The 115,343-nt window shown below is 64.6% G+C and carries 84 protein-coding genes, 3 tRNA genes and 2 pseudogenes; 41 read left to right on the forward strand and 48 right to left on the reverse strand.

Annotation, left to right across the window (positions count from 1 at the left end; translation table 11 throughout):
- Positions 1-171: 171 nt before the first annotated feature.
- The 8 genes from QW861_RS09230 to dusB all read right to left on the reverse strand — a co-directional run bounded on the left by QW861_RS09230 (position 172) and on the right by dusB (position 11,736).
- Positions 172-1,839 (reverse strand): HNH endonuclease signature motif containing protein, encoded by a 1,668-nt coding sequence (locus tag QW861_RS09230; RefSeq protein WP_315751122.1) that lies wholly within the window; start codon positions 1,837-1,839, stop codon positions 172-174.
- Positions 1,840-2,312: 473 nt separating this feature from the next.
- A complete protein-coding gene (gene hflX, locus QW861_RS09235; protein WP_315711897.1) occupies positions 2,313-3,692 on the reverse strand; it encodes a GTPase HflX in 1,380 nt (459 codons plus the stop codon).
- 27 nt (positions 3,693-3,719) lie between these two features.
- A complete protein-coding gene (hfq, locus tag QW861_RS09240) occupies positions 3,720-3,968 on the reverse strand; it encodes an RNA chaperone Hfq (RefSeq protein ID WP_006613906.1) in 249 nt (82 codons plus the stop codon).
- A gap of 269 nt (positions 3,969-4,237) precedes the next feature.
- A complete protein-coding gene (locus QW861_RS09245) occupies positions 4,238-5,608 on the reverse strand; it encodes a sigma-54 dependent transcriptional regulator (RefSeq protein ID WP_315711893.1) in 1,371 nt (456 codons plus the stop codon).
- A 17-nt stretch (positions 5,609-5,625) separates the two neighbouring features.
- Positions 5,626-7,971, reverse strand: a complete 2,346-nt coding sequence (locus QW861_RS09250) for a PAS domain-containing sensor histidine kinase (protein WP_315751121.1) — start codon at positions 7,969-7,971, stop codon at positions 5,626-5,628.
- Positions 7,972-8,146: 175 nt separating this feature from the next.
- A complete protein-coding gene (gene ntrC / locus QW861_RS09255) occupies positions 8,147-9,589 on the reverse strand; it encodes a nitrogen regulation protein NR(I) (RefSeq protein ID WP_315711890.1) in 1,443 nt (480 codons plus the stop codon).
- A gap of 9 nt (positions 9,590-9,598) precedes the next feature.
- A complete protein-coding gene (locus QW861_RS09260) occupies positions 9,599-10,786 on the reverse strand; it encodes a nitrogen regulation protein NR(II) (RefSeq protein ID WP_315751120.1) in 1,188 nt (395 codons plus the stop codon).
- The gene (dusB, locus tag QW861_RS09265) at positions 10,783-11,736 is read right to left on the reverse strand and encodes a tRNA dihydrouridine synthase DusB (protein WP_315712620.1); all 954 of its coding nucleotides are present in this window, start codon (positions 11,734-11,736) and stop codon (positions 10,783-10,785) included. Before dusB ends, QW861_RS09260 begins: the two co-directional genes overlap by 4 nt.
- 451 nt (positions 11,737-12,187) lie before the next feature.
- Between dusB and QW861_RS09270 the strand changes: the two genes are divergently transcribed.
- The 4 genes from QW861_RS09270 (at position 12,188) to QW861_RS09285 (ending at position 15,592) form a co-directional block, all read left to right on the forward strand.
- Positions 12,188-13,369, forward strand: a complete 1,182-nt coding sequence (locus QW861_RS09270; RefSeq protein WP_316192953.1) for a bifunctional 2-C-methyl-D-erythritol 4-phosphate cytidylyltransferase/2-C-methyl-D-erythritol 2,4-cyclodiphosphate synthase — start codon at positions 12,188-12,190, stop codon at positions 13,367-13,369.
- A gap of 66 nt (positions 13,370-13,435) precedes the next feature.
- Entirely contained in the window at positions 13,436-14,047 is a 612-nt protein-coding gene (locus tag QW861_RS09275) for a CinA family protein (protein WP_315711887.1), read from the forward strand.
- Complete coding sequence (locus tag QW861_RS09280; protein WP_316192954.1) at positions 14,048-14,380, forward strand: hypothetical protein; 333 nt, start codon at positions 14,048-14,050, stop codon at positions 14,378-14,380.
- 351 nt (positions 14,381-14,731) lie between these two features.
- Positions 14,732-15,592 (forward strand): alpha/beta hydrolase family protein, encoded by an 861-nt coding sequence (locus QW861_RS09285; protein ID WP_315711884.1) that lies wholly within the window; start codon positions 14,732-14,734, stop codon positions 15,590-15,592.
- A gap of 36 nt (positions 15,593-15,628) precedes the next feature.
- On the opposite strand, the gene QW861_RS09290 is transcribed toward QW861_RS09285, so the two are convergent.
- Both QW861_RS09290 and QW861_RS09295 read right to left on the reverse strand, forming a co-directional pair.
- Positions 15,629-15,976 (reverse strand): DUF1127 domain-containing protein, encoded by a 348-nt coding sequence (locus QW861_RS09290; protein WP_315751116.1) that lies wholly within the window; start codon positions 15,974-15,976, stop codon positions 15,629-15,631.
- 248 nt (positions 15,977-16,224) lie between these two features.
- Positions 16,225-16,782, reverse strand: a complete 558-nt coding sequence (locus tag QW861_RS09295; protein ID WP_315751115.1) for an HD domain-containing protein — start codon at positions 16,780-16,782, stop codon at positions 16,225-16,227.
- 856 nt (positions 16,783-17,638) lie between these two features.
- Between QW861_RS09295 and QW861_RS09300 the strand changes: the two genes are divergently transcribed.
- Positions 17,639-18,901 (forward strand): methyl-accepting chemotaxis protein, encoded by a 1,263-nt coding sequence (locus tag QW861_RS09300; protein WP_315711879.1) that lies wholly within the window; start codon positions 17,639-17,641, stop codon positions 18,899-18,901.
- Positions 18,902-19,275: 374 nt separating this feature from the next.
- Here QW861_RS09300 and QW861_RS09305 read toward each other — a convergent pair whose 3' ends face one another.
- Together QW861_RS09305 and lipA are read right to left on the reverse strand one after the other, a co-directional pair.
- Positions 19,276-19,749: a type II toxin-antitoxin system RatA family toxin gene (locus QW861_RS09305; RefSeq protein ID WP_315751114.1), complete on the reverse strand. Its 474-nt coding sequence runs from the start codon at positions 19,747-19,749 to the stop codon at positions 19,276-19,278.
- Positions 19,750-19,759: 10 nt separating this feature from the next.
- Positions 19,760-20,719 carry a lipoyl synthase gene (lipA, locus tag QW861_RS09310; RefSeq protein WP_315827589.1) on the reverse strand — a complete coding sequence of 320 codons (960 nt, stop codon included), beginning with the start codon at positions 20,717-20,719 and terminating at the stop codon, positions 19,760-19,762.
- A 135-nt stretch (positions 20,720-20,854) separates the two neighbouring features.
- Between lipA and QW861_RS09315 the strand changes: the two genes are divergently transcribed.
- A complete protein-coding gene (locus QW861_RS09315; RefSeq protein ID WP_316192955.1) occupies positions 20,855-21,478 on the forward strand; it encodes a DNA-3-methyladenine glycosylase in 624 nt (207 codons plus the stop codon).
- Between the two features lie 108 nt (positions 21,479-21,586).
- Here the strand turns inward: QW861_RS09315 and QW861_RS09320 are convergent, their stop codons facing one another.
- The 5 genes from QW861_RS09320 to QW861_RS09340 form a co-directional block, all read right to left on the reverse strand.
- Positions 21,587-24,451 carry a valine--tRNA ligase gene (locus QW861_RS09320; protein ID WP_315751111.1) on the reverse strand — a complete coding sequence of 955 codons (2,865 nt, stop codon included), beginning with the start codon at positions 24,449-24,451 and terminating at the stop codon, positions 21,587-21,589.
- A gap of 309 nt (positions 24,452-24,760) precedes the next feature.
- The gene (locus QW861_RS09325; protein ID WP_315751110.1) at positions 24,761-25,504 is read right to left on the reverse strand and encodes a DUF2497 domain-containing protein; all 744 of its coding nucleotides are present in this window, start codon (positions 25,502-25,504) and stop codon (positions 24,761-24,763) included.
- A gap of 379 nt (positions 25,505-25,883) precedes the next feature.
- Entirely contained in the window at positions 25,884-27,269 is a 1,386-nt protein-coding gene (locus tag QW861_RS09330; RefSeq protein ID WP_315751109.1) for a TolC family outer membrane protein, read from the reverse strand.
- Between the two features lie 282 nt (positions 27,270-27,551).
- Positions 27,552-28,217 (reverse strand): protein-L-isoaspartate O-methyltransferase family protein, encoded by a 666-nt coding sequence (locus QW861_RS09335; protein WP_315712619.1) that lies wholly within the window; start codon positions 28,215-28,217, stop codon positions 27,552-27,554.
- 133 nt (positions 28,218-28,350) lie between these two features.
- On the reverse strand, positions 28,351-28,536 hold the full coding sequence (locus QW861_RS09340) for a hypothetical protein (protein ID WP_315711872.1): 186 nt from the start codon (positions 28,534-28,536) through the stop codon (positions 28,351-28,353).
- 257 nt (positions 28,537-28,793) lie between these two features.
- Between QW861_RS09340 and QW861_RS09345 the strand changes: the two genes are divergently transcribed.
- The 6 genes from QW861_RS09345 (at position 28,794) to QW861_RS09370 (ending at position 32,024) form a co-directional block, all read left to right on the forward strand.
- A tRNA-Asn gene (locus tag QW861_RS09345) sits at positions 28,794-28,868 on the forward strand.
- Between the two features lie 166 nt (positions 28,869-29,034).
- Positions 29,035-29,538, forward strand: a complete 504-nt coding sequence (locus QW861_RS09350) for an NUDIX domain-containing protein (RefSeq protein ID WP_315751108.1) — start codon at positions 29,035-29,037, stop codon at positions 29,536-29,538.
- A 15-nt stretch (positions 29,539-29,553) separates the two neighbouring features.
- Positions 29,554-30,399, forward strand: coding sequence for an EamA family transporter (locus QW861_RS09355; RefSeq protein WP_315711870.1), 846 nt, complete (start codon positions 29,554-29,556; stop codon positions 30,397-30,399).
- A 229-nt stretch (positions 30,400-30,628) separates the two neighbouring features.
- Positions 30,629-31,093 carry a response regulator gene (locus QW861_RS09360; protein WP_315711869.1) on the forward strand — a complete coding sequence of 155 codons (465 nt, stop codon included), beginning with the start codon at positions 30,629-30,631 and terminating at the stop codon, positions 31,091-31,093.
- Positions 31,071-31,475: a response regulator gene (locus QW861_RS09365; protein ID WP_315711868.1), complete on the forward strand. Its 405-nt coding sequence runs from the start codon at positions 31,071-31,073 to the stop codon at positions 31,473-31,475. Before QW861_RS09360 ends, QW861_RS09365 begins: the two co-directional genes overlap by 23 nt.
- 369 nt (positions 31,476-31,844) lie before the next feature.
- On the forward strand, positions 31,845-32,024 hold the full coding sequence (locus QW861_RS09370; RefSeq protein ID WP_315711867.1) for a hypothetical protein: 180 nt from the start codon (positions 31,845-31,847) through the stop codon (positions 32,022-32,024).
- Positions 32,025-32,138: 114 nt separating this feature from the next.
- Here the strand turns inward: QW861_RS09370 and QW861_RS09375 are convergent, their stop codons facing one another.
- Positions 32,139-33,881, reverse strand: coding sequence for a methanol/ethanol family PQQ-dependent dehydrogenase (locus QW861_RS09375; RefSeq protein ID WP_315751107.1), 1,743 nt, complete (start codon positions 33,879-33,881; stop codon positions 32,139-32,141).
- A 91-nt stretch (positions 33,882-33,972) separates the two neighbouring features.
- A complete protein-coding gene (locus QW861_RS09380; RefSeq protein WP_315751106.1) occupies positions 33,973-34,548 on the reverse strand; it encodes a ubiquinol-cytochrome c reductase iron-sulfur subunit in 576 nt (191 codons plus the stop codon).
- Positions 34,549-35,002: 454 nt separating this feature from the next.
- Between QW861_RS09380 and QW861_RS09385 the strand changes: the two genes are divergently transcribed.
- Positions 35,003-35,076, forward strand: a tRNA-Cys gene (locus QW861_RS09385).
- Between the two features lie 50 nt (positions 35,077-35,126).
- Here the strand turns inward: QW861_RS09385 and QW861_RS09390 are convergent.
- Genes QW861_RS09390 through QW861_RS09415 form a run of 6 tightly spaced genes read right to left on the reverse strand, consistent with a single transcriptional unit; the run spans position 35,127 to position 45,234 of the window.
- Positions 35,127-35,300: a hypothetical protein gene (locus tag QW861_RS09390; protein ID WP_315711864.1), complete on the reverse strand. Its 174-nt coding sequence runs from the start codon at positions 35,298-35,300 to the stop codon at positions 35,127-35,129.
- A gap of 50 nt (positions 35,301-35,350) precedes the next feature.
- Positions 35,351-36,088: a tRNA-uridine aminocarboxypropyltransferase gene (locus tag QW861_RS09395; protein WP_315711862.1), complete on the reverse strand. Its 738-nt coding sequence runs from the start codon at positions 36,086-36,088 to the stop codon at positions 35,351-35,353.
- A gap of 39 nt (positions 36,089-36,127) precedes the next feature.
- Entirely contained in the window at positions 36,128-39,232 is a 3,105-nt protein-coding gene (locus QW861_RS09400) for an efflux RND transporter permease subunit (protein WP_315711860.1), read from the reverse strand.
- Positions 39,232-42,360, reverse strand: coding sequence for an efflux RND transporter permease subunit (locus tag QW861_RS09405; protein ID WP_315751104.1), 3,129 nt, complete (start codon positions 42,358-42,360; stop codon positions 39,232-39,234). Before QW861_RS09405 ends, QW861_RS09400 begins: the two co-directional genes overlap by 1 nt.
- 29 nt (positions 42,361-42,389) lie before the next feature.
- Positions 42,390-43,790: an efflux RND transporter periplasmic adaptor subunit gene (locus QW861_RS09410; RefSeq protein WP_315711857.1), complete on the reverse strand. Its 1,401-nt coding sequence runs from the start codon at positions 43,788-43,790 to the stop codon at positions 42,390-42,392.
- Positions 43,780-45,234, reverse strand: a complete 1,455-nt coding sequence (locus tag QW861_RS09415) for an efflux transporter outer membrane subunit (protein ID WP_315712618.1) — start codon at positions 45,232-45,234, stop codon at positions 43,780-43,782. Before QW861_RS09415 ends, QW861_RS09410 begins: the two co-directional genes overlap by 11 nt.
- Before the next feature lie 367 nt (positions 45,235-45,601).
- Here QW861_RS09415 and QW861_RS09420 point away from each other — a divergent pair, with 367 nt between their 5' ends.
- The 4 genes from QW861_RS09420 (at position 45,602) to QW861_RS09435 (ending at position 50,225) form a co-directional block, all read left to right on the forward strand.
- Positions 45,602-46,915: an NAD(P)/FAD-dependent oxidoreductase gene (locus tag QW861_RS09420; protein WP_315711856.1), complete on the forward strand. Its 1,314-nt coding sequence runs from the start codon at positions 45,602-45,604 to the stop codon at positions 46,913-46,915.
- A gap of 7 nt (positions 46,916-46,922) precedes the next feature.
- Entirely contained in the window at positions 46,923-47,768 is an 846-nt protein-coding gene (locus QW861_RS09425) for a DUF1365 domain-containing protein (protein ID WP_315751102.1), read from the forward strand.
- A gap of 108 nt (positions 47,769-47,876) precedes the next feature.
- Complete coding sequence (locus tag QW861_RS09430; RefSeq protein WP_315712616.1) at positions 47,877-49,109, forward strand: cyclopropane-fatty-acyl-phospholipid synthase family protein; 1,233 nt, start codon at positions 47,877-47,879, stop codon at positions 49,107-49,109.
- An 81-nt stretch (positions 49,110-49,190) separates the two neighbouring features.
- Complete coding sequence (locus tag QW861_RS09435) at positions 49,191-50,225, forward strand: cysteine synthase A (protein WP_315751100.1); 1,035 nt, start codon at positions 49,191-49,193, stop codon at positions 50,223-50,225.
- A 64-nt stretch (positions 50,226-50,289) separates the two neighbouring features.
- Here QW861_RS09435 and QW861_RS09440 read toward each other — a convergent pair whose 3' ends face one another.
- Genes QW861_RS09440 through QW861_RS09455 form a run of 4 tightly spaced genes read right to left on the reverse strand, consistent with a single transcriptional unit; the run spans position 50,290 to position 54,823 of the window.
- Positions 50,290-51,033 carry an amino acid ABC transporter ATP-binding protein gene (locus tag QW861_RS09440; protein ID WP_315711850.1) on the reverse strand — a complete coding sequence of 248 codons (744 nt, stop codon included), beginning with the start codon at positions 51,031-51,033 and terminating at the stop codon, positions 50,290-50,292.
- Positions 51,034-51,055: 22 nt separating this feature from the next.
- Positions 51,056-52,576 (reverse strand): amino acid ABC transporter permease, encoded by a 1,521-nt coding sequence (locus QW861_RS09445; RefSeq protein ID WP_315751098.1) that lies wholly within the window; start codon positions 52,574-52,576, stop codon positions 51,056-51,058.
- Positions 52,573-53,778: an amino acid ABC transporter permease gene (locus tag QW861_RS09450; RefSeq protein ID WP_315751097.1), complete on the reverse strand. Its 1,206-nt coding sequence runs from the start codon at positions 53,776-53,778 to the stop codon at positions 52,573-52,575. Before QW861_RS09450 ends, QW861_RS09445 begins: the two co-directional genes overlap by 4 nt.
- A 28-nt stretch (positions 53,779-53,806) precedes the next feature.
- Positions 53,807-54,823, reverse strand: a complete 1,017-nt coding sequence (locus tag QW861_RS09455) for an amino acid ABC transporter substrate-binding protein (protein WP_315711846.1) — start codon at positions 54,821-54,823, stop codon at positions 53,807-53,809.
- 316 nt (positions 54,824-55,139) lie between these two features.
- Here QW861_RS09455 and metC point away from each other — a divergent pair, with 316 nt between their 5' ends.
- Together metC and QW861_RS09465 are read left to right on the forward strand one after the other, a co-directional pair.
- Positions 55,140-56,333 carry a cystathionine beta-lyase gene (gene metC / locus QW861_RS09460; RefSeq protein ID WP_316192956.1) on the forward strand — a complete coding sequence of 398 codons (1,194 nt, stop codon included), beginning with the start codon at positions 55,140-55,142 and terminating at the stop codon, positions 56,331-56,333.
- A 122-nt stretch (positions 56,334-56,455) separates the two neighbouring features.
- On the forward strand, positions 56,456-58,165 hold the full coding sequence (locus QW861_RS09465) for a Na/Pi cotransporter family protein (RefSeq protein ID WP_316192957.1): 1,710 nt from the start codon (positions 56,456-56,458) through the stop codon (positions 58,163-58,165).
- Positions 58,166-58,229: 64 nt separating this feature from the next.
- Here the strand turns inward: QW861_RS09465 and QW861_RS09470 are convergent, their stop codons facing one another.
- The 6 genes from QW861_RS09470 to QW861_RS09495 form a co-directional block, all read right to left on the reverse strand.
- Positions 58,230-58,568, reverse strand: coding sequence for a lipid-A-disaccharide synthase N-terminal domain-containing protein (locus tag QW861_RS09470; RefSeq protein ID WP_172109779.1), 339 nt, complete (start codon positions 58,566-58,568; stop codon positions 58,230-58,232).
- Positions 58,568-59,305 carry a glycosyltransferase family 2 protein gene (locus QW861_RS09475; RefSeq protein ID WP_315711843.1) on the reverse strand — a complete coding sequence of 246 codons (738 nt, stop codon included), beginning with the start codon at positions 59,303-59,305 and terminating at the stop codon, positions 58,568-58,570. The genes QW861_RS09470 and QW861_RS09475 overlap by 1 nt, the downstream gene beginning before the upstream one ends.
- 93 nt (positions 59,306-59,398) lie before the next feature.
- Entirely contained in the window at positions 59,399-60,190 is a 792-nt protein-coding gene (locus QW861_RS09480; protein ID WP_315711842.1) for a phosphatase PAP2 family protein, read from the reverse strand.
- Positions 60,191-61,933, reverse strand: a complete 1,743-nt coding sequence (locus QW861_RS09485; protein WP_315711840.1) for a glycosyltransferase family 39 protein — start codon at positions 61,931-61,933, stop codon at positions 60,191-60,193. It lies immediately after the preceding gene.
- A gap of 51 nt (positions 61,934-61,984) precedes the next feature.
- Positions 61,985-64,213 carry a penicillin-binding protein 1C gene (gene pbpC / locus QW861_RS09490; protein WP_316192958.1) on the reverse strand — a complete coding sequence of 743 codons (2,229 nt, stop codon included), beginning with the start codon at positions 64,211-64,213 and terminating at the stop codon, positions 61,985-61,987.
- Positions 64,210-69,426 carry an alpha-2-macroglobulin gene (locus tag QW861_RS09495; protein ID WP_316192959.1) on the reverse strand — a complete coding sequence of 1,739 codons (5,217 nt, stop codon included), beginning with the start codon at positions 69,424-69,426 and terminating at the stop codon, positions 64,210-64,212. The genes pbpC and QW861_RS09495 overlap by 4 nt, the downstream gene beginning before the upstream one ends.
- Before the next feature lie 474 nt (positions 69,427-69,900).
- On the opposite strand from QW861_RS09495, the gene QW861_RS09500 reads away from it, so the two are divergent.
- The 3 genes and pseudogenes from QW861_RS09500 (at position 69,901) to QW861_RS09510 (ending at position 71,407) form a co-directional block, all read left to right on the forward strand.
- Positions 69,901-69,977, forward strand: a tRNA-Arg gene (locus QW861_RS09500).
- Between the two features lie 131 nt (positions 69,978-70,108).
- Positions 70,109-70,843 (forward strand): annotated as a pseudogene (locus tag QW861_RS09505) (FkbM family methyltransferase); the annotation flags it as partial.
- A 402-nt stretch (positions 70,844-71,245) separates the two neighbouring features.
- Positions 71,246-71,407 (forward strand): hypothetical protein, encoded by a 162-nt coding sequence (locus QW861_RS09510; RefSeq protein ID WP_316172794.1) that lies wholly within the window; start codon positions 71,246-71,248, stop codon positions 71,405-71,407.
- A gap of 83 nt (positions 71,408-71,490) precedes the next feature.
- Here QW861_RS09510 and QW861_RS09515 read toward each other — a convergent pair whose 3' ends face one another.
- The 4 genes from QW861_RS09515 to QW861_RS09530 form a co-directional block, all read right to left on the reverse strand.
- On the reverse strand, positions 71,491-71,703 hold the full coding sequence (locus QW861_RS09515; protein ID WP_315711835.1) for a hypothetical protein: 213 nt from the start codon (positions 71,701-71,703) through the stop codon (positions 71,491-71,493).
- A 120-nt stretch (positions 71,704-71,823) separates the two neighbouring features.
- Entirely contained in the window at positions 71,824-72,297 is a 474-nt protein-coding gene (locus tag QW861_RS09520) for a hypothetical protein (RefSeq protein WP_316172795.1), read from the reverse strand.
- A 148-nt stretch (positions 72,298-72,445) separates the two neighbouring features.
- Positions 72,446-74,482, reverse strand: a complete 2,037-nt coding sequence (locus QW861_RS09525) for an acyltransferase family protein (RefSeq protein WP_316172796.1) — start codon at positions 74,480-74,482, stop codon at positions 72,446-72,448.
- Between the two features lie 127 nt (positions 74,483-74,609).
- On the reverse strand, positions 74,610-74,843 hold the full coding sequence (locus tag QW861_RS09530) for a hypothetical protein (RefSeq protein ID WP_316172797.1): 234 nt from the start codon (positions 74,841-74,843) through the stop codon (positions 74,610-74,612).
- Positions 74,844-75,620: 777 nt separating this feature from the next.
- Between QW861_RS09530 and QW861_RS09535 the strand changes: the two genes are divergently transcribed.
- Positions 75,621-75,776: a hypothetical protein gene (locus QW861_RS09535; RefSeq protein WP_316192960.1), complete on the forward strand. Its 156-nt coding sequence runs from the start codon at positions 75,621-75,623 to the stop codon at positions 75,774-75,776.
- 266 nt (positions 75,777-76,042) lie between these two features.
- The gene (locus QW861_RS09540) at positions 76,043-76,318 is read left to right on the forward strand and encodes a hypothetical protein (protein ID WP_315712614.1); all 276 of its coding nucleotides are present in this window, start codon (positions 76,043-76,045) and stop codon (positions 76,316-76,318) included.
- An 84-nt stretch (positions 76,319-76,402) separates the two neighbouring features.
- On the opposite strand, the gene QW861_RS09545 is transcribed toward QW861_RS09540, so the two are convergent.
- Positions 76,403-76,762, reverse strand: a complete 360-nt coding sequence (locus QW861_RS09545) for a PRC-barrel domain-containing protein (RefSeq protein ID WP_315827632.1) — start codon at positions 76,760-76,762, stop codon at positions 76,403-76,405.
- Positions 76,763-77,238: 476 nt separating this feature from the next.
- Here QW861_RS09545 and QW861_RS09550 point away from each other — a divergent pair.
- A pseudogene (locus tag QW861_RS09550) lies at positions 77,239-78,252 on the forward strand (SDR family oxidoreductase).
- Positions 78,253-78,423: 171 nt separating this feature from the next.
- Here the strand turns inward: QW861_RS09550 and QW861_RS09555 are convergent.
- Entirely contained in the window at positions 78,424-78,615 is a 192-nt protein-coding gene (locus tag QW861_RS09555; RefSeq protein WP_315711826.1) for a hypothetical protein, read from the reverse strand.
- A gap of 707 nt (positions 78,616-79,322) precedes the next feature.
- Between QW861_RS09555 and QW861_RS09560 the strand changes: the two genes are divergently transcribed.
- On the forward strand, positions 79,323-85,583 hold the full coding sequence (locus tag QW861_RS09560; protein WP_409977885.1) for a HAMP domain-containing protein: 6,261 nt from the start codon (positions 79,323-79,325) through the stop codon (positions 85,581-85,583).
- A gap of 13 nt (positions 85,584-85,596) precedes the next feature.
- A complete protein-coding gene (locus QW861_RS09565) occupies positions 85,597-87,090 on the forward strand; it encodes an HWE histidine kinase domain-containing protein (protein WP_315712612.1) in 1,494 nt (497 codons plus the stop codon).
- 14 nt (positions 87,091-87,104) lie between these two features.
- Here the strand turns inward: QW861_RS09565 and QW861_RS09570 are convergent, their stop codons facing one another.
- The gene (locus QW861_RS09570) at positions 87,105-89,387 is read right to left on the reverse strand and encodes an FdhF/YdeP family oxidoreductase (RefSeq protein ID WP_316192961.1); all 2,283 of its coding nucleotides are present in this window, start codon (positions 89,385-89,387) and stop codon (positions 87,105-87,107) included.
- Between the two features lie 285 nt (positions 89,388-89,672).
- Complete coding sequence (locus tag QW861_RS09575; RefSeq protein ID WP_315711823.1) at positions 89,673-90,233, reverse strand: type 1 glutamine amidotransferase domain-containing protein; 561 nt, start codon at positions 90,231-90,233, stop codon at positions 89,673-89,675.
- On the opposite strand from QW861_RS09575, the gene QW861_RS09580 reads away from it, so the two are divergent.
- The 3 genes from QW861_RS09580 to QW861_RS09590 all read left to right on the forward strand — a co-directional run bounded on the left by QW861_RS09580 (position 90,223) and on the right by QW861_RS09590 (position 91,807).
- A complete protein-coding gene (locus QW861_RS09580) occupies positions 90,223-90,756 on the forward strand; it encodes a hypothetical protein (protein ID WP_315751075.1) in 534 nt (177 codons plus the stop codon). The two genes, QW861_RS09575 and QW861_RS09580, sit on opposite strands and share 11 nt — an antisense overlap.
- Positions 90,757-91,196: 440 nt before the next feature.
- The gene (locus QW861_RS09585; protein ID WP_315751073.1) at positions 91,197-91,388 is read left to right on the forward strand and encodes a DUF3072 domain-containing protein; all 192 of its coding nucleotides are present in this window, start codon (positions 91,197-91,199) and stop codon (positions 91,386-91,388) included.
- 131 nt (positions 91,389-91,519) lie between these two features.
- Positions 91,520-91,807, forward strand: a complete 288-nt coding sequence (locus QW861_RS09590; protein WP_315751129.1) for a hypothetical protein — start codon at positions 91,520-91,522, stop codon at positions 91,805-91,807.
- Between the two features lie 14 nt (positions 91,808-91,821).
- Here the strand turns inward: QW861_RS09590 and QW861_RS09595 are convergent, their stop codons facing one another.
- On the reverse strand, positions 91,822-93,189 hold the full coding sequence (locus QW861_RS09595; RefSeq protein ID WP_315751071.1) for a glycoside hydrolase family 3 N-terminal domain-containing protein: 1,368 nt from the start codon (positions 93,187-93,189) through the stop codon (positions 91,822-91,824).
- Positions 93,190-93,403: 214 nt separating this feature from the next.
- Here QW861_RS09595 and QW861_RS09600 point away from each other — a divergent pair, with 214 nt between their 5' ends.
- From QW861_RS09600 to QW861_RS09630, 7 genes are all read left to right on the forward strand, one after another.
- Positions 93,404-94,882 (forward strand): DUF4173 domain-containing protein, encoded by a 1,479-nt coding sequence (locus tag QW861_RS09600; RefSeq protein ID WP_315751069.1) that lies wholly within the window; start codon positions 93,404-93,406, stop codon positions 94,880-94,882.
- 23 nt (positions 94,883-94,905) lie between these two features.
- Positions 94,906-95,607, forward strand: coding sequence for a response regulator transcription factor (locus tag QW861_RS09605; RefSeq protein WP_315751067.1), 702 nt, complete (start codon positions 94,906-94,908; stop codon positions 95,605-95,607).
- Positions 95,604-97,202 carry an ATP-binding protein gene (locus tag QW861_RS09610; protein WP_315751064.1) on the forward strand — a complete coding sequence of 533 codons (1,599 nt, stop codon included), beginning with the start codon at positions 95,604-95,606 and terminating at the stop codon, positions 97,200-97,202. Before QW861_RS09605 ends, QW861_RS09610 begins: the two co-directional genes overlap by 4 nt.
- A 285-nt stretch (positions 97,203-97,487) precedes the next feature.
- Complete coding sequence (locus tag QW861_RS09615) at positions 97,488-99,104, forward strand: ABC transporter substrate-binding protein (RefSeq protein WP_315751062.1); 1,617 nt, start codon at positions 97,488-97,490, stop codon at positions 99,102-99,104.
- A gap of 24 nt (positions 99,105-99,128) precedes the next feature.
- Positions 99,129-100,106, forward strand: coding sequence for an ABC transporter permease (locus tag QW861_RS09620; RefSeq protein WP_315751060.1), 978 nt, complete (start codon positions 99,129-99,131; stop codon positions 100,104-100,106).
- Between the two features lie 2 nt (positions 100,107-100,108).
- On the forward strand, positions 100,109-100,939 hold the full coding sequence (locus tag QW861_RS09625) for an ABC transporter permease (protein WP_315711810.1): 831 nt from the start codon (positions 100,109-100,111) through the stop codon (positions 100,937-100,939).
- Complete coding sequence (locus tag QW861_RS09630; RefSeq protein ID WP_315751058.1) at positions 100,936-102,564, forward strand: ABC transporter ATP-binding protein; 1,629 nt, start codon at positions 100,936-100,938, stop codon at positions 102,562-102,564. Before QW861_RS09625 ends, QW861_RS09630 begins: the two co-directional genes overlap by 4 nt.
- On the opposite strand, the gene QW861_RS09635 is transcribed toward QW861_RS09630, so the two are convergent.
- Positions 102,561-103,871 (reverse strand): FAD-binding oxidoreductase, encoded by a 1,311-nt coding sequence (locus tag QW861_RS09635; RefSeq protein WP_316192962.1) that lies wholly within the window; start codon positions 103,869-103,871, stop codon positions 102,561-102,563. The genes QW861_RS09630 and QW861_RS09635 overlap by 4 nt on opposite strands.
- 150 nt (positions 103,872-104,021) lie before the next feature.
- On the opposite strand from QW861_RS09635, the gene QW861_RS09640 reads away from it, so the two are divergent.
- The gene (locus tag QW861_RS09640; protein ID WP_316165359.1) at positions 104,022-104,879 is read left to right on the forward strand and encodes a VOC family protein; all 858 of its coding nucleotides are present in this window, start codon (positions 104,022-104,024) and stop codon (positions 104,877-104,879) included.
- 40 nt (positions 104,880-104,919) lie between these two features.
- Here the strand turns inward: QW861_RS09640 and QW861_RS09645 are convergent, their stop codons facing one another.
- The 3 genes from QW861_RS09645 to QW861_RS09655 are packed head-to-tail and all read right to left on the reverse strand — an operon-like array spanning position 104,920 to position 108,064.
- Positions 104,920-105,954, reverse strand: coding sequence for a 2Fe-2S iron-sulfur cluster-binding protein (locus QW861_RS09645; RefSeq protein WP_315711805.1), 1,035 nt, complete (start codon positions 105,952-105,954; stop codon positions 104,920-104,922).
- The gene (locus QW861_RS09650; protein WP_316165358.1) at positions 105,954-107,885 is read right to left on the reverse strand and encodes an ethylbenzene dehydrogenase-related protein; all 1,932 of its coding nucleotides are present in this window, start codon (positions 107,883-107,885) and stop codon (positions 105,954-105,956) included. Before QW861_RS09650 ends, QW861_RS09645 begins: the two co-directional genes overlap by 1 nt.
- Complete coding sequence (locus QW861_RS09655; protein WP_315711801.1) at positions 107,882-108,064, reverse strand: hypothetical protein; 183 nt, start codon at positions 108,062-108,064, stop codon at positions 107,882-107,884. The genes QW861_RS09650 and QW861_RS09655 overlap by 4 nt, the downstream gene beginning before the upstream one ends.
- A gap of 776 nt (positions 108,065-108,840) precedes the next feature.
- Between QW861_RS09655 and QW861_RS09660 the strand changes: the two genes are divergently transcribed.
- From QW861_RS09660 to QW861_RS09670, 3 genes are all read left to right on the forward strand, one after another.
- Positions 108,841-110,703, forward strand: a complete 1,863-nt coding sequence (locus QW861_RS09660) for a type I secretion system permease/ATPase (RefSeq protein ID WP_315827558.1) — start codon at positions 108,841-108,843, stop codon at positions 110,701-110,703.
- Positions 110,704-110,706: 3 nt separating this feature from the next.
- Complete coding sequence (locus tag QW861_RS09665) at positions 110,707-112,662, forward strand: HlyD family type I secretion periplasmic adaptor subunit (protein WP_315711799.1); 1,956 nt, start codon at positions 110,707-110,709, stop codon at positions 112,660-112,662.
- A 67-nt stretch (positions 112,663-112,729) separates the two neighbouring features.
- Positions 112,730-114,859 (forward strand): autotransporter strand-loop-strand O-heptosyltransferase, encoded by a 2,130-nt coding sequence (locus QW861_RS09670; RefSeq protein WP_316192963.1) that lies wholly within the window; start codon positions 112,730-112,732, stop codon positions 114,857-114,859.
- Positions 114,860-115,343: the final 484 nt, after the last annotated feature.

Consider the following 115,343-nt stretch of genomic DNA (forward strand, 5'->3'; position numbering starts at 1 on the left):
TACGACCGCCCAGATGGGCACATCAAACCGCCCGAACGAACTCAGATCTGGATAAAACTTGGGGGCAAGGTCACTGCAGACGAGGCCACTCTGGACGCTGTCTTGCCTGAAGGTGTCGACAGCTGTGGAACGACACGGAGAAAGCAACTTGGACACGAGGTACAAAATGCATCATGCCGAGCTTCGAGACAGACCAGGTGACTCTTCCAATCTGGCTAGGGATGCTTCTAGATCAGCGATTGCGCTCCCATATCGCGCGCTTGCCACGCTCCGGGCCCTAAGCAGGTGCGCCCGTGCTTCCTCCAGACGCTTCACGTGCAAGCAGGCCCGCACACGTGCAGCATGTATCGGAAACCTATGCCCTCCATAGCGACTGGCGCGTTCGAAAAACCGCATTGCGAGATCCAGATCAGATCTACAACGAGCAGTCAAAGTGCCTAGCATCGTCCAGAACTCTGCTTCATCGACACCGAAGAGCACGTCGTGGCCGAACGCGTCTTGTCCAAAAAAGCGCCGCCGCGCATCCGTCAAGATGTTCGCGAGTTGGTTCGGAGCTTCGAGATCAGCCTCAAACTTGGATAACAGATTAATATCGAACCACTTTTCATCCACAATGGACCTGCAAGCAATCCAAGCCTTGAAATTGTGGGCATGATCGAATCCCTGACGCAATGCCTCCGAAAGAAACGAGAGTGCATCATTCACAATGGTCAATCCTCTGCTTCGATCTTGCGAATATGCAGCAGTCGAAGCCTCGCCTATGACGTGTGCCACACGGCTCAACGCAGGACGAAATCCGAAATCGATGCCCGTCCAAAATGCGTCTATCGACTTGGTATATTGAAATGTTTGTCGATAGAAGATTGGACGATATTTCGCAGCCGCGCCGTACTCTAAAAGCTCGGGGCTTTCTAAGGTTTGGCCTATAGCGGCTATTCGTTCATCGTACTCCGCGACCGACCTCAGGGGGAGCAATCTTGCTTTCGAGTATTCCACGAGCAAAGACTGCAGCAACGCCGACGAGGATCTAACGAGAGAAAGGCTGCGTTTCGCGCAGCGTTCAGCTTCGCTGAACGAGCGTTCTTGATGTGATTGAAGTCGCTGCAAGCGACCTCGCCACCTGACCACGGATGACTTTACAATTAAACTATAAGCCAATGCGTCACGATCGTCAGCTGAACCACTAACGGAATCGAGCTTGTCGTTCAGCGACTTCGCCAGCGTTAGCTTTCTCTGTGCATCGAATACACCGTATTCATCCCTTAAGAAAAGCAGCATAAGCGAAACCGCGACGGGCACTTTTCGCGGGTCTACTATCGTTTTCAGGATAGCGATGCTCGCCTGCAGCCCCTTCTCCCATCGAGACGAGGAATAGTCGTTCTCCAACAACGTAGTTTTGAGCTCAAGTCGCGCCAGCTCCACCCATTGCACGGCAGTTTCAACCAAGGGATTGAGCGCAATGTCGCCCAGGACACGCTCTGCCTGCCGGAGAAGACTGCGCCCCTCTTTTGGTCCACTCAGGGTCGCCTCATTCATCAGGTCATATATTCGACCGACCCTGACATCTTGCGCCAACTCGTGGTGGTCGAACCTAAATGGACTACTCTGAAACAAGTCGTCCACGAATCTGGCGACGTGACGAGCCTTGTTAATGACCATCTGGAAAAGAATCGCCGGCGGGTATTCGCTCGGCTTCTCTTGATCGATCAGGTGATGGTGCTTTCGGCAAAGCAGCATCAAGTTGTTCTCAGAATCGAGATCGACGTGCGGAAACGACGCTTTGAATTCGGATCGACTACCCTCATTCACCGGCAGGATGTGACAGAGCTCGCCGATCATCTCGATGTGCCCATTGGACCATCTTGCTGCGATTTCCCCACAAGCCCCGTACTCACAGCGGCCAATCGATCTCATAAAGATCGAGGTTCGGACACTCTGTCGGATTTTTTCTCTTGAGGCCATACGCGCAACCCGCATGTCGCTCGACAAAATAATCTGATTTAGACGAAAGGCGCTTCTGAACGGCGTGGCTGTTGGCAGCTCTTGATACAAGGCAATATTGAGAATTAACACGTTTTAGTTGTAAGTTTTCTATGTGTAAAGTCATCTGCGTCTATGAGCGGAGATGGCTGTGAGAGCCGTTCAATCGGCTGCATCCGTTTGATTCTGCTGCGCGATGATGCTGATGTGGCTTACTAGGCGACCGCCGGAGACGCTCAAAGAATATAGAGAATAAGCGCTCAAATCAGCTGATTTGGATGATTGCCGCTCGATCGCGGGGCAATCGATAGTGGTCGGGTACCTTTACTGTTTCACGCCACCCGCGGCACGCCGTGATAGCGCTCGACCACGATGTCGCGCTTGGTGGCGTCGACGCGCACGGTCATGTCGTAGCGGCCTTCGTTCAGCTCCTTGGCCAGCACCTCGGCGTTGCGATGCAGCCAGGAGATGCCGGCGCCGTCGGCAGCGTCGATGGTGAGATCGAGCGTGGTCCGCGCCGCCGCGAGACGGTCCTCGATCGTCTGCAGGAGCGCGTCGACGCCGTCCCCGGTCTGGGCCGAGACCAGCAGGCATGGCCGCTCCGGCGGCCGACGCCCGGCGATGTTGGCGAGGTTCTCGCGCGCTGCCTGGTCGAGACGGTCGATCTTGTTCCAGACCTCGATGATGGTGTCGGTGGCCTCGGGATCGATGCCGAGCTGGCTGAGCACCAGCTCGACATCGTGCTGCTGCGCCTCGGCATCCTCGTGCGACATGTCGCGGACGTGCAGGATCACGTCGGCCTCCAGCACCTCCTCGAGCGTGGCGCGGAAGGCGGCGACGAGCTGCGTCGGCAGGTTGGAGATGAAGCCCACGGTGTCCGACAGCATCGCCTTGCCGCCATGCGGCAGCGTGATCGCGCGCAAGGTCGGGTCAAGCGTCGCGAACAGCATGTCGGCGGCCTGGACGTCGGCGCGCGTCAGGCGATTGAACAGCGTCGACTTGCCGGCATTGGTGTAGCCGACCAGCGCCACGACGCGATACGGCACGCGCTGGCGTCCGGCGCGATGCAGCCGCCGCGTCGCCTGGACCTTCTTCAACTCGTTCTCGAGCCGCGTGATGCGGTCGCCGATCAGGCGGCGGTCGGCCTCGATCTGGGTCTCGCCGGGACCGCCCATGAAGCCGAAGCCGCCGCGCTGGCGTTCGAGATGGGTCCAAGACCGCACCAGACGGCTGCGCTGATAGTTGAGATGCGCGAGCTCGACCTGCAGCGCGCCCTCCTTCGTCTTGGCGCGGCGGCCGAAGATCTCCAGGATCAAGCCGGTGCGGTCGAGCACCTTGGTGTTCCAGGCCTTCTCAAGGTTTCGCTGCTGGATCGGCGACAGCGCGCAATCCATCACCACCAGCTCGACGCCATGGCCGGCGATCACACCCGCAATCTCTTCGACCTTGCCCTTGCCGAGATAGGTCGCAGGGCGGATTTGCCCGATCGGCGCGAGAATGGCCTCGGCCACCGTCAGGTCGATGGCCCGCGCGAGGCCCGCCGCCTCGTCGATCCGTGCCTCGAAATCACGCATGTCGGATTGGCCTGCTTGCGCGCCATCGTCGCCGCGGCGCGCTCGCAAGTAGGGGCCGACCACGATGACGAGCCCGGTCCCCTTATTGTCATCCGGCCTCGACAGGCCGATGGTCCCTTCGCGATCGCGGGGTTCCAATCAGGTCACTCTCACGTCAGGTCACACTCACGCAGACGCGTCCTCGCCGCCTTCGAACAACTGGATCGGCGCGCCCGGCATGATGGTGGAGATCGCATGCTTGTAGACGAGCTGCGAGTGACCGTCGCGCCGGAGCAGCAGGCAGAAATTGTCGAACCATGTGACAATACCCTGCAGTTTCACGCCATTGACCAGGAAGATCGTGAGCGGCGTCTTGGTCTTGCGGACATGGTTGAGAAAGGTGTCTTGTAGGTTTTGTGCGCGGTCGGCCGCCATTGTTGTTATCTCGCAGTCTTGTGCTTTTTCTTATTGAACCTTCGATGACCCGATCGCAGGCCCCGGATTCATCGAGGTGACCCATGGTCCATTGAGATCCCCCTCGAGGGACCATGGGATGCCGGATTAGAAGACAGGCGAGCATATTAGGCAAGCCGCTTGCAAGGAGGCCGGTTCCAAAAGAACCGGATTCATCCGTAAAATTCCGGAAATGGACGAATTTTCCAATGTAAATTCGTCCAGTCGGCAAGTTTGGCCGAGCTGGAGCCTCAGCCGACGCCGAGCGCCTTCAGCTTGCGATGCAGGGCGGACCGCTCCATGCCCACGAACTCGGCCGTGCGCGAGATGTTGCCGGAGAAGCGGCTGATCTGGGCGATGAGATAGTCGCGCTCGAACACCTCGCGTGCCTCGCGCAACGGCAGTCCCATGATGTGCTCGCCATTGTTGCTGGTCGGCATCGCCGGCACCATCGATCCCACATCCGGCGGCAGCATGTCGGCGGTGATGATCACCTCCGGTCCGCCGGCGGCCAGAATCATGACGCGCTCGACGTTGTTGCGAAGCTGACGGACGTTGCCGGGCCACACATGCGACTGCAGCACGGCCATGGCGTCCTGGCCGATCTGCCGCTTCGGCAGGCCGGTCGTGGCCGAAATCTGCTCCATGAAATAGTCGATCAGCTCCGGAATGTCCTCGCGGCGCTCCGACAGCGGCGGAACCCGGATCGGAACCACCGACAGACGGTGATAGAGGTCCTCGCGGAAACGCCCGGCGGCAATCTCCTCCTCGAGATTCCGTGCGGTCGAGGAGATGATGCGCACGTCGACGTGCACCTTGGTGGTGCCGCCGGCGCGCTGGAACGTCTGGTCGACCAGCACGCGCAGGATCTTGTTCTGCGTCTCGCGCGGCATGTCGGCGATCTCGTCGACGAACAGCGTGCCGCCGTGGGCCTCTTCGAGCGCGCCGGTCTTGCGCGCCTGCTCGCCATTGGACTGCTCGATGCCGAACAGCTCCTCCTCCATCCGCTCCGGCGTGATCGCGGCGGCGTTGATGACGACGAACGGGCCCTCGGAGCGCGGCGACTGAGCGTGCAGCGAACGCGCGGCGAGCTCCTTGCCCGAGCCGGGAGGGCCGACGATCAGGATGCGGCTGTTGGCCTTGGCGGCGCGCTCGATGGTCTGGCGCAACTGGTTCATCGATGGCGAGCGGCCGGTCATGCTGCTCGCGGTCGGCGCCAGCTGCTTGAGCTCTCGCACCTCGCGCTTGAGCCGGGAATTCTCCAGCGCACGCGTCGCTACCAGAATCAGCCGGTCGGACTTGAACGGCTTCTCGATGAAGTCATAGGCGCCGCGCTTGATCGCGGCGACCGCCGTTTCGATGTTGCCGTGGCCGGAGATCATCACGACCGGAAGGTCGGGATGGTCCTTCTTGATCTGCTCGAGGAGCTGCAGACCGTCGAGCTTGGAGCCCTGCAGCCAGATGTCCAGGAACACCAGGTTGGGACGGCGGCTCGTGATCTCCGCGAGCGCCGAATCGCTGTCGCGCGCGGTTCGCGTCGTGAAGCCTTCGTCATCCAGGATGCCGGCGACCAGCTCCCGGATATCGGCTTCATCGTCGACAATCAGAATATCACTCGCCATGGGTCACGCCTGTCTCGTCAGCTGCCGGTTGCGGCTTGGATTTTTGGTTCATCATTGGTCGTTTGAACCGTGTCAGCGGTTTCGCCGCCAACCTCGGTCTTCTGCGCATTGTCAGACGCCGCCGCCTGCTCCTTCGCGCCCGTCTTCGCGGCCTGGCCGGAGACGGCAAAGCGCAGCCGCATCCAGGCGCCGCGCTGGCCGGGACGGAAATCGGACGCGTCCTTCAGCTCGAGCTTGCCGCCATGGTCTTCCAGCACGCGGCCGACGATCGCGAGCCCGAGGCCGGTGCCCTTGGCGCGGGTCGTGACATAGGGCTCGAGCAGCCGCTGCCGCGCCACCTTCGGCAGGCCGATGCCATTGTCGATGACGTCGATCAGCACGTCCTCACCCTCGCGCGAGGCGACCACGTCGATACGGCCCTTGCCGAGCTCCGCCTCTGGCACCACCTCGATCGCCTCGGTGGCGTTCTTGATGATGTTGGTCAGCGCCTGCGAGATCAGGCGGCGATCGAACTGCGCGCGCAAGGGGTCCTGCTTGATCTCGGTCTCGATGTCGATCTCGGGATGCGCGACCTTCATCAGGAACACGGCCTGCCGCACGGTGTCGGCGACGTCCTCGCCTTCCATCACCGGCTTCGGCATCCGCGCGAACCGCGAGAACTCGTCGACCATTCGCCTGATGTCGTCGACCTGCCGCACGATCGTCTCGGTACATTGCTCAAATATCGCCTTGTCCTCGGTGATGACCTTGCCGAATTTGCGGCGAATTCGCTCTGCGGACAGTTGAATTGGCGTCAGCGGATTCTTGATCTCATGCGCGATGCGCCGCGCGACGTCGCCCCAGGCCGAGGTGCGCTGCGCCGACACCAGCTCGGTGATATCGTCGAGCGTGATGATGTAGCTGTCGCGCGCCTGGTTGGTCTGCTCGGCGGTGACGCGCACCGACAGATTGCGCTCGTGGCCGTCGCGCTGGATCGTGATCTGACCCTGCACCAGCCGCTGCTTGCCCTCGCGCGCGGTCTTCATCATATCGTCGAGCTCGGGCAGCACGTCGGAGAGCGGATGATCGAGCACCTCCTGCTCGGCATGTCCGATCAGCTTCTCGGCCGAGCGGTTGAGGATGCCGACGCTGCCAGAGGCATCGACGCCGATGATGCCGGCGGAGGCCGACGACAGCACCGCCTCGATGAAGCGGCGCCGGCTGTCGATCAATTCGCTGGCGCTGACCAGCTCGTCGCGCTGGGTGCGCAGCTCCTGGGTCATCTTGTTGAAGGTCTGGCCGAGCTGGGCGAGATCGCCCTCCGAGCGATGCACCGGGACCTGGACGTTGAGATCGCCGGTCGACACGGTGTTGGCGGCATTCATCAATTGCCGGATCGGCGCCACCAGCCAGTTGGCGAAGTTCAGCCCGATCAGCACCGAGGCCATCAGGATGGTCAGCGCGATCACCGCGAACATCAGCGCGAAGGCGATCTGGATGCCGAAGCGCCGCGCCTCGACCTGGGCGTATTCGGCGACCGACAGCTCGGTCTGCTTGAGCTGCTCGACGACCTGCGGATCGAGCGGACGCGCGACGTAGAGGAAGGTGTCGTTGAACGCGCGCAGCCGGATCACCGCGGCGACGTAGTTCGACTCCGGCAGGACCGCGATCTCGGGCTCCTCCTCCCGGACATTGTTGAGGAACTCGGGCGCCGGCGGCGAATAGGCCAGTTGCACCCCGCCGGTCTCGGCCCAGACGATCGGGTTGGTGTTCTTGTCGATGATCATCGCGCCGGGCAGATTGCGCGAGGCGGCGCTGGTGGTGAGCAGCTCGCGGAAGCTGGCGCGGTCCTGGTCGAACAGCGGCCGCGCGCGTGCGATGTCGGTCGCCATGCCGATGATGTCGCCGCGGATGAACTGCGCGTGCTCCTGCATGTAGGCGCGCGCAATGGTCAGCGAGTTCTGGATCGCGACTTTCGCTGGTCCGGAGAACAGCCGGTCGAGGCCGCGATCGATGGTGACGTTGGCCGCCACGGCGACCAGCACCGCCGGCAGGACCGCGATCACCGAGAACAGGCTGACGATCTGGACGTGCAGCCGCGCCGCCGCCCGGCCGCGCCGGCGGGCCTGCACCACCTGCCAGACCTCGCGGATGATGATCCCGACCAGGACCAGGATCGTTCCGGCGTCGATCAGGTAGAAGGTCTTGACCACGTCGGTCGTGGGCTCGACCGGGGTCAGCCCGACCAGCACGATGAAGGTGAGGAAGGCCGACAGCAGCGCCAGCGCCACCGCCACCGGCGCCAGCCAGGTGCGCCAGGTCCAGCGCCGGCCCTCGGTGGACGACGAATCGAAGGGGGTGGCCGATGTCTCTGCGCTGGTCATTCCGGCAAGGTGGGTGATGCTGAACGCGGCACGTCCGGGAATCGGACTGATGCATTCCTACCACGCTGTTGCCAAATTGCGACAAATCCGCGGCGCCGGAGCGCGTCGCGGATTTGTCTACATTAATTCTCACCTGAGGCGGGTCCGAGCCCGCCGTAGAGGTATCAAATAACCGTCAAGCGCCGCTGCGGTACACTTGAATGTCGAGGTCGCGGATCTTCTTGCGCAGCGTGTTGCGATTGAGGCCGAGCAGATCGGCGGCGCGGATCTGGTTGCCGCGCGTCGCCGCCAGCGCTGCCGTCAGCAGCGGAATCTCGATCTCCTTGAGGATGCGGTGGTACAGCCCCGGCGGCGGCACGCCGTTGGGAAATCCCTGGAAGTGCGAGGACAGATAGGCCTCCACTGCTCCGCCCAGATTGTCGATCGAGGTCGGCGTGTTCGAGCCGGTGGTCACCGCCGGCGGCGCCAGCTCGCCATCGATGACTGACGCCGTGATGACGTCCTGCGGATACAGCGCGGCCAAACGCCGGGCGAGATTCTCCAGCTCGCGGACATTGCCCGGCCAGCGGTGCTGCTTGAGCCGCTCCAGCGCCGCGGCATCGAGCTTCTTCGGCGGCAGCCCGTCCTTCTCGGCCAGCGCGAAGAAGTGGCGGACGAGATCCGGCAGGTCCTCGATGCGTTCGCGCAGCGGCGGCAGCCGCAGGGGCACGACGTTGAGGCGGAAGAACAGATCTTCCCGGAAAAGCCCCTGCTGGATCAGGATGCGAAGGTCCTTGTTGGAGGCGGCGACGATGCGCACGTCGGTCTTGATCGGGGTGCGGCCGCCGACGGTGGTGTACTCGCCCTGCTGCAGCACGCGCAAAAGCCGCGTCTGCGCCTCCATCGGCATGTCGCCGATCTCGTCCAGGAATAAGGTGCCGCCCTCGGCCTGCTCGAAGCGGCCGGAGGCGCGGGTGTTGGCACCGGTGAAGGCGCCGCGCTCGTGCCCGAACAGTTCCGATTCGATCAGGTCGCGCGGGATCGCCGCCATGTTGACCGCGACGAACGGCCCGTTGCGGCGCTTGCCGTAATCGTGCAGCGCGCGCGCCACCAGCTCCTTGCCGGTGCCGCTCTCGCCCGAGATCATCACCGTGAGGTCGGTCTGCATCAGCCGCGCCAGCACGCGGTAGATGTCCTGCATCGCCGGCGAGCGGCCGACCAGCGGGATCGATTCGAACTCGCCGTCGTCGGGCTGGCTCGCCGCACGCTCCTTCGGCTCGGCCAAGGCACGGCCGACGATCGCGATCAGCTCCTTCAGGTCGAACGGCTTCGGCAGATACTCATAGGCGCCGCGCTCCGACGCCTTGATGGCGGTCATGAAGGTGTTCTGCGCGCTCATGACGATGACCGGCAGGTTCGGCCGCATCTTCTTGATCCGCGGCAGCAGGTCGAACGCGTTCTCGTCCGGCATCACCACGTCGGTGATGACGAGATCGCCCTCGCCCTGGCTCACCCAGCGCCACAGCGTCGCGGCATTGCCGGTCAGCCGCACCTCATAGCCGGCGCGTGACAGCGCCTGGTTCAGGACCGTGCGGATGGCCGTATCGTCGTCGGCAACGAGAATGCTACCTGCAGGCATAGGTGGTCCTCAATTTGATCCCTGTGAGGCATGCAACGGCGTCCCCGAAACGTCATCGCCATGGCTGTGATTTGGGCTTTGGTCTGGTTGTTTGGTTGCGCTGTACATCGGCATCAGCACCCGGAAGGTCGTCTTGCGCGGCTGCGACTCGCACTCGATGATCCCGCCATGGTCGCCGACGATCTTCGCGACCAATGCAAGTCCGAGGCCGCTTCCGGTCGGCTTGGTGGTCACGAACGGATCGAACAGATTGGGCATCAGGTCTTCCGGCACGCCGGGGCCGTTGTCCCTGACGCAGAACTCCAGCGGCAGCGACACCCGCGATTTCTTGCCGGGCACCGACAGGCGCACGCCCGGGCGGAACGCCGTGGTGAGCTGGATCTCCGCATCGGAGCCGAGATCGACGACCGCTTCCGCGGCATTCTTGACCAGGTTCAGGAACACCTGGATCAGTTGATCCTGGTTGGCGAGCACCGGCGGCAGCGACGGATCGTAGTCCTCGACGAAGCGGATGTTGCGGGCAAAGCCGGACTGCGCCAGCCGCTTCACGTGATCGAGCACGGAATGGATGTTCACGGGCCCGCGCGCCACCGGGCGGTCGTCGCCGAACACCTCCATGCGGTCGACCAAAGTGACGATGCGGTCGGCCTCGTCGCAGATCAGCCGGGTCAGCATGCGGTCCTCGGAGGAGGCCTGCTGCTCCAGGAGCTGCGCGGCGCCGCGGATGCCCGACAGCGGGTTCTTGATCTCGTGCGCGAGCATCGCGGCCAGTGCGATCACCGAGCGCGCGGCGCTGCGATGGGTGAGCTGGCGGTCCATCTTGTCGGCGATGGTGCGCTCCTGCAGCATCACCACGATATGGCCAGGCCGCTCCGGCAGCGGCGCGACGTGCAGGTCGACGAGCCGATCGGCGCCGGTGCGCGGCGTGCCAAGATCGACCTTGTACTCGTTGACCGGCGCGCTGGTGGTGCGGACCTGATCGATCAGCGCCAGCAACGGAGAGCCGAACGGCACCAGCTTCTTCAGCGACTGCCGCTGCAGAAACTGGGTGGAGGAATCGAAGAACGATTCCGCCGCCATGTTGGCGTCCATGATCATACCGTCCGGGCCGATGACGAGGACCGGATTCGGCAGGGCGTTGAGGATGGCGTCGCCATCCGATGGAAGTCGCTTGCGCTGTTCTGCGGCTGAGCTCATGCGGCTGCACTCCAGGCAAAATCGTCGAAGGCCTCACGCAGCGCCCGATGCACCAAGGACGGCTGCTCGGACGTCAGGATACGGTCGCGCCAGGCCTTCAGTTTTTCGGCCGGCGCTTGCGCGTGCTGGGCGGCGACGTCGAGCCCCCAACTGAGATGCTTGCGGGCGTGGCGCAGGCCGACACGCGCGCCATAGTGACGGCAGATCTCGTCATAGAGCGCGGTGAGAAGACCGAGCTGCTGCGCCAGCTCCGGCGCGCCCTCTTCCGCACCGCCCTCGAGTCGGCGGCCGATCTGGCCGGGCAGCCAGGGCTGGCCTTGCGCGCCGCGCCCGATCATCACGGCATCGGCGCCGGAGGCGTCGAGCGCCTCGCGCGCGTCCTCATAGCTGGTGATGTCGCCGTTGACGACGACCGGCAGATCGACGGCGTCCTTCACGGCGCGCACCGCGCTCCAGTCGGCTTCGCCCTTGTAGAACTGCTGCCGCGTACGGCCGTGCACGGTGATCAACTGCACGCCCGCGGCCTGCGCGCGGCGCGCCAGCTCCGGCGCATTCAGGCTGCGCTCGTCCCAGCCGAGCCGCATCTTCAGGGTCACGGGCACATCGACTGCCTCGACCGTCGCCTCGATCAAGGTCAGCGCATGATCGAGATCGCGCATCAGGGCCGAGCCGGACTGGCCGCCGGTCACGTGCCGCGCCGGGCAGCCCATGTTGATGTCGATGATCTCGGCGCCGCCATCCTCGGCGACCTTCGCGCCCTCGGCCATCCAATGCGCCTCGCAGCCGGCGAGCTGCACCACATGCGGCCCGACGCCGCTCGCCTCGCAGCGCAACCGGGATATCCACCGCCCGCGCACGAGATCGTCGCTCGCAGTCATCTCGGACACCACCAGCCCGGCGCCGAGCTCGGCCGCGAGTCGGCGGAACGGCGCGTCGGTGATCCCCGACATCGGCGCGAGAATGGCCCGGTTGGCGAGCGAAACGTCGCCTATCTTCAAGGCTTTGGCTTGTGTATTGGCCGGACCGGTCACGAACGACTCTTAAAGCTCTTTGGACGCATCATCGCGTCTGCGCTGCACTCTCAAGCACAAATCTTGTGCAGTCAAGCGTCATGCCTACACTTTAGCCAAGACGATCGGCATTTCAAGTGCAGCGCAGCAAAATATGCTTGTTCGGCAGTCATGGTAAACCCGTGAGCCGCCGGATTTTTGCATGGCTCGGCAAGGTGCTCGCAGGCGGCAGGTGCGATCGCCCCCCCTCAACGCGCCAGCGGATCCCGGCGCTTGTGTCGCGATCGCAGGTGCCGTTCATGCGACGTGTGATCCTGCTCGCTTAACATCTTCTGCAGATGTAAGAAGCCGCGAACCCCATCATCCTCATCAGCATCGATACCCTGTTCCCATGACGACTTCTCAGCGGACTGCAGCCATTCTCGTCGCGGCCGGACGTGGCCTGCGCGCCGGCGCCGGCGGTCCGAAGCAATATCGCATGATCGGCGGCCGCACGGTCATCCATCGCGCGCTCGCCGCCTTCGCCGATCACCCCGAGGTGGCGGTGGTCCAGCCGGTGGTGAACCCCGACGACATCGACATCTTCAACACAGCCGTCTTCGGCCTGCGCCACGAGGCCCCAGCGCATGGCGGTGCGACGCGACAGGCCTCGGTGCTCGCGGGCCTGGAAGCGCTGGCGCTGCACAAGCCCGACATCGTGCTGATCCACGATGCCGCGCGTCCGTTCGTCACGCCCGCCGTGATCTCGCGCGCGATTCGAGCGGCCGGCAAGACCGGTGCGGCGATTCCCGTGGTGCCGGTCACCGACACCATCAAGGAAGTCGGCACGGGCGGCGACATCACCGCGACACCGGAGCGCGCGAAGCTGCGCATCGCCCAGACGCCGCAGACCTTCAAGTTCGACACGATCCTGGAGGCACACCGCCGCGCCGCGCGCGACGGCCTCACCGAGTTCACAGATGATGCGGCGATCGCCGAATGGGCGGGATTGACCGTCGCGACCTTTGAGGGCGATGTTTCCAACATGAAGCTCACCACACCGGAAGATTTCGTGCGCGAGGAAGCGCGCCTTGCCGCGCAGCTCGGCGACATCCGGACCGGCACCGGCTACGACGTCCACGCCTTCGGCGAAGGCGACCATGTCTGGCTGTGCGGCCTGCGTGTGCCGCATAGCAAGGGGTTCCTTGCCCACTCCGACGGTGACGTCGGTCTGCACGCTCTGGTTGATGCAATTTTGGGCGCCCTGGCCGATGGCGACATCGGCTCGCACTTCCCGCCCTCCGACATGAAGTGGAAAGGCGCCGCATCCGACCAGTTCTTGAAATACGCCATCGAGCGCGTGACCGCCCGCGGCGGCCGCGTCGCCAATCTCGAGGTCACGATGATCTGCGAGCGCCCGAAGATCGGCCCCCTGCGCGACCAGATGCGCGCCCGCATCGCCGAGATCACCGGCGTCGACATCTCGCGCATCGCGGTGAAGGCCACCACCAGCGAGCGGCTCGGCTTCACCGGCCGCGAGGAAGGCATCGCAGCGACGGCGAGCGCGACGATCCGTCTGCCGTGGAGCGCCTAGAGGCGCACCACCCTGTCACCGTTCATGGAGCTTTCGATCTGACGGTCGGATGAGGACAACGCAGCCATGGCCAGCGAACGTCAAATCGGCTCTACCAGCGCGCTGGCCCGCTCGCTGCTCGACCTCTGCCGGTCGCGCAAGCTGATGATCGCGACCGCCGAGTCCTGCACCGGCGGCCTGGTCGCCGCGGCCCTGACCGACATCCCCGGCTCCTCCGATGTCATCGACCGCGGCTTCGTCACCTACTCGAACGAGGCCAAGCGCGCGATGCTCGGCGTCGAGGCTTCGACGCTGCAGACCTTCGGCGCCGTCTCCAAGGAGACCGCGATCCAGATGGCGGTCGGCGCGCTGGAACGCGCCGACGTCGACCTCGCCGTCGCCATCACCGGCATCGCCGGCCCCGGCGGCGCCACCCCCGGCAAGCCGGTCGGCCTGGTCCATTTCGCCGTCGCCGCCCGCGACGGCCGCATCACCCACCGCGAACACCGCTTCGGCGCCATCGGCCGCAGCACCGTGCGCACCCGCTCGGTGCTGGAAGCCCTGCGCCTGCTGATGGAGCTGGCGCGGCCACAGGTCGCTGCCAAGCCGAAACGCGCGGCGGCGACGCGACTACGTCCGCGCGTGGCCCGCACCCCGCGGCTGCATCCGGTCAAGCGGCCGAGGCGGCCCCGGACGTAGTTGGAAGTGACGCGCGCGGCTCTCGCCGCATCGTCATCGCGAGCGCAGCGACGCGATCCAGTTCTACCGACCTGCATCGTCGAGCTGGTGCTCCTGACGGATCGATCGCGAACCGAACCGCGGCTGGAATTGCGCATCATCGGCGCGGTCGAGGTCAGGATCGGACACCTGGACCGCATGGACGGTTTCCGTCTGGACGTCAGGGACATCGGTCATTGGCACCGGGAGAGAATGCGCTTCGAGGTGGTCGATGACGAATCGCAGTTGCTATCTCTGCAATGTGCCGATTTTGAATTCCTCCTGATCGGTTACGCTGAAGGCACGATCAATTGAGCATCGAAAGTGCGCCTCGCAATGATGATAAACGGAGAGTTGCCGCACGATCTCGAAAGCGTGATTTAACAATGTTGTCATGAATCAAGCTTGGGCTGGCGTTGAACCGTCAAGGACATCGCGACGACGGACGCGAAGCGCTCCTGACAGCATGACAAGCTCGCTAGACCATCGCGCACCGCGAACTTGATCGACGCAACCCTCGCGAGAGCGCGCCGAGCTACATGTCAGGAGGAGATCATATTGCTAGACCGCACATTCGCTGCCCTCTCGTTCGTCCTCCTACTCCTGACCTCCTCCGCCCAAGCCGCTGGCTTGCAGCTCTTGGAGGTCGATCACGGATTCCACGGCATGATCTGGACGCCTTGCGCCGCAGACGCCGGTAGCGTGCCGGTTGGAAGCCTCGCGATCCCAGGGCTGGAGACACTGCCCGGGGTAAAGAATTGTCCAATCAATGGCACGAAGCTGCCATTGGTCGTCATGTCCCACGGTCGCGGCGGCTGGATCGGTGGAAACCACGATGTTGCGGAAGCGCTGGCGGACGCGGGATTCATCGTCGCGGCGATCAACCATCCCGGCGACAGTGTCGGTGACCTGGCGCAGCGCGACAGCCTGTCGGTCTGGCTCTCACGGCCGCAGGACATCATGCATCTGATCGATTTCATGTTGAACGATTGGACAAGCAGAGCCGCGATTGATCCGGACCGGATCGGCTTCTTCGGCTTTTCGCGCGGTGGCTACACCGGAACCGTTCTCGCCGGCGTCGACCCGGACTTTCAAAGGGTGGCGCACTACTGCACGCAACAGAACCCGTTCTGCGAGCAGGTCCGCAATGGCGAGTTTCCCAGAAGCTGGCCGCACGACGAGAGGATCAAGGCGGCCGTGCTGGCCGACGCCGCCCACACGGTCGGATTCACGCGAGCAAATCTCGCGAGCATCAAGATTCCCCTCCAGGTCTGGCGCTCGGAGCTCGGCGGCAACGGGGTCGATCCGGAAGGGACCGCCCGCGTAACCGCGAGCCTTCCCGGCACGCCCGAGGTCCACACCGTGCCCGCCGCGCATTTTGCTTTCCTCGCGCCGTGCTCCGCGGAGCTCGCGGCCGCCGTCCCGCGCATCTGTGCTGATACGCCTGCGGATTTCGACCGCGCGGCGTTTCACCGAGAGTTTGACGCCCAGGTCGTCAGGTTCTTCTCCGAGAAGCTGGGCAAGTAGGATCCGTGGCAGAACCTGCGTTCCGCCGCGTCGCTCTCAAGCGCGCCAGAACGGGCGCCGGCACAGCCGCCGCGCCTCGTCGCGTGTCAGGCCGTAGTCCTGCAGCACCTCGTCGGCGATCCGCGGCAACTCCCGGGCGAAGCGGCGGCGCTCGCGCCAGCGCTCCCACCAGAGCCGCAACCATGACGCGGGCTTGAGGTCGGCGCAGCTTTGATGGGGAGCCGGTGGCGCCAAGTAGTAGATCTTGGCGCCCGGCCTGGGCGAGATGGGATGGCGCGACAAGGGATCACGACCGAGCGCGCAGAGCCCCGGCGATCGCGAGGCGCCGCGGAGCATACGCTCCTCGATGGCGATGACCCTCGGATCGTCGGTCGTGCTCGGCATGGCGGGCTCCCCTTCAAATGAAGAACCTGCCGGCAACAAAAAAGCCGCCAGGTCCCTGGCGGCTGTTCGGATCAAATGCTGCAAATCGTCAGATTGAGCGCGATCCTCCCGCCGCCAGCGAGCTACGGTGCGTGATGCGACCAAAACGATGGGGGGCGGCGGTGATCATGGCCGGCTCTATAGCCGATCCATCTGAGGTTGTCATCCATCGAATGGATGCGAGGCCGAGCGGCCTCCCCCAAATTTGCTCAGGACGGAAAAGCACCGACGGTCCGCGCAAGTTGCCGCGCCAACGGTCCAGGCAGAGCCTCATCGAAAATCCGGCTCAGCGTGCGGTAATACCAGATCGTGCCATCCCTTCCACCGGTGAAGCGTTGCCACACGACGTCGCCGACCTCATCAAGGTCGCTCGCGATCGCTTCCGCGTTGTCAACCTTGTCAGCGAGCGAGACCAGCAGCGATGACACCGGCTTGAGCGGCAGCCGGGCGAGATAGGCTTCCTTCCGCGGGCGCCATTCGGGTTTCGGATCGACCCAGGAATCCGTGCAGTCCGCGACGATCCCGGCGACGCCATCGCCAAAACGCCGGCGGATCTCATCCAGCGTGGCCTGCCCGCCCTGGTCCTCGGCGGCGTCATGCAACAGGCCCGCGATGGCCTGCACCTCGCTGCCGCCCGCCGACAGCACGCGGCTGGAGACGCTCAGCAGATGCGCGATGTAGGGTACGTTGCTGCCCTTTCTCAATTGGGTCCGGTGCAGCCTTGTCGCATAGACGAGCGCTTCGTCGTAGAGATGAGAGAGTGACATTGCTTGCTTTCTTCTCTGGCTGACGCAGGGTCAGACCGATGGTTCGTCGTTGGTCACTATCGGCATTGTTCCAATCATTGGGCACCACGTCGAGCATCATCCTAGCCGACCCGTCGGGCAAATCAGCTGGCGTGCGCAATAGCGGAGAGCCCGTTTCCGGTGTCTTGCTGCGATCAAAGCGCATCGCGAGGGCGTGCGCCAAGACACTGATTTCCTCAATCCGTTCAATGTCCGACTCACTGTCCAGTCCTACCGACGAAAATATTCTCGTTTCTATTTTCCAGAACTCGTGTTTCCCTCCCCTCATCCCGCCTCGACACGAGGGGCGTATCGCGATCGTCACGACACGCGAGGTGGGAAGGCGATGGCCGCCGAGGGGCCGCAGCGCGTCTTGGACGTGCGGACGAACGGCTCTTGGCGGACGTGAAGTCGCAGCGTCCTGACACCCCGAAGCTGGTGTCACGCCGGTGGAGATGATGATCCGCCGGTCACGGGGGCAAAACAGCCGGTCCCCGGGGAGACTGCGTATAAGCGTGAAGACCGTCGCGCGGGGAATGCCGGGATGTCTCGGCTGCACCTGTGGTACCTGCCGCCTGCATTTTTTTCCGCAGGCGGGCCGTGGGGGCGGCGAGCTCCCGGCATTCCCTGCGCCCTCGTGATCTGAGAGGGCCGATCGAGATGCACAGCCCGGGCGTGATGGCGCCGCGGAGGATGCGGCTGCCTGTCCGCTCGATGCCGTCCCCCATCATCCAGATCGCCCACGATTATCGTACGCGCCGCCCTGGCCTAAAGGTTTTGGTTAATTTTGTCCTGCTACGTCTCGCGCATTCTTCTCTGACAGTGGATTCGGGACCCCATGGCTTTCTTCTCCGGCAAGTCGGCTGATCGCACGCATAACCTCCTGATGACGGAGCTGTTCGAACGTCATCGCGACGCCATCCTGGTGATGTCCGACGGCAAGATCATCGCCTGCAACGAGACCGCGGTCCGATTCGGCGGCTTCCGCAGCAAGCAGGACCTGCTGTCGCGTTCGCCGGCGACCATGGCGCCGGAGTTCCAGCCCGATGGCAAGCGCTCCGCCGACGTGGTGCGCGAGATGGATGCCAAGGCCAGGCGCGAAGGCCACGCGACGTTCGAGTGGACCACCAAGCGCGCCGACGGCAGCCCGGCGCTGGTCCAGATCACGCTGGTGCCGACCCAGGTCGAGGGCCAGACCTACGTCATGAGCTTCCGCCGCGATCTCTCCGACCTTGTCGCCGCACGCGAGGAGAAGAAGCGCGCGCTCGACCGGATCGCCAAGGATTTCGAGACCTCGGTCGGCGCCATCGCCAATGCGATCTCCGGCGCCTCGCGCGAGGTCGAGACCACGGCGGCCTCGCTGACGACGACCGCGGATCAGGCCGCGCAACGCGTGGCGCTGGTGGCGTCGGCGTCGAACTCCGCCTCCTCCAACGTGCAGTCGGTGGCCGGCGCCACCGAGGAGCTGTCGACCTCGGTCAGCGAGATCAACCGCCAGGTCGCGACCTCCTCGACCATCGCCGCCGAGGCGGTCGAGGCGTCCTCGCGCACCAACGACCTCGTCAACAGCCTGGCGGACGCGGCGGCCAAGATCGGCGCGGTCACCGACATGATCAACGCGATCGCGAGCCAGACCAACCTGCTGGCGCTGAACGCGACCATCGAGGCGGCACGCGCCGGCGATGCCGGCCGCGGCTTCGCCGTCGTGGCCTCGGAGGTGAAGAGCCTGTCGAGCCAGACCGCCAAGGCGACCGACGAGATCAGCGCGCACATCAGCGCGATGCAGCGCGCCACCAGCGATACGGTGGCTGCGATCCAGGGCATCGGCGGCACCATCGGCCAGATCAGCGAGATCGCCAAGACCATTGCGACCGCGGTCGATCAGCAGGGCCACGCGACGCAGGAGATCGCCCGCTCGGTCAGCCAGGCCGCCAGCGGCACCCGCGAGGTCGCCACCAACATCGGCTCGGTCAGCCAGACGGTGGAATCGGCCGGCGGCGCCGCCCGGCAAATGCTGGGCGCAGCCGGCCAGCTCGCCAAGCACGCCGACGAGCTGCGCGGCAAGGTGAAGGACTTTTTGACCGCCGTGCAGGCGGCGTAGGTTTCGGTCGCGGCTCGACGTGTCCGCGATTGCACGGCTCCGCGAAGATGTCGCGGAGCAGCTGTTTGAAGACGTGGATAGGATTTTGAAGCCAAGTTGCGCTGGCCACGGCTTCGTGGGTGCAACTTGCTGTGAGTTGGCAGGCCGCCAGCCTCACCCTCCGCTGTCATCCCGGGCAAGCCGCAGCGGCGCAACGCGCCGCGGAGGCGCCGACCCGGGATCCATACGCCGCAGCAGATGTGGTTAGACGAGCTCGGAGTTACCTGCCTGCCGCCACAAGCAGTCCTGTGGTTATGGATCCCCGCTTTCGCGGGGATGACGACGGAGGGTGAGGCGCCCTCTATCGTCTACCACTGGAAGACATGGAGAAAGACTTACGTCGACGACACCGCGGGCTTGCGGCCGTAGATCGCATCGGCGCGCTTTTCGAACGCCGCCGACATGCGCGCGAAGACGGTGTCGAACATCGAGCCCATCAGCATCGCCAGCATGCGGCTCTTGAACTCATAGGCGATGAAGAACGTTACCTCGCAGGCGCCCTGCTCGCGCGGCTCGAAGCTCCAGCGGTTTTCCAGGCTGGAGAACGGCCCGCTGACATACTCGACCAGGATGTTGCGCTTGGCCCGATCCAGCGTCACCCGGCTGGTGAAGGTCTCCTTCACGAGCTTGAACGACACCGTCATGTCGGCGACGACGACCTCGGTGCCGTCAGGCTTCTGGCTGCGCTGGCGCACCACCAGCTTCTCGCACAGCGGCACGAACTCCGGATAGCGCTCGACATCGGCGACGAGGTCGAACATCTGCTCGGCCGTGTGCGGCACGCGCCGCTTGTTGGAAAATCTCGGCATCTCGTCTCGATCAGCGCGCCATGGCTTCGCGCGCGGCCTTCAGCTTGGCGAAATCCTCGCCGGCGTGGTGCGAGGAGCGCGTGAGCGGGCTCGCCGACACCATCAGGAAACCCTTGGTGTAGGCGACGGTCTCATAGCCGGAGAACTCCTCCGGCGTGACGAAGCGCATCACGGCGTGATGCTTCTTGGTCGGCTGCAGATACTGGCCGATGGTGAGGAAATCGACCTCGGCCGAGCGGAGGTCGTCCATCACCTGCAGCACCTCGTGGCGCTCCTCGCCGAGGCCGACCATGATGCCGGACTTGGTGAAGATGGTGGGATCGATCTCCTTGACCCGCTGCAGCAGCCGGATCGAGTGGAAGTAGCGCGCGCCGGGCCGAACCGAGAGGTAGCGCGATGGCACGGTCTCGAGATTGTGGTTGAAGACGTCGGGCTTGGCGGCGACGACCTGCTCCAGCGCGCCGTCCTTGCGCAGGAAGTCGGGCGTCAGCACCTCGATCGTGGTGGTCGGACATTTCGCGCGGATGGCGCGGATGGTCGCGGCGATATGGCCGGCTCCGCCGTCGGCGAGATCGTCGCGGTCGACCGAGGTGACGACGACATGGGCGAGGCCGAGCTTGAAGGTCGCCTCCGCGACGTGCTCCGGCTCGCCGGCGTCGAGCGCCTCGGGCAGGCCGGTCTTGACGTTGCAGAAGGCGCAGGCCCGCGTGCAGGTGTCGCCCATGATCATGAAGGTGGCGTGCTTCTTGTCCCAGCACTCGCCGATATTCGGGCAGCCGGCCTCCTCGCATACGGTGACGAGGCCGTTCTCGCGCACGATGTTGCGGGTGTCGGCGTAGCCGCGGGTGGTCGGCGCCTTGACGCGGATCCAGGCAGGCTTCGCCGGCGAGATCGAGTCCGGCCGGTTCGCCTTCTCGGGGTGGCGGGGGCGCAGCGGCGTGTTCGCGTTGATGTCGACGATGGTGACCATGGGATTCGCACAAACCTCTGTTGCGCCCTAGCTATTCCGTGCCGCGGCGCGCCGCAACCGGCTGGCCGAGGATACCAGGGCATGGCAGATATGGGCAGCGCGGAACAGCGCTCAGCACGGCGGATTTCCTTGAGAATGGCGCAAAAACCGGCAAAAGCCCCCGGGGTTTCACGGCCCCGGCGCAATGCTACGGCCAAGCGGCTGACGCGGGCGTTCTTCGCCCGCGAGGTGCTCGCGGTGGCGCCGGAGCTGATCGGGGCGACCTTTCTGGTCGACGGCGTCGGCGGGACCATCGTCGAGGTCGAGGCCTATCACCACACCGACCCCGCGGCGCATTCGTTCCGGGGCCCGACGCCGCGCAACCAGGTGATGTTCGGTCCGCCCGGTTTCGCCTACGTCTACCGCTCCTACGGCATCCACTGGTGCATGAACTTCGTCTGCGAGGTGGAGGGCTCGGCGAGCGCGGTCCTGATCCGGGCGATCGAGCCGACCTTCGGGATCGACGAGATGCGGCGGCGGCGCGGGCTGGAGGATGTCAGGGCACTATGCTCGGGGCCGGGCAAGCTGACCGAGGCGATGGGGATCACGATCGCGCACAACGGCCTGCCGCTGGATGCTGCACCGATCGAGCTGTTCGCCCGACCTGAGGATGTAGAGGTCGTCACCGGCGTCCGCATCGGCATCACCAAGGCGGTCGAGCTGCCGTGGCGGTTCGGGCTCAAGGGCTCGCGGTTTTTGAGCAAGCCGTTCGCGCGCTAAGCCCATCGCAGTCGTTCCGGGATGGTCCGAAGGACCAGACCCGGAATCTCGAGATTCCGGCTTCGATGCTTCGCATCGCCCCGGAATGACGGAGGAGGGAGAACGACGTCACGCGCCCTGCAGCCGCGACAACGCCTCCTGGAACTTGGCCTTGCGCGCCAATGCCGCCTCGCGCTTTTCCTTCTCCTCCTCGACCAGTTCCTCGGGCGCGTTGGCGACGAACTTCTCGTTGCCGAGCTTCTTGTCGACGCGCTCGATATCGGCCTCGGCCTTGGCGATTTCCTTTCCAAGGCGGGTGCGCTCGGCGGCGAGATCGACGACGCCCTTGAGCGGCAGCGCGGCGACCTCGCCGCGCACGACGAGCTGGGCGGAGCCTTCGGGCGCCGTATCGGCGAAGGAGATGTCGGAGAGACGCGCAAGGCGCTTGATGACCTCGCTCCAGCGCGGTGCGCGCTCCCTCGTCTCGGCGGAGGCACCGACGAGCGCGAGCGGCATCAGAGTCGCCGGCGGGATGTTCATCTCGGCGCGGACCGAGCGGATGGACGTGACGAGATCGACCACCCAGCCGATCTCGGCCTCGGCCGCCTCGTCCTTGAAGCTGGCGGCGTCGAACGAGACCAGCAGCGGCGGCACCAGGGGGTCGCCGAAGCTGGCGGCCGACAGCGCGGCGATCTCGGCGACCGTCGGCCTGTCGGTGCGGTGCGGCCAGGGTGACAGGGTCAGCAGACCGTCGCGCTTGGCGGTCGACTCCCACAGCGCCTCGGTGATGAAAGGCATGAAGGGATGCAGGAGCTTGAGGATCTCGTCGCGCGCCCAGGCCACCATCGCGCGGGTCTCGGCCTTGGCGGGGCCGTCCTCGCCGAGCAGGGTCGGCTTGGAGAGCTCGACATACCAGTCGCAATAGACGTCCCAGACGAAGCGGTAGATCGCATTGGCCGCGTCGTTGAAGCGATACGCCTCCAGCGCCTCGGTGACCTCGCGCGTGGCAGCGGCCGCCTCATGGGCGATCCAGCGGTTCAGCGTCTCCTTGGCGGAGCCCGGATCGAAGCCGTCCGGCACGGTGCAACCGTTCATCTCGGCGAAGCGGCTGGCGTTCCAAAGCTTGTTGGCGAACTTGCGGTAGCCGTCGACGCGCTGGGTCGACAGCTTGATGTCGCGGCCCTGCGCCGCCATCGCGGCCAAGGTGAAGCGCAGCGCATCGGCGCCGTGCTCGTCGATCAGCGCCAGGGGATCGATGACGTTGCCTTTCGACTTCGACATCTTGGCGCCCTTCTCGTCGCGGACGAGCGCATGGATGTAGACCGTCGAGAACGGCACTTCCTTCATGAAGTGCAGGCCCATCATCATCATGCGGGCGACCCAGAAGAAGATGATGTCGAAGCCGGTGACCAGCACGTTGGTCGGATAGTAGCGCTTCACCTCGGGCGTGGCGTCCGGCCAGCCGAGCGTCGAGAACGGCCACAGCGCCGAGGAGAACCAGGTGTCGAGCACGTCCTCGTCACGCGTGATGAAGCCTTCGCGCTTGTTGCGGTCGAGCGCCATCTCGCGGCCCTGCTCCGCCGTGATGACCTCCTGCTCGACGTAGTAGCCGATCGCGTGACCGACGGCCTCCTCCTCGGTCTCGGCGACGAACACCTTGCCGTCAGGGCCGTACCACGCGGGAATCTGGTGACCCCACCACAGCTGGCGGGAGATGCACCAGGGCTGGATGTTCTCCATCCAGTCGAAATAGGTCTTCTCCCAGTTGCGCGGCACGAACGTCGTCGCGCCCGACCTGACGGCCGCGATCGCCGGCTGCGCCAGGGTCTTGGCGTCGACGTACCACTGGTCCGTGAGATACGGCTCGATGACGACACCGGAGCGGTCGCCATGCGGCACCATGTGCGTGTTCGGCTCAACGCGCTCGAGGAAGCCGAAGGACTCCAGCCGCTCCAGGATCTTCTTGCGCGCAGCAAAGCGCTCGATGCCGTGGAACTCCCTGGCGAACTCCTCGGAGCCCTCGGGAAGGCCGCGCAGATAGTCCTCGTTGTCGACCAGCGCGATGCAGCCTTCGCGATCGAGGATGCTGATCTGCGGCAGGCCGTGGCGGCGGCCAACCTCGAAGTCGTTGAAGTCGTGCGCCGGCGTGATCTTGACCGCGCCGGTGCCCTTCTCCGGATCGGAATAGGTGTCGGCAACGATCGGGATCTCACGCCCGACCAGCGGCAGGATCACGCGCTTGCCGACGAGGTGCTGATAGCGCTCGTCGTCCGGATGTACCGCGACCGCGCTGTCGCCAAGCATGGTCTCGGGACGCGTGGTGGCGACGACGATGAAGCTGGTCGGATCCTCGGGGCTGAACGTCGTCCCCTCGATCGGATAGCGCAGGTACCAGAGGTTGCCCTTGACCTCGATCTGCTGGACCTCGAGGTCCGAGATCGCCGTCAGCAGCTTCGGGTCCCAGTTGACCAGCCGCTTGTCCTTGTAGATCAGGCCGGCACGGTGCAACTCGACGAACACCTTCACGACGGCCTTGGACAGACCCTCGTCCATGGTGAAGCGCTCGCGGCCCCAGTCGCAGGAGGCGCCGAGGCGCTTAAGCTGGTTGATGATGGTGCCGCCGCTCTCGTCCTTCCACTGCCAGACGCGCGCGAGGAACTTTTCGCGGCCCATCTCGCGGCGGCCGGGTTGCTGGCGCTCCATCAGCTGACGCTCGACCACCATCTGGGTGGCGATCCCCGCGTGGTCGGTGCCCGGCTGCCACAGCACGTCGCGGCCGCGCATACGCTCGAACCGGCACAGGATGTCCTGCAGCGTATTGTTGAGCGCGTGCCCCATGTGCAGCGAGCCGGTCACGTTCGGCGGCGGGATCACGATGGTGAAGGGATCCGCATTGCGCCGATCGGGGCGACCGGCGGAGAACGCGCGGGCATCCTCCCAGACCAGGGACATGCGACCTTCGAGATCGGTGGGCTGATAATTCTTATCGATCATGGCATTTCCAGCGGCGCGGGGCCGGCTGTCCAATTCGGGATGTCGCGGAACTCGTCCGGGCCTTTTGTGACACGACCTGAAAAAGCTCGCGCAAGCTGTTGGTGCTTGGGCTGTTTTCGGACTGATGTCCGACCGCGGACCGCGCTCCTGGAAGAGCCCTCTCGATCCGTCCGGCAGGGATCAGCTTGACAGGGCTAGAAAGCCGCCGCGGCGCGCCAAGTCAACAGCAGCGGCGAACATTGACGGATAGCGTCTACCGCCCGCCGCGGCTCACTCCAGAACGGAACACGAGATCGTGCCGTCCTGGCGTCAGCGGCCGCGCGAGACGCGCTCGATCTCGGCCTTGACGATGCGCTCCACCAGGGCCGGAAGATTGTCATCCAGCCACGATTTCAGCATCGGACGCAGCATCTCCTTGACGAGGTCCTCGAGCGTCCGGGCGTTGTTGCTCAGCACCGTATTGGCCAGCGCGTTGAACGCCGATTCGACGGCGTTCACCGTCGATGGGGCCAGGATCGGCTGCTTCGGTGTGACTTGCTCGAACGCGGACTCGAAGCTGGCAGCCTTCTGATTGAGCCGCCCGGCCTCGATGAACTCGATATCGTCCCGCGGATCCACCTTTCGGAAGGATGCCGCGGCGGGGGCTGGCGCTGGAGCGGGAGTCGGTGGGGCCACTGCCATGTCGTCGGTCAACTCGAGTACTTCAGGTTCGGGCTCGGGTGCTACCGGCCGAACCTCTGCGACCGGAGTCGTTTCATCCAAACCCGCCAGCAATGCGTCAATGTCATCCTGGTTGTTGCTTGCGGACGCCGCCGGCGGTGCGGGAGGCGGAGGTGCGGGCTTGGCGGGAGCCGCAGCAGCGATCTTCGAAGGTGGGATGTCGTTCATTACCGGCTTCGCAGCCGGGGCCGCCGGCTTCTCGGCCTTGACCGGCTCCGGCGCGGCGGCCTTGTCTGCCGCCGGCGGCTTACCCTCGTCGTCGGCAATGATACGCCGGATCGACGCCAGAATCTCCTCCATGGAGGGTTCTTGGACCTTCGCAGGCTGCGTCATTTCCGACTCCAAATCAGCAACGCTGCCGTACGAACCGGCTCAGCGCAAAAGTCCCGGGCGCCGGCCCCAAGTGGCTTGGACTTCTCAACGGACATGCCAACTTGTCTCCGGACAAGGCCTGATCGATGCAAAACAACAGAACGATACTGCCCATGTCGGAGTCTATTCTTGGAAGAACTTCCGACGCAGTCCGAATCGTTCGGCGGCCATTTTGAGGCTATGTCATGGCAACAAATGAATGCAAGCAACGCTGGCCGCGAACCCGGTGGAGCACGGAGGTCGCCCGTCAAGCGTCGCCCATTCGTCACAACCACAGCATGTGCCACAAAAAAATCCCCCGGCCAAGGACCGAGGGATCAGGGTCGATATTAAGAATGTACTAACGACCATCCGGCGTCCGTACACCCGCCCAGTTATCCCGGACCTGCTGGTAGTGCACGCTGGGATCGTAGGTGGTCGTCGGCAGGTTCAGCACCTGCGGTGACAGCCGCCCCACGGTCTGAAGCACCGTATAGGATGCCACCACGCGGTCATGCTGGGCGTTCACCAGCGAATTCCGCGCGTTGACCAGCGCCTGCTGAGCGTTGAGCACGTCGAGGGTGGTGCGCTGCCCGGCCTTGGCCTCTTCGCGGACACCATTGAGGGCGATCTCGGAGGCTGAGACCTGGGCCTGTGCCGACTGCACCTGTGCCTTGCCCGCGAGCAGCTTGCCCCAGGCAGATACCACGTCGGAGCGAGCCTGATCGCGGGTCTGCTCCAGGACCAGACGCTGCTGCGCCAGCGACTCCTTGGACTGCCGGATCAGCGCGTATTCCGCCCCTCCATTGTAGATCGGGACGTTCACCGAGGCGACAGCCGACGCGCTGAACCCACGATAGGATTGCAGGCTCGACTCATAGCCCTGCTGCGCCTGAGCCTGGACGTTTACGGTCGGCAGCAGAGCACCCTCGTTGATCCTGACCTGCAGATACTGGACGTCGATGCCGTACATCGCCGAGGTTACGTTCGGGTTTTCCGTCAGAGCCGTTTCGACCGACTGCTGGAGGGTTGCCGGCAAATAACGGTCGACAGGAGAGCCCGGCGCCAAGTTCTGGGGATCGTTGCCGATGATTCGGCGGAAGTTCGAGCGGGTCGCCGTTAGTTGGGCCTCTGCTGTGAGCTGCTGCGTGCGGCCGGCGGCGAGCTGAGCCTCGGATTGCGCGACGTCGGTGCGGGTGACCTCGCCGACGTTGAACCGATCGCGGGTCTGCTTGAGCGTCTGCTCCAGCACCCGCGTGTTGCTGCGCTGGACCTCGACGATCGCCGCATCGCGCAGATAGTCCATATAGATCGTGGCCGCCGCTAGCAGCACCTGCTGCTCAAGAATGCGGAGAGCCTCGCGTTGCGCCGAGACGTTCGCCTCAGCCTTGCGCACGCCGTTTGCCGTCTGCTGACCGTTATACAGATTCTGGTTGACCGTCAGGCCGACGCTTCGCGGCCTCTGCACGCCGTTCACGGCCGGCGTCGCGGGTGCCGCTTGCAAATCCGTATACTGAATGCCCGCCGTCGCATTCAGACTGACCTTCGGCCGATACCCCGAGAGTGCCTGCGGAACGCCTTCGTCGACCGCACGAGCCTGGGCCCGCGACGCGTTCAGTTGCGGGTTGTTCTGATAGGCACGCACCAGCGCAGCCTCGATCGTGTCGGCCAGCGCAGGCGTCGGGCCTGCACAAGCCATCACGAGGACCACAGCCGCCGCTGCGGTGACGAGCTTCACCCCAAACATCCCTGTTCCATTCATTTGTTACCGGCTCGAACGCCAGAGCCGGGCCGTAACCTGTTGAAGAGACTCCCGCGCACCTCGCACCTTATTCCCCATGCAAGCGCAACGGAACCACCCAAGCCTGGAACCCGTATCGAAAACTGTCAACGTGCAGCATCCAGGCCACACTTCTGATTTAAAACAGAATTTTGCCCGCCCGCGGCCGCGAAGACGACGCACCAAGCCGTGCTGCGCGACGGGCGGCTCGGCAATTCAGAGGGGTCGCTAAGGACCTCGTCGGACGACTTAAAAAACGAACTCGGGGACCCGCTCGAGACCGGAAATGACCGGCGCCGCAGCATCGAACAGAACCCTGCTGCCGATATCACCATGCGATCGCGTAAAGATCATGGCGCGGGCGGGACGCGCGGCGGCGAAGACGCCGACCAGGCGGCCGCCCTCCTTCAATTGACGGCAAAGACCGTCCACAGCGACCTCGGTCGCTCCATTGAGGAGAATCACGTCGAAGCGGCCGTCCGCCGGATCACCCTGCGCGGCCGGCGCGACTCGAATCGTAACCGGGCAGCCATCGACGGCGGCAAGCAGCTGCTTGGCGCGCCCTTCGATGGCAGAATCGACCTCAGTCGCCGTCACGCTGCCCGCCAGTCGGGCGGCCAGCGCGGCGAGATAGCCCGTCGCGCATCCAACCACCAGCACGCTGTCGGTCGGCTTGATCTCGGCAGCCTGCAGCAGTTTTCCCGTCAGCATCGGCTTGATCAGATACCGCTTGGCCGAGGCGGTTTCGGAGACGTCGAGATCCAAGTCGAGGTAGGCCAGCGCCTGCCGATCTGTGGGAACGTAGGCTTCCCGCGGCACGGTCAACAACGCATCCAGCACGCGGTGATCGGTGACGTCGTTGGTCCGGACCTGACCATCGACCATTTTCTGGCGCGCCGTCGCGAATGAAGACATGAGCAGACCTGCAAGCAAAGCGGATGGACCGCGGACGATCTGCGCAATCTTTTGGTACAAGGCCCTGGAAAAGGCAACATGCGGGTTTCAACGGAGCCGCTGGGACGCCACCTGTGAGTGAGCCGACCGCCGGCTACTCGATCACCACGGCCAGTCGCCCGAGCAACTGCGCGATCTCGTCAATATGTTCGGAATCACCGCGCGTCATCATGTCGGCCAACCGCGTGAGACATTCGTCATCGCTGAGACGCTCGACCTGGTCGGGAATCAACGAGGGCGCGGAGACTGCTTCAGCGAATGGGACGACGGTGTTTGGCATCTACGACACTCCATGACCGCGGGCACTGGCCGGTTCCAGCAAACTATCGGGGCCGGTTTGCTCCCTTCCAAGTGAATTTCCTGTCATCGAACTGTGGGCGACCGCTGCCCAGCAAGCGTTCAAAATCAATCTAACCATCTGAAATTTCGGTATTTTATTCCTGAGCCCGCAATCGTCGCAAAGATGCGATTTCGTTCTATGCAAGGCGAAACGGCTTTGTTATACGCAGCCGCATTCGCGAACATTGCTTCGCCTGTTCCTCGGTAGCTCAGCGGTAGAGCATTCGACTGTTAATCGAATGGTCGCTGGTTCGAATCCAGCCCGGGGAGCCATTCTGGCCATGCCGAATGGTTCTATATATCCTCCCAATCCCTCTTTCTTGTGACGCGGGACATCCGCCGATTGGCCGCGAACGTGCGCCGATCTTCGCTGTCTTGCCTTGACCGCGCATGGAGCGTCGGGCAAGCGGGGCGCATCTCTTGCAAGTGACGACCAGCGATGCCGATTTCCGATCATCTGAGAGCCGTCCGCAGCAAGATCGGCCATGATCTTTTGGCGACCACAGCGGTTTCCATCTCCGTGTTCGACAACCAGGGCCGCATTCTGCTCGGGCGCGACGCGGAGACGGGCCTCTGGACGTTGCCCGGCGGCGCCATCGATCCGAATGAGCACCCGGCCGACGCGGCCACCCGCGAATGCTTCGAGGAGACCGGGCTCGTGGTCCGGCCGATTCGCCTGCTCGGGGTGTTCGGGGGCCCGGAGTTCCTCATCCGCTATCCCAACGGTGATCTGACCTACTACACGGTGATCGCCTTCGAGGCCGTCATCGAAGGCGGCGCGCTTGCGCCCGATGGCGAGGAGATCGCGAGCCTTCGATTCGTCGATCGTGGGGAATGGGACCAGCTCCCGGTGTCGCCATCGAGCCGGATCATCTCGCGGCAGGCGCTCCAGCACGACCCCACCCCCTACTTCGCTGCCGCGAGCTGGCGGCCCGAAAGCTGAACCGGACTCGAGTCGTTGGATCCTGTCGCCGCAATTCTCATGCTGATGGCCGGTCTGCTTCACGCGAGCTGGCATGCCATCGTCAAGACCGGCAGCGGCCTCTCCCTCCTCGCTGGCATGGGTCTGGTCAGCAGCGCCCTGATCCTGCCCTTCCTGTTTCTCGTTCCCGTTCCGGCACTCGCTACCTGGCCGCTCATCGTGGCCTCGCTGGTCTTGCACGCGGGCTACAAGGCGAGCCTCGCAATGGCCTACCGTTCGGCCGAGCTTGGACGCGCCTACCCGATCGCGCGTGGCATCGTTCCGCTGTTCGCAACGCTATTTGCCTCGCTGGGTCTGCAGCAACTGCCACGGAGCGGGCAGTTGATCGGAATTGCCGTCATCGTCCTCGGCATCACCGGCCTGGCGAGCGACCGAATCCACGGTCCGATCGACCGCCGCGCGTTCTGGGCCGCCGTCAGCGCCGCCGCACTGATCGCCGGCTATTCGGTCGTCGATGCGGCAGGCACCCGGCAGACCGAAGGCTGGGCTTCGTTCACGGTCTGGATGATCGTACTCGACAGTGTCGTGTTCTTTCTCGTCGCGATGATGCTGCGAGGACCTGCGCTGGTGTTGGAGATCCGAGACGCCTGGATCCCGGTGCTGATCGCAGGCACCCTGGGGCTGACGTCGTTCGTGGTATTCCTTTGGGCCTTGAGCCGCAATCCGATTGCCAATGTGGTCGCGTTTCGCGAATGCAGCGTCCTGTTTGCGACGCTGATCGGCGTGCTGTTCCTGAAGGAGCGTGCAACGCCGCGACGACTCTGCTGTGCAGCGCTGATCGCAATGGGGCTGGTCGCGGTCGCCCTGCTCAAGCCGGACTGAGATTCTTCAAACAACCGGAGCCATCACCCCCGGACATCATAGTTCCATCTTCATCGCATGATGCACAACAGAAGGCCGGCCAGCGGCCCCGGACAGGAAGTTCCGTAAAACCCCTGGTTGCCGAATCGCGACAACTAATTCAGTGTTAACTACTTTGCCATTTTCGAGCCTCAGCCTATTGTCCTTGTAGCGTGAGCGTCCTTCAGTCCTGCTGATACTGAGGTGGCCCATGCCTACTGTCCTCATTATTGATGATGATTGTGCCACGCGCGCTGCGCTGGAAACATTATTGAAGAAGAAGCGGTTCTGCGTGTTTCTCGCGCCGGACGGTCCGACCGGCATTCGATTGATCGGCAGCGTGTCCTTCGATGCCGTCGTGATCGACATGTTCATGCCGGGCATGGACGGCATCGCAACCATTCGCGAGCTCATCAAGCTCGATCCCACGGTCCCGTTCATCGCGATCTCCGGTTACGCGTTCACCGACAAGAAACTGGGTGCTCCAGACTTCCTCGGTATGGCAATCAAGCTCGGAGCGACGGCAGCGTTGCAGAAGCCGTTCGACATCCTCGATCTGCTCGAAGCGGTCGATCGTGCGATCGAGGTGCGCCAACGACTTCTGAGCGAGGCGCGGCACGTCGCTCCTCATCCACGTCTGTCAGGAAGGGCTCATGATGAACATCCTGGTCGTTGATGACGAAGTCGGCGTTTGCTGTGTCATCCAGCACCTTCTGGTTCGCGAGGGCTACGCGGTCACTGCCGTCACCGACGGTCGGCTGGCCATGGATGCCGTGTCCCGCGATGATTTCGCCGCGGCTCTGATCGATCTCAACTTGGCCGACATGGACGGCAACGAGGTCATCCGGGCTGCACGGGCGGCCCGGCCCACGATGCCCATCGTGATGATGTCGGGCATGGTGCTGGAATCAGGACGCGGGACGCCTGATTTGCTCGGCCCCTCGCCCAGAATGGTCGGCCTTCATCGTTTGGCGAAGCCGTTCAAGCCGAAAGACCTGTCGCAGCTGATGCGCGACATTCTGGTGCAGGACACCGAGCTTCTCGCCGTCGCGGTTTGACCGCCAGCGATTCTGCCGCTTGCGTCGAGCCGGACGTTTGGAGCGGGTCGCCTCTTCGGCCTTTGCCAGTGAAGCGGCCTGCGACTCGCGGCAGGCGTTGCGGATCTCTTGCTCCCGGTCGGCTACGGGCCGGATCGTGATCGCTGCACGGCATCACCTGCCGCGCGGGCAGACGGGTCACCGACGACGCGAAGCCTTGGGATGTGAGCCCGTTCACACTGGAACAAAGCGGACCGCGGTATATTTGGAACGAAGGGCACCGCTAACCAATTGGGTCCGTCGTGCCCGATCGTTAGAATTTGAACGATCCGCTCAATTTGAAAAAAGTGGAATTTCGCCATCGTGGCTCGCAGTTTGCGCGAGGGCGAGATGAGCGAAGCCGAATACGAGTTGTTGATGGACGTTGTGAGAACCGCTATTGCGCCCGAGACCGAGACCGATTCCATGGCCCGCTTGTTCTCAATTCTGCATTTCCCCACGGCGGCCAACGACAACCAGGGCGCCTGGCCGCTGATCCCGTTTCCGGACGGCTGGTTCGCGGCCTGCTGACGCGCGATCTTCTGTCGTCATGCAAGCCAAGGGATCGGCACGCCGGAACGCTGCCGCGGTCTTCATTTTCTGAGATGGCGACTGCCGAGGCCGCCGCCCTTCAGATAACCGGCGCTACTTCCTGACTGCGAATACCCAGACGACGCCGCCCTGCGGGACGTTGTCCTCCAGACCGATGTCGCCTTTCGAGAGCGCATCCTGGATGCGCTGCGCATCGACGCCCCAGCCGGATTGCACGGCGATGTACTGCGTGCCATCCGCCTCATAGGCGACGGGCATGCCCATGATGCCCGAGTTCGTCTTCTGCTCCCACAGCAGCTCACCGGTCTTGGCATGGAACGCCCGGAACATCCGGTCGTTGGTGCCGCCGACCAGAACGAGATCGCCCGCCGTCGCGGTCACCGACCCGAACAGCTGGGATTTCGGGAAATTGTGCGACCACACCTTCTTGCCTGTCGCCGGATCCCAGGCCTGCAGCTCCCCGAAATGGTCGGCACCGGGCCGCACCGTGAGCCCGATGTCCTCGGCCTTGGTGCCGAGCCAGAGCTGGCCGGGAACGAGCGGCAGCTTCTCCCCGGTGAAGCCGCCGCAGAAATTCTCGTTCGCCGGCACGTAGACGAAGCGCGTCTTCTGGCTGTAGGCCGCGGACGGCCAGTCCTTGCCGCCCCACAACGAGGGACAGAAGTCGACACGCTTGCCGAGCGTCGGCTTGTGCGCGGGATCTACGATCGGCCGTCCCGTCTCGGGCTCAATTCCCTTCCAGACATCGGTGTGGACGAAGTTCCAGCCGTTGACGTAGTTGATTCGCACCGGCGTGCGCTCGAGCACCCAGAAGATGGCGTCGCGTCCGGGATGGATCAGGCTCTTGAAGCTGCGGCCGTCCCGCTGCAGGTCGACCAGCATCGGTGCATCGACCTCGTCCCAGTCCCACGAGTCGTTCTGGTGATACTGGAAATGCGTCTTGATCTTTCCGGTAGCAGGATCCAGCGCGATCACCGAGCTGGTGTAGAGATTGTCGCCGGGGTGCAGGCCCCCCGGCCAGGGCGCGGCGTTGCCGACGCCCCAATACACCGTCTTGGTGTCCTTGTCGTAGGTGCCGGTCATCCAGGCAGACCCGCCGCCATTCTTCCAGTCGTCGCCGCTCCACGTGTCATGCCCGGGCTCGCCTTCGGAAGGAATAGTGAAGGTGCGCCAAAGCTCCTTGCCGTCCTCGGCGTCATAAGCGGCAACATAGCCGCGGACGCCGAACTCGCCGCCGGATCCGCCGACCATCACCTTGCCGTCGACGATGAGCGGCATCAGCGTGAGATATTGTCCCTTCCTGTAGTCCTGGACCTTCTTGTCCCACAGCACCTTGCCGGTCTTGGCGTCGAGCGCGACCAGATGATCGTCCGTCGTGGCGAGGTAGAGCTTGTCCTGCCACAGGCCGACGCCGCGATTGGTCGGATGCAGCTGGAACAGATCCTCCGGGAGCTCGCGCTTGTAGCGCCAGTACTGGTCGCCGGTCTTGGCATTCAGCGCGATCACCTGCCCCATCGGCGTCGTGATGAACATGACGCCGTTGTTGACCAGCGGCGGCGCCTCGTGCCCCTCGACCACGCCGGTGGCAAAGGTCCAGACCGGCACCATGTCCTTGACGTTCGTGGTGTTGATCTGGTCGAGCGGACTATACCCCTGGCCATCATAGGTCCGGCGATAGAGCATCCAGTTGCCTGGCTCGGGATCTTCGAGCCGCGTGGGCGTGACAGGACTGTAGTTGTCGATCGGGCCGGCCACGGCTGCCGGTGTGGCGAGACAGGTGAACGCCAGGGTGCTCGATAGCAGCCATTGCTTGATCGCGGTGGACGTGATGGACATGGACAAACCTCCCCTGCTTCGTTTTTCGATTCACTTGTTGTCGTGACGGGTGTCGAGACGATGCGAGTTCCGATAGGCACATGGGATCTCATCAGCCCTGTTGGCCGCCTACCTTTCCAATGAAGGACGCAGCGATCATGAGCGCGCCGTCCTTGATCACGAGGGGAAGCGCGGCGAGCCGCCGGGGCGCGGGGCCGAACACGACCTGCGCCCCGCGCCTCGGGTCGTACTCGGAATTGTGGCACATGCATTTGAAGACATCGTCGTTGCCCTCGGTCGCCTTGATCCAGGCCGTGACCGGGCATCCCGCATGCGAGCAGATGGCCGAATAGGCGACGATGCCTTCGGCCGCACGCCGACGCGTGTCTTCGTCGAGTTCGTTTGGATCGAGCCTGACGAGCAGCACCTCGTTCAATCGCGACCCGTCACGCACGATCGCATTCGCTGGATCCTTCGGCCACCCATGAACCGGTGGCTCGCCAATCTTCAAGTCATCAGGCGTGACCGTCTGCCCTTCGCGTTCCCCTTCCGAGAACACGATCAGGTCGCCTTTTTGCGGCCGCTTCTCCTTGCGCGGATCGTCGTCATCGGCCGCCGCGCTGGCAACCGTTGCGCATGCGGCAAGCGTGCCGAAAACCACCGAGCGGCGTGTCGGGTGATCATCCATGACAGATCTTTGCGTGTGAAGTTGTGTGCGAGTCGCAGGCGTGCTGTTTTAGGGAGCTCGACTCCCCGCAACGCACCCTGACATAGAATAATTAGAACGACACAACCTTACGAAATCAAGGCGTGTTGCGCGATTTCGCCGCGATGTCTTCAACTATCGTCGCTGCTGCGCGTCATCGCCGGTGCAGCGGTTCGGCGAAAGCTCCTCGTGATCGGAAGCGACGGTGTCGCCAGCTCCGTCTGGAATTGCGACCACGCGAGTTGTGGACCATGGTTCGCGATGAGGGCGGCGCGACAATCCCTCTATGCGCTGCCGTGCCCGATGCCGACCAGTTCGAAACGCGGCTGGGCGGATCGAAATTCCAGCTGGCCGAAGGCCCGGATCGACGACGTCGGCCTTCGCGACGAGAATGGTTGCCTAACCGAGAGATTGCCTATATTGCTCCGCCCACAGGGGCCACGTGGCGGAGTGGTTACGCAGCGGTCTGCAAAACCGTTTACACCAGTTCAATTCTGGTCGTGGCCTCCACTCGATCAAAATCAAGCGGTTGGACTACCCATTGGGGCCGCGAACCGGCGCTAGATGGGCAGATCGTCGATGCCGCCGGGATAGCTGACCTGCGCGCGCGGCCAAGTCAGAATTGCCCCTCGTTCACCGGCCGAGACGCCCGTCCGATCCGAGCCGGATCTGCCGGCCAGCCGGGGCGCGTAATCCCGGAACTGCACCACATTGGACTTTTCTGCTTCCGGCATGGCTCTCATCCTCGTTCCATGCGGCAATGCAAGAAGCGTACCTCCGGTTCCTAAACCCGCCGTTTACGGTTGCGCCAATCCGGCTTGCGGGCCTTTGGGCGGGGCGTGAGCTCCGGCTGCGCTTTTTCCACCTCCCGATACCGCGCCAGCATGCGCTCGAAGCTCGCGTCGAGGGCCGTGGCGATCTCCGGCCGCCGTTCCAGCGCGGCCATCAGCATCCCCGCAGCCTCGATGGTCGACAGCCCGTCGCGGCGCGGTTCGCGCCGCAGCCGGCCGTAGCGCGACGGCTGCCGCGGCCCGAGGATCACGCGCTGGCATTTCAGCATCCACGGATTGCGCCACCACAGCGCCTTGGCCTGGCTCCAGGTGCCGTCGAGCAGGATCACGCCCTCGATCGACTTGAGGATGGCGCGCTGGTTGTCGGCGACCTCACCCTTGCGGGTCACCGCGACCACCTCGCTCTCGGGATCGAGCTCGGCCGCCTTCGCCGAGCCGAGATAGAGAATGGCCCAGCGCGCGGGATCGGCGACCGGCCGTCCCAGTGCCTTGGCGAGGCTTGGCCAGGATAGCCCGACCTTGACCACCGCGTTCTTGAAATGCAGGGCGGCGAGCCGCGCGGTGCCGAGCGCGCGATCCTGCTCCTGCGGATGCTGCAGGATCAGGAGCCCCAGCCGGCTCTCCAGCGGTGTGACGCTGTCGCAGATGCACAACGGCAGCGGTTTCTGGCAACGCGGGCAATCGGGCGGCGCCTCGGTGGCGAGCGGCGGATGGTCGTGTGGTTCTGGCATGCGGCGGCTATACGCGCCCGCGGACAGGGCCACAACGGCTCATTCAGCGGGCGCGGCGAGCGGCTCCGGGGTCGAGCGGCGGCGCAGCCGGTCGATCAGCAGGTAGATCACCGGCGTGGTGTAGAGGGTGAGGATCTGCGACACCAGCAGCCCGCCGATGATGGTGATGCCGAGCGGGCGGCGCAGCTCGGTGCCCGGACCGGTCGCGATCACCAGCGGCAGGCCGGCGAACAGCGCGGCGAGGGTCGTCATCAGGATTGGGCGAAAGCGCACCCGGCAGGCCTCGAAGATCGCATCGGCCGAGGACATGCCGCGCTGGCGCTCGGCCTCGAGCGCGAAATCGACGAGCATGATGCCGTTCTTCTTGACGATGCCGATCAACAGGATGATGCCGACGAAGGCGATCACTGTCAGCGGTGTGTTGGTGACCTGCAAAGCGAGCAGCGCGCCGAGCCCGGCCGACGGCAGGGTCGAGATGATGGTCAGCGGATGCGCCAGGCTCTCATAGAGCACGCCGAGCACGATATACATCGCGGCCAGGGCGAACAGGATCAAGAGCGGCTGGCGGCCGCTGCTCTTGTTGAAGTCCCCGGCATTGCCGTCGAAGCTGCCGCGGATGCCCTCCGGCATGTGCAGCTCGTCGACGGCGCGCTGGATGTTGGCGGTCGCGGTCTGCAAGGGCACGTCCGGCAGCAGGTTGAACGACACGGTGGTCGAAGGGAACGATTGCGAGTGATACACCGCCAGCGGTGACAGGCCGCGCTCGGCCTTGACCAGCGCCGACAACGGCACCTGCGCGTCCCCTGCCCCGGCCACATAGATGCGGTCGAGATTGGAGGGATCGGTCTGGAATTTCGGGTCGATCTCCAGCACGACCATGTACTGGTTGCGCTGGCTGTAGACGATCGAGATCTGGCGTTGCGCGAAGGCGTTGTTGAGCGCGTTGTCGATATCCTGGACGCGGACGCCGAGGCTCGCCGCCTTTTGTCGGTCGATCCGCAGCGCGAGCTGCAGGCCACCGGGATCGCGGTCGCTGGAAATGTCGGTGATGCCGTCGACCGTCTCCAGGCGCTTGGCGACAATCGGCGCCCATTTCTGCAGAAGGTCGAGATCGGGGCTGCTCAACGTGTACTGGTAGTCGGAATCGCTCTGACGGCCGCCGGTGCGCACGTCCTGCGCGGCGAACATGAAGAGCCGAATGCCGGGGACCGTCGCGAGGCTCCGCCTGAGGCGGTTGATCACGAGCTCAGTGGAGACGCCCTCGCGCTCCGCCGGGGGCTTGAGATTGATGAACATGGTACCGCGGTTGGACGTCGCGCCACCCGGCCCGCCGCCGCCCCCGATCGTCGAGCCGATCCCGGCCACGGCGGGATCGGCCATCACGATGTCGGCGAGCCGCTGCTGCAGGCCCAGCATGGACTGGAACGAAATGTCGGCCGAGGCGCGCGTCGCACCGATGACGAAGCCGGAATCGTCGGTCGGGAAATAGCCCTTGGGCACCTTGATGTAGAGCGTCACCGTGAGCGCGATGGTGGCGAAGAACACGATCAGGGTGAGAAACGGATAAACCAGCACGCCGCGCAGCGTCCAGGCATAGAAGCGGACCATGCCGGACAGCGCGCCTTCGACGATACGGTCGAACCAGGTGGCACGATCGGACAGCGTCTCCTTGATGTAATGCGCGCAGATCATCGGCGTCACCGTCAGCGACACCAACGTCGACACGACGATTGCGAAGGTCAGCGTCAGCGAGAACTCACGCAGGAGACGGCCAACGACGCCGTCCATGAAGATCAAGGGCACGAAGGCTGCAATCAAGGAAAGGCTGATCGACAACACGGTAAAGCCGATCTGGCGGGCGCCATCGAGCGCGGCGCGCATCGGCGACAGGCCATGCTCGAGATTGCGGTACATGTTCTCGATCATGACGATGGCGTCGTCGACGACGAAGCCGACGGAGATCGCGAGCGCCATCAGTGACAGATTGTCGATCGAGAAGCCTGCGAGCCACATCGCCGCGCAGGTACCGGCGAGCGCCAGCGGCACCGAGACGCCGGCCGCGACCGTCGGCACCAGACGGCGAAGGAACAGGAACACGACGACCATCACCAGCACGGCGGTCGCGAGCAAGGTCCACTGCATGTCGTCGACCGAGGCGCGAATGGTCCCGGTGCGGTCGACCAGAGTGGAGATCTCGATGCCCGCCGGCAGCCATTGCTTGAGCTCCGGGATCAGCGCCTTCACACGGTCGACCGTCTCGATCACGTTGGCATCGCCCTGCTTGGCGATCTGGATCAGCACCGCTGGCTGCTTGTTGAACCAGGCGATCGAACGCACGTTGCGTACGGAATCCTCGACGTCGGCGACATCCGACAGCCGCACGAAGCTGCCATTGCTGCTCTTGATCAGGATGTCGCGGAATTCGGCCGCGCTGCGCATCTGCCGGTTGATGGCGATGGTCTCGCTCTGGCGGCCGCCCTCGAAGATGCCGACAGGCCCGATCGGATTGGCATTGATGATCGCCGTCCGGACATCGTCGGTCGAAATGCCGGCATTGGCGAGCGAGACCGGATTGAGCGCGATGCGCACGGCGGGTTGATCGGCGCCGCTGACAGTGACGTTACCGACGCCGGGCACCTGGAACAGCCGCTGCGCCAGCACGGTGTCGGCGACGTCGTACATCGCGCTCGTCGTCATCGTCTTCGAGGTCAGGGCGAGAACGAATACGGGAGCCGCGGCCGTGTTCGCCTTGCGGAACCGCGGCAGCGCCGGAAGGTCGCTCGGAAGGTCCGACAGCGAGGCATTGATGGCTGCCTGCACGTCGCGCGCGGCCTTGTCGATGTCGCGGCCGATCGAGAACTGGATCTGGATGTTGGTGGTGCCGAGCGAGCTCGTCGAGGTGATCTGGTTGACGCCCGCGATCTCGCCGAGTCGTCGCTCCAGCGGCGCCGCGACCGTCCCCGCCATGACGGACGGGTCCGCACCCGGGCGCGACGCGCTGACGAAGATCGCGGGGAAGTCGACGTTCGGCACCGGTGCGACGGGAAGGAAGATATAGGCGACGATCCCGACCAGGAACAGGCCGATCGAGAGCAGCGTGGTGCCGACCGGCCGGCGGATGAACGGCTCGGAGATCGAGGCCATCACTGGATGCCTTCGGTCGCACCTGCGATCGGCGGCGACGGCAGGTCCGGCGCCGACGGCAGCGCGCGCTTGAAGCGACGATTGATGCGGTCGAGCGCGAGATAGATGACCGGCGTCGTGTACAACGTCAGCAATTGGCTGAGCAGCAGGCCGCCGATGATGGAGATGCCGAGCGGAAAGCGCAGCTCCGAGCCGGTGCCGCTCTCGATCGCCAGCGGGAGCGCGCCGAACAGAGCGGCCAGGGTCGTCATCATGATCGGGCGGAAGCGCAGGAGACACGCCTGCACGATGGCGTCGTAGGGGGGGCGGTTCTCGTGACGCTCCGCCTCGAGCGCGAAGTCGATCATCATGATCGCGTTCTTCTTGACGATGCCCATCAGGAGGATGATGCCGATCAGGCCGATCACCGAGAGATCCTGGCCGAACAGCATCAGGGCCAGGATGGCGCCGACGCCCGCCGACGGCAACGTCGACAGGATCGTGATCGGATGGATGTAGCTCTCATAGAGCACGCCGAGCACGATGTAGATCGTAACCACGGCCGCGAGCAGCAGCCAGGGTTGGCCGGCCAGCGACTTGGCGAACTCGGCGGCATCGCCCGAATAGACGCCGATGATGCTGCCGGGCATGCCGATGCGGTTCTCGGTCGCATGAAGCGCGTCGACCGCCTCGCTGAGCGCCGCGCCGGGCGCGAGGTTGAAGCTCAGCGACACCGCCGGAAACTGCGCCTGATGCGAGATCGCCAGCGGCGCCGTGGTGCGCTTGAGGCTTGCCACCGCAGAGAGCGGCACCTGGCCGCCGGCGCCAGGCAGATAGAGCTTCGACAGGACCGACGGGTCGCGCTGATACATCGGCAGCGCCTCCAGCACCACGCGGTACTGGTTGGCCTGGCCGTAGATCGTCGAGATCTGCCGCTGCGCGAAGGCGTCATTGAGCGTGTCGGTGACGCCCTGCAGGCTGACGCCGAGCTGGCCGGCGCGCTGGCGGTCGATGGTCAGCTCCGCGCGCAGGCCGCCCTCCTGGGCTTCGGAGGAGGCGTCGCGGAATAGAGGGTCGCGGCGCATTTCTCCGACAAGCTGCCTCGCCCATTTCGACACCTCGGCGGCATCGGCGCCGGTCAGCGTGTACTGATATTGCGAGCGGCTCGCCTGGGTCGAGATCTGCACGTCCTGGACCGGCTGGAAGTACACGGTCATGCCGGGCACGCCCGAGGTCTTCTGCTTCAGCCGATCGATCACCTCGGCGACGCCATCTTGCCGCTCGCCAAGTGGCTTCAAGGTCATGACGAGACGGCCGACATTGGTGGTCGGGTTGACCGATCCGGCGCCGATCACCGAGACGACGCCGACGACGTCGGCGTCAGCTTGGATCGCGGCGGCGACGTCCGCCTGGCGTTTCGTCATTTCGGCGAACGACACGTCGGGGCCGGCCTCGGTCACCGCAGTGATCGAGCCGGTATCCTGCAGCGGCAGAAAGCCCTTGGGCGCGACGACGTAGAGCGCCAAGGTCGCCGCCAAGGTCGCGAAGGTCACGACGAGCGTCTCGGTCTGGCGGTCGAGCACCCAGAGCAGGCTGCGGTGATAGACCGCCACCGTGCGGTCGATGAAGCGGCTGATGGCGTTCAGCCCCGGCAGCACCCATTCCTCGCTGGCATGCTTCAACAGCCGCGAGCACATCATCGGCGTCAGGGTCAGCGAGACCACCGCCGACGTCACGACTGCGATCGTCAAGGTCAACGCGAACTCGCGGAACATGCGACCGACAAGCCCGGACATGAACAGCAGCGGAATGAACACCGCGATCAGCGACACGGTCAGCGAGATCACGGTGAAGCCGATCTCGCGCGCGCCGCGCAGCGAGGCGTTCATCGCGCTCTCGCCATTTTCCATATGGCGCACGATGTTCTCGATCATCACAATGGCGTCGTCGACGACGAAGCCGGTGCCGATGGTGAGTGCCATCAGCGAGAGATTGTCGAGACTGAAACCGGCGAAGTACATCACGCCGAAGCTCGTGATCAGCGACAGCGGCAGCGCGACGCCGGCGATGATCGTGGCGCGCAGCGAGCGCAGAAACAGCAGCACAACCAGCGTCACCAGCACCACGCTGAGCACCAGCGTGAACTGCACGTCGTGCACCGAGGCGCGGATGGTCACGGTGCGATCGCTGACGATGGCGAGCTTCACGCCGGCGGGAAGCGTGCGCTGCAGCTTCGGGATCTCGGCACGGATCTGCTTGACGACCTCGATAACGTTGGCACCCGGCTGGCGCTGGATGTCGAGGATGACCGCAGGGACACCCTGGTACCAGCCGCCGGTCCGATCGTTCTCCAGACCATCGATAATCGTTGCGACATCGCCGATCGTGACCGGCGAGCCGTTGCGGTAGGCGATGATGATCGGCTTGTAGGCGTCGGCGGCTCCGATCTGGTCGTTGGCCGTGATCAGATAGGCCTGCTGGGCACCGTCGAGCGATCCCTTGGGACCGGAGACGTTGGCGCCTGCGATGGCGGCGCGCAGGTCCTCCATCGAGATGCCATAGGCGGCGAGCCGCGCCAGGTCGGCCTGCACGCGCACCGCGGGCTTGAGTCCGCCGAGCACCGAGACGCGGCCGACGCCGGAGACCTGGCTCAGCCGCTGCGCCAGGATCGTGTCGGCCATGTCGCTCATCGCGCGCAAAGAGATCGTGTCCGAGGTCAGCGCGAGCGTCATGACCGGTGCGTCGGCCGGATTGACCTTGGCGTAGGTCGGCGGATAGGGCAGCGACTTCGGCAAGACGCCGGCGGCGGCATTGATCGCTGCCTGGACGTCCTGCGTGGCGCCATCGATGTCGCGTCCGAGATCGAACTGCAGCGAGATCTGGCTGACGCCGAACGAGCTCGTCGAGTTCATCGCCGAGAGCGACGGGATCTGGCCAAGCTGGCGCTCCAGCGGCGCCGTGATCAGCGAGGCGATCACATCGGGGCTGGCGCCCGGCAGTTGCGTCGTCACCTGGACGGTCGGGAAGTCGACCTGCGGCAGCGCCGAGACCGGCAGCGCGAGATAGCCGAGCAGGCCGCCGATCAGCAGCGCGACGCCGAGCAGCGAGGTCGCGATAGGACGGCGGATGAAGGGTTCGGAGACGCTCATCGCGACTGCTCGTCACTTTTGCGGTCGCGTCATGGCTGCGCCTTCGCGCCGCGACCTGCTTCACTCCCTCCCTGGGGCGCTGCACCGGCATCGGTCTGGCCCGCGGCCTGAGGCCTGCGACGCGGCTCGCCGTCCTTCGCGCCGTCAGGCGGAGCTCCGCCCTCCTTGGCCTGGTCCTTGCCTTGATCCTTTGCTTGCGGATTGCGGCCGCGTTTGCGTGGCGCCAGATCGGCCTGCGGCGTCTGCTCGGCGCGCCCGACCACCACTTTGACGCCCTCGGCGAGGTTGGCAAAGCCTGTCGTCACCACACGGTCCGAGGGGCTCAAGCCGCTCGCGATCACGGCCTCGCTCTCATTCTGCTGCACGACCGCCACCGGATGCGCAGAGACGATGTCGCCCTCGCCGATCACGTAGCTGAACGTACCTGCCGGCCCGCGCTGCACGGCCGACGTCGGCACCGTGATCGCCTGCGACAGGGTCTCGACCTTGAGGCGGACATTGACGAACTGTCCCGGCCAGAGCTGAAATCTGCCGTTGGGGAATTCTGCTTTCAGCTTCAGCGTGCCCGTCGTCTGATCGACCTGGTTGTCGATGCCCCGCAACGTGCCGGTGTCAATGACGGTGACGCCGTCATTGCCGAACACGTCGACGGCGAGCGGTCCCTTGGCGGCGGCCGCATTGACGCGCATGATCTGCTGCTGGGGCAGGCTGAACTGAACCGCAATCGGCTGCAGCTGCGTGATGACGACGAGGCCGGTCGCGTCAGAGGCATGAACGATGTTGCCCTGGTCGACCTGGCGCAGGCCGGCGCGGCCGGAGAGCGGCGCCACGATCTTGGTGTAGCTCAAGGTCGTCGCCGCATTGTCGATCGCGGCCTGATCCGCCTTGATCAGCGCCTGCTGCTGCGCCACCACCGCGCGCTGCGTGTCGGCCTGCTGCTTGGAGCCGGCATTGCTGGCGGCGAGCTGCTCGTAGCGGGCGAGGTCGAGCTTCTGGTTGGCGAGTTGCGCCTCGTCCTGCGCCTTCTTGGCAACGGCCTGATCGTACTGCGCCTGATAGATCGCCGGATCGATCTCCGCGAGCACGTCGCCCTTCTTGACGTCCTGCCCTTCGACGAAATTGACCGCGATCAGCTTGCCGTCGACCTGCGAGCGCACCGTGACCGTGTTCAGCGCGCGCACCGCGCCGACGCCGTCGAGATAGACCGGCACGTCCTTGATGGCAGGCGAGGCAGCCAGGACCGGAACGGGAAGGTCGGGCCGCGCGAAGCGGTTATTGGCCTGCTGCTTCTGCTGCATCGCCGACCAGCCGATATAGCCGAGGCCGCCGAGGATCAGCAGCGTGATCGCGATCGACACCAGTCGCCGTGCCACGCTGGACCGCGCGCGCTTCACTGCCGCTGCTCCCTTCTCGTCCGGTTTAAAGAGCATCGGCCGACTTCTCCATGCGCGGCTCCCAGCCGCCGCCGAGCGCCTGGTAGAGGCTCACAAACGCCTGCAGGCGCGCCAGTTGCGCCTGCGATAGCGCGTCCTCGGCCTGGAACAGCGTCAATTGCGTATTCAAGACGGTCACGATGTCGGCAGTTCCCGCGCGCAACTGCTGCTCCGACAATTCGAACGCACGCCGCGAGGCGGCGACGACCTGGCGCTGCAATTGCAGTCGGATCGTGGTCTGCTTGATCGAGAACAGCGCATTGTCGACGTCGGTGAAGGCCTGGATCACGGTCTTGCGGTAGGTCTGCAGCAGTTCATCCTGCCGCGCCTTGGCGTTCTCGAAGTTGCCCAGAATCCGGCCGCCGTCGAAGATCGGCTGGGTCAGGCTGCCGGCGAGGCTGAAGAACGCCGCATGCGGCTGAAACAGCGACACCAGTGCCGCGCTCTGGTAGCCGCCGTTGCCCGTGAGCTGGATGCTCGGAAAGAACTGCGCCCGCGCGCTGCCGACATTGGCCGTTGCCGATGCCAATTGGGCCTCCTGCCGGCGGATGTCCGGACGCTGCGTCAGGATCTCCGACGGCAGACCAGGCGTGACCCGCGGAGTCCTGATCTGATCGAGCGAGCCGCCAATGACCCGAATGCCTTCGGGCGATCGCGCGACCAGCACGGCCAGGGCATTGACGTTCTGATCGAGCGTCTGGCGCAGCGGCGGCACCGCCGCCTTCTGATTGGCGAGCACGCTCTCCTGCTGCGCGACGTCGAGATCGTTGCCGGTGCCAGCCTTCTGCCGCTCGCGGATGGCATCGAGCACACGCGTGGCGCTGGCGATGTTGCGCTCAGCCGTCCGAATCCGATCCTGCGCGGCCAGCACCTGGAAATAGGCATTGGCGACGGTGGCAAGCGTCGTCAACTGCGTGACGTCGCGGTCGAAGCGGTTGGCTACCGCGGTTTCCTCGGCCGCCTGCAGCGCGTCGCGATTCTGGCCGAAGAAGTCGAGCTGGTAGCTCGCAGAGAGCGAGGCTTGGTAATTGACGACCTCGCGGCCGCCATTGGTGAGCCCGCTGGAGCTCGACCCGGACGTGCGCGAATAGGTCTCCTGCCCCGTGCTCGACAGGCTTGGCAGCAGCGCCGCGCCGGCCTGCCGCGCCAGCGCATCGGCCTGCCGGAACCTTGCCACAGCAGCGGCAATGTCGAGGTTGACGCTCTGCGCCTCCTCCATCAGCTGGGTCAGCTCGCGTGATCCGAAGCCGCGCCACCAATCCAGCGGCGGCGGCGCCGCCATATCGGAACCGGACGCCGCCTTGTAGCGCTGGGGCAAGTCGAGGGCCGGATCGGGAATATCCTGGGTCAGCAGGCAGCCGGCCGAGTTCGCCGCCAATCCGATCGCCGCCAGCCAGTGGACAAATCGCCGCAGGGTAGCCGGCACACGGCGCTCCCGCATCCCGGCGACGATCCGCGGGTCAGCGGACGCGCGGCAAGGCTCGTCGACGGCGATCGGCACGATGGACACTGGCGTGATGCTTCCCTGTAGTCTTGGGAATCATTCTAGCCGCAGCCCACGGCGGCGGACAGCCCTGCAGCCCCCCCGTCGCCCCAGCAGCGATGGTGCCGATAAAGTCCACCGAATCGACGAATCTCCCGTAAATCAGCGGAGTTTCGTGAAGGCAGAGCCACGGGCCCCCGGCTGCCGCCTTACCAAGATTTCATCTGTCGAATGCCGTTTTGGCCGGGGTGTGACGCGGCGAGCGCGCCCGTGAAACCCTTTGGCTGGGACTCCGTAACTTGCACGTGAACTTCAGGGGGCATTCATGCGAGTTGCGGTGGTCGGAACGGGTATTGCGGGTAACGCCGCGGCCTGGTCCCTGGCGAAACGTTATCCGATCACCGTCTACGAGCGTGATCTCCGTCCGGGCGGCCACAGCCATACCGTGACGATCGACTATGACGGCGCTCCGGTCTCGGTCGACATCGGCTTCATCGTCTACAACGAGCTGAACTATCCTGAGCTCACCGCCTTGTTCGACCATCTGGGGGTCGAGACGGTCGACAGCAGCATGAGCTTTGCCGTCACCGCGGATGCCGGCCGCTTCGAATGGAAAGGTGGCGGAAACACCTGGCTCGACACCGCCAAGGGGCTGTTCGCGCAGCCGAGCAACCTGCTGTCGACATCCTATCTCTGGATGCTCAGGGACATCCTGACCTTCAACGAGCAGAGTACAGCCGACTTCAAGGCCGGCCGCCTGCATGGCCTTACGCTCGGTGATTATTTCCGGCGCAACCATTTCGCCCCGCGACTGCTCACCGACTATCTGGCGCCAATGGGGGCCGCGATCTGGTCAGCCCCGGCGTCCGAGATGCTGGACTTCCCGGCCGAGAACTTCGTCGCGTTCTTCAGCAACCACAGGTTGCTGCAATATGACCGTCCGGTCTGGCGCACCGTCAAGGGCGGCAGCCGGCGCTATGTGGAGAAACTGACGTCGAGCTTCCGCAACCAGATCAGGCTCGGCAGCGCCGTGACCAGCATCGAACGCACCGCCCACGGCGTCGTCGTTCAAGACAGCAGCGGGCGTCGGGACACCTATGATCACGTGGTGATTGCCGCACACAGCGACCAGGCCTTGTCGATGCTCACCGACGCGGACGAGCGGGAGCGCGGCATCCTCGGTGCGATCAAATATTCGCCCAACACGATCTATCTGCACCGTGACAGCAGGCTGATGCCGAAGCGCCGCCGCGCCTGGGCCTCGTGGAATTTCCTGCGCTGGCAGCGTGAGGGCGTTCCCATGAACGACGTCGCCGTCACCTATTGGATGAACAACCTGCAGGACATCGACGACGCCAAGCCGCTGTTCGTCAGCCTCAACCCACCCTTCGCTCCGGCCCCGGAGCTGACCTTTGGCAAATACATCTGTGAGCACCCACAATATACGGCTGCGGCCTTTGCGGCGCAGAAGCGCCTGGCAGCGATTCAGGGGCAGCGCCATACTTGGTTCTGCGGGGCCTGGACCGGCTACGGCTTCCATGAGGACGGGCTGCGCTCGGGTCTCGCCGTGGCGGAGGCGCTCGGCGCGAGCGTGCCATGGCGCGGGTTTCCCACCGAGCTCGCCGAGGCTGCGGAATAGGCGCGATATGGACATGGATCACTCGGGACAGGATGACCGAACGGAAGCGGCCGCGCTCTATGTCGGAGAGGTCATGCATGCCCGCATGCGGCCGACCACGCACCGCTTCCGGTATCGCGTTATGAGCCTGCTGATCGATCTCGGCCGGCTCGACCAGGTGGACCGGCAGGCCTCGCTGTTCGGGGTCAATCGGCGAGCGCTCTACAGCTTCCACGAGGCCGACCACGGTCCGCGCGACGGCTCGTCGCTGCTGGCCTATGCGCAGACCTGCGCGGCGGATCAGGGGATCGATCTCGGCGGCGGACGCGTGCTGTTGCTGTGCTATCCGCGGCTGCTCGGCTACGTGTTCAATCCGCTGTCGGTCTATTTCTGCTATCGCAGCGACGGCACCCTGGCGCTGATGATCTACGAGGTCCGCAACACCTTCGGCGAGATCAAGCCCTATGTGCTGCCGGTCAGATCCAATGAGCTGTCCGCGGCAGGGCTGCGCCAGACGCAGGACAAGACCTTCTACGTCTCGCCGTTCATCGACATGGCGATGCGCTACCATTTCCGGGTCATGCCGCCGGGCGACAAGGTCAAGTTGCGGATTCTGGAAACTGGCCCCGACGGGCCCCTGCTCGCTGCAACCTTCTCTGGCCGCCGTCGCGGGCTGACGTCTGGCTCCCTGCTCGCAGCCTTCGTCTCGCTCCCGCTGGTGACTGTCAAAATCTTCGCCGCGATCCATTGGGAGGCACTGCGGCTGTGGGCCAAAGGCGTCCGCCTCGTCCCGCGTGGCGAAATCAGTGCAAGCCCTGGAACCAATACCGGCTTGGCGGGGAACGGCAGCCACGCTTATATGTCACGACGCTGACCGGAAACGGCCGGCTCGCTCTGCGTCCGTGATCCCTGCCCGCACAGGTGCCGCACCGGCCAGCCGACGGGGACGTGGGCTGGAGCCGTTTGCGTGAGTGGACCTGCCATGCCGGACGTCATCCCAGTCACCCCTGATACCATCGACAAGGTGCTTGCCGATCTTCCCCGCCTGCCCCGCCTTGCCCTCGGCTTCGGCTCGCGGTTGCGAAAAGGCACGCTCGACGTGACCCTGCCGGACGGACGGGTGATCCGGCTTGGCGGCGTTGAGCCCGGGCCGGCCGCCGCAATGATCCTGGCCAATTACGGCTTCGCATCGCGTCTTCTCAATGGCGGCGACATCGGCATCGCCGAGGCCTATCTGAACGGCGACTGGGATACGCCGGACCTGACGCAGTTTCTCTATCTGTTCTGCGTCAACCAGCACCTGCTGCAGTCGATGCTGGAAGACAAGCCGCTGATCCGGTTTGCCCAGCTGGTCCGGCACTGGTTCAACCGCAACACCAAGCGTCAGGCGAAGCGCAACATCTATGCCCATTACGACATCGGAAATTCGTTCTACTCGGCCTGGCTGGATCCGAGCATGACCTATTCCTCGGCCTTGTTCGAGGAGCACACCACCGACCTCACTGCAGCGCAGACCAACAAGTACAAGCGGCTGGCCGAGGCGATCGATCTCAAGCCCGGGCAGAAGCTGCTCGAGATCGGCTGCGGCTGGGGCGGCTTTGCCGAATATGCCGCCAAGACGTTCGGCGCCAAGGTCGTTGGGTTGACGATCAGTCAACAGCAGCGCGACTTCGCGCAGCGCCGCATCCAGGAGGCCGGGCTCGCCGAGAAGGTCGAAATCCGCCTGCAGGATTACCGGGACGAGCGTGACCACTACGATCGCATCGCCTCGATCGAGATGATCGAGGCGGTCGGCGAACAATTCTGGCCGAAATATTTCTCGCAACTGCGAGACCGCCTGCTGCCGGGCGGACTGGCCGGTGTCCAGGCAATCACCATCCAGGACAGCCTGTTCCAGCACTACCGCCGCGAGGTCGACTTCATCCAGCGCTACGTCTTTCCCGGCGGCATGTTGCCGACACCGCAGATTCTGAAGTCGCTCGGCGACCGCTTTGGCATACCCGTCATCCGCGAGCGGATCTTCGGGGAAGATTATGCCAGGACGCTTGCGATCTGGCGAAATAACTTCCGAGAGGCTTGGCCGGACCTCACGCCCGCCGGATTCGACGAGCGCTTCAGGCGGCTCTGGGAATATTATCTGTCCTACTGCGAAGCGGGTTTCCTCTCCGGGAATATCGATGTTCGCCAGGTCGTCTTTGCGAAATCGGGGGGCTGATCCAGCCGGCTTACGCTCCCCTGGATATCAGGCTAGGGTCCTCTTAAGTGTGCTCGAGGAAACTCCTACGGTATCTGCAAAATGACCATTCATAACGACGTCGTCGCGGCGATCGGCAACACACCGCTGATCAAGCTCAAGCGCGCCTCGGAGGCGACGGGCTGCACCATTCTCGGCAAGGCCGAGTTCATGAACCCGGGCCAGTCGGTCAAGGACCGCGCCGGCAAGTGGATGATCCTGGAGGCCGAGAGGCGTGGCGATCTCAAGCCCGGCGGCCTCGTGGTGGAGGCCACTGCCGGCAACACCGGCATCGGTCTGGCCGTGGTCGCCAGCGCGCGCGGCTATCGCACGCTGATCGTGATTCCGGAGACGCAGAGCCAGGAAAAGAAGGACATGCTGCGGCTGTGCGGCGCGGAGCTGGTCGAGGTGCCGGCGTTGCCGTTCAGCAATCCCAACAACTATCAGCATGTCGGCCGCAGGCTCGCCGACGAACTGCGCATGACCGAGCCCAACGGCGTGCTGTTCGCCGACCAGTGGAACAACCTCGACAACGCCAAGGCGCATTATGAGTCCACGGGACCCGAGATCTGGGAGCAGACCGACGGCAAGGTCGACGGCTTCATCTGCGCGGTCGGCACCGGCGGCACGATCGCCGGCACGAGCCGCTATTTGAAGGACAGGAACAAGGACATTGTCACCGCCTGTGCCGACCCGCACGGCTTCGCGATGTACGAATGGTTCAAGAACGGGGTCGTCAAATCGACGCCCGGCGATTCCATCACCGAAGGCATCGGCATCGGTCGTGTGACGCCCGTGATCGAGACCGCCAAGGTCGACGACGCGTTCCTGGTGTCCGACGAGGACGCCGTCAACACGATCTACGACCTCGTGCAGCATGAAGGCCTGTGCCTGGGAGGCTCGACCGGCGTCAACGTCGCTGGCGCGGTGCAACTCGCCAGGAAGCTCGGCCCCGGCCACACCATCGTGACCATCCTGTGCGACTCCGGTGCGCGCTATCAGTCGAAGCTGTACAATCCGGAGTTCATGCGTTCGAAGAACCTGCCGGTGCCGGCCTGGCTGGAGCGGCGCAGCGGGATCAAGCCGCCTTTCGTTTGAGGGCGAGTAGCGAGTAGCGAGTAGAATTTCTCGCCCTATTCGCAAGTCCCGATTCGCTTCCTCATCAATGCCGCAGAATCTGGCTCAGGAACAGCTTGCTGCGCGCATGCTGCGGGTTGGCGAAGAATTCCTGCGGCGTGTTCGATTCGATGATCTGGCCGGCGTCCATGAACACGACGCGGTTGGCGACCTCGCGTGCAAAGCCCATCTCGTGGGTCACGACCAGCATGGTCATGCCCTCCTTGGCGAGATCGACCATGGTGTCGAGCACCTCCTTCACCATCTCGGGATCGAGCGCCGAGGTCGGCTCGTCGAACAGCATGACCTTCGGGTTCATCGCCAGCGCGCGCGCGATGGCAACGCGCTGCTGCTGACCGCCCGACATCTGGCCCGGATATTTCTGCGCCTGATGCGGGATCTTGACCCGCTCCAGGAACTTCATCGCAGTCGCCTCGGCTTCCTTCTGCGGGATGTTGCGCACCCAGATCGGAGCCAGGGTGCAGTTCTCCAGCACGGTCAGATGCGGAAACAGGTTGAAGCTCTGGAACACCATGCCGACCTCACGGCGGACTTCGTCCACCCGCTTGAGATTCGGACCCAGATCGATGCCGTCGACATTGATCTCGCCCTCCTGGAATTCCTCCAGCGCGTTGATGCAGCGGATCAAGGTCGACTTGCCCGAGCCCGAGGGCCCGCAGATCACGATGCGCTCACCCTTTCCGACGGAGAGGTTGATGTCGCGCAGGACGTGGAATTCGCCGTACCATTTGTTGAGGGCGGAAATGCTGACGATCGAATTTGCAGTCATGGATCTCTCGACGATATCTGGGTCAATGGCGCCGGTGCGCGTTGAGGCGGCGCTCGACCAGCATGGAGTAGCGTGACATGCCGAAACAGAAGGCGAAGTAGATCATTCCTGTGAAGGCAAAGCCGGTGAAAGCCGTGGTCGGTGTCGCCCAGACCGGATCGGCCAACGAAGCCTTGAGGCTGCCGAGCAAGTCGAACAGCGCCACGATCGAGACCAGCGAGGTATCCTTGAACAGCGAGATGAAGCTGTTGACGATACCGGGGATGACGTGGCGCAGCGCCTGCGGCAGCACGATGAAGCTCGTCGTCTTCCACCAGGACAGGCCGAGCGCGCTCGACGCCTCCGCCTGGCCGCGCGGAATGGCCTGCAGGCCGCCGCGGATCACCTCGGCCATGTAGGCGCCGGAGAACAGCGCAACGCCGATCAGCGCCCGTACCAGGCCGTCGACCCTGACATTGCCGGGCAGGAACAGCGGCAGCATGTAGGTGGCGAAGAACAGCACCGTGATCAGCGGCACGCCGCGCACCAGCTCGATGAAGGCGATCGAAAAGACGCGGATCAGCGGAATGGTCGAGCGGCGGCCGAGCGCAAGCGCAATGCCGATCGGCATCGACGCGACGATGCCGATCACCGAGACGACCAGCGTCACCAGCATGCCGCCCCACAGCCTTGTGTCGACGATGGGAAGGCCGCCGCGATCGAGGCCCATGATCGCAATGACGATGGCGATGCCGGCGAAGGTCGCGGCCGTGGCGATGACGCTGCGCAGCGCCCTGCTCCCGCCGCCGATGATGAACACCAGCGCGGTGACAATGATCGCGGAGAGCGCGAGATCATTCCACACGGGCTGGTGAGATTGCTGCAGTTCATTGCGGATCCAGACCAGCGGCCAGATCACGAGCGATGCGAGCGTTCCGATCAGCACGACCAGCTTGCCGAGCAGCCACAGCAGCATGCCGACCACCGGCACGTTATCGCCGGCGCGCACCAGCGCGTTACCGGCCGTATCGATGCTCTCGACGAACAGCTGGAGGGTGCCTGTGGTCCAGCTCACGCCGAAGCCCTCCAGCCCACCGCCATAGAGCAGGAAGAACGCGACCACCGGCAGCGCGAAGAAGAACAGACCCGCATTAAGGCCTTTGGCCGGCAGGCGCGGAATCAGCAGCGGCACGAGCAGCACCACCGCCAGCACATAGGTCAGATTGACGCGCCAGCGGTCGGCCTCCGGGTAGAAGCCGTACATGAACTGGCTGAACTTCGCCGAAATGTAGGGCCAACAGGCGCCGACCGGATGGCCGGCGTTCTGCGCCAGGCATGCATCGCGGTCCTTGCCGACCCACACCGCGTCGACCAGCAGGAACTTGACGGCCGGGATCACGGTGAACCAGATCAACAGCGCGCTCACCAGGGTGAGCAGGATATTGGTCGGCGAGTTCAACAGCCTCGTGCGGACGAAGCCGACGAAACCGGTCGTCTTGATGGGCGCCGGGCGTTCTCCGGCCATGTCCTGACGGATGAAGGTTGAGGCCGTGATGTCGGTCATGCGCCAAGTCTCTTCCCAAGCCGCCAGCTATAGAAGCTCATCATCGCGCTCGTAATCAGCGACAGCGCCAGATAGACGCCCATCGTGATTCCGATGATCTCGATGGCCTGCCCCGTCTGGCTCATCGTCGTGCCCGCGAACACCGACACGAGATCGGGATAACCGATAGCGACCGCGAGCGAGGAATTCTTGGTCAGGTTCAAATACTGGTTCGTCAGCGGCGGCAGGATGACGCGGAGCGCCTGTGGCACGACGATCAGGCGCAGCACGGTGCCGCGGCTCAGTCCAAGCGAGAGCCCCGCTTCCATCTGTCCCTTGTGGACCGAGAGGATTCCCGCCCGTACCACCTCGGCGATGAAAGACGCCGTGTACATGGTGAGCGCCAGGGTCAGCGCAACGAGCTCTGGAATGATGCGGGAGCCGCCGGCGAAGTTGAATCCCTTGAGCGCCGGCACCTCGAACGAAATCGGCACGCCGAACACGAGCATTGCAATTAGCGGCAGGCCGATCAGCAGCCCCAGCACGTAGGGCCAAATCCGGATCACATGGCCGCGCAAGAACAGCTCACGCCGCGCGTAATAGTGCAGACCGATCGAGACCACGATCGCCACACCGAGCACGATCGCGAACGGCGTGAAGCCGGGCTCCTCGATCGGGCGCGGAACGATGAAGCCGCGGTTGTTGAGAAAGAAGGTCGAGAAAAGAGAGATGCTCTGCCGCGGTCCGGGCAGAGCCGCCAACACCGCGAGATACCAGAACAGGATCTGGAACAGGAGAGGCAGGTTCCGGATCAGCTCGACATAGGCGCCGGAGACCCGCGAGAGCAATACGTTCGGTGACAAGCGGCCAAGCGCAACCAGAAAGCCAAGGATGGTCGCCAGCACGATACCGATGACGGAGACCAGCAGCGTGTTCAGCACGCCGACGATCAGCACGCGGCTGTAGCTGTCGGAGCCGGAGTAGCTGATCAGGGTCTGGTTGACGTCGAAGCCGGCCGTATTGTTGAGAAAGCCGAAGCCCGACGTGATCCGCTGGGTGGCGAGGTTGCTGCGTGCGTTGGCCACGATCTCGTAGCCAACCCACACCAGCACTGCGACGAACAGGATCTGGAGGATGATGCCGTTCCATCCTGCCTTGCCACCCAGCATACGCTTCAGCCGAAGCCCATATTGCGTAGGCGGTAACCTTGCTTCGATGCTCATTCGCCGCAGCCCCGCTATCGCGCAGTGATCAGCGGATCGGCGGCGCGTATTGCAGGCCGCCCTTGTTCCAGAGCTGGTTCAGACCGCGCGCGATCTGCAGCTTGGAGCCGGCGCCGACGTTGCGATCATACATCTCGCCGTAGTTTCCGACCGCTTTCACGATCCGGTAGAACCAGTCCTTGGTGAGGCCGAGCTGCTCGCCGAGATTGCCGTCGGTGCCGAAGGCGCGCTTGAACTCCGGCTTGTCCGACTTGGCCATTTCATCGACGTTCGCCTGCGTCACGCCGAGCTCCTCGGCCGTCACCAGCCCGAACAAGGTCCACTTGACGATGTCGAACCACTGGTCGTCGCCATGGCGGACCATCGGGCCCAACGGCTCCTTCGAGATCACTTCCGGCAGCACCACGTGATCGGCCGGATTGGCGAGCTTCAGCCGCTCGGCGTAGAGGCCGGAAACGTCGGTCGTGAAGACGTCGCAACGGCCAGATTCGTACGCCTTGATGGTCTCGTCTTGGCCGGCGAATGCGATCACCTCGTACTTCATCTTGTTGGCCTTGAAGTAGTCGGCGAGGTTCTGCTCAGTCGTCGTGCCGGTCTGCACGCAGATCGAGGCGCTGTTGAGCTCGAGCGCCGAATTGACCTTCAGGGCCTTCTTCACCATGAAGCCCTGGCCGTCGTAATAGGTCACGCCGGCGAAATTGGCGCCCAGCGAGGTGTCACGCGACAGGGTCCAAGTGGTGTTGCGCGACAGCACGTCGATCTCGCCCGACTGCAGTGCAGTAAAGCGATCCTTGGCGGACAGTGGAACGAACTTGACCTTGGTCGGATCGTTGAAGATCGCGGCGGCAATGGCGCGGCAAACGTCGACGTCGAGCCCGGTCCAGTTGCCCTTGTCGTCGGGCGCCGAGAAGCCAGGAAGGCCCTGGCTGACGCCGCAGGCGAGCATGCCGCGATCCTTGACGGTCTTGAGCGTTTCGGCCTGGGCGCCGACGCTCGCCAGCACCGGGGCGAGAGCAAGAGTAAGAGCCAGAGTGACGCGTTTCATAAATACAGCCTTTCGCGGGTCGTCCTTGGGGAGCGATGAATCTCAGCGCGTAGGAGGGGCCGACCTGAATCCGCCTCTGCAAACGCCATACCAAGAATATGGCGCGCGCCATGCACGACGGAGCCGTGCATGCGAGATGAAGCGGAAATCGCGGCAAGCCCCTCAACGTGCAGCGATCGAATTGCGCCGGCATCACAGAACGACTGGCGGTCCGGGTCAAGGGGTTGACGGGCCTGTTCTGCATTCTGTTATTAACGACCGCAGTGCGGCCTGATTTCCAGCTATCCCGGCAGGTTTAAAGAGAAAAGACACGCGAATGGCATCATCGAACGACCCCGCTGCGGCGGTGCGACAAAACGTCGAGACACGGCTGGTCACGGCGGGGCGGGACACGAAAGCGCAGCACGGATTCGTGAATCCTCCTGTCGTTCATGGTTCAACGGTCCTGTATCCAACGGCTGAAGATCTGCATGCACACCGCGGTGAATTCCAGTACGGCCGCCACGGCACCCCGACCACGAAGGCGCTGCAGCAAGTGCTGATGGCGCTCGAGGGGCCGCAATGCGCCGGCGTCGGCATCGCGCCGTCAGGCCTCGGCGCCATCTCGACCACCCTGCTGTCGGTGCTCAAGGCCGGCGACCACGTTCTGGTGTGCGATAGCATCTATCGTCCAACCCGAAATTTCTGCAACGGCATGCTGGCACGCTATGGCGTCGAGACGACCTATTTCGACCCCTTGATCGGCGCAGGAATTGAGCAACTGCTCAAACCGAATACACGCGCGGTGGTTGTCGAGGCGCCGGGCTCGCAGTCCTTCGAAATGCCGGACATCCCCGCCATCGCCGCGGTTGCGCATGCGCACGGCGCGCTGGTCATCGACGACAACACCTGGGCGACGCCGCTCTACCACCGCTCGCTCGACCAGGGCGTCGACATCAGCATGCAGGCGGCCACCAAATATATCGGCGGCCACTCCGACATCATGTTCGGGACGATTTCGGCCAATGCGAAGGCGTGGCCGCTGATCTCCGAGGGCATCCGCCTGCTCGGCGTCTGCGCCGGACCGGACGACGTGTTCCTGGCCTTGCGCGGCGTACGGACGCTTGGCGTGCGCCTGGCGCAGCATCACCGGTCAGGCCTGGAGATGGCGCGCTGGCTCGCCGCGCGTCCCGAGGTGATCGAGGTGCTGCATCCCGCGCTGGAAAGCCATCCGGGGCACCCGATCTGGAAGCGCGATTTCACCGGCGCCTCCGGCCTGTTCAGCATCGTGCTGCAACCAAAGGCGCAGGCCGCCGTCGACGCCATGCTCGACACGCTCACGCTGTTCGGCATGGGCTATTCCTGGGGCGGCTTCGAGAGCCTGGCGATCCCGTTCGACTGCGCAAGCTACCGCACGGCGACCACATGGGCACCCGGCGGTCCGACACTGCGGCTGCACATCGGTCTCGAGAATACCGAGGATCTCAAGGCCGATCTCGATCGCGGCTTTGCCGCGTTCAACGCCGCTTGACCACGCCGCCCGCAGGGGCGGAGCGCCGCGCGATCGGGCAACCGGGGCCGCCAAATTGGCGTTGATCCCCGGCCGATTGGGCGTAGCCTTGGTCTGAAGACAAGCGGGAACGAACGGGAATCATGGTTCTGCTCGATCTGATGGGTGGCGTGGCGCTGCTGCTGTGGGGCCTTCACATGGTCCACAGCGGCATCCTGCGCGCCTTCGGCCCGGATCTCAGGCTGCTGCTGTCGCGAGCGCTGCGGAACCGTTTCAGCGCCCTCGCGGCCGGACTCGGCCTCACCGCGCTGCTCCAGAGCAGCACGGCAACGGCGCTCATCACCACCTCCTTTGCTGCGGAAGGCCTCGTCGGCCTGATCCCCGCGATGGCGATCATGCTGGGCGCCAATATCGGCACCACGCTGATCGTCCAGGTGCTGTCGTTCAACGTCGCGGCCGTCGCGCCGATCCTGTTCGTGCTCGGCCTGGTGGCGTTCCGCAGCGGGCCGCGATCGCGCATCAAGGATCTCGGCCGGGTGTCGATCGGCCTCGGCCTGATGCTGCTGTCGCTCCATATCCTGATCGACACGCTCGCGCCGGCCGAGGAGGCGCCGGCGATGCGCGTGTTCATGCAGGCGATCACCGCCGACGTCACGCTGTGCATCATCTTCGGCGCCGCCGTCACCTGGATCGTGCATTCCAGCGTCGCGAGCGTGCTGCTGGTGATGTCGCTGGCCTATGCGCATTTCATCACGGCCGATGCGGCCATGGCACTGGTGCTCGGCGCCAATCTCGGCAGCGCCGTCAACCCGGTGTTCGAGGGCGCCCGGCGCGACAATCCCGCGAGCTATCGCCTGCCCGTCGGCAATCTCCTCAACCGCATCATCGGCGTCACGCTGATCGCACCCTTCCTGCATCCGCTCGCGGCTCAGCTGCAGCAATGGCAGCCGGATCTGTCGAAGCTGACCGCGCAGTTTCACATGGCATTCAACCTCGGCACGGCGCTGGTTTTCATCGGTCTGCTCGGCAGCATCGAGAAGCTGCTCGTCAGACTGTTCCCCGACCGCCCGGCCGAAGTCGATCCCGCCAAGCCGCGCTACCTCGACGAGACCGCGCTGGAGACACCGTCGCTGGCGCTTGCGGACGCGGCGCGCGAGGCGCTGCGCATGGGCGATCTGGTCGAGACCATGTTGCGCAATGTCATGACCGCGATGATGACCAACGACCGTGGCCTCGTGGATCAGGTGTCACGCGCGGACAATGTCGTCGACCGGCTCGACGAAGCCATCAAGCTTTACATCACCAAGCTGACGCGGGGCAGCCTGGACGACCGCGAGGGCAAGCGGGCGATGGAGATCATCTCCTTCGCGATCAACCTTGAACACATCGGCGACATCATCGACAAGAACCTGAGCGAGCTCGCGACCAAGAAGATCAAGCGCAGGTTCCAGTTCTCCGCGGAGGGCGCCGACGAGCTGCAGGCCTTTCACCGCCAGATCATGGAGGCGCTCCGCGTCGCGTTCGGCATCTTCATGTCCGGCGATGCGCAGCAGGCGCACCAATTGCTCGATCAGAAAGCCGAGCTCCGCAACGCCGAGCTCGGCGCGACCGAGCGGCACCTCGAACGTCTGCGCGACGGCCGCTCGGAGACGCTCGAAACCACCTCACTGCATCTCGACGTGCTGCGTGACCTCAGGCGGATCCACTCGCACATCTGTTCGGTCGCCTATCCCGTGCTCGATGCCGCCGGCGAGGTTGCGACGCGCCGCGGCGAGGCGGCTGACAGCGTGGCGACGACCGTGCCCGTGCCCGTGACCCTGCCCCCATCCTCGGCCCAGCCGCTGCCGCGCTGAGCGCAGGACGGCCCCACGAACGGGCGACGGCACATCCGCCCTGTGAACCTGAAGCCCGCTCCGGTCAATTGCTCAGCGTCTGCGACTCGCGCTGACGGTTCTTGAAGATCAGCATCACGTTGCGGACGTAGATGATGTTCGACAGCAACTGGCCGAAGATGATGACCGGCTCGCGCTTGACGAGACCATAGATCAGCGTCATGAGGCCGCCGCCGATCGAGAAGAACCAGAAGGCAAGGGGCACCACGCTCTTGCCCGCGCGCTCGCTGGCGATCCACTGCACAAGGAAGCGCGCGGCGAAGGCCAGTTGGGCGGCGAGGCCGAACACCAGCCAGAAATCGAATTTGGCGATGAAGATGTCGTAGAGATAGTTGCTGAACGCCTGCCCGAATTGAATCAGCATTACTTTACCTCGATCACAACCGGCGTCGGCTTCTTGCGGCGGATCAGCCACCACACGCCGGCGAGATCCATGATCCCGATCCAGAGCCGGTCGAAGAACCCGTAGTTCGAGACACCGGAGTGCCGGGGTCGATCTGTCACGTCGATGTAGGCGATGTCGTAGCCCTCACGCCGCACCAGGGCGGGAAGGAAGCGGTGCAGACCATCGAAATACGGCATCATCAGGAAGACGTCGCGGCGGACCGCCTTGAGGCCGCAGCCGGTATCGCGGGTGCCGTCATGCAGCACCGCATTGCGGATCTTGTTGGCAAGCCGCGATTGCAGTTTCTTGAAGCCGGTGTCCTTGCGACCGACGCGCTGGCCTGCGACGAGGCCGACACCCGCCCCGCCCTTTTCGAGCGCAGCGATGAGGTCGGGCAGGAAGGCGGGATTGTTCTGCCCGTCGCCGTCCAGCGTCGCAACCATCGCGCCGTGGGCCGCGCGGATGCCGCTTCTGACGGCCGCCGATTGCCCGGACGACTTCTCATGGCGCAGCACGCGCAGGTTCGGCCGCCGCGCCATCTCCTCGGCGAGCCGTTGCGCGGTGTCATCGGTCGAGCCGTCGTTGACGTAGATGATCTCATAGGCCCAGAGACCGTCGAGCGCGGCCGCGATCTCGGTGATCAGGGGCGTGATGTTGCCGGCCTCGTTGCGCACGGGAACGACGATGGAGACGGCAACGGGGGTTTCGGTCGACAAGATGAGACTCGCGATGGCGTGACTGGACCGGTTCCTGCCCCGGGCGATGCGGCGGAGGCTTATTATGGGGCTTGGGGCCGCCTATCAACCCCTTTAGCGCGGTACGATTTGGCCGTCCTTGCCCAGGCGAAAGCCCAGCCGTCGTGCTGCGAACCAGTAGCGGACCAGCATGGCGCAGGCCAATCCGACCACGGCGCCGGCGACCACATCGCTTGGATGATGCGCCAGCAGCACCAGCCGACTCAGGGCAATCACGATGGCATAGATGAACATTGGTATCCGCAGCCGCGACCAGACGGCCGCAATGGCGAATGCGAGCGCGAAGGCGGTCACCGCATGCGCCGACGGCATGCTGAAATAGGCCGGCGTGCCGTTGAAGGGTTCGAAATTGAACGCGTTGGCCTTGCCGCCGACGAAGGGACGGCCGCGCCCGATGATATATTTCAACACCTGGGCCGATAGCACGGAGAGCAGAACCGCGAAGAAGAAAAACTGAACATGCGTCGCAAAGTTCAGAAGGCGGCTGCGCGAAGCCTCAGGCCACAACGGCGCGATCAGGATCGTCGCGACGACCCCCACTGCCAGCAGTCCCAGCACGTATTCGTCCTGGCCGAATTCGGTGATGATGCGCACCGGCCACAGGCTCGGTGTTCCACGCGCCGGCATCAGCCCGATTTCGTAGGCATCGAAGGTGAACATCAGCACCGAGACCACACTCAGGCCGATGGCACCGAGCAGGAGAAGCTCGCGTTGCAGGCGTTGCCGGCCCGCAGCGTCCGGCGCGGTCTGCGGCCGCCGAACCAGCCGGCCGAACGAGAATTTGCCGACCAGCGCGAGCTGGGCGAGATAGCCTGACGACAGCGAGGGCGTGTCTGGCGCCGACATCTACTCGGTGCCTTCCGAACGATAGATCGCAATCGAGACCGGGCGGCCTTGCGAGATGTTGTAGCCGTCGATGCGCTTGGCGACGTTGTAGCGCAGCCCGATGGCCTCGGCGCGCTGCACGAACGCCCGTTCGGTGCGCTGCTCGACAAGCGCGAAGCGGCACGCGCCATGGTTGAGGAAGTCGGCCGCCCCCGAGCCGTCGGTGAGCTGCGTCGAGGTTCCTGTCATGAACACGAGGCTAGGTTCGTGGAAACCTGCCGCTGCCGCCTTCGGCCCGACGCAGACCACGTTGCGCAGCGCGCGCGCAATCTCCGCGCTGGGAAACAGCGGTGTCAGCGCCGGCAGCACGGCGCCATACACCACGAACGCCAGGAACATCGCCGCCACGCCGGCATTCAAGAGCGAGCGCTCGGCACGGCCGTCGTCATAGAGCCACCAGGCGAACAGGCCGAAAATCAGCGACGCCGCCACGAACGGCCAGGCCAGGAACACCGGCTGGTGCGTGACGATGATGGCGCCGATCACGGCCACCACCGATGTGATGGCGGGAATCGCGAACCACCAGGCGGCGCCGCGCCGCAGCCAGTTGCGCGCCAGCACCCGCCGCTCCAGCGCGCCCACGGTGAGGATGGCGATTGCCGGATAGAGCGGCAGCACATAATGCGGCAGCTTGGTCAGGACGGCCTCGAACACGACCCAGGACGGCAGCAGCCAGGCCAGCAGGAACTGCGCCCCCGGCTCGCGCCGCGCGCGCCATACCGCAGGCGCCGCCATAGCGGCCAGCGGCGCGCCGGGCCAGAAGGTGATGAACAACAGCAGCAGATAAAGTCCCGGCGGTGCGCCGTGCGACTCCTGGGCGCCGATCTTGCTCAGCATGTCGCCGCCGACGGAATCGGCGAAGAAGGTGTCGCCGGCGCGCAGGAAGATCAGCACGAACCAGGGCAGCACCAGCACCAGCATCCACATCAGTCCCCATAGAGGGCGCAGACGCGATAGCCAGCCGGCACCACGATCCATGATCGCCAGCGCCACGATCGTCAGTCCTGCGAACATCAGAATCAGCGGGCCCTTGATCAGGATGCCGCCGGCGAGCGCCGTCCAGAAAATCGCAGGCGGTCCCCACGGTGGATGCACCGGATCCTCGCCGCGCTGCCACGACAGATACACGCGGGCCAGCGCACCCATCGCAGCCACCACGGTGAACAGCAGCATCGCGTCGGTCTTGGCGAGCCGGGCTTCCGCCCCGAGCAGCACCGAGCAGCACATCAGCAGGGCGGCGAACACGGCGCCGCGCCGTGTCACGAAGGAGAGCGCGGTCCAATAGGTCAGCAGCACCGCGCCGATGGCACCGATCAGCGAGGGAATGCGGTAGACCCAGATGCGCAGCTGCGCACGCGGCAGACCGATCGCCGACGCCGTCTCGACCGCAGCCGATTGCAACCAGTAGATGCCGACTGGCTTCTTGTAGCGCACGTCGTCCTGGAAGCGGATATCGACGTAATCGCCGCTCTCGACCATCTGCTTGGTCGCCTGGGCGAAGCGCGCCTCGTCGCGATCGATCGGCGGGATGGTGAAGAAGCCCGGCAGGAACAACAGCAGCCCGCAGACGAGCAGGAACGTCACCGCCCTGGTGTGGCTCACGGTGACGACATCGATCATCCGCGCCAGCCGATTGCCTGGATTGACCAGGTTCTTCGGCTCGCGCGGCTCTCCAAAACGGGGGCGGGCAAAGGTCTCGACCATGGGGTTCCGAATACGCTGAAACCGCTATGTCGACAACCGCTTAGCGAACCCTCACTGGATTCTGACCACAACTGTGTCCGCAGCGCCCGTGGCATCGATCACGGTGAGGCGGGCAAAGCCGGGCCCGGGCGGATCGATCAGGCGCTGGCGCCGGCTGTCGATCTCGCCGACGGCTAGTCCATTGACCAGCATGGTCAGCGGCAGCACGCCCCCGGACACTTTCACCGGCATCACCGACGCCTCGGGACCGGCGGACCGGTCGACATCGATGCGGGAGCCGTTCAGCGGGAACTGAATGTGCGGCGCCTGCTCCGCGCCGGTCCGCACCAGTTCTCCGACCGGCCGGAACCGGCGCAGGGGCAGCGGCAACTTTGAATTGCTGGCGACAAGCGCACCCTTGGGCGGCTTTGGCAGTGTCGCCGGCAGCCTGCCGCTGCGGGCAAAAGCGTCGAACAGGATCGGCGCCGCGGCGACGCGCCCGATCAGGCCGGGCACCGGCGCGCCGTCGGGCCTGCCGACCCAGACGCCGATCGTCACGCGGCCGTCGAAACCGACCGACCAGGCGTCGCGATAGCCGTAGCTGGTACCGGTCTTGAAGGCGATCCGGTTGCGGGCTGCGTTTTCCGGCGGCGGGGTCCCCAGCAGCACGTTGCCGACCTGCCAGGCGGCCGCCGAATCCATCAGCCGCAACGGCTCGCGGGCATCGTCGGTGCCCTCCCCGGTCATGATCTCACGCATCGGCCTGGTGGTGCCCAGTCGCGGGAATCCGGCATAGAGCTGGGCGAGGTCCTGCAGGGTCACGCCGACGCCGCCGAGGCCCATGGCAAGGCCTGGGGCTTCGTCCTTCGGCAGCACCAAATTGCCGCCGGCCTGTTTCAGTCGCGACGACAGCCGGCTGGCGCCGACACGGTCGAGCAGCACGATGGCGGGAACGTTCAGGGACAGTTGCAGCGCCTTGCGCACCGGCACCGTGCCCTGGAACGTCATGTCGAAATTTTCCGGCGCGTAGGAGCCGAAGCGCACCGGGCGGTCCTCGATGAGGCTCTCCGGGTGCACGAAGCCGTCCTCGAAGGCGAGCCCATATATGAACGGCTTCAGGGTCGATCCTGGCGAACGCACCGCGCGGGTCATGTCGACCTGCCCTGCCCGCTTCTCGTCGAAATAGTCGGCCGATCCGACATGGGCGAGCACGTCGCTGCTGTCATTGTCGACCACGATGATGCCGACCGAGACGTTCGGTCCCAATGCGATGGCGCGATCGCGCGCCAGCGGCTCCAGCACCTTCTGCAGCGAGGCATCCAGCGTAAGGCGGATGATCGGCTGATCCTTGACGGTCGCCGAGGCCTGGTCGGCAGCATGCGGCGCCAGGATCGGCATCGGCTGGCGGAAGGCCGGCACGGCTTGCGCCTTCGCCTGCGCCGCGTCCTCGGCGGAGATCACGTTCTCCGACACCATGCGGTCGAGAACGCGGTCGCGGCCGCGTCGAGCGGCCTCCGGATGCCGGTCGAGCCGCCGCGTCTCCGGCGACTGCGGCAGCGCCACCAGGAGTGCCGCTTCCGCCAGTGACAGCCGCTTCGGCTCCTTGCCGAAATACGCGATCGAGGCGGCGCGGATGCCTTCGAGATTGCCGCCATAGGGCGCGAGCGTCAGGTAGAGATCGAGGATCTCGTCCTTGCTCAGCTCTCGCTCGAGCTCGAGCGCGCGCACGATCTGCCTGAGCTTGGCGTGCAGCGAGCGCTGCCGCCTGGGCTCGAGCAGCCGTGCCAGCTGCATCGTGATGGTCGAGCCGCCCGACACGATGTGGCCGTGCGCGCCGAGCTGCATCGTGGCGCGCGCCAGCGCGCGGGGGTCGACGCCGTGATGGTCGTAGAAGCGCTGGTCCTCATAGGCGAACAGCAGTCTCAAATAGGTCGGATCGACGTCCTTCTTCGCGCTAATCGGCAGCCGCCAGCGCCCATCCGCCATCGCATAGGCGCGCAGCAGCTTGCCGTGGCGGTCGACGACGGTGGTGGACACGGCTTTGGCCTCGCGCAGCGGCAGCGGGCCGAGAGAGATGGTGTAGGCGGTGAAGGCAAGGACGACTGCGACGAACAAGAACAGCGCGCCCGCGAGCAGCCGTTTGACGCTCCGCCATCTCCTCGGGTCATGGCCGGGCTTGTCCCGGCCATCCGCGCCTTCGTCGCCGCGAGCGATGGATGCCCGGGTCAAGCCTGGGCATGACGGAGTGTGCGGCACCGTCCGGCCACCCAACTCACGATCACTCGTTCCACCCTCGCTCATTTCGCCGCGCGGACCTCCACGGAGCCCGTACCGGTCCGACCATAGCGTGAGGGATTGTACATGTCTTCGACATAGGCCTGTGGCAGCACGTATTTGCCCGGCGACACCGCCCGCACCACATAGGCGACCGTGAACACGGACTTGGAATCCGCGGCGCGGTCGAGCGCGGCGGTGAAGCGGTCGTCGCGGAACTCGGTATTGACCGGTTCCTGGCCGTCCTCGATCCAGTCGAGCGTGCCGCTGTCGCCCGACGACACCAGATGCGGATTGTCGATCTCCAGCCCCGCCGGTAGATAGTCGGACACCATGATGTGCCCGTATTCCGGCTTGGCCTCGGTGACCTTCAGCACGACAGCGAAACGGTCGTTCTGCTTCGCGGTTCTGATATCGGCCGGCTTGCCGTCGAGCGTGTAGTAGCCACGCTCGATCTTGAAGCCGTTCGATGCCGCCGGCTCCGGCGTCAGCGGCGAGCCGGAGACGGAGACCACCGCCTGCACCGGCGCATCACCGGTGTTGGTGATCTTCAGCGGCTGGCCCGAGAGCTCAGCCGCCTTGTAGCTGCGGTACAGCGCCTGCTTCACCGCCTGCCCGTTGACATCGAGCGTCAGCGTCTCCTTGGCGAGCGCACGCGCCGCCAGCACCATCCATGCATTCTCCTGCGTCGAGGTGTACGGCGTCAGGCCACGCGCGGCCTCGACGCGAGTCACCGCCTGCGTCAGCGTCGCGCGCGGCGCATTGCCTTCGCCGGCCAGCGACACCAATGCCGCCGCGTCACGCAGGTCGGATCCGTAGTCGGCCCGGCCGAAGACCAGCACCGGTTTGGGCGCGAGGCTGTCGGCGGCTGCCGCATAGACCCGCTCGGCGCGGGCGCGGTCGCCGACCAGCGCCAGCGCCGCGGCGAGCTGCGCCTTGGCAATTGGAGTTGCGAGATTGCCGAGCTTGGTGTCGGCGAGATAGCGCAAATCGCCGATCGGCGCCGCGCCGTTGCGCGCGAGCACGTAGAGGCCGTAGGCGAGATCGCGGCCGCCGCTCTTCTCCGGCTCCTCGGCATTGACCACCGAGTTCCTGACGCGGTCGAGCGCGCTCTTGAACAGCACGTCCGGCACCGCAAATCCCTTTTCGCGGGCGCGGGTCAGGAAGTCCGTCACGTAGGCATCGAGCCAGGGATCGTCGCCGCCGGCCGACCACAGGCCGAACGAGCCGTTGGAGCCCTGACGCGCCAGCAAGCGGTCGATCGAGTCGCGGATGCGCTGGTCGACCTCGGTGTCCATCGCGAGATGCGCGCCGGCTGCGAGCTCGTTGACATAGAGCAGCGGCATCGCGCGGCTGGTGATCTGCTCCGAGCAGCCATGCGGATAGCGGTCGAGCGCCTTGAGGATGGTTGCCGCATCGAGCGCGGTCGACAGTCCCGCCGACAGCGACACCGTACCGGTGCCCGCCACGAGATCATTGAACATGTCCGATGTCAGCGTCAGGCTCTCGCCCTTCGCGAGCGTGCGGATCGAGCGCCGCGCCAGCACCTGGGTCGCCGGCTTGACGTCGAGCTGATAGTGCCGCGCCAGCGCCAGCCCGTTGGGGCCCTTGATATCGACGTCGAGCTGCGCCGTACCGGTGCCGCTGGCATCCAGCGGCAGCGTCGACGACGCCCGCTGCTTGGCGGCGAGCTTCAGCGTGACGTTGGCATTGCCGGAGACCTTGACCGGGCCGCTGGCCTTGACGCCGACGACATAGTCGCCGGGCGCGCCCTCGACGTTATCGAGGTCGAACGACAGCGTGCCGCGGTCGCCGCTCAGCAAAAAGCGCGGCAAGGTCGCGGTCAACACCACCGGATCGCGCACGGTGACGTCGACATTCGCCCGGCCGACTTTCGTGGCGCTCCATGCGACCGCCATCACCCGCGCAGTTCCTGCGAACTCCGGAATATCGAAGCTGACCTCGACGGTGCCATCGGGCCCGACGGTCACGATGCCCGAATACAGCGCCAGCGGCTTCTGCGTCGGCGGCGAGCCTTGCAGCTCGGCTCCGCCACTGTCACCGCCCGAGCGGATCTGGCCGCGCGTGCCCTGCATGCCGTCGATCAGCTGGCCATAGAGGTCGCGGATCTCCGCGGAGAGCTGGCGCTGGCCGAGATAGTAATCGTCGGGCGCCGGCGGCTTGTAGTTGGTGAGGTTGAGAATGCCGACATCGACCGCCGCGATCACGATCTTGGCGTCCTCGCCGGGATTGAGCCCACCGACCTTGACCGGAATCTTCAACGCCGAGCCCGGACGTACCAGCGCAGGCGGCGTCAGAGCCACGTTGAGCGTGCGCGCTGATTTGTCGATGCCGAACCAGGCGACGCCGAGCGCGCGGCCCGGCATGCGCTGCGCGGCCGCATCGAGCGGACGGCGCAACGTCGTGACGACATAGGCGCCGGTGCCCCAGTCCTTGCCGACCGCAAGCTTGACTTGGTTGGTACCTTCCTTGACCTCGGTGGTCTGCGTCGTCAGTAGCCGGTCGCCGAGCACGTTGACCGTCAGCTTGCCGGCAGTGCGCGCATTGACCGTCACGATCATGCTCTCGCCGGACTGGTATTGCGGCTTGTCGAGCGAGGTCTCCAAGAGATCCGGCGTGTCGGCGCTGCCGTCGGTGTACCAGCCGACATCGAACTGCAGCGACGTCACCGGGCCGTCGGCATCCGCCGACTTGACGTCGAGGCGATAGCGCCCGGCCTCCGGCTGGAAGCTCAGCCGCGCCGGCTTGTTGGCTGATATCGTGACGTCGCCGTCGCCGACGCGCCGCGTCGATTTCACCGGCTCATACTCCCAATAGGAGTTCTGCCGGTACCACTGGTAGCGCGACTCGATCTTCAGCAGCTCATAGCGCAGCCCGCTTCGCGCCAGCGTCTTGCCCTCCGGCGAGACGAACACGACGTCGAACTCGGCCTTGTCGCCCTCGCCGACGCTCTTGCCGGAGAACGACGGCTTGATGCCGATCTGCGCCGCCTTGGGCGCCACGGGGAGCACCAGCTTGCGCTCGACGGCGCGGCCGCCGGTCTCAGCCAGGCGCACATAGATCTGCGCCTCCTGCGGCCGGCTGGAGGACGGCGGCTTGGGCAGGCTCACCGGGAACGTCGCCGCCCCCTTCTCGTCCGTTTCCGGCATGCCTTCGATCGGGGTGCGCTCGTTGGAGGCGCTCTCCTCGTCGGCGACGCCGAACTGGTAGCCCGGGAACCCCGGCCGCTCGGGCGCGGTCGTCACCAGCAGGTCGCCCTCGAGCTGCAGGCCGGAGGCCGGCGCACCGTAGAGGAAATGGCCGTCGACCTTCACCTCCACCGGAGTCTCAGCCTTGATCTGCTTGTCCTTGGAGCTCAAATCGAATTCCAGCCGTTCGGGGACGTAATCCTCGACCATGAAGGTGGTCTCGCCGACCGCCGTCCCCTTTGGGTCGGTGAAGGCGCGCACGCGGTAGGTGCCGGTCGGCACCGCCGAGTTCAGCGCCACGCTGAACGAACGGCCGCCGGCGCCCTGGTCCGGCAGCACCGCGCGGCGAAACTCGACGCCGTCGGGACGCTCGACGACCAGCGTCAGCGGCGTGCCGGTCATGGCATTGCCCTTGCCGTCGCGCAGCAGCGCGGTGAGGTAGACCGTCTCGTTGGAGCGGTAGACGCCGCGCTCGGAATAGACGAAAGCGTCCGGCCCCGTGGGCGCTTCGCGCCCGGCGACGCCGCGATCGGACAGGTCGAAGGCTGACGTCTTCAGGCTGAGGAAGGCATAGTCGGTCTTCTCGCCCGACACGGTCAGCATCGCCGGCGACAGCCCGCCCTCGCCACGCGCCAGGCCCGTCTCGAACAGCACGTGGCCGGCGTCGTCGGTCTTGCGCGTCGCGAGGATCTCGTTGTTGCGCGCCACCAGCCGCACCTCGGCGCGCGCGACCGGATCAGTCGAGGCCAGCGAATTGACGAACACGTGAATGCCGTCATTGCCGGAGAACGCGGCGACTCCGAGATCGGAGACGATGAACCATTGTGTCGCGAGTTGGCCGCCGTCCTCGTCATTGCCGCTCGTCGGCCCCTTCGGCGCCGCCGTCATCACATACACGCCGGGCTGCATGTCGCTCAGCGCCTGATCGACCGGGAAGGCGGTGGTGACGTCCTGGTTCAGGGTCATCGCGGTCGACAGCTCGCCGCTCCACACCTTCATGCCGCGCTCATTGCCGAGATCGGTGAGCTGATAGCTCGACAGCGGCCGCTGGAAGTCGCTGTCGATGACGGTGTTGATCAAATTGCGGTCGCCGATCCGGAACACGTTGACGGTGACCGCCGGCGTGTTGACGCTGACCAGCGGAATGCCCTTCTGCCCGGTGCGCGGCAGCACATAGGCCTTGCCGGTGAAGCGCACGAACGGCTTGCGGTCGCGAACATAGATGTTGAACTCGGCCGATTTCGGCAGGCTCTCCTTGACGCCCGACGGCAGCCCGGCGCGCAGATTGATGTTGTAGCGCTCGCCGTGCTTGAGACCCTCGACGCAGAGCTGCTTGTCCTCCGAGGTCAGCGCCGGCTTGTCATTGCCGGCCTGGGCCACGAACGGCGAGAAGTCGGTGCGCTTGGCGAGATCCTCGGAGAACTGGAAGCAGGCGCGCGGGCTCGCCGAGTCCGAATCCACGGTGTAGTCGAGCAGCTTGAAGCCGTGCTCGTCGCGCATCCGCTCATACTGCCCACGGACATCGGCCACCTCACGCAGCTCGAGCGACATCCTGAGCGAATCCAGCGCTGGCCGCCACAGCTTGCGCTCGGCCATGGTCTTGCCGAGCACGGCCAGCGCATCCGCCTCCTCGCCGGCATTTCCGGCGCGCTGATAGGCGATGTAGGCCGCCGTCGAGGCCCGCTCCAGGAGGAAGGTCTGCTCCGACGGATTGATCGGCTTGATCTGGTTGAGCACGGTGCGCGCCAGCCGCAGCCAGTTACCGGAATCATCCGGCGCAGCGGTCGCGATCTGCCCGAGGATCTGCAGGCCGGTCCGTAGGTCGTTCCGCCGCAGCGCCGCGTCGGCATCGGTGCGAAGCGTCGCCAGCGGCTTGTTCACCGCCCCCGCCTCGCTCTTGATCTGCGCCTCCAGCTTGATCGCGGCATCGGCGAGGTCGTCGCGCTTGAACGCCTTGTCGGCGGCAAGGGCAGAAGCAAGACCGAGCGCCATGATGGCGCAGAGGACGGCGGCGCGAACCAGACCGATCATGGGGCAGCTCCTTGGACGGCGATTGGGGCGGCTGTTCCGGACACGCGGAGAGATGTCCGTGTTTGGCCGATTCGTGGCGAGAATGGACGCGAAATGGTGACGGACTGATGGCAAAGGTTGCAGCGGACCGGCGAGCGGCCCGTCCCAGGCGCGACCATCGGCACGCACATGCGACAGGAAAATCTGTTCATCAACGGGCAATTCACAGGACATGGCATACAGACAAGCCGCGGCGGCCGTCGATCCGGCGCCGCTGACGCGCAAATGGGGCGATAGACCCACCTCCGCCTCCGCTTGGTCTCGCCGGGCCTCCGTCGGGTTCGGCCGCTCTTGGCGAAACGGAAGATTTTTCATATGACCCGTGCTATGGAAAGCGCGCCGGCCGGGCTTTGCCCTCGGCACCCATCCCATGACGCTCATCCTCCGGACGTTCATCTTGGGATGGTCACCGGGCGATAGTCGTCTCGCGACGCCGGTCCCATAGCTCAACTGGATAGAGTAGCGGATTTCTACTCCGCGGGTTGCAGGTTCGAGTCCTGCTGGGATCGCCAGTCGCCACGCCAGCGCCATCTTGGCGCCCCGCCACTCGTCCATTTTGAAACATTGCCGTGAACGACAGGGCGTGCGCACCCGAGCTCGCCCTCGTTTGGCGGGCGCGTAGCCATGGCGTTGGGGGGCTCGGTTGGCGAAACATGAGGCATCCCGGTTTCTGGTCAGAATCCTGCGGTCCCGATTCCGCGACCACAAGACGGAGCTGTCCGAGTTGCAGCGTCACATCCGGCGCGGCGACATCGTCTGCGACATCGGCGCCAACAAGGGCAGTTTTCTCTACTGGCTGGCACGGTGGTCGGCGCCGGGGCGGGTCGTCGCCTTCGAGCCCCAGCCGGATCTTGCCGAACGATTGGCGCGGCTCTGCTCCCGGTTCTCGCTCGACAATGTCGTCGTCGAACCGCGCGCCGTCTATTCGTGCTCCAGCAGGAAAACCCTGTTCGTTCCCGAAGGGCATCAGCCCGGAGCTTCGCTGCTCCGGCCCGCCGAGACCTCGAAGGCGATCCAGGTGCAGACGACGTCGCTGGACGACTATCTCCCCGACACCGCAAACGTCTCTGCGATCAAGATCGACGTCGAGGGTGCCGAACTCGACGTACTGCGCGGCGCCGAGCGCACCTTGCGCCGATGCCGGCCGTTGATCGTGGTCGAGTGCGACCGCCGCCTGGCGACGCTCGACAGGGTGAAGGAGACATTCTTGCTCCTGCGGAGTCTCGGCTATCGGGGCCAATTCCTGAGCCGCGGGAGATTGCTTCCGTTGTCTGCCTTCGACCCGGAAATCCATCAGCGCGCCGATGGCGAATGGTTCTGGAAGCGGAAGGACTATTGCAACAACTTCATCTTCAGGAGCGTGCGCGCGCCGACGTCCTGTGACCACGAAGCTTTCCTGGCACCGATCGAAACCACTTCGCCGGGCGCACGAAGTCGTCCTGAAACAGTCCCCCGGCACGTTGCCCAGCATCACATCGACTGATGGGGGTTACCGATGTCCACGTTGCTGAGCTTTATTTTCGAATCCTATTGCCTGAGCTGCCGGGCGATGTTTCCGGAGCTTGATACCGGTCAGCCGACCGTCGCTGAGTAGCGCGCGCCGAGCGGCCGGACTCTCGACCCGAGGTTCAGCCGCGCGGACCCAGCGGTTCTGCTTTGGCTGTTCGCCTGCAACGCAGGATGCCTCGCGTGCATTAAGCTTTCCTCTTCAGCTTAACGCCGGCTTCAATTTGACGCCGACGCCCTTCATCCGCCACGTGCTGGGCGATGGAGTTGAACCATGTTCGAACTAGCCATTTTGACTGCAATCTGTTTCATCGCCACCGTCGCCCTCACGATCATTTACCAGCGGCGCCAGGATGTCCTGTACGGCCCCTACATTACCGATGTCTCGTGGCCGACGGCGCTCCCCGACGACCGCGTCGAAGCGTCGTCATCCTGAGCCTGGACGCACTCCCGGAATGCTCCCGCACAAGCCGTCGCGATCACGCCAGGGAAGAGTGGCGGTGCGGCCGACGCCCGATTTCAGAAGCCGATGCGCCCGCCAGAATCGTTGAGCAGCGCATCGAGCCGGTCCGGGCTCATGCTTTGTCCGCCGGGCATCTCGATGCTGACGCAGGCGGCGCCGAGACGCAGATAGGCATTGGCCGTCAGCAGCGCGTCCTGCGCGCTGCGGCACCTGATGGTAGCGATCGCGCTGGCGCTTTCGGCCCGTACGGTGAAGGACGCTGCGGCCATGAAGGACTGGCTCATCTGTAAGCGGCGGCTGAAATGAAGCCGAAGCTTATTCAGAGGAGCCCGACGGTATCATTGAGGTGGATCAAAGCCGCCAGCCGAAGACTTCGCTAAGCGCCCCCCTCAGCTTCGGTTCAGCGACAGGCTGATGCGGGTGACGATGCCGTCCCAAGCGCGCTCCCAGACCCGGGGGTAGTTGATCAGCACGCAATGCACGTAGCCGCCAACGAAGTTGCAGCGATTGTACCAGACATAGTCGCCCTTGTAGCTCGACACCGCGAAGAATCGCGAGGTGACGCGCTTGTATTGAATATTCGGCGGAGGGTTCTTCCTGGCAAGGAACCGCGCAGGTGACTCCCGCGCGTTATTCGATACCGACTGCACGGTCAGATTGGCGCGGCCGTCGGCAGTCTGGAAGCGTTGGCCGTAGCCCTCGGGTTGGCCCGCCGTGTCGCTGAAGATCGAGACCGGAATGTCGACCGTTGTGCCGGTCTCCGGGATCCTATAGGTGTTCCAGCGAACCGATTGGGCCGTCGCGGCGGTGCTCCAGCAGGCGGCGCACGCAAGCACTGCCATCGCCTTGATGATCGGATTCATGTGTGTCGTCCCGAACGGCTTGAGAACGCGATGACGTTGGATCACTTTCGCGGCCGCGCGAAGGCAATGTCCGACATCAACGGCAGGCGAACGCACGACACCCGCCGAAGTTCATGGCTCCCGCAGGTCCCGTGCTCGGTCGCTTCCATCATTGAACGCGGGAGGGGGCAAGGTTCCGGGTTGCCGCCGGACCGTCACCAGCCATGAGCTCGTTCGTTCCGGTCTCGGAGGGCTGCTCCAGCCTTCGCAAGAAGGCATCCAGTTGCGGCGCGAGTTGCGAGACGACGAACCTCGAGCCTTCCGGGGTGAAATGGATGGTATCCCAGACGATCGGGGTTTCCGCGTCAATCGTCAGCGGACAACGCCTCTTGCTGCAAATCGTGTCGAGAATGGAAACGTATTGAACGAGCGGATACGCGCGGGAGATCTCTCTCAGACGATCGTCCGCCTCGAACGACGCATCTTTCGGCACCAGCGAATTGCCGATCGGGACGTGCGTCTGCTCATGGTTGAACAACGTCGAAGCCAAGGGAACTGGAAACTCGATCGAGGGACCGAGCAGCAGAACGGGAACGCCCGTTTCCTGAGCGACCGCCAGCAGCGCGTTCAAATAACCGTCGACGCGCCGTGCGGGAGGCCGGCCATAGGTTTCGAGATAGGCGCGCCAATTGCCGGAAAGAATGATGGCGTCAAAGCGGTGCGCCTTGATCTGATCGCGCAGCAGCTGATTGACGTCGTTACAGTTTCGCGAGCTGCTCAGCTTGAGCTCGACGAACGGCGGGCAGCCCCCTGACGTGAGCTGCAGAAGATGGTAGGCATCGGACGACAGGTAGCTGCGCAACGCCCAGGCATAATGCGCGGCAAGGCTGTCGCCGGCGAGCAGAATGTTGCGCTTGTTCGCAGCCGGTTTCAGGCACGCCTCGAAATCGTAGGCCGATGCCGGCTCATCGGGCTGCAAGAAGCAGCTGTGCGCACGATAGAACGGCTCCATCGTCCGGGAATCGTACCGGAGCATTCGTGCCTGTGATTGCGGGAAGCGATCGGCGTAGCCGTCATGCGCGACGCCGTGAACTCCGACCGCGACCATGACGGCGGCAATGCCCGCGATCACCGGGGAGCCACGCACGCCACCCCATACCGTTCGTGCGCGCGCAGGCCGCTCGACGATGACGTAGGACAGATAGGCCAGCAGCAGCGAGCACAGCAGGAGTCCAACCGTAGCTGCCGCCGAGGTCGCCACATCCAGCGGCAGCGCGGCCCTGCCGAGGACGAAAACCGGCCAGTGCCAAAGATAGAGCGAGTAGGACAAACGGCCGAGGAATGCTCCGAGCTCACTGAATGGCAGCCCGGGTCTGCCCTTCTCCTGATTGAACGCGACGATGTAGACCGCAGCACCGACACAGGGGACCAGCGCGTGCAATCCCGGGAAGCGGGTCTCTGCGCGGAAGATGACCACGGCAAGCAGCATGGAGACCATGCCCGCGGCCGCGAAGGCCAGGCGCGTCACGCTTCCAACCGGCGACCATCGATGCAGGAAAAACGCAATGCTTCCGATCAGGAACTCCCAGGCCCGCAGCGGGGCGATGTAGAAGGCGGTCGAGGGCGATTGCTTGATCCAAAGCTCGTCGAGCACACACAGCGCGATCGTTCCGAGGATGACCAGCCCGAGCGACGGCTTCGACGTTGGATCGGGAAACAGCCGGCTCCAGAGCCAAGTCACGACCGGAAACAGGAAGTAGAACTGCTCCTCCACCGACAATGACCAGGTGTGGATGAGAACCTTCCCGATCGTTGGTAGATCGAAATAGCCGGTCTGCGACCAGAAGAAGACGTTCGACGAAAACAGCACCGTGGAGATCGCGCTTCCGAAGAACATTCGGTAGTCGCCTGGAGGCGCCAAGAACCACGCGACCATCCCGGTGACGACGATCATCAAATAGAGCGCCGGAAGCAGCCGCCTCGCCCTCCGTTCGTAGAACTCAATGAAGGAAAACGAATCGGATTGAATGCCCGTCCAAATGAGCCGGGAGATCACATAACCGGAGATGACGAAGAAGAGGTCGACGCCGACAAACCCACCGCCAAAGCCCGGCAGCTCGTAATGAAATCCAATGACCGAAACCACGGCTACGGCGCGCAGCCAATCGATGTCCGGCCGGTATTCCAAAACCTTTGTGCGCGTCATGCTGGCAGCCTGGGCGGGCCGTTCGCCCTAACAGGTTACCTGCTGACATGTTCCAAAATGAATTGCAACGTTCAGAAACACACGGAAATACCGTTGTTGGTTGGTGTATCCGAATTGCCGCACCGCCTCAGGAGCCCATCACGCGGGGATGCTGGAGGATAGCGGGCACGGCCGGCGCCCATTCCGCCTGCGGCGTCATCCGCTTCGCATCGGCAGGATTGGCGATCGGTCGCGACATCCCGGTACCGACATGGGGACGGTGATCGAGAGCTCGACAGAGCAGCGAGAACGCGCAGCATCCGTCCAGGCCCACCTTGCGAGCAAGCCAGATCCATGCGCCGCGCTCGCGCGCGCTGCCCAACGCAGCCTTCGACCCGACGGCCGCTCGGGTGTCGGTAACTGCTCAACCTTGGGCCTTCTCTTCTTGCTCAAGCCTAGCAACGCGCCTTCATCACCGAGGGCGGGCATGCCACGCGCGCTTCCTCCATCATGATTCATGAACTGCCCATCATGCTGGCGCCTCAACTGGGCTCGACACGAGACGTCCGTGCGATCCCCGCTCGATGATGGTGGGGCTGTTGTATGATCAGCACACCCGCCAGCGAGATTTCGGCGACCGGCTTCCGTCGTCACCACCCACATGATACCAGTCATGCCAAAGAACCCGGCGAGCGAGTGGCGACATCGCCATCGCCGTTAACACCTCGCCACAAATTGGCCGAGGTCGAGGTGAGCTGCCTCTATACTTAGAGTTGCTTTTGCAACCGCACTGGCGCCGTGGCCCGGACGGTGCTCATCGGCACCGGGCCGCACAGGCTGAGCACGCTCAAACAGCCTCCCTGAAGGAATTAAGCTTAAAAACGTGCGGCGCCGCGTCTCCGCAACCTGGCAACTTCTTTCAACAGCCAAGACGTGCAACAATACTGCACGCAACTAATATCAACCTCAGATTTAATTTACTAATCATTTACTTTCCGCAACTTTGCCCCAAAAACTGCACGATGCTGGGTTCCTCTTTCACAATTAGAACTCTTCTGGGACTCTACAAAAACCACCTCCCAGAAACGGGATCTAACAACCTCGGATATACTTTTCATAACTCACTCTCCGTCTTCGTTTCGCGTACAGAGGTCCCACAATGACAACACTCATCAAGGCTCTCCCGACCCATCTCGAAGAGACCCGTATCGACTCCGAGACGCTGCGCACGATCCTGATGCTCTGCGGCGCCACGGCGTTTGGCTTCATCCTCCACGCCACCTACGGTCTCGATCTCAGCTACGCCTTCTTCTGATTTGATCAGTCAACCGGTCGCGGGCTGGCGACTCTTCATTGCCGGACGCGATCGGCGTCGGTCCCGACTCGCGGGGTTATTGAACAGCCCCGCGCGTCGCCTTTTCGAAGCGCTACGCCCCACGCGAAGAATATGGCAGATGCCGTCAATCACAGGCTTGATCGTGCTTTTGCACAGCCTGGCCGCGCCGCTCCCACAATTCCGCCGCGACGACGCGACACGCTGAGGGTGTTGAGAATTGCGGTTGCTTGAGGACGAGTAGCGTCATGCGTTCACCAGTATATGATCTCTATCAGATGAAGCAGGATCGCCTGCCGAAGGGAGCCCGTTCGGCATGGCTGAGGACAAGGCCGAATGAGCCGCCCCCCATCGCCGATGACTGGGTCTTCGTCGGCAAGGAACGGCATCCGAGCCGGTGGACGGTCGCAGAGATGAATGAAAAAGGCACCTGCTACCGCGAGATTCCGATCTGGCTATCGAGCCGCCGCAGCATGATGGCTGGATCGGCGGCCGAAAACGGCGCTCAGCCGCCGGCCGCCTGAGATTTCATCGGGGGTCGCGGACAAGGCCGCGATACGCGAGGTTCGTCGGCAGCCTCGCCAGCGCAATGAACGAGGTCGGCGGTCCTAAGCGAGTTGGACGCCGTAATAGTCGTCGACCTTGCGCCCCGCCCCGGCATCCCCCCAGTCCCACTCACGCTCGTCGGAATATTTCGGCGCGCCCCGCAGCTGGTTTTCGGTCACGCCGGTAACGTAGCCGCCGAGTCGCGTGTCGTACTTCAGGGATTGCCAGGGCAACGGGTAGTGATCATTGCCAAGCCCGAGGAAACCGCCGAAGCCCAGGACGGCATACGAGACCCGCCCGCTGAGCTTGTCGATCATCACGCGTTCGATGGTGCCGATCTTGGTGTCGTCGGCGCCATAGACGGCCGTGCCTTCGACCTTGTCGCTTCCAATCAGGTTGCCATATTCGCGTTCATCGAGCATCGATGTCACGTGATCCTCCCGGTGCTAATGGATCGATAACGTTCGGCCGTCACCGGCCGTTCCCAAGGGCCTGAAGGGCTCTCAGTCACTCGCCGACGGGTTACTGTCCTGCTCGGGATGACGTGTCGCCTCGCGGGACGGAGCATCGGGAGATGTGGTCCTATGAACCTGCTGCGCACGCTCCTTGTCGGCGGGCTGATCCTCCCCGCGTCCTGTCCTGACGATGCCTTGGCCTTGCTGCGCCATCGGATGGCTCTCCTTGGTTGGTAATCCACGCAGGGCGTCGGATTGGATAGTGCCGACGCCACTCCGATTCGATCGAAAACGACGCGGGCCGCGCCTGTTCGTTCCTCCCTGAGCCAACAGGCCGCAGAGCCGACCAGTGCATCTGGCGCGCGACACGGTGCTTTCAGCGATCCAAATGAAACGTTGGCGGTCTCAGGCCGTTGACCACGTCCCTCGAGAGGAGACACCGCATGGCAGGCGATCGCACAACGTCGATGTCCCGCCGCGAGATGGTCGGAGGCACCGCAACACTTGCGGCCGCATCGCTGACCTCGGCAACAGCGAAAGGACGCGAGACGATGGCCGCAAATTCAACCCCGCCCGAACCGCTCGTGGACCCCAAGGACAAATATCCGAAGCCGCCGTTCGAACACCAGTCGCAGCCCTGGCCGGGTCTTGCGAGCAAGATGTCGCCGCGGCCGGATCACGGTGAGACCAGCTACAAGGGTTCCGGGCGTCTCGCCAGGCGCAAGGCGCTGATCACTGGAGGCGATTCCGGCATGGGACGCGCGGCCGCCATCGCCTACGCGCGGGAAGGAGCCGACGTCGCGATCAACTACTACCCGACCGAGGAGCCGGATGCGCAGGAGGTCATCGCATTGATCGAGGCCGAGGGGCGAAAGGCCGTCGCCATCCCCGGCGATCTGCGCGACGAGGAGTTCTGCCGGCGGCTGGTGCAACAGGCCGTCGAAGCGCTGGGCGGACTCGACATCGTCGTCAACAACGCCGCGCGGCAGCAGGCACGCCAGTCGATCCTGGATGTCTCGTCCGAAGATTTCGACGCGACGATGAAAACCAATATCTATGCCCCGTTCTGGATCATCAAGGCCGCCCTGCCCCATCTGAAGCCGGGATCGGTCATCATCGGCACTTCGTCCGAGCAGGCCTACGATCCCTCTCCCGACCTCTATGACTACGCGCAGACCAAGGCGGCGACCATGAACTACGTGAAGTCCCTGGCCAAACAGCTCGGGCCGAAGGGCATTCGCGTGAACGCCGTCGCTCCCGGGCCGATCTGGACGCCCCTTCAGGTCTCAGGCGGGGCCACTATGGAGAAACTCGAAAAATTTGGTGGTTAGACTCCACTCGGTCGTCCTGGCCAGCCGGTGGAGCTTGGATCGATCTACGTCCAGTTGGCCGCTGCGGACGCGAGCTACGCCAACGGGCAGGTCTATGGGTCTTCGGGAGGGTCCGGGCAGCCCTGAAGCCGCCCGCCTCGCTCAAATGCGGGTGACAGGCTGCGGAAGCGAATACGCTTCCGTATGCACCTGACGGATGGTTGTGAACGCAGCGACAGCCGACGCCAAGCTGAACGCAGTCAGTAGCGCAATGAGAATCGTTCGTGGGGTCATCGGACGCTCCTGCATTCTGATTGGTTACTCGTGCCGCGCAGCCTTCGGCTCGCCGAGCGGCGCAATCTCGCCGTCGAGCCAGTCCTGCTGGAGGGCGAGCGCATTCCAGCCCTGGGCCATGCGCCGATAGCGCCGGAAGGCCGGCTCTTCCTGCGTGCGCTCCGCAAGCTGGAGGCAGTTGTCCGCGTTCTCTCTGAAAAGATCTGATTGTTTCATACAAATTTAGCTGGTGGGCGCCGCGCGCCGATGCAATCGTGTTACACGATATTGATGATCATGGAACTGTCGGCAGTTCTCTATCGAAAGCGGGGAGCAGTACGTTCTGTTCCAAGTTGCAAGATGGTCGTGAGACCGAGCATCACAACGCTCTGCCGTGGTTTGCTGACTCTCTGACCTCTTCCCCTTCGGGATCGCGGCGCAGCCCTGGACTGCATTGTCATCCCGCGCTCCGAACAACGAGGTCCCCGCTGCACCCGCTACTTGCTGCGCTGCGGTCGGAGCGTTGCGGAACTGGCGGGCGCATCGCCCGTCGCTCCCGGGCCGCGGGACTTGGCGGTGGACGACCATGAAGGCGGCCACGACACTGAGTTGAGAATCGTGCTTCTCGTAACCCCTCGGCACGACCAGCGAAGGCTAATCTCTGGCTTGGTTCCGGAAAGGGATGGCTCATCCTCGCAAGAGAGAATGGCTCATCCTCGCAAGAGAGAAAAAGAATTCTGGAACGTTCCGCCTGGAGTGGAGTTGAGCCATTTGTGCCGGCAAATGCCGGTTCCATCAGCCGGAGAAATCGGCCTCCCGGCTTGATTTGATTAGTTGCCGCGGCTTCTATGCCGCCCGTCATAAGTGTCTCAGATTCTTGATGGTAGACGATTCTGACTTGGGGGAACTTGATGAGCGATGATGCTGCTGCCGGTGCGATGCCCATGCGCCAGGGGTTCGGTCGCCACGGCAACGGAGTCGAGGCGGCCGATGCCAGCCAGGATCTGCTCCGCGTCCTCCAGGCCATGCGTTCCGGAGATTTCTCCGTGCGCATGAGCGGCGACTATCTCGGCATCGACGGCAAAATCGCTGACACGTTCAACGAGATCATTGCAGCCAACGAGCGGATGGCGCAGCAGCTCGAGCGCGTCGGCCAGGTCGTGGGACGCGAGGGAAAGACGCGCCAGCGCGTGCGGTTCGGCATCGCCAGCGGCTCCTGGGCGGATATGGAGAGCTCGATCAACACGTTGATCGACGATCTTCTATGGCCCACGCGCGAGGTGACTCGCGCGGTCGCCGCCGTGGCCCAAGGCGACCTCCTGCAGACCGTGAAGCTGGATGTCGATGGCCGGCCTCTGGGCGGCGAGTTCCTGCAGTCGGCGACCATCGTCAATACGATGATCAAGCAGCTCAGCGTCTTCACGTCCGAAGTGACCCGCGTGGCGCGCGAGGTCGGCACCGAGGGCAAGCTCGGCGGACAGGCCCAGGTTCCCGAAGTCACGGGCGTCTGGAAGGACCTGACCGAGAGCGTCAACTCGATGGCCAACAACCTCACCGGCCAGGTCCGCAATATCGCGGAGGTGACGATCGCGGTTGCCAATGGCGACCTGTCGAAGAAGATCACGGTCGACGTGCGTGGTGAAATTCTGCAGTTGAAGGAGGCGATCAACACGATGGTCGACCAGCTGCGCTCGTTCGCGTCGGAGGTGACGCGCGTGGCCCGCGAGGTCGGCACCGACGGCAAGCTCGGCGGTCAGGCCATCGTTCCCGGCGTTGCCGGCACCTGGAAGGACCTCACCGACTCCGTCAACGCGATGTGCGGCAACCTCACCGCTCAGGTCCGCAACATCGCCAACGTCACCACTGCGGTCGCCCGCGGTGACCTGTCACGCAAGATCACGGTCGATGTGCGCGGTGAGATCCTGGAGCTGAAGGACACCATCAACACGATGGTCGACCAGCTCAACGCCTTCGCATCCGAGGTGACGCGCGTGGCGCGCGAGGTCGGCACCGAGGGCAAGCTCGGCGGCCAGGCGCAGGTGCCGGGCGTTGCCGGCACCTGGAAGGATCTCACCGACAACGTGAACTTCATGGCGTCGAACCTGACGGCACAGGTCCGCAACATCGCCGACGTCGCGACCGCCATCGCCAGCGGCGATCTATCAAAGAAGATCACGGTCAACGTCTCCGGCGAGATCCTTCAATTGAAGGAGACGCTGAACACGATGGTCGACCAGCTCAATGCGTTCGCCGGCGAGGTCACGCGCGTGGCGCGCGAGGTGGGCACCGACGGTCGGCTCGGCGGCCAAGCCAACGTGCTCGGCGTTGCCGGCACCTGGAAGGATCTCACCGAGAGCGTCAACTCGATGGCGTCGAACCTGACGGCGCAGGTCCGCAACATCGCCGAGGTGACGACCGCCGTCGCCAACGGCGACCTGTCGAAGAAGATCACCGTCGACGTGCGCGGCGAGATCCTGGAGCTGAAGGACACCATCAACACGATGGTCGACCAGCTCAACGCGTTCGCCGGCGAGGTGACCCGCGTCGCCCGCGAGGTCGGCACCGAGGGCAAGCTCGGCGGGCAGGCCATGGTGCGCGGCGTCGCGGGCACCTGGAAGGACCTGACCGACAGCGTCAACTCGATGGCCTCGAACCTGACCGGACAGGTCCGCAACATCGCGGAGGTCGCCACCGCCGTCGCCAAGGGCGACCTGTCGAAGAAGATCACGGTCAACGTCTCCGGCGAGATCCTTCAGCTGAAGGAGACGCTGAACACGATGGTCGACCAGCTCAACGCCTTCGCCGGTGAGGTGACGCGCGTGGCGCGCGAGGTCGGCACCGACGGCAAGCTCGGCGGCCAGGCCGAGGTGCCCGGTGTGGCCGGCACATGGAAGGACCTCACCGACAGCGTCAACTCGATGGCCGGCAATCTGACGGCGCAGGTGCGCAACATCGCCGAGGTGGCGACGGCCATCGCCGGCGGCGACCTGTCGCGCAAGATCACGGTCGACGTGCGCGGCGAGATCCTGAGTCTCAAAGAGACGCTGAACACGATGGTTGATCAGCTCAACCGTTTCGCGGGCGAGGTGACGCGCGTCGCCCGCGAGGTCGGCACCGAGGGCCGGCTCGGCGGCCAGGCCAACGTGCCCGGAGTCGCCGGCACCTGGAAGGATCTCACCGACAGCGTCAACTCGATGGCCGGCAATCTGACGGCGCAGGTCCGCAACATCGCCGAGGTGACCACGGCGGTGGCGCGCGGCGACCTGTCGCGCAAGATCACCGTCGATGTGAAGGGCGAGATCCTCGAGCTGAAGAACACCATCAACACGATGGTCGATCAGCTCAACGCCTTCGCATCGGAGGTGACGCGCGTGGCGCGCGAGGTCGGCACCGAAGGCAAGCTGGGCGGCCAGGCCGAAGTGCCCGAAGTCGCAGGTACCTGGAAGGACCTCACCGACAGCGTCAACTTCATGGCCTCGAACCTGACCGCGCAGGTCCGCAACATCGCCGAGGTCGCGACCGCGATCGCCGGGGGCGACCTGTCGAAGAAGATCACGGTCGACGTGCGCGGCGAGATCCTGCTGCTCAAGGACACCCTGAACACGATGGTGGAGCAGTTGCGCTCGTTCGCGGCCGAAGTGACGCGGGTCGCGCGCGAGGTCGGCACCGAGGGCCGATTGGGCGGCCAGGCCGTTGTGCCCGGCGTCGGCGGCACCTGGAAGGATTTGACCGACAACGTCAACCTGCTCGCGGCCAATCTGACCACGCAGGTCCGAAACATCGCCGAGGTGACCACGGCAGTGGCGCGCGGCGACCTGTCGCGCAAGATCACCGTCGACGTGAAGGGCGAGATCCTGGAGCTGAAGAACACCATCAACACCATGGTCGATCAGCTCAACGCCTTCGCCGGCGAGGTGACGCGCGTGGCACGCGAGGTCGGCACCGAAGGCAAGCTCGGCGGACAGGCGCAGGTGCCGGGCGTTGCCGGCACCTGGAAAGACCTCACCGATACCGTCAACTTCATGGCCGCGAACCTGACCGAGCAGGTCCGCGGCATCGTCAAGGTCGTGACCGCCGTCGCCAACGGCGATCTCAAGCAGAATCTCACGGTCAAATCGAAGGGCGAGGTCGCAGCGCTCGCCGACACCATCAACAACATGACGGAGACGCTGGCGACCTTCGCCGACCAAGTGACGAGCGTGGCCCGCGAGGTCGGCGTCGAGGGCCGGCTCGGCGGCCAGGCCAACGTGCCCGGCGCGGCCGGCACGTGGAAGGACCTGACCGGCAACGTCAACCTGCTCGCGGCCAACCTGACGTCCCAGGTGCGCGCCATCGCCGAGGTCGCAACGGCCGTGACCAAGGGCGATCTCACCCGCTCCATCCAGGTCGATGCCCGCGGCGAGGTGGCCGAGCTCAAAGACAACATCAATACGATGATCACCAATCTGAGGCTCACCACCGACCTCAACACCGAGCAGGACTGGCTCAAGACGAACCTCGCCAAGTTCACCAACATGCTGCAGGGCCAGCGCGACCTGACCACCGTTGGCCGCCTGCTGCTGACCGAGCTGACGCCGCTGGTGAACGCCCACCGCGGCGTGATCTACCAGGTCGAGACCGAGTCCGCGCCACAGCTGCGCCTGCTCGCCTCATACGCCGATGACGGCATCTATCCTCACCGGACGCACGTCCAGTTCGGTGAGGGGCTGATCGGGCAATGCGCGATCGACAAGCGCCAGCGGCTGGTCTCGGAGATCCCATCCGACGTCATCCCCGTGGGCTCCGCCCTGCTCCGCGCCGTCCCTAAGAACCTCGTGGTGCTGCCGGTGTTGTTCGAGAACCAGGTCAAGGCGGTGATCGAGCTGGCGTCGCTCAGTCCGTTCACGACGTCGCAGATGACGTTCCTCGAGCAGCTCACCGACTCCATCGGCATCGTGCTCAATTCGATCGAAGCCACGATGCAGACCGAGGGACTGCTGAAGCAGTCGCAGCAGCTCGCCGCGGAGCTTCAGACCCAGCAGCGCGAGCTGCAACAGACCAACGAGCAGCTCGAGCAGAAGGCGCAACAGCTCGCCGAGCGCAACGTCGAGGTCGAGCGCAAGAACCAGGAGATCGAGCAGGCCCGCCGCGCGCTCGAGGAAAAGGCGACCGAGCTCGCGCTGACGTCCAAGTACAAGTCCGAGTTTCTCGCCAACATGTCGCACGAGCTGCGCACGCCGCTCAACAGCATCCTGATCCTCGGCCAGCAGCTGACCGAGAATCCGGACGGCAATCTCACCCTCAAGCAGGTCGAGTTCGCCCGCACCATCCATGGCGCCGGCACCGATCTGCTCAATTTGATCAGCGACATCCTCGATCTCTCGAAGATCGAGTCCGGCACCGTGACGGTCGATGCCGAGGAGATCCTCACCACCAACCTCCTGGAGACCGTGGGGCGTCCGTTCCGCCACGAGGCGGAAAATCGCCTGCTCGCCTTCAACATCGACGTCGACCCGAACCTTGCGCGTAGCATCGTCACGGATTCCAAGCGCTTGCAGCAGGTGCTGAAGAATCTGCTCTCGAACGCCTTCAAGTTCACCGCCGAAGGAGGGGTGCGCTTGAAGGTGTCTGCGGCGCTCGGCGGATGGAGCGCAGAACATCCGGTGCTCAACACGGCACCGGCCGTGATCGCGTTCGAAGTCTCGGACACCGGCATCGGCATTCCGCAAGACAAGCAGAAGCTGATCTTCGAGGCGTTCCAGCAGGCGGATGCCGGCACGAGCCGCAAATATGGTGGCACTGGTCTCGGGCTCGCGATCAGCCGCGAGCTCGCCAACCTCCTGGGCGGCGAGATCCACCTCAAGAGCGCCCCCGGCAAGGGCAGCACCTTCACGCTGTATCTGCCGCTCAAATATTCAGGTCCCGCAACGGCGCCGCGCGTCAGTCCGGCATCGCCCGTTCCCTACGTTCAACCTCCAGCCCTACAGCAAGCGGCCGCGCCAGAGCGCGGGATCGAGCCCCCGCCGGACGATCGTCTCGATCTCGAACCCGGCGATACGATCCTGCTCGTGGTCGAGGACGATCCACACTACGCGCGCGTCCTGATCGACCTCGCGCGCGACCGGGGCTTCAAGGTCCTGACCGCCAGCCGCGGCGCCGAGGCGCTGGATCTCGCCAAACAGTATCAACCGGCCGCGATCTCTCTCGACGTCTTCCTGCCGGACATGCTCGGCTGGACCGTTCTGAGCCAGCTCAAGCATAATCCGCTGACGCGGCACATCCCGGTGCAGATCATCACGCTCGACGAAGACCGCCAGCACGCTTTGGCGCGTGGGGCCTTCTCCTTCGTCAGCAAGCCCACGACAACGGAAGGCGTCAGCGCGGCCCTGTCGCAGATCAAGGAATACGCGAAGCCGCGACGCAAGCGGCTGCTGATCGTGGAGGACAACGCGGCCGAGCAGCTCAGCATCCGCCAGCTGTTGGATCACGACGACATCGAGATCATCGCGGCGGATACGGGAGCTGCGGCGCTCGAGACGCTGCGCAGCGCACCGTGCGACTGCGTGGTTCTCGATCTGCGGCTGCCCGACATGAGCGGGTTCGACGTGCTCGATCAATTGCGCTCCGACGAGTTCTTGTCGAGCGTTCCGGTGGTCGTCTTCACCGGGCGGGAATTGTCGGCCGAAGAGGATGCGGAACTGCATACGATGGCGCGGAGCATCGTCGTCAAGGGCGTGGAATCGCCGGAGCGGCTGCTCGACGAGACGTCGTTGTTCCTTCACCGCGTGATTACGGAACTGCCGCTCGAGAAGCAGCGCATGCTCGAGAAGCTGAACAGTTCCGACGAGGATCTGATCGGCAAGACGGTGCTGCTGGTCGACGACGACGCCCGCAACATCTTTGCTCTTTCCAGCGTGCTGGAACGCCGCGGCATGAAAGTGCTGACGGCCACCACCGGGAGCGAAGCGATCGACCTGGTGCAGAGCAATCCCGCGATCGCGATCGTCCTCATGGACATCATGATGCCGCAGATGGATGGTTATCAGACGATCGGCGTCATTAGGCAAAACCCCGCCTTCGTCCGGCTCCCCATCATCGCGTTGACCGCGAAAGCCATGAAGGGAGACCGCGAAAAGTGTCTCGAAGCTGGCGCCTCCGATTATCTGGCAAAACCCGTCAACACCGAGCAGCTGCTTCTTGCGATCCGCATGTGGCTGCACCGCTGAACGGCTCATCATGATGGAACATGCGAAGGTCAACATCCTCTTGGTCGACGATCAGCCGGCGAAGCTGCTGGCCTACGAGGTCATCCTGAAGGAACTCGGCGAAAACCTCGTAGTCGCCACGTCTGGTCGCGAGGCGCTCGAAATTCTGCTGAAGAACGAGATCGCGGTGATTCTCGTCGACGTCTGCATGCCTGAGCTCGACGGCTTCGAGCTGGCGCAAATGATCCGTGAGCATCCGAGGTTCCAGAAGATTGCGATCATCTTTATCTCCGCCATCCAGGTGAGCGACTTCGATCGCCTTCGTGGCTATGAGATGGGCGCCGTCGACTACGTGCCGGTCCCTGTCGTGCCGGAGGTGCTGCGCGCCAAAATCAAGGTTTTTGCCGAGCTCTATCGCAAGACACGCGAGCTCGAACATCTGAACCTTGAGCTGGAGGACCGGGTACGGGCCCGCACCGCCGAGCTTGAGCGATCGACAGCAAAGCTCGTCGAGAGCGAGCAGCGTCGGAGCATGGCGATCGCGGCCGGCAGGATGGGCTCGTGGGACTGGGACGGTGTCAATGGCGACTGGATGTGGGACGAGGGGCAGTACCGCATCTTCGGCGTCACGCCGCAGAACTTCGAGCTGAACACCGTGAACATCATGGCGCTGCTGCACCGGGAGGATGCCGAGCGCGCCCGCCAGGTGGTCGCGGAATTCAGCCGTGGCGCGACGTCGTATGAGGCTGAGTTCCGGATCCACCGGCCCGATGGCGAAGAGCGGTGGTGCGTGGGAACGGCCGCGGCGACCACCGACAGGACCGGCCGCGTGGTCCGCGTCAGCGGGGTCACGATCGACATCACTGAGCGCAAGCGCGCCGAGGAACGCCAGAACCTGCTGACCCGCGAGGTCGATCATCGTGCCAAGAATGCGCTGACCTTGGCTCAGTCGATCGTTCGCCTGACCAAAGCCGACAGCGTGAAGACCTATGTCAACGCGGTAGAGGGGCGCATCAGCGCACTGGCCCGCGTTCACACCATCCTCTCGCTATCAAGCTGGGAAGGTGCGAAAATAGGTAGGTTGGTGGCCGAAGAGCTCGCGCCCTATGCAACCGGCGGCCAAGTCGCCTTTGACGGCGTCGATCTGCAGCTTGAGCCTGCGACCGCGCAGACGCTGGCGCTGGCGCTGCACGAGCTGGTGACAAACTCGGCCAAATACGGCGCGCTGTCGGTCCGCTCCGGGCATCTCTCGGTCAAATGGAGCATCGAGGATGAGCGCCTGGATCTGATCTGGATTGAAACCGGCGGTCCCTTGGTGCGCGCGCCGACCTCGCGCGGCTTCGGCACGCGCAGCCTGATGGCCAGTGTGGAAAGCCAGCTCGGTGGGCGCGCCTCGTTCGACTGGCGTCCCGAGGGATTGGTGTGCCGGCTGGTCGTCCCGCTCCGCCCCGGCGCGACCCCGCCGGAGATCACGAGCCCTTGCGCAACGGCGGCGCCGGGCGACGCACGACAACGGGCTGCTGGCTGACCGCTCCGGATAGCTCAGGCCATGTCGCGCGAGATCCGGACCGGGATCGACTTGGCGGCGGGCACCTTGCTCCCTTCCGCGTAGTGCCATAGCGGAATCAATCCGTTGCATTCGGGGTAGTAGGCCGCAACGCTGTAGCGCGGAATGTCGAACGCCACTGCCTGGAGCCCGCCCAGCGAGCGCTCCACGCCGTCATCGGCCTCGGTCGAGAGCCGAACCGGCTCGCCCTGCTTGATGCCCAGATCAGCCATGTCGCTCGCGTTCATGAAGACGATCTGACGGCCACCGGTGACGCCGCGAAACCGGTCGTCCTCGTTGTAGATGGTGGTGTTGAACTGGCCGTCGGCGCGCAAGGTCATCAGCTGGTAAACGCCATTGCCTTCCTCCGGCGGATTGAGCGCCGCCTTGGGCACGGTGAAGTTCGCCTTGCCGGTCGGCGTCTTCCATTTGCGTTCGCGGGCACCAAGCGGCCGCGGAAAGCCGCCGGGCTCAAACAGGCGCTTGTTGAAGTCTTTGAACTGCTCGGGATAGGTCCGCTCGATCGCGTCTCTGACGCGCGCGTAGTCGCCCACCCAGGCATCCCAATCGACGCGCGGATTTGGCTTCAGGGTGGCCTTGGCGAGACCGGCGACAATGGCTGGTTCCGACAACAGGGTCTCTGCGACGGGTTGGCGCTGCCCGCGCGAGCCGTGAATGCAGGTGGTGGAGTCCTCCATCGAGACCGCCTGATCTCCGCCTGCCTGCCGGTCGATTTCGATGCGGCCGAGGCACGGCAGCAGATAGGTCACCTCGCCTGGGACGATGTGGCTGCGATTGAGCTTGGTTGCGATCTGCACCGACAGCCGCAGCTTCGACCACGCCGGCTCCATCAGCGAGCGTTCAGGGACGGCGCGCAGGAAGTTACCGCCGAGACTGACGAAGCCCTTGACGTCCCCCTTGATGATGCCTTGGCAGGCATCGACCGTGCTGAGACCGTCCCAACGCGGCGGCTCGAACGAATAGAGCTCGGCAAGCTTGTCGAGCGGCACCAACTTGGTCTTCTCGGAGATGCCGACGGTGCGTTGCCCCTGAACGTTGGAATGGCCACGAACCGGCGAGATGCCGGCCCCCGGCTTTCCGATGTTGCCGCGTAACAGCAGCAGGTTGACAATCATCTTCGCGGTTTCGACGCCATGCCGATGCTGGGTTATTCCCATCCCATAATTGGCGATCACGGCGTGCGAGCCTGCATAGACCTTGGCAGCCTCCAGAATGGCGCCGCGCGTGAGGCCGGAGGAGCGTTCGATATCGCTCCACGACGCCTGCCGGCAGCAGGTTGCGAAAGCTTCGAAGCCGGACGTGTGCCGCTCGATGAAGGCGACATCGAGCACGGGCGGGCTCTTGGTCGCGACCGCGGCATCATCCGCCTCGATCACGGCCTTGCACAATCCGAGTAGCGCCGCACCATCGCCGCCAATGCGCAGCTGATGATACTGCGTGCTGATCCGCGTTCCCCCCGTCAGCACCATTTGAATGGGATTTTGCGGATTGGTGAAGCGCTCCAGCCCACGCTCCCGCAGCGGATTGAACGTGATGATGGGCACGCCGCGTTGTGCCGCCTTCTGCAACGGATGCAGCATGCGCGGCGAGTTGGTGGTCGTGTTCTGGCCGAAGAAGAAGAAGCAATCCGCCTTGTCGAAATCCTCAAGGAGCACCGTACCGACGGGGACGCCAATCACCTCCGGCAGAGCAACTGATGTGGATTCGTGGCACATGTTGGAGCTGTCGGGAAAATTGTTGGTGCCGTACATGCGGCCGAAAAGCTGATACATGTAGCTCGTCTCGAGCGAGGCCCGGCCCGACGTGTACATGACGACCGAGCGTGGATCGAGCCTGTTCAACTCCGCCCCGATGTCGCGAAGGGCCTCGTCCCAGCTCACGGCAACATAGCGATCCGCCGCAGCGTCATAGCGCATGGGATGAGCAAGACGCCCCTGCTCTTCGAGCTGATGATCCGACCAGGATCGCAATTCTGTCAGACTGTGCCGAGCAAAGAACTCCGGTCCGACTGTCTTGCCGGTGATTTCCCACGCGGTCGCCTTGGCGCCATTCTCGCAGAATTCGAACGGGTGCGGCTTTGCCGGCCTGGCCCAGGAGCAGCTGACGCACATGAAGCCGCCTGGCTTGTTCTGTTTCAACAGGATCTCGCTGCCAAGCAGGGTCACCTCCTCCTGCGTCAGGATGCTGGCGACCGCGTGCACCGAACCCCATCCGCCGGCCGGAGCCCTGTAGTCCTGGATTTTTGCTTTCTCGCTCACGACGCTCTCCGCGGCCTGTTCAAAAGCGGCAAACCCGGGATGAGCAGCGAAGTTCCGATTCCTCACTGAACGTTGCGAGGCTATCGTCGAAGTCCCGCGGGCGAAGGTCCGCGCTAGGAATTGGGAACGACCCGGCCCGCCTCGAGTCATTTCCATGCCTCTGGCGGCGTTCCCCCATCTCGCTGGAGGCACTCCGTGTGGACTGCGGCCCGGCGTTCGACCCCTCGGGCGCTGGGCCCGTCCCACTGAGGTAGCCGGGTTTTCTCCCGGCTTCCGATCTCAGCATCAAGCCGCGCTGCGCTTGAGATGGCGGCCTTCCTTGACCTCTTCGATGATCTTGGCGCTGAAGGCTTCCAGATCTCCGGGATTGCGCGAGGTGATCACGCCCTGATCGACCACGACCTCCGCGTCCTGCCAATGCGCGCCGGCATTGGCAACGTCCGTCTTGATCGATTTGTAGGACGTCATCTTTCGCCCCTTGGCAATTCCGGTCTCGATCAGGAGCCACGGCGCATGACAGACCGCCGCAACGATCTTCTTGGCTTCAAAGATCTCCTTGATGAACCGCAGCGCCTTCGGCTCGAGCCGCAGCAGATCCGGATTGATCTGACCGCCCGGCAGCACGACGGCGTCGTAGTCCGAAGCAGACGCCTGGTCCAACGTCTTGTCGACCTTGACGGTCCGTCCCCAGTCCTTCTCATCCCAGCCCTTGATCTCGCCCGGCGCGAGCGAGATGATCTCGACGGTCGCGCCCGCCTGCTTGAGACGATCGCGCGGCACTTCGAGCTCGGATTGCTCGAACCCGTTGGTTGCGAGGATCGCGATCTTCTTTCCCTTGATATCCATTGGACTCTCCTGGCCATTCGACACCGCCGGCAACCTCGCGCCGGCCTCCATGTTCCGCCTGGCAGGCCAGGCGGATCGTCACAACTGGTCGATCGAGTCAGCGCTCGCCTGGGTGGAACCAGCCTGCCTATGGCGCCGTTTGTTTGGACGTCCCTGCCTTGAATGGATGGGCGGCGTCGAGCGGCACGGCATCGCTGCATCGGCGGATCGCAATCTGGAGGCGCTCGTGCCCTACGCATTGTTTGAGAATGACGAACAGATGACCCGCCCGTTTCGCACCGAGCGCGAGGTCTGGGAGGCCGCGGAACAGGCCGATCTCATCACGCTCGGCACGCATGGCGAGAAAATCCTCGACAACAATTTCGAGATCAAATCATGCGAGGCCACACCGGAAGAGCTTACCGCCGCGCCGCCGGACATCGTATTGCCCGAAGCTCACACGCCCGATGCTGATCGAGGGAGCCGGACTACCGACCAATCTTTCTCCTCACCGGCCAAATTGAAGATGCGGACGTCCTCATGACCCGGCGCAGGTTGGCATTTGCGGCTCAGGTGATCGTCGGCCATGTCGGTTCCTGGCCTGATCATCGGACTACGGACGAGCGGCGGATCGCTCGGCCTTACCGCCAGCCTCTCATGCGCGCCGGGCGCCGCGCTGCTTGCGAGGCAGTCGGCTCGCTTCCTCCAGCTTGAGCCGCTCTCGCTGTTGCCGCAGCCGGTCAAGCGTCTCCAACATGTGGTGCAAAAGCACTTCGGCGGCCGCCGTCGAGGCCCGAGCTCGCCGTAGCTGCACGATTTCACGGCGCTGCCGCCCGACCCGGAGACGCATACGGTCGATTTCGGCTCGAACCACACATAGATCGCGCATGAAGCACCCGAGCAAGAGTAGGATCGCACAATAGAACAAAATAGGAACACTTTGCAAGCTTTCCCGTTGAAGCCGGGCAACAACGGGAGATCCCCATGGCCGAACAGCTGCAGAAAGATCCCGAGGACTGGGTTTCCGGAGCCGATCCGATGACGGATGCCCAAGCTTCCTACTTGAGAACGCTCAGCGAGCAGGCTGGCCGATCCGATCCCACGCGAGCGGAGATGACGAAGGCTGAAGCGTCCGAACTGATTGATGAGATGAGACGCGCCGCAGGGTTGGATTGAACCGGACGTATTCGACTCACCAGGACGATGGGCCGGCAGATCGGTATTCCAATGTTGGCGATGCCGGTCCGAAGCTGTCGCGAATCAGAAATCGGTCGTTTAGTCTCCGCAGCATTTCGCGGGAGTCCACCATGGTTGCGGACAGTGACAGCAAGGTTGCCTGGCATCGCGCCCAGCTCAAAAAGAATCGCGCGACCTTGAAACAGATCGAGACGGCGCGGTTCACGGTGGGCGAGAGCGCCGATGCGAAGGCGCTTGAACACACCAAGCGGCAGGTTGCGGAACTCCAGGTCAAGATCCGCGAATCCGAGCACCTCATCGCTCAGCACGACAAGCAGACGCGACGCCCGCTGGCGACCGACCTGCGAAGCCTCTCGAATGTCGCTTGGCGTAACTGGACCGGCAATGGCCCGCGCTGAGGGCTCGCTGCCATTCAGTCCACGATTTTCTGATGCACGCCTCCAGGCTGTTGCATAACCGTAGACACATTCGACGGCTGTGATTTGCCAACCGTCGGCGCCCAGCGCTTCAGTCGCTCATCGCTCCTGCTGATTGCATCGAGGTCGATGCGTCCTTCCGCCAGAGCCTCCTTGGCGCAGGCGAGCGCGCGGTGGAACTGGGTGCCGTCATAGGCCACCAGCAACAGATCGGCGCCGCCGTTGAGAGCCTCCACGACAGCTTTGCAGAGATCGCGGCCGTAGATCGCCCCCATCACGATATCATCCGTCACGATCACGCCCGGATAGTTCCAGCGGCCGCGAATGAGTCCCTCGAGCACGGCTTTGGAATGTGAGGCAGGCCGCTCTGGATCGATCGCATCGACCGTCACGTGACCGACCATCATTGCCGCGTGCGAGCCCTGCAGCACCTGTCGGAACGGCCGCCAATCCGACCGTTCCAAGACATCTGCCGGCGTGCCGAGCTGTGCCGAGAAATGATGCGTATCGGCTGCGACGCGCCCCAGACCAGGGAAATGCTTGACGGCCGCGCGGACACCGCTTGCTTCCAGGCCACGGACGTAACCGAGCGCAATGTCGCCAACCACCGCGGGATCGTTGGAGATCGCGCGGCGGCCGATCAAGGTGTGAAAGTCCAGTCGGTTGCGTGTCCAGCTCGGGCGAAGGTCGACGACCGGAGCCAAATTGAAGGTGATGCCGGCAGCCGCGAGAGCCTCACCCTGGGCGCGCCCCATCGCGAACGCATCCTGCGCGCGCCGCGAGGCCGGCAGATCGGCCAGCGTTGCGAGGCCGGGCATGTTCGGCAGGGTCGGAGACAGGTGTGCGACGGCGCCTCCCTCCTGATCCGCCGCAACCAGCAGAGGCGGCAGCCCGGCACTCCGGCGCGCGTCCTGCAATCGCGCCATCTCGGCGCGCAGCTGAAGCTCGGTCCGGCCGCGGATGTTGTGGTGTGTCACATAGACGCCCGCGATCAACCCCTGCCGGGCCAACGCGGCTGCGTCATCGACGGCCGTGTAACCGACGATGAAATGCCGGCCGAGCAAATGCGCCACGTCGGGGGGCGTCCGGAACGTCTCGTACTTGCGCCAGGCAAACATGAACTGCGTCGACGTCAGCATGATCAGCGGAACGCACCATGCTACGACCAGAGCGCGTCCGGCGGGCCCCCGCCGCCACCGACCGCCGAGCATCAGCAGCAGCGGAACGGCAAGCCCGATGAGGAGCAGGGCTGCGTGGCCGCTGCCCCGCAGCCGAACCAGATAGGGCTCGTTGCTGTTCAGCGTGACGAAAATGAAGAGCAGAGCAAGGATCCAGAGAACCGCGGTCCTGATACGTCCGAGCATGTGTGCAGCCGATCATCCGAGGGGAAAGACGGCCATTGCCGTAACAATCACGTTTTCCCTGCGCCAGATGTGGAATCGCGTCTGCACGAAATCTGCAAACAAATCCTGAAATGCTGCAGATCCCCTCGTGAGCTGCTGCATGGGCAGGCGTCATGCTTGGCTCATCGGCTTGTGCCTCCCGGCCCGAACGATGACCCAAACCAAGGATTCCTCCATGACGACTCTCGCCGAGCCGACGGCTGCGCCCGTCGCGCCCGATTCCATGTGGCTCAAATTCGCCATCACTGCCGGTCTCGTCGGCCTCGCCGACACGCTGCTCTACAACGGCCGGCCGATCGGCCTGGCATTCCCGCTGTTTTTCGCCGCGCTCGCCGCGGCGAGCATTCTCGCCAATCTTGCCAAGACCGATCGAAACCGTCTGGTCGGAGCTGCAGTTCTCTTCGTTGCCGGCCTGGCTCCCGCCATCGAGGAGCTGAACCTGCTTTCTTTTCCTGTCCTGCTGCTCACGACGCTGTCGGCTATCACGCTGGCGACCAACCGATCCGCGCGCGGCTTCCGGCTTCCGCTGACCGCCGCGCGGCAGTTGCTCCTGATCGGGCCGTTTCGACTGATACCTGATGCGATCGTGACGCTGCGCACGAACATGATCACGCGAACTCTCGTTGTCTGGAGCATCCCGCTGGCACTCGGCTGCGTGTTCTTGGCTCTGTTCGCAGCAGCCAATCCGGTCATTGAGCGGTGGTTCGCCGTCCTCAGTCCCGAGCGCGTCGCCTCCCAACTCACGATGGGGCACGCGATCTTCTGGCTCGTGACGTTGTCCATGGTCTGGTCATTCGTCAACCTTCGCTGGCGCGAGCGGACCACGACCTCGAGCCCGCCGATCGAAAGCGAGCCCGATCAGCCGTCAATCCTGACGACCGTGCTCGGCCCTGAAACCGTGATCCGGGCGCTGATCCTGTTCAACATCCTGTTTGCCCTCCAGACGGCGCTCGACGGCGCATATCTGTGGGGACGTGCTGCGCTTCCGGACGGCATGACCTATGCGACCTATGCGCACCGAGGCGCCTACCCCTTGATCGTCACGGCGCTGCTCGCGGCTGCCTTCGTCATCGTCGCCGTCCGCTCCAAGACCACGGCAAACGAGTCGCGACTGGTCCGGCCGCTGGTCTATCTCTGGGTGGCTCAGAACGTGATGCTGGTCGTGTCCTCGATTCAACGGCTTCACATGTATATCGAGACTTATGCTCTGACCTATTGGCGAATCGCGGCCCTGATATGGATGATCCTGGTCGCGATCGGCCTGATCCTCATCGTGCTCAGGATCGCTCTCGACAAGTCCAACGCATGGCTGATCCGTATGAACCTGCTGGTGCTCTCGGCGACCATCTACGGCTGTGCGCTGATCAATTTCGACCGGCCGATCGCAGACTTCAATGTCTCCCATAGTCGTGAGGCGGGACAGAGCGGCCCTCTCATCGACGGCTCCTATCTCGTCTGGCTCGGGCCCGAGGCACTGCCGGCCATCGAGCGGGCGATGCTGTTGCGACCGACGGACCGAGGGCTGGCCAGCGACCGTGATCGGCTCCTTGAGCAACAGGAAAGCAGCATGGCGTCCTGGCGATCCTGGAGTTTTCGCGGCTGGCGCCTGCAGCGCTATCTCGATACACATCCTGTGTCGCAGAAACCAAGCTGATGCCTCGCCGCGGAGTAAAGCTCGTGTCTCCCCGAATCCTCATCGTCGACGATGACCCGCATATCCGCGAAGTCCTGCGCGTGGCCTTGAGCAAGGCCGGCATGGCGGTGAGGGAAGCCGCCGACGGCCGCGCTGCGCTGGCCAGGGTCACCGAAGACCGGCCGGACCTGATCGTGCTCGACGTCGGCATGCCGGAGTTCGACGGCCTCGAGGTCTGCCGGCGCATTCGCCGGACCTCGCAAGTGCCGATCCTATTCCTGTCGGCCCGCGACGAGGAGATCGACCGCATTCTCGGGCTTGAGATCGGCGGCGACGACTACGTGACAAAGCCGTTCAGTCCGCGCGAGCTGGTTGCCCGCGTCAACGTCATTCTCCGCCGGGTCGCGAACGGCGGAGGTGATCGCTCGGCCGAGCCGGAGAAGCTCGTCCATGGCCGGCTCCGGCTCGACCCGCAGCAGCACCTGGCCCGTTTCGATGACATGCCGCTGACGCTCACCGCGCTGGAGTTCAGCATCCTGCGCACGCTGATGACGCGTCCTGCGGTCGTGTTCAGCCGCGAGCAGATCATGGCCGCCGCCTATCAGCTCAACATTCAGGTCTCCGACCGAACGATCGACAGCCACATCCGCAACATCAGAGCGAAGCTCGCAGCCGCGCATTGCGAGGACGCGATCGAGACGGTCCATGGCGTGGGCTTCCGGCTCGGCCGCTGCGGCACCCCATGATCGCGCCCAAGCCCAAGGCAAAATGGCGGCCGTCGCTGGGACAGATCGTCTTTGGCGTGCTGGCGCTGGTCGGCACCTTGCCGCTCGTCGGGCTGTTCTTCTTTCGCATCTATGACAACCAGCTGATCCGCCAGACACAGGCGGAACTGATCGCGCAGAGCCGAGTCCTCGCGGCGGTCTTCGCCGAGGAGGTTTCCGCGCGCCTTGCCACCGGCGTTCCGCTCGGCGCCGAGGTCCCGCCCGAGTCACGTCCGGATGCGTCCGACGAGGTGACGCCCATTCGCCCCCTGCTCGATCTTCTGGCCAACGATCTTTTCGTCCGCCGCCCGGACGCCCGCGACGCGGTCCATCCTGCGGATCCGGCCTACGTCGCGATCGGCACGCGGCTGCTGCCGATCGTCAGGGAGACGCAGAAGGTCACCTTGGCCGGGTATCGCGTGCTCGACCCCCAGGGGGTCGTGATCGCCGGCCGCGATGAGATGGGCAAATCACTCGCTCATATCGACGAGGTGGCTGCCGCCCTGAAGGGACGCTACAGCGCCGCGCTCCGCATTCGCATTCCGGACAAGGCACCGCCACCGATCTATTCGATCAGCCGCGGCGTCGGCGTCCATGTGTTCTCGGCCATGCCCGTGATCGTCGACGATCACGTCGCCGGGGTCATCTATACCTCGCGCACGCCCCGCAACATCTTCGAGCATCTCTATCAGGAGCGCGGCAAGTTCATCGCCGCCGGCTCCACCATTGTCCTCACGACGCTGCTGGTCGGCCTCGTCGTAGCACGCACGATCACACGGCCGATGCGCGAGCTGGTCGATCGCGCCGGCAGGATCGGACGCAACGATCCCGCGGGTTTCCGTCCGCTCGCCCATTACGGCACCCGCGACTTCGCGGAGCTCGCCGAGCACTTCTTCGCCATGGCCGAGCAACTGGCGCAACGCTCCAACTACATCAGGAGCTTTTCCGCGCATCTGACGCACGAGCTCAAATCGCCGCTGACCTCGATCAAGGGCGCAGCCGAGCTGCTGCTCGACTCCCTGGCCAGCCCTTCCGAGACCTTGACACGCGCCGAGCAGGAGAAATTCCTCACCAACATCCTTGGCGACGCCGACCGCCTCGCGGCGCTGGCCCAACGCTTGCGCGAGCTGGCACGGGCGGAGACGGTGTCGACGGTCGAGGCCGGTAGCATAGCTGAGGCCGTCGGCACGCTGCGAGTGCGTTTCCCCTCGACTGTCATCGAGACGTCCGGCCCGGTCGAGCGCAGCACCACGCTCCCGAACGAGACCGTGCTGATCGTGCTCACGCATCTCGTCGACAACGCCGTCCGGCATGGCGCCCGGCGCATCCGCCTCGAGGCCGAGGAGAGCAAAGAGATGCTGATCGTCATCGCCAGCAATGACGGCGATCCGATCTCGCCGGAGAACCGCGACCGCATCTTCGATGCCTTCTTCACGACCCGGCGCGACAGCGGCGGTACCGGCATGGGGCTGGCGATCGTGCGCGCCATCATGGCAAGCCATGGCGGCGAGATCTCGCTGGGGCCGGGCGACAACGGTGTCGCGTTCGAGCTGCGGCTGCCGATCGAAGGCCCATGACGTCGACCTGAGATAGCGCGGTCTAGTGGCGCCGCGTCAAAGTTGCCTCCGATCGATTCGTGGCAGCCGCAATCCCCACCTCATTCAAGTCCCTGTCGGCGAATATCTTCTCCCATTCGTTCGTATACGAGCAATGTATGCCACGGTGCCGCCGGCTGCATGGGCCGGCCGAGAATGCCGCAGAACTGCATGGCAATTCGCAAATGACTTGGACCCGCGATCCGCGTAATCTTCGCCCCGATTGCGCCACCGGCCAGCGTCCCGCTTGGCCTTCGGGAGACCTTGATGAATTCGAGCCGTTTCGAGATCAGCCGCCGGACCGCCCTCCTGACCTCCGCTGCCATCGCCGCGAACGTGGTCAATCCATTCCGCGCCTTCGCCCAGGAGACGCCGCGCAAGGGTGGCGTGTTCAACGTTCACTACGGCGCCGAGCAACGCCAGCTCAACCCAAGCCTCCAGGCTTCAACCGGCGTCTACATCATCGGCGGCAAGATCCAGGAGAACCTCGTCGACCTCGATGCCAACGGCCAGCCGGTCGGCGTACTTGCCGAGAGCTGGGAGGCGACGCCGGACGGCAAGACCGTCACTTTCAAGCTGCGCAAGGGCATCACCTGGCATGACGGCAAGCCGTTCACGTCGGAGGACGTTGCCTTCACCGCGATGAACATGTGGAAGAAGATCCTGAACTACGGATCGACCCTGCAGTTGTTCCTGACTGCGGTTGACACGCCAGATCCGCAAACCGCGATCTTCCGCTACGAGCGGCCGATGCCGCTCAACCTGCTGCTGCGCGCCCTGCCCGATCTCGGCTACGTCTCGGCCAAGCACATCTACGAGAGCGGCGACATCAGGCAGAACCCCGCGAACCTCGCCCCCATTGGCACTGGTCCGTTCAAATTCGTGAAGTACGAACGCGGCCAGTATATCATCGCCGAGCGCAATGCCGACTACTGGCGGCCGAACGCGCCCTATCTCGACCGCATCGTGTGGAAGGTGATCACTGACCGTGCGGCGGCGGCGGCGCAAATGGAGGCAGGCGAGCTGCACTACAGCCCGTTCTCGGGCCTGACCATCTCCGACATGGCGCGGCTCGGCAAGGATAAGCGCTTCATCGTCTCGACCAAAGGCAATGAGGGCAACGCGCGCACCAATACGCTCGAGTTCAACGTCCGCCGCAAGGAGCTGGCGGACGTGAAGGTCCGCCGCGCCATCGCGCACGCGATCAACGTTCCCTTCTTCATCGAGAACTTCCTCGGCGATTTCGCCAAGCTGGGCACCGGTCCGATCCCGTCGACCTCGACCGACTTCTATCCCGGCGCCAATACGCCGCAATATCCCTACGACAAGGCCAAGGCGGCGGCGCTCCTGGACGAGGCCGGCTACAAGCCCGGCGCCGGCGGCACCCGCTTCTCGCTGCGGCTGCTGCCCGCGCCATGGGGGGAGGACATCTCGCTGTGGGCGACCTTCCTCCAGCAGTCGCTGGGCGAGGTCGGCATCGCGATCGAGATCGTGCGCAACGATGGCGGCGGCTTCCTCAAGCAGGTCTATGACGAGCACGCCTTCGATCTCGCGACCGGCTGGCACCAGTACCGCAACGACCCCGCGGTTTCGACCACGGTCTGGTATCGCTCCGGCCAGCCCAAGGGCGCGCCGTGGACCAATCAGTGGGGTTGGGACGATGCCAAGATCGACAAGATCATCGATGACGCGGCGACCGAGGTCGATCCGGCCAAGCGCAAGGCGCTCTACGCAGATTTCGTGCGCGAGGCCAATACCGAGCTGCCGGTGTGGATGCCGATCGAGCAGATCTTCGTCACCGTGATCACGGCCAAGGCGCGCAACCACTCGAACACGCCGCGCTGGGGATCGTCGAGCTGGCACGATCTGTGGCTTTCCGCCTGAGCCGGAATCCGTCAGGATAAGGCCATGCGCATCTTGAGCCTTGCGGGGCGGCGGCTCGCCGCCTCGATCCCCACCCTGTTCCTGATCCTGATCGGCGTCTTCCTCCTGCTGCAGCTCGCGCCGGGCGATACGGTCGACGCGATGATGGCTCAGATGGGCGGCGGCGATGCGGCGACCGCCCGTGAGCTGCGCCGCTTCTACGGGCTGGATCTGTCGGTCCCGATGCAGCTCGCCAACTACCTGTGGCGGCTGGTGCGTCTCGATCTCGGCTTCTCCGCGATCTACGGCAAGCCGGTCGCCGCCGTGATCCTGGAGCGGCTGCCGCCGACCCTGCTGCTGATGACCTCCGCTCTCTCCTTTGCGTTCTTCTTCGGCCTCGTGTTCGGCGTGATCGCGGCGCGCAGCGTCAATCGCTGGCCGGATACGCTGATCTCGACGGTCGGCCTGATCTGCTACGCCACGCCCTCGTTCTGGTTCGGCCTGATGGCCATCGTGGTGTTCTCGATCTATCTGCAATGGCTGCCCGCGGGCGGCTTCGAGGACATCGGCGCCGTCAGCAACGGGATCTGGCGCGTGCTCGACGTTGCGAGCCATCTGGTGCTGCCGTCGCTGACGCTCGGCCTGATCTTCCTGGCCATCTATCTGCGCATCATGCGCGCATCCATGCTCGAGGTCCTGAACCTCGATTTCGTCCGCACCGCGCGTGCCAAGGGCCTCGACGAAACCCGCATCATCACCCGCCACGTGTTGCGCAACGCGCTGCTGCCAATGGTGACGCTGATCGGACTCCAGGCCGGAACGATGCTCGGCGGCTCGGTCGTGGTGGAGACCGTATTCTCGCTGCCCGGCCTTGGGCGCCTCGCCTATGAATCGGTGGTCCAGCGCGATCTCAACACGCTGCTCGGAATCGTCTTCGTCTCCGCGCTGCTGGTGATCCTGGTCAACTTCGTCACCGACCTGCTCTACGCGCGGCTCGATCCGCGCATCACGGCGGAAGGCTGAACATGGACGCCGCGAAGCGCTACTTTCGCAGTCCGGCTGCGGTGCTGGGCCTGATCCTGCTGCTGATCGTCGTAGGCATGGCGATCAGCGCCGGCTATCTGTATCCGCGCGATCCGCTCGCCCTCGCCGGCCGGCCGCTGATCTGGCCGTTCGCCAATCCACGGTTCCTGCTCGGCACCGACAATTCCGGCCGCGATATCGCCGCCCAGATCTTTCACGGCGCCCGCATCTCGCTCCTGATCGGCGGCGTCGCCACGTTCATTGCCGTGGCGATCGGAATCATGGTCGGCGCGCTCGCCGGCTACTACGGCGGGTGGGTCGACAACATCCTGATGCGCATCACCGAGGCCTTCCAGACACTGCCGAATTTCGTGCTGCTGCTGGTGCTGGTCGCGGTGTTCGGCTCGACCTTGACGACGGTCACGATCGCCGTCGGCATCGTCTCATGGCCGGCGCCGGCGCGGTTGACGCGGGCTGAGTTCCTCTCGCTGCGCAGCCGCGAATTCGTCCAGGCAGGCCGCACCCTCGGCATGCGCGACACCCAGCTGATGCTGGGCGAGATCCTGCCCAACGCGCTGCCGCCGGTGATCGTCTATGCCGGCGTCGTGATGGCGGTTGCGATCCTTCTGGAGAGTGCACTCGCCTTCCTGCGGCTGTCCGACGCCAACGTCGCCTCCTGGGGCAATCTGATCGGCCTGGGACGCGATGTGCTGCGCGTGCAGTGGTACGTATCGGCGATCCCCGGTGTTGCCATCCTCATCACCGTGCTTGCGGTGTCGCTGGTCGGCCAGGGCCTCAACGATGCACTGAACCCCCGGCTGAAGCAGCGATGAGTCCAGCCAAGCCCGTTCTGACCGTCGACCGCCTCAGCGTACGTCTGCCGAAAGGCGCCGACCGCATGCATGCGATCTCGGAGGTCTCGCTTTCGATCGCCGAAAACGAGATCGTCTGCATCGTCGGCGAGTCCGGCTCCGGCAAGTCGATGATGGCCAACACGATCATGCGGCTGCTGCCGGACGGCGTGACCACCGACGGCGGCCGCATCCTGTTTGCCGGCCACGACCTCTGCACCGCCACCGCGGCCGAGATGCGCCGCATCCGCGGCGCCGAAATCGCGATGGTGTTCCAGGAGCCGATGACCGCGCTCAATCCATTGCGCACGATCGGCGACCAGATCGGCGAGGTTCTGGACATCCATACCGATCTGTCGAAAGTCGAGATCAAATCACGCGTGCTGTCGCTGCTGTCGGACGTCAACATTCCCGATCCGCCGCGCGCGGCGAAGGCCTATCCGCACGAGTTGTCCGGCGGACAACGCCAGCGCGCAATGATCGCCATGGCCTTGGCGCTCGATCCGAAGCTGCTGATCGCCGACGAGCCGACGACGGCGCTCGACGTCACGACGCAGGCCCAGATCCTCAAGCTCATCCGCGAGCTGCAGCAGAGGCGCAAGACTGCGGTGCTGTTCATCACGCATGATTTCGGGGTCGTCGCCGAGATCGCCGACCGCGTCGTCGTGATGCAACATGGCAGCGTCGTCGAACAGGGCGCGGCGGCGGATGTCCTACAACGGCCGCAGCATGACTACACCAGGCAACTGATCGCCGCGGTACCGCCGGTAGCAGCGCCCCCGGCACGCAAGCTGTCGGACCGGATGATCCTCACCATCTCCGGTGTCTCGAAGACATATCGCACCGGCGGCTTCCTCGGCCGCGGCGAGCGAATCACCCATGCGGTCAGGGACGTCTCGCTCGCGCTGCCAAAGGGCGCGACGCTCGGCATCGTCGGCGAGTCGGGCTCCGGCAAATCCACCCTCGCCCGCTGCATCATTCGCCTGATCGATCCCGACGCAGGAACGATCCTGCTCGACGGTGAGGACTGGGCGCCCCTCTCCCGCAGCGAGGTCAGAAACCGGACCCAGCAGATGCAGATGGTGTTTCAGGACCCGTTCGCCTCGCTGAACCCGCGGCGCAAGGCGGTCGATCTGGTGGCGCAGGGACCTATCGTGCACGGCACCTCGCGAGAGCAGGCGCTGACGGAGGCGCGCGAGCTGTTCAGCCTGGTGGGGCTCGACCCGTCGGCCGCCGATCGCTTCCCGCATGAGTTCTCCGGAGGTCAGCGTCAGCGCATCGGGCTGGCGCGCGCGCTGGCACTGAAGCCCAAGGTGCTGGTCGCGGACGAACCGGTGTCCGCGCTCGACGTCTCCGTTCAGGCGCAGGTGTTGAAGCTGCTGACCAGCCTGCGCGAGCGCCTCGACCTGTCGATCATCTTCATCACGCACGACCTGCGCGTCGCAGCCCAGATCTGCGATCTGGTCGCGGTCATGAAGGACGGCGTCGTCGTCGAGCATGGACCCACGCACGACGTGTTCGGCAACCCGCAGCATCCGTATACGCAGGCTCTGCTCGAGGCCATTCCGGGCGGCGACTTCGCCCGGACCGAACATCCCACGTCTTAGCCGATCTCACGCGCGTCGCGATATCGGTACAACAGCAGCATCAGCGGCGCGAACGGACGCAGCAGGGCGTGCGCCGGAATGGTGACCGGCTCCGTGAACGGCAGCGCCAGCTCGTTGGCCGGCACGCCCCGCACCGCTTTCGCAAGCTCCGCACCGAGGGGGATCGTGAGCGCGACCGCGCGGCCGTTGCAGCCGGTCCAGCCATAGGCATCAGGACCGAGGCGATGAATCCGCGGCATGTAGTCCGTGGTCATGCCTACATAGCCGTTCCAGACATAGTCGAACCTGACCTCGCCGATCTGCGGCCACAGGCGCTGCAGGCGTTCGGCGACCCGCGCCTTCAGCCGCTCGGCCTTATTGCCGGGGCCGATCACGGCGCCGCCGGTGACCAGTCGGTTGCGGGCGTCGTAGCGCGCAAAATAGAGTTCGCCATGGGTATCGGACATCGCCTGCCGCGCCGGGATGACGGTCTTGCGGACATTGTCCGACAGCGGCTGCGTCGCCATCTGCCACGACAGCACGGGCATCACCTCGTGCGCGATATCCGGTGCGAGCGCCTTGGAGAACTCGCCGCTATAGGCATTGCTCGCCAGCACCAGCGCGCGCGCCGACAGCTCCCCCCGTGCGGTGCGCACGATCCAGCGATCCCCCCGCCGGGCGAAGTCGATGACCGGTGAGCGCGCATAGATCCGGCCGCCCAGGCTCAGCACCGTCCGCGCCAAGCCACGCGCCAGCGCGAGCGGATTGATGTGGCCGCCGGTCTTGTTCCAGAAACCGCCATGCCAGGCGTCCGAGCCGAGCATGTCTCGCGCCTGATCGCGCGACAGCAGCTCGACCGGCGCACCGAACTTCGACCACTGCTTGAACCTGCGCTCGGCGATCTTGATGCGGCCGGGCGTATGCACCGGCTGGACCCAGCCGGCCTGTTCATGCTCGGCGTCGATGTTGTACCGTCTCACGGTATCGAACAGATTGGACGCGCTGTCGCGCAACATCGCCACGAAGCGCTCGCCCGCGGCGCCATGACGCGCGACGAGGTCGTCCGGATCGGGACGTGACAGCGTCGGAATGACCTGACCGTTGTTCCGGCCGGATGCGCCCCAGCCGGGCTCCATCGCCTCGACGATGGCGACGTCCGTCCCAGCTTCGCGCAGATGCAGCGCCGTCGACAGCCCCGTGAAGCCGCCGCCGATGATGACCACGTCGGCCTGCACACTGCCCTGAAGCTCGGACAGGTCGGGTCCAGGCGGGGTCTGCGCCGCCCAAAGGGATGGCGGCCATTGAACGGAATCTGTGGTGGTGCTCATCGCGGACAGCTCATCCTTGCTGGTCGACCACCCTGCCGGAGATCGATCTTGCCTTGCGCCCAGCGCCCCGCAGCGCCGGTTGCGGCGCATGGGTCGATTGGGCATAGTTCGGCCGCCAATATGCCAAGTTCGCTGCAAGGAGACAAACGCGTGGCCCTCAAGAATGTCATCGGTATCGATCACGCGGTCGTCGTGGTGAAGGATCTCGACGCCGCGGCGGAGACCTGGAAGCGGCTTGGTTTTACGCTGTCTCCGCGCGGCACGCACAGTGCCAAGATGGGATCCGGCAACTACACCATCATGCTCGATCCTGACTACATCGAGTTGCTCGGCATCCTCGCCGAGACCGATCACAACGTTCCAACCCGCAATTTCCTTGCCCAGCGCGGCGAAGGCATCGAGCGCATCGCCTTCACGGCGACCGATTCCGCGGCCGGCGCCGAGGAAATCCGCGCGAAAGGTTTTGAGCCGATTGGTCCCATCGACTTCGAGCGTCCGGTGCCGCTGCCCGACGGCAGCATCTCGGCAGCGAAATTCCGCGTGTTTCAATGGCCGGTCGCGGAGGCTCCGGGCGGCCTGCGCATCTTCGCCTGCCAGCACAAGACGCGCGAAACGGTGTGGATCCCGGAACTGATGCGCCATGCCAACGCCGCCAAGCAACTGAAGCAGGCGCTGATCGTGACGCCGGATCCGGCCAAGGACGCGGCTCACCTGTCGCGCCTGATCGATCGCGACGGCCGGGACGAAGCCGACGGCGCCGTGACCGTCACCTCGGGCGGTGACCGCGCCGATTTCGTATTCCTGACCAGGGACCAGCTCGCAGCGCGCTATCCGGGTGTGTCGCTTGCCGGCCTGCCGGAGCGAGGCGGCGCAGGCCTGGTGCTGGCCTCACACGATCTGACCGCCACCGAAAAGGCTCTGGGCGCGGCAGCGGTGCGCAGTGGCGCGAGCCTGATCGTTCCGCCCGCGTCGGCCACCGGCACTCTGCTCGCTTTCATGGCCGGCTGAGCGCCGGACTGCGGCCGCGCGCGTCGCGGCCGCAACGATCTCATTCCGCCGGCTGGAACATGGCCGGCCGGCCTCGCTGGCTGTCGAGCCACCCGACCAGCCGATCCATGAGTCCGCCGCTCGACTCGGAGGGCTGCGCCGACGAGACGAACGGATCGCAATGACACTTCGCTCCGGCCGCGCGCGACATCTTCGCGACCGCCTCCGTCATAGCCGGCGCGCCGCAGGTGTAGACGACGTCGTTCGGCGTGAGCTCCGGCATGTGTTCGGTCGGCCGGCCGCTGCGAATCGCCGGCGAGACGTTCTGCGGCTCCGACACGATCGGGATGATCTTCACGTTCGGGAAGCGCGCCAAGCGGCACAGCGCCTGATGCATGTAGAACGACTGCAAGGTGCGTGACACGACGATGAAGACGATCTCGCGCTTCGGATTCTCCGTGATGGCGGCGACCGCGATCGCCCACATCGGCGCGAAGCCGGTGCCGCTCGCCACCAGGATGATCCGGCCGCGATGCTTCTGACGGAAGAACGCGGTGCCGAGCGGCGCCGTCAGCTTGACGCGATGGCCGACCTGGATGTCACGGCCGAGCGCCGAGGACACCAAGCCATCCTTCAGGATGCGGATGTGCAGATACAGCAGATGGCTATCGGGTGCGCCGACCATCGGATAGGTCGGGCTGTAGCAGCGTGTCGGAAAACCGCGGTACTGGACCTTGGCGTATTGTCCAGGGAAGAATCGCAGCGGCTTCGGCATCTCGAGGGTGACACCGACGACGTCGGGCGCGAGCCGCACGAGATCGCCCACCTCGCAGTTCATCGTCACCGTATCCGGCACGGGCTCCGTGATGATCTTGAGGTCGGACACGACACGCGCCTGGCACGCATGCGCCATGTCGCCTTCCATGCCGCCGAACAGCTTGCCGTCGATGACCGTCACTTTACAGGAACCGCAGATTCCGCTGCGGCAGTCATGGGGCAGATCCACGCCACTGTTGATGGCGCCGTCGAGCAGGATATCGCCCACATTCGCGTAGAACGTTTCCCTGTTGTACTGGATCTTGCAAATCTTACCCATTACTGCACCTCAAGTCGCATCGGCCGGATCTGCCTGGTATGTCTGATCTGGGTATGGTCGAACGCTGCGACACGCATGAACACGCCATTCTTGATCGGAACGTCGTACTTGCTTTTCGTGTCCATTTTGCGGGCAATTTCGAGCGTCCAGTGGCCCGCGGCCCAACGCGCAGCGCAACGGATGTCCGCGCGATCACCGGTGAACTCGCCGCTGACGAGAACACCGGGCACCACGGTCCCGATCGGCGTCTGGGCATCCGCCTCGGCCGAATAGGGCACCGATTCGGCCTCTGTCATGAACCAGCGCGCGCCTTCACTCTCGCCGATGTTGGGATCGAGATTGATCTCGCCCATCGCCGCGGTCATCGCGGCGACGTCCTTCGGCAGGCGCTTCGGTCTCACGCCCCGATTTCCCAGTCTTGCGGCCTCCCTGTCGATCACGAAATTGTCCGAATAGTTCGCGGTCCCCGGATCCGGTGCGAACCCGCCCTTGTAGGGCGTGAGTCCCTTGACCTGATCCGGTGTCGGCTCCGCAGGCGGACCGAAATGATCATCGTCCATCCATCCGGTCGGGCCGCCGCTCGTCGCCTTCCACAGCCAGGCGTCGGCATAGAGATTCGGCGCCGGCGTGTAGTGGATGCCGCGACCCGACAGCGTCGGCGGCTTGTCCGGCATCGGCTGCGAGCTCATGTGAAACGTTCGGTCCGCGGCCAAGGTGATCGGCAGCGTCGTGAACAACAGCGAGAACTTGTCCTCGTTGAAATCGTTCTCGTCGCCCTTGTCGAATCCATTCTGCAGGAGATGCCAGCCATCCGCCTTCTTGATCAGCGGCAGCTGCTTCAACGATCGCGTCGGATCCTCCCAGATGACGAGGAAGTAGACCCACGTGCCGTCATGCGCCGCCTTGATCCAGACGCGCGATTCGCCGGTACCGTCGAAATTGTCGCCCTGGTTGGTCGTCACCATGTGCGGCTGGATGTTGCGCCAGACACGATCCGACGAATCGCCGTCAAGCGTCGGCGCATCCGATGTCGCGATTCGATACACCGTGACGGTGTCCTCGGCGTAGTAGTCGGCGGCGAACATCGCCGAACCGATCACGATGGCTGCGGCGATCGCGACCATGAACGGGTTGGATTGGAAGCTCGGATTGCGGCGGCGGGAATTGCCCTTGGCAGGTGTCGGCGGCGGACGCATGCGGCCCGGCGGCACACGCGGCTCGGACCGGGCCCGCATCGGCTCCTCCATGCGCCGCGGCGCCGGCATCGGCTCACGTGCTGCAGGCCGCGCAGCTGGCGCCGGCCTCCTCGGAGGCGCCTCCGCTTCCTCCAGCTTTTCCGACTGCTCGACCAGCATCGTGAGGAGTTCGACGGGATCGAGCTTTGGCGGCGGCGGCGGCAAGGGCGCCGGCCGGAACACGCGATAGAGCTGCATCTTTCCGCCGATGCTGAAGTGAACCAGGACGTGCAGCACCACGAAGGCCGGGATCACCCAGGTCGCGTACCAGTGGATCATCATGGTGACGTAGCCGGAGGCTACGCCGAAGAAGAGCATGCCTCCGGTGACGATCAGGATCGCCATGGAGATGAAAAGCACCCAATGCAGCATCACGCTGATCGAGCCCAGCCGCGCCGGCCGGCGGCCGAGCAAGCCCTTGAAGCGCATCTTGTCGATGGTGACGCGACGGCCGAGCCCTGACTTCGAGATATAGATCATGTAGGCGACGGCGACGCTCGCGAGCACGACCCCAGCCGGCATGTGCCAGGTCCAGGTCCGGTGCCGGGGCAGCAGCCAGTCGAGATTGTTGGCGATCCATGCGTGTCCAGGCGCTTCGGTCGCCATGCGAAGCCCCGTCAGGAACGCGATCACCGTGGCCCCAACCAGGGTCCAGTGCAGGATGATCGTTCCATAGTCGGTCTTGCGGATCTTCATGCGTGCGCCTCCAGAGCTGCGCGCACGCGATCGGCGCGATTCACCGCCGACCTGGCGACCGTATTTCGTCTCAGCGGACCGATCCGGCGCAGGATGATCAAGTATTCAACCCTGCGGGCCGCCCCTCGACCCGAATCCATTCCCGCATCACGCGTCTCGATGGTGATGTCGTCCAGCAACTTTGTCGTCCCCCGGATACGCTTTACTAAGTGAGCAACTTCGTCCGACTTCGGCGTTACGGCGCCGTTCTGCACCCAATCGTTGCCCCGCTACGCTTGAGCGTGATCGGTTGGATCACGCCTATGGTTGATCAGCTGCCGTGGCCCGAGCCGGTGACGAGTTGCTCGGATCGCACGCGGACTGATCTGCTTCGTCCTCCCTGGAGTTGATGTTGATCTCGTGCGCCCGATGCTTGGCGGGTCACCGGTTCCACAGCGGCCGCACGTTCGATGATAGAACACATCGTCGGTCGCCATGCCCGGCTGAGCTGATTGCACGTCTTGGATTGGTGCGCGGAGCCGCATGTCCTTGTGTTGCCGCCGCCATCATGATCGTTCTCCGCACCATCATCGAATACCGCATGATCGAGATGACAACGCCTGTGCGTTGCACCGCAGGAAGATTTATTCGGCTTCGTGGCGTCATTCGGCCCGGACCGCGACCAATGAGTACGGAACCAAGGTGATAGACGGACGAATGTGTGACACGCGTCGCGTGCCGATGGCTGCTATCACGCTGCAACTATCGACGATCGCGGACGGATTTCGCACGGACCCGATCGCGCTGAACGATGCCACACTTTTTCAGAGCCGCCCCGGCGCATCGCGCCTCGTGCCGGTCGTTTACCCGCGACGCTGCGACGGAATTGCCCACTTGTCCAATTGTTGCCGGAAAATCGTCGGTATCGACTGTCAATAGCGCGGAGTGAAGCACTGTGTTTGGGAGACGCGCCTGGATGAGTCTGGCTCAAGACCGCCCGAGAACGAAAGCCGCGGCTGCCCTCAACGACCTTCTCTCGGGAAGCGACGATCCGGTGACGCGCGGGTTGCGCCAGGCTGTCAAACGCATGGCCGGCATCGGCGTGTTCAGCGGCGTCATCAACATCCTGATGCTCTCGGGCTCGGTTTATATGATGCAGGTCAATGATCGCGTCGTTCCGAGCAAGAATCTCGCCACGCTCGTCGGCCTGTCGGTGATGATTCTAGCCGTCTATCTGATTCAGGGTTATTTCGACGCGTTGCGCACCCGCATGCTGTGCCGGGTGGCGACCGTGTTCGACGCGAGCTTGCAGGACGCGATTCATCACGCTCTGGCCACCCTGCCCCTGCGCGGCACCAAGCCGATGCTGATGCAGCAGCCGCTGCGCGATCTCGACCAGCTGCGCGCCTTTATGTCGAGCATGGGACCAACCGCCTTTCTCGACATGCCATGGATACCGATCTTCCTGATCGGCATGTTTCTGTTTCATCCGCTGATCGGCATCACGGCCGTCATCGGCACGGCCGGAATCATCTCGATGACGCTGGTGACCGACCGGTTGTCGCGTCAGGCGAGTAAATCCGCCAGCGATACGAGCGCCGCGCGGCAGGTTCTCGCCGACGCCACCCAGCGCAATGCCGAGGTGATTCGCGCGCTCGGAATGCTGGATCGCTTCTCGGCACGCTGGAACGCCGTCAACGAGCGCTATCTGAAGGACAACATTCGCGCGAGCGATGTCTACGCCAATCTCGGAGCCGCCGCGAAAGTGCTGCGCTTCATCCTGCAATCGGGCATGCTCGGCATCGGCGCGGCGCTCGTCGTCTCCGAGCAGGCCTCCGGCGGCGTGATGATGGCCTCGTCGATCCTGATGGGCCGCGCGCTCGCCCCGATCGAGATCGCACTTGGCAGCTGGAAACAGCTGGTCGCCGCGCGCCAGGGCATCGCGCGTCTGCGCGATATCTGCAAGGCCACCGCCAGGCCGGAAGCGCCGCCGGTCGCGTTGCCCCGCCCGTTCCGCGAGCTGACCGTACAGGAGCTGACGGTCACCGCGCCGGGCACCGATCGGCCGATTGTTCAAAACGTGTCGTTCTCGATCAAGGCAGGCACGGGTCTGGCACTGCTCGGCGCGAGTGCATCCGGCAAGACCTCGCTCTCGAAGGCGCTGGTCGGCATCTGGCCTGCACAGCATGGATCCGTCCGCCTCGACGGCGCAGCGCTCGACCAATGGAGCAACGAGGATCTCGGCCGCCACATCGGCTACCTGCCGCAGGACGTTGCCCTGTTCGACGGCAGCATCGCCGACAACATCTGCCGCTTCGACGAGAATGCGAGCTCGGATGCGATTCTGAAGGCGGCGCAGATCGCCGGCGTGCACGACATCATCCTGCGGCTGCCGGAAGGCTATTCGACGCGAATCGGCCAAGGCGGCATGTCGCTGTCGGCCGGTCAGCGGCAGCGCGTGGGTCTGGCCCGCGCGGTGTATGGCGATCCCTTTCTCATCGTCCTCGACGAGCCGAATGCCAATCTGGACACCGACGGCGAGAACGCGCTCAGCCGCGCCATTCAGATCATGCGGCAGCAGAACCAGAGCATCGTGATCGTGATTTCGCACCGTCCCAGCGCGCTGAATGCGCTCAACATGGCGCTGGTGCTGTACGAGGGCAAGGCGATCGCATTCGGTCCCTGCCAGGAGATATTTGCCCGCGTCGCCGGAGCCAACAAGGCCGCGGGACCCGCCGTCACGCATGCCCCCGCTCCGCCCAGGGTTGCTGCTCCCGCAGCGGCGCCAAATCCGAACGCCCGCTCGCTTCGTCGCGCCGCCCCAGCAGAAAGCGCTTGATCAATGAAACACATCAACGACTTCAGGCCGTTCGACGACGACGATTATGTGCGACCGAAGACTCGCGCGGTCGGTCCGCAGGGCGATGCATTGATCCTCGAGCTGCAGCGGCTGCAGGGCGCATTCGACGACGGCTCCGACGAGGACCCGCGGCAGCGCCACGGCACACGGGACGGCGGCAAGAAGCGACGGCGTCCGCCACCGTCGCCAGGCAGGCCAAAGCCGCGTTCGAAGAAGAAGGGCAGCACCATGGGCCGCGCCCTCGGTGCGTCGCTGTCGCTGTTCGGTCTCGGCGCCCAGGCGCCCCGGACACGCCGGGGTGAAGGCATCCGCGAGATGGACTGGCAGCAGCCCGCACCGATGCGCGGCAACGAGCCGGAGCTGTCGCCGCCGCCGCGCCATCCGCCCGCGCGCATGGCGGGCAGCAATTCGGCGCCCCTGCTCGACCTGCAGGATGCACGACGCGACGGCAATTTCGGCGTCGGCGCGCCGCGCGCGGTCGGGCAGCAGAACCTCCCCGCCCGTCTGGCGCATGCGCCTGCCGTTCCGCAAACCCGTGTCGGCCGCCTGGTCGGCACCGCCGGCACGGCCTTGACCACCGGCATGACCTTCATTGCGACGCAAGGAACGGCGGCCGATCTCGACGACGGCTCGGACGAATCGCTGGTGCCGCGCGTCAGCCGCATGTTCGAGAACGAGTTGCGTCTCGGCTTGCGGGTGCTGCTTGTCGCCGGCGTTCTCGGCGGCGGCTGGCTGACCCTCGTGCCGCTCGCCGGCGCGATCGTGGTCCCCGGCAATCTCGTGGTGCAATCCAACGTGAAGGCCATTCAGCATCCGACCGGCGGCATTGTCGCGGAAATCAAGGTCGACAACGGCAAGCGCGTCGCGGCGGGCGATCTGCTCGTGCGGCTCGACGCTACGCAGAGCCAGGCCCAGCTCCAGGCGATCACCAAGCAATTGAACGAGCAGCGCGCCAAGATTGCGCGGCTCTCGGCCGAGCGTGACGGTCTCGATCAGCCGGACTATCCGTCCACTCTGACCTCACGTCAGGACGATCCGAACGTCCGCACCGTGATCGCGTCGGAGAACGCGCTGTTCAAGGCCCGTGCCACGACCCGCAAGAGCCAAAAAGAGCTGCTGCAGGGCCGCATCGTCCAGCTGAACAACGAAATCAGCGGCATGGAGTCTCAGCTCGAATCCAAGAACAAGCAGATCGAGCTGATCAAGGGCGAGTTGGCCGGCGTGCAGGAGCTCTATGACAAGCGGCTCGTTCCGCTGACGCGACTGACCACGCTGCAGCGGGAAGCCGCTCGGATCGACGGTGAACGCGGCCAGCTGGTGTCCAGCGTGGCGGAGACGAGGTCCAAGATCAGCGAAGCCGAGCTCCAGACCGTCAAGATCGATCAGGATTTCCGCAGTGAGGTGGTCAAGGACCTCAGCGAGTCCCAGGCCAAGGAAGGCGATCTGGTCGAGAAGGGCGTCGCCGCGCGCGACCAGCTCGATCGCATCGAGATGCGCGCGCCGAACTCCGGCACCATCCACCAGCTCGCGATCCACACCATCGGCGGCGTCATCAAGCCGGGTGAGACCGTCATGGAGCTGGTCCCCGATTCGGACGAACTGCAGGTCGAAGGGCACGTCCAGCCCAAGGATATCGATCACGTTCACACCGGGCAGGATGCGATGGTCCACTTCAACGCCTTCAACCAGCGCACCACGCCGAAATTGAGCGGCCAGGTCTCGTTCGTGTCGCCTGATATCACCAATGACCCGCGAACCGGCTCCACCTTCTACACGGTCAGGATCACGCTGTCCGACGAGGAGCGCAAGCGGCTCGGCAACGTCAACCTGATGCCCGGCATGCAGGCCGAAGTCTACGTTCAAACCGGCAGCCGGACGATGCTCAGCTATCTGATGAAGCCGGTTCTCGATCAGTGGCGCCGCGCCTTCGTGGAGTAACAAGACCGAACGGCCGCGGTCGGCGTCATCGCTCACGAATGAACGCAGACCGCGTCGGCACCTCGACATGAACGTTGCAAATTTTCCCCGCACCTCAGACCCGGCGATGGTGCCGGCAAGTGCGTTACCGTCCGCCCAGCCCGGCGCCCGCACCGAGGCGTCTGATCACGCACGCAAGCCGCGACTGCCGCCGCCAGCGGCCGTGCCGACCCAGGAGGGTCCCCAGGGGCTGCGCTTCGACTTCAACGACGGCTGTCGTGTCATGCTGCCCGACACCGGACACGCCTGGCACGTCCGATTGAGCGATCTCGAGACCGCCAACGTCCTGTTCGACATCGACCTGCGTTCTGGGCACGTCAACAGCAGCAAACGCTACTTTGTCCCGTTCAGGCTCGAAGTGTGGTCAGGGCCCGAGCTGCTGCTGTGCCACGACTATGACGCCACCGACCGCGACGTCCTGATCCAATTCCCGGTCGGCACGATCGGCGACATCATCGGCTGGATGAGCTATGCAGTGAAGTTCAAGGACCTGCATCGGTGCCGCCTGAGCTGTGCGATGGGCGAGCCGCTGATCCCCCTGTTCCGCGACGCCTACCCTGACATCGCATTCCTCAGCCACGAGACGGTCCAGCCGGAGCGATACTACGCAACCTACTCGGTCGGGCTGTTCTTCGACGATGCCGAGCTGGTCCATCAGCCCTATGATTTCCGGCAGGTCGGCCTGCATCGGACCGCAGCTCACATTCTCGGCGTGGATCCGGCCGAGCGTCCACCTCGCGTCGCGTTGAGCGAAGACAGCCGTCCCATCGAGGACCCCTATGTCTGCATCGCCATGCAGGCAACGACCGCGTGCAAGCACTGGAACAATCCCGAGGGCTGGCAGAGCATCGTGGCCTTCCTCCGCGCGACCGGCTATCGCGTGATCTGCATCGATCAGACCGCGGAGCGCAGCCACGGCGCCTACCGGACGCAAATTCCCGCCGCAGCCGAGGATCAGACCGGCGACCGGCCGCTGCCCGAGCGCGCCCGCTGGCTCAAGCATGCCGCATTCTTCATCGGCCTTTCCTCGGGGTTGTCATGGCTGGCCTGGGCGGTCGGCACTCCGGTCGTGCTGATCAGCGGCTTCACCCACCCGACCAACGAGTTTGCGACCCCCTATCGGGTCATCAACCATCACGCCTGCAACAGTTGCTGGAATGATGCCAGTCATCGCTTCGACCATGAGGACTTTCTGTGGTGCCCGCGATGGCAGGGCACGTCCCGACAGTTCGAATGCACGCGCCTGATCACGGCCGCGCAGGTCGAGGGCATGTTGCGCCGAATTCCCGGATTCGGACAGGGATTGTATCCGCAACCGCGCACCTCTCAGCAGCAGGCGGCGCCTGCGTCCTTTGATCGGCATCGAACCTCGAGGGCAGAGTCTGCGCCGGAATCCGTGGAGAGCGACGAACCGGTCGCGCTCGCAGCACTGCTGGCGCGACCGTGCGGCGACGTTGCCCGCGGGGGCCTTGCAGTCGGCGTCACGGTCGCCGCCGGCAGGCTGCTGGATCAGGCTGCCGCCGGCATCGCGGAAGGCGATCGCGCAGCCACCGCGAGCGATCTCATGGGCGCGCTGCAGAACTACAAGCAGAGCATCGCCATCGTCAGGTACCTGACCGCAGCCAATCCGGACGACGCCGGGTTTCAACGCAACCTCTCGGTCGCCTTGAACCGCATTGGCGCCGTGTTGTTCGTTCAGCGAAACCTCGAGGCTGCGCATGCCGCCTATTCCGCCAGCCTCGCCATCATCCGGAAGCTGACCGCAGCTCACCGCGGCAATCTCAGCTTTGAGCGCGACCTCGCGTGGTGCCACGCTCTGCTGGCGGACGTGCTCGCCGCCCAGGGCCGCCATGCCGAAGCCTTCGAGCAGCGTCGCGCCAATACCGCGCTGATCACCCACCTCGCCAACACGGTCGCCAACGATCCGTCGCTGCAGCAGGCGCTTGCAAATTCCTACCAGAGTCTGGGCGATGCCTTCATTCCACTCGGCAACATCGACGGCGCGCTCGCCGTCTACCGGATCAGCCTGGGCCTGACCAAGCAAGGGCTGGACGCGAACGGGCAGAATGACCCGGCCTGGAATCAGCTCTACACCACACTGCTGCAGAAGATCAGGACTGCGCTCCTGGCACAGCGTCAGGCCGCGCCGCCGTCCTGAACGGCGCACGGCGAGGTCGGCCGATACGCCCAGGCGCCTTCGCCCTCTCACTCCCCCGGACAGACGATCCATCGTGGCGTTTTTCCAGCGATCGCGCCGCGACAATGCCGCGCGCCCGTGTCGCCGGGCAACCTCGAGCGCATCAGACCAACCCCGCGTCTGATCTCCGGAGACCGGCCACTCACCGGCGAGATGCAGGCAGCATCTTGACGACAACATGCAATTCGCGCCCGATCGCCGTACCCCGCATTTGTCGCTTGCCGCCAGAAATCAATCACTTGGCACGTGATCGCGACGCATCTGTCACAGATCCGCGATGTCCCGAGAACAACATATTTGCGGACTCCCCCACGCCTTTTTTGGCCCGATTGCTCCGAACATATAGCGAGGTGCGACAAAGTAGCGCGCGTCAGAAAAGCGCGCGACACAGCGGCGCACGGGCGTGAGGCGCGGCGCAGCACGTCCGACGCAGGGCCGATGCGCT

It is taken from the genome of Bradyrhizobium sp. SZCCHNRI1029 (assembly GCF_032487555.1).
Taxonomy (GTDB): domain Bacteria; phylum Pseudomonadota; class Alphaproteobacteria; order Rhizobiales; family Xanthobacteraceae; genus Bradyrhizobium.

Coding starts and splice junctions, on each gene's coding strand:
- QW861_RS09230 (WP_315751122.1), bottom strand. CDS start 1,839: ATGATCGGCGAGCTCTGTCACATCCTGCCGGTGAATGAGGGTAGTCGA.
- hfq (WP_006613906.1), bottom strand. CDS start 3,968: ATGGCGGCCGACCGCGCACAAAACCTACAAGACACCTTTCTCAACCAT.
- QW861_RS09245 (WP_315711893.1), bottom strand. CDS start 5,608: ATGGCGAGTGATATTCTGATTGTCGACGATGAAGCCGATATCCGGGAG.
- QW861_RS09250 (WP_315751121.1), bottom strand. CDS start 7,971: ATGACCAGCGCAGAGACATCGGCCACCCCCTTCGATTCGTCGTCCACC.
- ntrC (WP_315711890.1), bottom strand. CDS start 9,589: ATGCCTGCAGGTAGCATTCTCGTTGCCGACGACGATACGGCCATCCGC.
- QW861_RS09260 (WP_315751120.1), bottom strand. CDS start 10,786: ATGAGCTCAGCCGCAGAACAGCGCAAGCGACTTCCATCGGATGGCGAC.
- dusB (WP_315712620.1), bottom strand. CDS start 11,736: ATGTCGGGGATCACCGACGCGCCGTTCCGCCGACTCGCGGCCGAGCTC.
- QW861_RS09270 (WP_316192953.1), top strand. CDS start 12,188: ATGACGACTTCTCAGCGGACTGCAGCCATTCTCGTCGCGGCCGGACGT.
- QW861_RS09275 (WP_315711887.1), top strand. CDS start 13,436: ATGGCCAGCGAACGTCAAATCGGCTCTACCAGCGCGCTGGCCCGCTCG.
- QW861_RS09285 (WP_315711884.1), top strand. CDS start 14,732: ATGATCTGGACGCCTTGCGCCGCAGACGCCGGTAGCGTGCCGGTTGGA.
- QW861_RS09290 (WP_315751116.1), bottom strand. CDS start 15,976: ATGCCGAGCACGACCGACGATCCGAGGGTCATCGCCATCGAGGAGCGT.
- QW861_RS09295 (WP_315751115.1), bottom strand. CDS start 16,782: ATGTCACTCTCTCATCTCTACGACGAAGCGCTCGTCTATGCGACAAGG.
- QW861_RS09300 (WP_315711879.1), top strand. CDS start 17,639: ATGGCTTTCTTCTCCGGCAAGTCGGCTGATCGCACGCATAACCTCCTG.
- QW861_RS09305 (WP_315751114.1), bottom strand. CDS start 19,749: ATGCCGAGATTTTCCAACAAGCGGCGCGTGCCGCACACGGCCGAGCAG.
- lipA (WP_315827589.1), bottom strand. CDS start 20,719: ATGGTCACCATCGTCGACATCAACGCGAACACGCCGCTGCGCCCCCGC.
- QW861_RS09315 (WP_316192955.1), top strand. CDS start 20,855: ATGGCGCAAAAACCGGCAAAAGCCCCCGGGGTTTCACGGCCCCGGCGC.
- QW861_RS09320 (WP_315751111.1), bottom strand. CDS start 24,451: ATGATCGATAAGAATTATCAGCCCACCGATCTCGAAGGTCGCATGTCC.
- QW861_RS09325 (WP_315751110.1), bottom strand. CDS start 25,504: ATGACGCAGCCTGCGAAGGTCCAAGAACCCTCCATGGAGGAGATTCTG.
- QW861_RS09330 (WP_315751109.1), bottom strand. CDS start 27,269: ATGTTTGGGGTGAAGCTCGTCACCGCAGCGGCGGCTGTGGTCCTCGTG.
- QW861_RS09335 (WP_315712619.1), bottom strand. CDS start 28,217: ATGTCTTCATTCGCGACGGCGCGCCAGAAAATGGTCGATGGTCAGGTC.
- QW861_RS09340 (WP_315711872.1), bottom strand. CDS start 28,536: ATGCCAAACACCGTCGTCCCATTCGCTGAAGCAGTCTCCGCGCCCTCG.
- QW861_RS09350 (WP_315751108.1), top strand. CDS start 29,035: ATGCCGATTTCCGATCATCTGAGAGCCGTCCGCAGCAAGATCGGCCAT.
- QW861_RS09360 (WP_315711869.1), top strand. CDS start 30,629: ATGCCTACTGTCCTCATTATTGATGATGATTGTGCCACGCGCGCTGCG.
- QW861_RS09365 (WP_315711868.1), top strand. CDS start 31,071: ATGATGAACATCCTGGTCGTTGATGACGAAGTCGGCGTTTGCTGTGTC.
- QW861_RS09370 (WP_315711867.1), top strand. CDS start 31,845: ATGAGCGAAGCCGAATACGAGTTGTTGATGGACGTTGTGAGAACCGCT.
- QW861_RS09375 (WP_315751107.1), bottom strand. CDS start 33,881: ATGTCCATCACGTCCACCGCGATCAAGCAATGGCTGCTATCGAGCACC.
- QW861_RS09380 (WP_315751106.1), bottom strand. CDS start 34,548: ATGGATGATCACCCGACACGCCGCTCGGTGGTTTTCGGCACGCTTGCC.
- QW861_RS09390 (WP_315711864.1), bottom strand. CDS start 35,300: ATGCCGGAAGCAGAAAAGTCCAATGTGGTGCAGTTCCGGGATTACGCG.
- QW861_RS09395 (WP_315711862.1), bottom strand. CDS start 36,088: ATGCCAGAACCACACGACCATCCGCCGCTCGCCACCGAGGCGCCGCCC.
- QW861_RS09400 (WP_315711860.1), bottom strand. CDS start 39,232: ATGGCCTCGATCTCCGAGCCGTTCATCCGCCGGCCGGTCGGCACCACG.
- QW861_RS09405 (WP_315751104.1), bottom strand. CDS start 42,360: ATGAGCGTCTCCGAACCCTTCATCCGCCGTCCTATCGCGACCTCGCTG.
- QW861_RS09410 (WP_315711857.1), bottom strand. CDS start 43,790: ATGCTCTTTAAACCGGACGAGAAGGGAGCAGCGGCAGTGAAGCGCGCG.
- QW861_RS09415 (WP_315712618.1), bottom strand. CDS start 45,234: ATGCGGGAGCGCCGTGTGCCGGCTACCCTGCGGCGATTTGTCCACTGG.
- QW861_RS09420 (WP_315711856.1), top strand. CDS start 45,602: ATGCGAGTTGCGGTGGTCGGAACGGGTATTGCGGGTAACGCCGCGGCC.
- QW861_RS09425 (WP_315751102.1), top strand. CDS start 46,923: ATGGACATGGATCACTCGGGACAGGATGACCGAACGGAAGCGGCCGCG.
- QW861_RS09430 (WP_315712616.1), top strand. CDS start 47,877: ATGCCGGACGTCATCCCAGTCACCCCTGATACCATCGACAAGGTGCTT.
- QW861_RS09435 (WP_315751100.1), top strand. CDS start 49,191: ATGACCATTCATAACGACGTCGTCGCGGCGATCGGCAACACACCGCTG.
- QW861_RS09440 (WP_315711850.1), bottom strand. CDS start 51,033: ATGACTGCAAATTCGATCGTCAGCATTTCCGCCCTCAACAAATGGTAC.
- QW861_RS09445 (WP_315751098.1), bottom strand. CDS start 52,576: ATGACCGACATCACGGCCTCAACCTTCATCCGTCAGGACATGGCCGGA.
- QW861_RS09450 (WP_315751097.1), bottom strand. CDS start 53,778: ATGAGCATCGAAGCAAGGTTACCGCCTACGCAATATGGGCTTCGGCTG.
- QW861_RS09455 (WP_315711846.1), bottom strand. CDS start 54,823: ATGAAACGCGTCACTCTGGCTCTTACTCTTGCTCTCGCCCCGGTGCTG.
- metC (WP_316192956.1), top strand. CDS start 55,140: ATGGCATCATCGAACGACCCCGCTGCGGCGGTGCGACAAAACGTCGAG.
- QW861_RS09465 (WP_316192957.1), top strand. CDS start 56,456: ATGGTTCTGCTCGATCTGATGGGTGGCGTGGCGCTGCTGCTGTGGGGC.
- QW861_RS09470 (WP_172109779.1), bottom strand. CDS start 58,568: ATGCTGATTCAATTCGGGCAGGCGTTCAGCAACTATCTCTACGACATC.
- QW861_RS09480 (WP_315711842.1), bottom strand. CDS start 60,190: ATGTCGGCGCCAGACACGCCCTCGCTGTCGTCAGGCTATCTCGCCCAG.
- QW861_RS09485 (WP_315711840.1), bottom strand. CDS start 61,933: ATGGTCGAGACCTTTGCCCGCCCCCGTTTTGGAGAGCCGCGCGAGCCG.
- pbpC (WP_316192958.1), bottom strand. CDS start 64,213: ATGAGCGAGGGTGGAACGAGTGATCGTGAGTTGGGTGGCCGGACGGTG.
- QW861_RS09495 (WP_316192959.1), bottom strand. CDS start 69,426: ATGATCGGTCTGGTTCGCGCCGCCGTCCTCTGCGCCATCATGGCGCTC.
- QW861_RS09510 (WP_316172794.1), top strand. CDS start 71,246: ATGTTCGAACTAGCCATTTTGACTGCAATCTGTTTCATCGCCACCGTC.
- QW861_RS09515 (WP_315711835.1), bottom strand. CDS start 71,703: ATGGCCGCAGCGTCCTTCACCGTACGGGCCGAAAGCGCCAGCGCGATC.
- QW861_RS09520 (WP_316172795.1), bottom strand. CDS start 72,297: ATGAATCCGATCATCAAGGCGATGGCAGTGCTTGCGTGCGCCGCCTGC.
- QW861_RS09525 (WP_316172796.1), bottom strand. CDS start 74,482: ATGACGCGCACAAAGGTTTTGGAATACCGGCCGGACATCGATTGGCTG.
- QW861_RS09535 (WP_316192960.1), top strand. CDS start 75,621: ATGACAACACTCATCAAGGCTCTCCCGACCCATCTCGAAGAGACCCGT.
- QW861_RS09540 (WP_315712614.1), top strand. CDS start 76,043: ATGCGTTCACCAGTATATGATCTCTATCAGATGAAGCAGGATCGCCTG.
- QW861_RS09545 (WP_315827632.1), bottom strand. CDS start 76,762: ATGCTCGATGAACGCGAATATGGCAACCTGATTGGAAGCGACAAGGTC.
- QW861_RS09555 (WP_315711826.1), bottom strand. CDS start 78,615: ATGAAACAATCAGATCTTTTCAGAGAGAACGCGGACAACTGCCTCCAG.
- QW861_RS09560 (WP_409977885.1), top strand. CDS start 79,323: ATGCGCCAGGGGTTCGGTCGCCACGGCAACGGAGTCGAGGCGGCCGAT.
- QW861_RS09565 (WP_315712612.1), top strand. CDS start 85,597: ATGGAACATGCGAAGGTCAACATCCTCTTGGTCGACGATCAGCCGGCG.
- QW861_RS09575 (WP_315711823.1), bottom strand. CDS start 90,233: ATGGATATCAAGGGAAAGAAGATCGCGATCCTCGCAACCAACGGGTTC.
- QW861_RS09585 (WP_315751073.1), top strand. CDS start 91,197: ATGGCCGAACAGCTGCAGAAAGATCCCGAGGACTGGGTTTCCGGAGCC.
- QW861_RS09590 (WP_315751129.1), top strand. CDS start 91,520: ATGGTTGCGGACAGTGACAGCAAGGTTGCCTGGCATCGCGCCCAGCTC.
- QW861_RS09595 (WP_315751071.1), bottom strand. CDS start 93,189: ATGCTCGGACGTATCAGGACCGCGGTTCTCTGGATCCTTGCTCTGCTC.
- QW861_RS09600 (WP_315751069.1), top strand. CDS start 93,404: ATGACGACTCTCGCCGAGCCGACGGCTGCGCCCGTCGCGCCCGATTCC.
- QW861_RS09610 (WP_315751064.1), top strand. CDS start 95,604: ATGATCGCGCCCAAGCCCAAGGCAAAATGGCGGCCGTCGCTGGGACAG.
- QW861_RS09615 (WP_315751062.1), top strand. CDS start 97,488: ATGAATTCGAGCCGTTTCGAGATCAGCCGCCGGACCGCCCTCCTGACC.
- QW861_RS09620 (WP_315751060.1), top strand. CDS start 99,129: ATGCGCATCTTGAGCCTTGCGGGGCGGCGGCTCGCCGCCTCGATCCCC.
- QW861_RS09625 (WP_315711810.1), top strand. CDS start 100,109: ATGGACGCCGCGAAGCGCTACTTTCGCAGTCCGGCTGCGGTGCTGGGC.
- QW861_RS09630 (WP_315751058.1), top strand. CDS start 100,936: ATGAGTCCAGCCAAGCCCGTTCTGACCGTCGACCGCCTCAGCGTACGT.
- QW861_RS09635 (WP_316192962.1), bottom strand. CDS start 103,871: ATGAGCACCACCACAGATTCCGTTCAATGGCCGCCATCCCTTTGGGCG.
- QW861_RS09645 (WP_315711805.1), bottom strand. CDS start 105,954: ATGGGTAAGATTTGCAAGATCCAGTACAACAGGGAAACGTTCTACGCG.
- QW861_RS09650 (WP_316165358.1), bottom strand. CDS start 107,885: ATGAAGATCCGCAAGACCGACTATGGAACGATCATCCTGCACTGGACC.
- QW861_RS09660 (WP_315827558.1), top strand. CDS start 108,841: ATGAGTCTGGCTCAAGACCGCCCGAGAACGAAAGCCGCGGCTGCCCTC.
- QW861_RS09665 (WP_315711799.1), top strand. CDS start 110,707: ATGAAACACATCAACGACTTCAGGCCGTTCGACGACGACGATTATGTG.
- QW861_RS09670 (WP_316192963.1), top strand. CDS start 112,730: ATGAACGTTGCAAATTTTCCCCGCACCTCAGACCCGGCGATGGTGCCG.